A 115343-nucleotide genomic window follows, 5' to 3' on the forward strand; every position below is an offset into this window, starting at 1 on the left:
ATCAGGCCGCACGGGTGGTAGTGCCGGCCGCTGGCCGGCAGATCAATAGCGTGTCAACCAAGGTTGACACCCACCATGACGGTGCCGGTTGACACCCGCCAGAGCAGACAGCACCGAACCCTGCCCGGCAGATCAGGCCACAGGATCGGTAGTGCCGGCCGCTGGCCGGCAGATCAAAAGCGTGTCAACCAAGGTTGACACCCACCAAAGCGCCTCCGCCCACAGGTCAATTACCGATGACGTCGGTGCCCTTCGGCGGGGTGAAGCTGAAGGTACCGGCGGCAAAGCCCGGGTTGCGCTTCCAGCCGCTGAAGCTGATCACGGTGCGCTGGCCAACCGCATCGGTGATTTCCATCTTGGCCAGGCCCTGGGCATTGAAGCCCAGCGCGGCGTACTGGAAGCTGGCTTCGGTCTCGCGCTTCGGCGACAGCGACAGCCACTGCAGGCCGTCGCGCTGCGCAGCCTCTTCACTGACGTCGTACTGCTGTTCCAGCAGCGCTGGGTTGATCAGCGCGGTCAGCGGACTGTTCTGCTCTTCCTTGCCCTGCTCGCGCACGGTGGCCTGCTCCAGGTCCGGTTCGTACATCCAGACCTTCTTGCCGTCGGCCACGATCAACTGCTCGTGCGGGCGCACGTATTCCCAGCGGAACAGGCGCGGCGCCGACAGGGCCACGCGGCCACTGGTCGATTCCTTCACCTTGCCGCGACTGTCGAACACCTGCTGGCTGAACTGGCCATCCAGGCCCTTCAGACCACTGGTGAAGGTCTTCAGGTCATCGCGGGCGCCTGCCCAGGCGCTGCCGGCGGCGGCGCAGGCCACGGCCAGGGTGGTGGTGGCAAGGAAACGACGGAAGCGGAAGTTCATGCGGGAATCCTGTGGGCGCGGGCGCCAGGAAAGGTGGTTGCCAGTGTGCCCGGGGAAAGATGAATGGGCGATCAGGGCGACATTATGCCGCCCTGAACGTCCATCGGCGATTCAGCCGCCCGAGCCCGGCAGCTTGCCGTACAGCACCTGGCCACGGAAGCCACGCCGCACTTCGCGATACAATGCGCGGAATGCGGTGTAGTCCTGCGGCTGGCACAGCGCCTCCGGGCCACGCACCGCGTTCTGCTGCAGGCGATGGCGCACGATCACGTCCTGCCCCTCGCGGCTCCAGTCCACGCGGTACTCGCCAGCGGCGTTGCTGAAACGCTGGTTGGCCGGGATGGCGATGATCGGCGCATTGGCAGGGAACTGCAGGCGATAGGTTTCCTCGCGCAGGCTGGCATTGCAGTAGAACGGCGTCTCGTTGGCCGGCGCAGAAGCGGTGGCGTACAGGCCACGAACCGACTCGCCGCCCGGCGGATCCGGCACGGCCATGCCGCCGGCCACGCTGAAGTCGGCGTAGTCCTCGGCCTGGAAGGCCATGCGATAGCCGAACGGCCGGGTCAGGTCGACCGGCACGCCCTGGATCTGCAGCTGCCCTCGCCCGTCGAAACCGGACGCGGCCATGATCTGCTCCTCGGCGCGCGCACGGTTCTGCGCGTTGAGCTGGGAGAACTGGGCGCGCATGCCGATCTCTGCGTTCTCGCCAAGCTTCGGAATGGTCTCGCCGCGCAGGTTGCCGTTGGCGTCGAAGGTGAAACGCACCTCCATCGAGGTGGCGTTGCGCTGCGGCGTGTTGGCCGGGGTGCGCGCCAACGAGGCGTCGCGGGTACGCATCACCGGTGCGCCCAGGTCACCTTCCGGCAGCTGCCCGAAGCGGGCCCACGCGGTGGTCGAATCCAGGTACAGATCGAACTCGGGGATGTAGGTGATAGCGTGGTTGAAGCGGCCCAGCACCGGAATCTTCGGCAGCGTCGGGCCACCGCCGGCACCGATCAGCACCGGCGAACTGGCGATGCCCTTGGCCGCCAGCAGCGCCTCCAGGATCGTCACATGGTCCTTGCAGTCACCGTAGTGGTTGTCGAGGATGCTCTGCGCGCTGTTCGGCTCCAGGCCGCCATTGCCCAGGTACACCGCCACATAGCGGATGTTCTGCGCCACCCAGCGGTAAAGCGCATCGGCCTGCTCGCGCCGGTCGCTGATGCCAGCGGTGATCTCATCAGCCAGCGCCTGCAGCGCCGGGGTCACGTCGGCCGCCGGGCCGGCCTTGAGCTGGTAGGCGCGTCCCATCTGCGACCAGTCACGATAGGTGCTGGCCATGATGTTCGGGCCGAACTCCCAGCCCGCCGCCGACCAGTTCTGTGCCGGCATGGCTTCGCGCCGCTGGTAGCGCCAGCGCCACTGTGCCTGGCCGTTCTTCACCGTCGGGCGATCGCTGCCCTGCACGCCGCGGCTGTCGACGAACATCGGCAGGTTGGCCGGCGCAGTCAGGGTGACCTCGGCGTCTTCGTACTCGGTGAAGACGTTGAAGGTCTCCCACAGGCCGAAATAGCCCGGGAAGTACGGCGTGGCCTGGGTGCGGCGCACCTGGTAGTACAGGCGCGTGCCCGGGGCCAGGTTCGGGAACACGATCACCCGCACCTTGCGGTCGGCATACATCGCCGCCGAGGCGCTGGAGTAGCTCTCCTGGGTGTAGATGCGATCGGCCGGCACGTCGCGGCGCTGGCCGTCGGCGGTGATGGTGTAGGCGCCAAGCACCTCCAGGGTTTCCATCTTCTCGCTGTAGCTCAGCCGCACCTGGCTGAACTGCTCGACCGAGGCCTTGGTCTTGAGCAGGACTTCGTAGGTTTCGGTCTGCACATTGCCCGCATCCGGCCGCACCTGGTAGTCGGCGCGGTAACGGACAATGCTGAAATTATTGCTGGCTTCCGTATCGCCGCTGGTGGAAGGCGGCGCCGTGGCGGGCGCGGAGGTGGCGGATTCTGCCAGTGCCGGGCCGGCAGCCAGGAAGGCTGCCAGCGCCAGCGCCAGCGCGCTTGGTACGGGGTGAAGCATGCGTCGGTTCCTTGGACGTCGTGGGGGATACGTCGGGCCTTACTTCGGCGGCGGCGGTGCCAGCACCGTGCGGTCGCCGTTGTGCTCGGGCGGGCTGACCACGCCGGCCGCTTCCATGGCCTCGATCAGTCGCGCTGCACGGTTGTAGCCGATCTTCAGCCGGCGCTGCACGCCGGAAATCGAGGCGCGGCGGGTCTCGGTGACCACCCGCAGCGCTTCGTCATACAGCGGGTCGGACTCGTCGCCGGCCGCACTGGTCTCGGGCAGGCCGGTGGCACCGACGACCACGCCGTCGCCCATCGTCTGCACCTCGTCCAGCACCCCGTCGATATAGTCGGCCGGGCCCATCGCCTTGAGGTGCTCGACCACGCGGTGCACTTCGTCATCGGACACGAACGCACCATGCACGCGCTCGGGCAGCGCGGTGCCCGGCGGCAGGTACAGCATGTCGCCGTGGCCCAGCAGGGTCTCCGCGCCGGACTGGTCGAGGATGGTGCGCGAGTCGATCTTGGAGCTGACCTGGAACGCGATACGGGTCGGGATGTTGGCCTTGATCAGGCCGGTGATCACGTCCACCGACGGGCGCTGCGTGGCCAGGATCAGGTGGATGCCGGCCGCACGCGCCTTCTGTGCCAGGCGCGCGATCAGCTCTTCCACCTTCTTGCCGACGATCATCATCATGTCGGCGAATTCGTCGATGAAGATGACGATGAACGGCAGCGTCTCCAATGGACGCGGCGCCTCGCCCAGCTCCGGGTTCGGCTTGAACAGCGGGTCCATCAGCGGCTGGCCGGCATCCTGCGCTTCCTTCACCTTCTTGTTGAAGCCGGCCAGGTTGCGCACGCCCACCGCGCTCATCAGCTTGTAGCGGCGCTCCATCTCGGCCACGCACCAGCGCAGGCCGTTGGCGGCCTCCTTCATGTCGGTGACCACCGGTGCCAGCAGGTGCGGAATGCCCTGGTAGACGCTCAGTTCGAGCATCTTCGGGTCGATCATCAGCATCCGCAGGTCTTTCGGCGAGGCCTTGAACAGCAGGCTCAGCACCATCGCGTTGACCGCCACCGACTTGCCCGAACCGGTGGTACCGGCCACCAGCAGGTGCGGCATGCGCGCCAGATCGGCCACGGTCGAGCGCCCGGCAATGTCCTTGCCCAGCGCCAGGGTCAGCACGCTGGCCGACTTGTCGTATTCCTTCGAGCGCAACAGCTCGGACAGGTAGATCATCTCGCGGGTGACGTTGGGGATTTCCAGGCCGATCACCGACTTGCCCGGAATCACGTCGACCACGCGCACCGACTTCACCGACAGGCCGCGCGCGATGTCCTTGTCCAGCGAACTGATCTGGCTGACCTTGATGCCCGGCGCGGGCTCGATCTCGAAGCGGGTGATGACCGGCCCGGGGTTGGCGCCGACCACCTGGGCGTCGATGCGGAAATCCTTCAGCTTGAACTCGATCTGCCGTGACAGCGCGTCCAGGGTTTCCTTGTCGTAGCCCACCGGCTGCGGCTTGGGGTCGTCCAGCAGGGCCAACGGCGGCAGGTCCGAGCCGTCGCCGTTGACGCCACGGAACATCGGGATCTGCGTGTCGCGCTTGGCCCGATCACTCTTCTCGATCACCGGTTCCGGGCGCGGCTCGATCTTCACCGGCTCGCGCTTGGCGCGGACCTCGGCATCGGCCTTGCGCACCTCCTGGCGCTCCTCGCGCATCACCCGGGTCTGCTGCCACTCGGTGACTTCTTCCTTCTTGCGCGCCAGCAACGGTGCCAGCGACATCACGCCGCGGCCGATCTTTTCCATCACCGTGAACCAGGACAGCCCGGTGGCCAGGGTGATCGAGGCCAGCAGCAACACCAGCACGAACAGGTTCGCGCCCAGCGCACCGAAGCCCACCGTGAGCGAATTGCCAACCAGCTTGCCGAGAATGCCGCCGGCGCTGGAGACATCGCCGCTGAACAGGCGTACATGCAGGAAGCCGGTGCCGGCGATAAGGAATCCGACCAGGCCGACCAGGCGCAGCGCCGGGTCCAGGTCGTTCTCGCCCTTGCTCTCGCGCTTGAGGCCGAACATGGCAATCCACGACAGCGCACCGAGCACCACCGGCAGCAGGAAGGCGATGTAGCCGAACAACTGCAGCAGCACGTCGGCGATCCAGGCGCCCGCGCGACCACCGAGGTTGTGCACCGGCGCGACCACGCTGCCGGTGTGCGACCAGCCCGGATCCGTCGCTGAATAGGTGAAAAGACTCGCCGCCAGATAGAGCAGGGCCGGCGCGATCGCGATCAGGCCCAGGTCGCGCCAGAGGCGCTGGCGGCGTGGATTGTCGGTCGTCGCCGCCGCGGCCGTGCGACGTGACGCCTTGCTGTCGTCCGACTTGGAGCGTTCAGGGACCTGCTTCGCCACCTTAGACCATACCTTTGGAATGCGCTGTTAGTGATTGATAATAAATGAGACGGCGTCAGTTTTCAGTTATGCGACTTCTGACCGGGCCCGGACAGGGGTGAAACCACCGCTGGATGACGGCGTTCTGTTCATCGGCTTGAATCGCCCTGCCCCAGCCGCCACTCTATGACCAGCCACGGATGCTGCGCAAACATCGCCAGCGCCTTGTCCCATCTACCTTTTCGCGAGTCTACATGAGCACCAGCCTGCCCTCCCGCCACCAGCGCCTCGTCATCCTCGGTTCCGGACCGGCCGGCTGGACCGCCGCCGTCTACGCCGCCCGTGCCAACCTGAAGCCGGTCGTCATCACTGGCCTGCAGCAGGGCGGCCAGCTGATGACCACCACCGAGGTGGACAACTGGCCGGGTGACGCCCACGGCCTGATGGGCCCGGACCTGATGGCGCGCATGCAGGCCCACGCCGAGCGCTTCGAGACCGAGGTCATCTTCGACCACATCCACACCGCCGACCTGTCGCAGCGCCCGTTCAAGCTGATCGGCGACAGCCACGAGTACACCTGCGACGCGCTGATCATCGCCACCGGCGCCACCGCCAAGTACCTGGGCATCCCGACCGAAGACGAGTTCAAGGGCCGCGGCGTGTCCGCCTGTGCCACCTGTGACGGCTTCTTCTACCGCGACCAGGACGTGGTCGTGGTCGGCGGCGGCAACACCGCAGTGGAAGAGGCCCTGTACCTGTCCAACATCGCCCGCAAGGTCTACCTGGTCCACCGCCGCGACACCCTGAAGGCGGAGAAGATCATGCAGGACAAGCTGTTCAGGAAGGTGGCCGAAGGCAAGATCGAGACCGTCTGGCACCACCAGGTGGAGGAAGTGCTGGGCAACGACGCCGGCGTGACCGGCGTGCGCGTGAAGTCCACCCTGGACGGCGGCACCCGCGACATCGATGCCCACGGCTTCTTCGTGGCCATCGGCCACCACCCGAACACCACCCTGTTCGACGGCCAGCTGGCGATGAACAACGGCTACCTGGAAATCCGTTCGGGCCTGGGCGGCAACGCTACCCAGACCTCGGTGGAAGGCGTGTTCGCCGCCGGCGACGTGGCCGACCAGCACTACCGCCAGGCGATCACCTCGGCCGGCTTCGGCTGCATGGCCGCTCTGGACGCCGAGCGCTATCTGGACGCGCAGGGCAAGGCCAGCTGAAGCGCTGATTATGCTCTGTAGAGTCGAGCCATGCTCGACTCAGGAGAAAGGCCGACGCGAAAGCGTCGGCCTTTCTCGTTACATCCCTGCGGCAGCCGTATTCTCAGGCAAGCCATTTCGATCAGGGCCGGCCGCATCGGGAACACAACGAACGGTGTGAGGCACGGGCTGCGACTTGACCCCATCCGCATCCAACACATGCGTCTCCCAGCCGAGCGTCCCCACGCTGTCGCGACCGCAGCTGAGTTGCATCCTGCTGGGCTGGTCAGGCGAATCGATGACCACCGTCCGTCCGCTGCAGCTCCACCCTGATGGGCACAGCGTATTGCGGGTGATCAGGCTGATCGGGAATTGCGGATGGCCCGCAAACGCCACGTCCACCTCGCGCGAGTCGCCGGATGGAACGTCGACATCTGCGATCGGCTGCCCGGACAGCGGCTCACACGACTTTCCCGTTGCCCACAGGCGATAGCCCTTCTCCACCCCTTTCATCGACGCCGAGCGGAAGACGGGGTCCTGCAAGGCGGCCACATCGTCAGGATTGGAGTGCTAGGCGGTTTCGATGATCACCGAGGGCATCTTCCCGATGCGGTTCTCGCCGTGCCTGGCCGAGGTCGAACTCTCGCGAATCGGGAAATCCCGATAGCCCGGTTGCGCTCGGATGATTTCACGCATCCCACAGAGAATGCTATCCGCCAGCGCCTTGTCCTGCGGTTTGTCCTGATGATAGTAGACCTCGGTTCCACGCAGACTGGCTGAATCGCTGCCATTGGTGTGCAGGCTCAGCATCACATCCACACCCAGATGGTTTGCGTAGTTGGGGCGAGCCCGTATGTCCTCTTCCTTTTCGCGAGCAGACTCTGGGCTGTTCGGAAACTCATTCCACATGTCGGTGCGTTCGGGGAAAAGCGCCTTGAGGTGGTAGCGGGATGACATGTGCTCCCATGGCTTCCCGGACTCCGGATGGAGTTCCGTGGAGCGGCTGCGTGCCCGGTGCACCGTCAAACCGCTACGTTGTTCGATCAATCCTTGCAGTTCGTCACCAAACAGTGGACTCAGCGTGTCTTCCTGAATGCCGAGAGGCGCTGGGCGCTGAAACTTCCATTCTCTGCTGGGATGCAAGCTGATGTAGCCATGGCTTGCTGACACCAAAGCTGATGTATGCGTCGACTTCTCGTTCGTCTTCGGCGGAACGGCCAGATCCTCGGGGTAGTATTCCTCAAGGGTTTTTCCGTCAAACAGGAAGTCAATATCATTCACATCCAGTCCCGACTTCTCGGCGTAGTACCTCAACGTAGACGCCATCGGAATCAGGAAGAGCTCGTCATAACCGCGATCCGGGCCGGGAAGGTATCCAGGCCCAAAGCTGATCACCATCGATCTTGCCTTCACATCCAGACGGATGCTGACGCTGATTTGTCGCAGCTCACCCCTCTCCTGCAAATGACGCGTCAGCTGGTTCGAAGCTTCACGCTCCAACAGCGCAACCGCCTCCGCGTGAGCACCTGCATCCTCAAGCACTTTCGCCGGCTGATCTCCAGAAGCCAACACGGGCGGCACAAAGATCAGGCCGCACGCGACCGCGGCAGTTGCAAGCTTCAATCCCTTCATTGTTGATTCCTCCATGTGGTGGGACACACGCCGCTCATGCGGCGTCCCGCCACCCTGCCCAGCCGCGCGACGGCGATTCCGCAACACAGCGCACACGGATGGAGAATTCAAATTTTCCTCACCTCCAACCGAAACAAACCAACCCAGCTCCGCCAACACCGTTCGCGATCCACCTGACCTATCCTTGCCAACCATGCCCTCCACCCGCTTCCTCCACTCCCTTCAGTCCATTCCCGCCACCGACTGGGATGCCCTGCACGACGGCCAGAATCCGTTTATCAGCCACGCCTTCCTCTCAGGCCTGGAAGAGCACGGCTGCCTGCGCGAGGACTGGGGCTGGCAACCCCGGCACTTCACGCTGTGGGAGGGCGAGCGCCTGATCGGCGCAATTCCGGGCTACCTGAAGACCAACTCCCACGGCGAATTCGTGTTCGATCACGCCTGGGCCAATGCCTATGCCCGCCATGGCCGCGACTACTACCCGAAGTGGCTGGGCGCGGTGCCGTACTCGCCGGTCACCGGGCCGCGCCTGCTGGCCCGTCACGATTCAGAGCGCACTACGCTGCTGTCGGCGTTGCGCGATGCACTGCCGGCACTGGAGGTGTCATCGGCCCATATCAACTTCCACACCGCAGCGGACGAAGCGCTGTTCGGCGATGACTGGCTGCTGCGCGAGGACGTGCAGTTCCAGTGGCAGAACCCGGGTGACTGGGCGACATTCGACCAGTTCCTCGGCGCGATGAACCACAAGCACCGCAAGAACATCCGCCAGGAACGGGCCAAGGTCGCCCGCCAGGGCATCACCTTCCGCGTGGTGCACGGCGACGACGCCAGCCGCGCCGACCTGCAGGCGATGTACCGCTTCTACCTGCAGACCTTCCTGGAATACGGCAATGCCCCGGCGCTGACCGAGCCCTTCCTGCGCCATCTGGCCATTTCATTGGGACGCGGGCTGGTGCTGTTCCTGGCCGAGCAGGAAGGCCAGCCGATTGCCGGCGCGCTGTGCCTGCGCGGCGGTGACACGCTGTACGGCCGCTACTGGGGCGGCGCCACCCTGCCCGGCCTGCACTTCGAAGCCTGTTACTACCAGGGCATCGAGTACTGCCTGCGCGAAGGCCTGAGTCGTTTCGAACCCGGCGCACAGGGCGAGCACAAGCTGGCGCGCGGCTTCCTGCCTACACTGGTGCGCAGCCGGCACTGGGTAGCCGATCCGGAGTTCGCCGAGGCGTTGCAGGACTGGTGCCGGCAGGAACGGCGCGATGTGCGGCGCTACCAGCAGGAGCTGCAGGGGCATGGGCCGTTCCGCGTAGAGCCGTAGCGGGAAGGCGTGCCAACCAAGGTTGGCACCCACCAGTGCATTGGGCGGGGACAACGTTGGCGTCTGCCAGAGCAATGGCGCGCGCCACGCTCAGGTGCACTGCCAGAAGTGCCCGCTCACCCGGCACGTCGCGCACCAGAACGTATAGAGCATGCCGCCGCTGCCCCACAGCAGGGTGCCCTCACCCGTGGTCGGCAGCGTCGAATCGAGCTGCATCACGAAGGGCATCTCCTCGCCACAGTCGATGCATGCCGGATACCAGGCGCTCTGCACCCAGCTGGGCGCGCCGCCCACACGCGACAGGTTCTGCCGATGGTTGGACTGGCCCCAGTCCTGTTGCTGCCAGCGCGCACCGTCCATGGCGGCCAGACCCACCTCGGCCTGCATCAGATCACCGCTGTCGGTCGGCGTGGCCGGCACCTCCAGACGCTGGCTGGGGTGGCAGCTGGGCAGGCCGGCAGCATCGTGGCGATAGAAACGCACAGGCGGATCTTCCCAACCGCAGCAGTCCAGGCACAGGCCCAGCGTGATCTCACCCGCCGCGCCCGGCTGCAGCGCGGCAGCATCGGTTCGCAGCAGGCGCTGCAGCGGCGCATGGCAGCTGCCACACAGCGCTTCCAGCGGTCCGCCCATGTGGCCGGCGTGCTGCACCTGTCCGCCATTCCAGGTCGGGTGCAGGTGCCAGATGCGCTTGCGCCAGCTTGGCTCGTCGGCCAACTGCGCGCGGTGCTGCTCACGGCCGAAGCGGATGTGCAGCGGCTTCTCGCCGTGCAGGCGACGCGGCCGCGGACCGTTGGCCACGCCAGCCCAGTGCGCCCAGATGTCGGCATCCAGCTGGCCCCAGTCGACGAGGCAGCCCCGGGCAACGGCATAGGTTTCGGGCTGAGCAGCGAGCAGCAGCACGCTCGCGCGCACCATCTCCCGATCGTCCCCGGCCTCGGCCAGCAACTGCGCCCAGTGCGCGGCAATCGCGCCGGGCAAGCCCCGCCAGACCTGCGAGGCCAACTGCACCTCATCCTCATGGGCCACCACCAGCAACGCCTCCCAATCGTCCTGCAGCACCTGCGGCGCCTGGTAGCTGGCGAACTCCATCACGCTGGCCAGCAGTTCACCTCGCTCGCCCTCGCGATAGCGGCGCCAGGCCTCGGCCGCGACTGCTGGCACCGCCTCGTCCGGCAGCAGGTCCAGCGCCATATCGAGGAAGGCCGAGCCCGGCGAGCGACGCGCCATGGCCTGCAGCATCAACTCACCCAGCTGGTGCGGATGCTCGGTGGCCAGCGACAGCAGCATGCCCTGGCTGTCGTTGCGCGTGCGCGGGGTGTCATGCAGGTCGAGGATGGCTGAGATCGGGTCGCTCATTCGCAGGCTCCTTGCCGGTGAAGCGTGATGGTGCCAGACATCATCCATCACCACGGCGAATACAATGGCGGCATGACCCGCCAGCTGCCCTGGCGCCTGGCCGACGCGCCGGACGCCCCCTTCCCGCCGGCCGAGACTGCCCTGCGCCAGCCCGACGGCCTGCTCGCCGTGGGCGGCGACCTGCACCCGGCGCGCCTGCTCAACGCGTATGCGGGCGGCATCTTTCCATGGTTCAGCGAGGGCGAGCCGATCCTGTGGTGGTCGCCCGACCCGCGCATGGTGTTCCGTACCGATGGCGTGCATCTGTCCAGCCGCTTCCGGCGCCAGTTGCGCGGCAGCACATGGGAGGTCACCGCCGACACCGCCTTCAGCCGGGTGATGCGCGCCTGTGCGGCGGCACCGCGGCCCGGCCAGGACGGCACCTGGATCAGCCCCGACATGGTCGAGGCCTACAGCCAGCTGCATGACCTCGGCTTTGCCCACTCCTTCGAGGTCTGGGACCGGCAGACGCTGGTCGGCGGCATCTACGGGGTGGCGATCGGGACGATGTTCTTCGGCGAGAGCATGTTCAGTGGCGCCAGCGGCGGCTCCAAAATCGCCCTGGCCGCGCTGGCATCCACGCTTCACGGCTGGGGCTGGGCGCTGATCGATGCCCAGGTGGAGAATCCGCACTTGCTGCGGATGGGCGCCGAGCACCTGCCGCGCGCGGCGTTCCTGCAGCACGTGCGCCACGCGGTGCGCCATGACGGCCGTGAAGGCCCCTGGACGCAGGCGGTCGGACGCCTGCCGGCACAGCGTTTGGCCGGGGGTTAACACAAACTTTGCAAGCTGGGCCGGTCACGCGTAAAATACTGCGCCTTAGGCCCAGCGTGGCCGTTTTCTGAACCGCACAGGACTACATGTCGAAAGACGATTCCATCGAGTTCGAGGGCACCGTCAGCGAGACGCTGCCGAACACCACTTTCCGCGTTCGCCTGGAAAATGGGCACGAAATCATCGCCCACATTTCCGGCCGCATGCGCAAGAACTACATCCGCATCCTCACCGGTGACCGGGTCAAGGTTGAAATGACCCCGTACGACCTGACCAAGGGTCGTATCACCTACCGCATGAAGTAAGCGGTCGGCGCGTTGCGCCACTGCGACAAGGCCAGCCCTGGTTGCTGGCCTTTTGTCATGCCTGCAATCCGGCCCTGCCGGAGGTCATCGTGACCGAACGCACCGTGGCGTCGGTCAGCCCTGCTTGCGGCAGATTCGCATCTTCATCCGTGGCCGCATCGTGGGGCCCGATCCAGTCCGGATCGCCATTCCCCTGCCCCGCCATGAACATGCTCACGTTGACCGCCCTGCTCGTCGCCGTTGCCGCGTCCGCCAGCGCATCGCCTGTGCGCGCCGCCGAGCCCCCCTCCACGGCCAGTGACTGCATCCAGCTGGGCAGCGACCAGCAGATCGTGCGCGCCGGCGTTTCGCGGAACATCCTGCTGCGCAATGGCCAGGACCACTATGTGGTGCACTTCCAGAACGACTGCTCCACTGCCGGCTACTCGCGGAAACTGAGCTTCATCACCGAAGGCCAGCAGGGCCTGCTGTGCAGCGCCGGCCGCAGCCAGCTGCGCACCGATGCCGACCACTGCCGGGTGGCGCAGATCGAACCGATCGACGAAGCCACCTTCCAGAAGAAGGCCCGCCAGCGCGGCCGTTGATGGCGCATATGACAAGGGCGGCCGAAGCCGCCCTTGTCATGAAGGGCGTCACCGCACAGGCGCAACCAGTGGAAGCACCCGCGGCTGCTCGTGCTGCCGCGCCAGCCAGAGATCGTAGCTGGATTGCAGCCCCATCCAGAAAGCCGCCGTACTGACCCCGGCCATTTCCAAGCGAATGGCCAGATCGGGGCTGATGCCCGCCTTCCCGTTCAACACCCGCGACAATGCCACCCGCGACATTGCCAAGCGCTCGGCCGCTTCGGTCACCGAGAGATCCATCGGATCGAAAACCATTGCCTTGATCGTCTGCCCTGGGTGTGGATGATGATGAATCATGCGCGGCCTCAGTGATAGTCCAGGTAGTCCAGCAGCTCCACGTCGCCACCGGTGAAACGGAAGGTGATCCGCCAGTTCCCATTGACCCACACAGACCAATGCCCCTTCAGGTCGCCGCGCAGCTTGTGGAGGCGCAATCCAGGCGTGGCGAGATCCTCGGGACCTGACGCCACATCCAGGATCGACAGGATCATCAGCACTCTGCTGGTGTGACTGTGCCGGACCCCGCTACTGCTACCGGAACGGTAGAGCCGCTCGAGGCCCTTGTGGCGAAAACCGATGATACATCACTGTATCCCGTATCGTTGCGCGATACACATGAAGCAATGCCCCATCGCGCTCACGGAACAGCATTGATGCCTCCGTACCTCTCAGCAAGGCCGCAGGCGACAGGCCCAAAACAACCAAGGGCGGCCGAAGCCGCCCTTGTCATTTCAGGTCCGCCGGGCCAGGCCCGGCGTCAGCTCACTCCACCGTGACCGGCAGCAGGCGCTCCGGCTCGGCCTGGGTCTCGACGACCAGCTCGTCGTCGCGGACATCGATGTTCACCTTGCCGCCGTTGACCAGTTTGCCGAACAGCAGCTCGTCGGCCAGAGGACGCTTGATCTTGTCCTGGATCACGCGGGCCATCGGGCGCGCACCCATCAGCGGGTCGAAGCCGTGGTGGGCCAGCCAGTCGCGCGCGGTCGGCGTGGCCGACAGGCTGACGTGCTTGTCCTGCAGCAGCATCTCCAGCTCGATCAGGAACTTGTCGACCACGCGCAGGATGTGCTCGAAGCCCAGCGCCTGGAACTGCACCACCGCATCGAGTCGGTTGCGGAATTCCGGGGTGAAGCTGCGGCGGATGGTCTCCATCGCGTCGGTGGCATGGTCCTGCTTGGTGAAGCCGATCGAGCGCCGCGAGGCCTGCGCCGCGCCGGCATTGGTGGTCATCACCAGCACCACGTTCTTGAAGTTGGCCTCACGCCCGTTGGTATCGGTCAGCACGCCGCGGTCCATCACCTGCAACAGGATGTTGAAGATGTCCGGGTGCGCCTTTTCGATTTCGTCCAGCAGCAGCACGCAGTGCGGCGTCTTGACGATCTTTTCGGTCAGCAGGCCGCCCTGGTCGAAGCCGACATAGCCCGGAGGGGCACCGATCAGGCGGCTGATCGAATGCGGCTCCATGTACTCGGACATGTCGAAGCGGACCAGCTCGATGCCCAGCTGCAGCGCCAGCTGCTTGGTCACCTCGGTCTTGCCAACACCGGTCGGGCCGGCGAACAGGAAGTTGCCGATCGGCTTTTCCGGATTGCCCAGGCCCGAGCGGGCCAGCTTGATCGCCGAGGACAGCGTCTCGATGGCCGGGTCCTGGCCGAAGATCACCATCTTCAGGTTGCGCTCCAGGTGCTGCAGCACATCCTTGTCGGTGGCACTGACCTGCTTGGTCGGGATGCGCGCCATCTTGGCCACGATCGCCTCCACTTCCTCGACGTCGATCAGCTCCTTGCGCTGGCCTTCCGGCAGCAGCCGCTGGCGGGCACCGGCCTCGTCGATCACGTCGATGGCCTTGTCCGGAAGCAGGCGGTCGCCGATGTGCTTCACCGACAGATCCACCGCCGCCTGCAGCGCTTCGTCCGAATAGGTCACGCCGTGGTGCAGCTCGTACTTGGACTTCAGGCCCTGCAGGATCTCGTAGGTCTCGCCCACGGTCGGCTCGACGATGTCGATCTTCTGGAAGCGGCGGGCCAGCGCCCGGTCCTTCTCGAAGATGCCGCGGTACTCCTGGAAGGTGGTCGAGCCGATGCAGCGCAGCTCGCCGGAGGCCAGCGCCGGCTTGATCAGGTTGGACGCATCCATGGTGCCGCCCGAGGCCGAACCGGCACCGATGATGGTATGGATCTCGTCGATGAACAGCACCGCATTGGGGACCTTCTTCAGTGCGGTCAGCACGCTCTTCAGGCGCTTCTCGAAGTCGCCGCGGTACTTGGTGCCGGCCACCAGCGCGCCCAGGTCGAGCGAGTAGATCACCGCGTCGGCCAGCACGTCGGGCACCGAGCCCTCGACGATGCGGCGGGCCAGGCCCTCGGCAATCGCGGTCTTGCCCACGCCGGCCTCGCCCACGTACAGCGGGTTGTTCTTGCGGCGGCGGCACAGGACCTGGATGGTGCGCTCGATCTCGTCGGCACGGCCGACCAGCGGATCGATGCGGCCGGACCGCGCCTGTTCGTTGAGGTTGCTGGCGAACTCGGTCAGGGCATCACCCTTCGGCTCGCCCTCCCCGCCTTCGATGCGGCCTTCGCCCTCGGAGGAGGAGGACGGCTGCTCTCCTTCCTCGCCCAGCTTGGCGATGCCGTGGGACAGGTAATTGACCACGTCCAGACGGGTCACGTCCTGCTGGTTGAGGTAATAGACGGCATGGGAGTCCTTTTCGCCGAAGATGGCGACCAGCACGTTGGCGCCGGTGACCTCCTTCTTGCCCGAGGACTGCACGTGGTACACGGCCCGCTGCAGCACGCGCTGGAAGCCCAGGGTCGGCTGGGTATCACGGCCGTCATCTTCGGCCAGGCGGGACACGGAAGCCTCGATGGCCTGCTCCAGCTCCTGGCGCAGGCGTTCGGCGTCGGCACCACAGGCCTTCAGTACGGCCTGGGCGGACGGGTTGTCGAGCAGTGCCAACAGCAGGTGTTCGACCGTCATGAATTCATGCCGGGCCTCACGGGCGCGCTTGTAGCACTGGCCGATGGTGTGTTCGAGGTCTTTGCTGAACATGGATTACTCCGGCGGCAGATGGGGACAATATGCGGCCTGACTACGCGATTTCCATCACCCTAGCGGATTGCTGCGTTCAGATGGCGTTAGCAGTGCAGATCGCTTGATCTTCATTCACTCCAGGACAGCCCACCCAGCATGAGCGAACCCTACCTGAGCCGCTGGCGATTGCGGCGTGATGGCGCGGCCATCGAGACGCCCCACGCCCAGCTCTGGCCGGTGCTGACCGCCGACGGCGAACCGGCGATGCTGAAGGTCAGCAGCGAAACCGAGGAGCAGAACGGCCATCGCCTGCTGCGCTGGTGGGACGGCGATGGTGCCGCCCGCCTGCTGGCCCACGAGGGGCCGGCGATCCTGATCGAGCGTGCAGACGGCGATTCGCTGCGGCAACGTTCGATCGAGGGCGACGATGATGCCTGTACCACGATCCTGTGCCAGGTCCTGCGGCAGCTGCACCGGCCACGGAGCGCGCCGCCAGCGGAACTGGTCTGCCTGCGTACATGGTTCGCCGACCTGCTGCAGCCAAGGGCCGCGCTGCCGCCACTGCTGGAACAGTGCAGATCACTGGCGGAGCGGGTGTTGCAGGAAGAACGTGAGATCCGGCCGCTGCACGGCGACCTGCACCACGACAACGTGCTGGATTTCGGCGCGCGTGGCTGGCTGGCGATCGACCCGAAGCGGCTGCTGGGCGACCGCGCGTTCGACTACACGACGATGTTCAGCAACCCGGACCTCTGTGGCCCGGGCATCCATGTGGCCACCCGGCCCGAGCGGTTTGCCGCCCGGCTGCAACAGGTAAGCGCACTGGCCGGCCTGGAACGCACGCGCCTGCTGCGCTGGATCGCGGCCAGCACTGCGCTGTCGGCGGTGTGGTTCCGGGACGATGGCGACCCCGCCGACATCGACGAGGCGGTGGCGCGGATGGCGCTGGAGGCGTTGGCGGAGGCGTGACCTCCGCGCGTGGTGGGCGCACTCCATCCGGGATCATTGCGCCGGGACGAAAAGCAGCCGAGCATGGGCTCGGCTCTACAGGCTTCTGCCTTGGTAGGTGCCCACCTTGGTGGGCACGCCGTGTTCGGAGTCGATGTGCCCGGACGAGAATCGGCAGCCGGTCAGGCCTTTTCCATCGTGCACAGCAGCGGGTGCTGGTTCATCCGCGAATACTCGTTGACCTGGGCAACCTTGGTCTCGGCGACCTCGCGGGTGAACACGCCGCAGACCCCGCGGCCGCGGGTATGGACGTGCAGCATCACCTGCGTGGCCTTGTCCAGGTCCATGCTGAAGAACTGCTGCAGTACATCCACCACGAAATCCATCGGGGTGTAGTCGTCGTTGAGCAGCATCACCTGGTAGAACGGCGGCGGCGCCACTTCCGGGCGCGCGGGCTCCACGGCAACGCCGTGCTCGTGATGGGAATCGGGGGAGGACTCATGGGGCATCCATCCATTATAGAGGTTGCACCGCGCCTGCGTCGGCCCGCCGCGGATTGGACGGCACGCACGCCCAACGTCACAATTGCAGCTTCTTTCAACACTGCTTCACAGGATCTTCATGAAAAGGACCCTTCTGCCCGCCCTGCTGATCACCCTGGCCGCTGCCGGTGCTGCCACCGCCGCGCCCCAGGCCGACAAGTCCGTGGCCCGCCACCTGGACAAGCTGGGTTACACCTACGAGGTCGACGAGGATGGCGACTACCGCATGGTCTTCGACGTCGAGGGTGACCGCACCCAGATGGTCTACGTGCGCTCGGCGGTGGAAGACTTCGGCAGCCACAACATCCGCGAGATCTGGTCGCCGGCCTACAGCGCCAAGACCAAGCAGTTCCCGGTGGCCGTGGCCAACCGCCTGCTGGAAGATTCGCAGGACGCCAAGATGGGCGGCTGGGTAAAGCAGGACACCACCGCCATGTTCGTGGTGAAGATCGACGCCGATGCCACCGCCGACCAGCTCAGCGACGCCATCGATGCGGCCATCCGCACCGCCGACGCGATGGAGCTGGAACTGACCAAGAAGGACGAGTTCTGAGTTGAACGCCACGCCGGACCCGCGCTGGGCACCGCACGCCACCGTTGCCACCGTGGTGATCGACGGCGGCCGCGTGCTGCTGGTCGAGGAGACCATTGACGGCCGCCAGGTGCTGAACCAGCCGGCCGGCCACCTCGAGCCGGGCGAAAGCCTGGCCGAGGCCGCCCTGCGCGAGACCCGCGAGGAAACCGGCTGGACGGTGCAGCTGACCCACTTCATTGGCTGCTACCAGTGGACTGCCGGCGACGGCACGGCCTTCCTGCGCTTCTGCTACGCGGCGCGCCCGGTTTCGCACGATCCGGCGCAGCCGCTGGACACCGGCATCGACCGCGCGCTGTGGCTGACCCCGGCCGAGCTGCAGGCCGCCGGCGAGCGCCAGCGCAGCCCGCTGGTGTGGCAGGTGGTGGCGGATTACCTGGGTGGCCAGCGCCACCCGCTTTCGCTGGTCCGGGAGGTCGCATGAGCACTCCGCGTGTGATGGTGGGCGTCTCCGGCGGCGTCGATTCCTCGGTCGCCGCCTGGCGCCTGGTACAGCAGGGCGAGGCCGTGGCCGGCCTGTTCATGCAGAACTGGGCCGACGATGGCAGCGGTGATTGCCGTGCCGAGGATGACCGTCGCGACGCGGTGGCCGTGTGCGGCCTGCTGGGCATCCCGTTCCACTTCCGGGACTTCTCCAGCGAGTACTGGCAGGGCGTGTTCGAGCACTTCCTGGCCGAGTACGCGGCCGGCCGCACCCCGAACCCGGACGTGCTGTGCAACCGTGAAGTGAAGTTCAAGCATTTCCTGGACGCCGCCCGCGAGCTGGGCGCCGAGCGCATCGCCACCGGCCATTACGCACGGGTGACCCAGCGCGGCCACCAGTGGCTGCTGCTGCGCGGCGCCGATCGATCCAAGGACCAGAGCTACTTCCTGCATCAACTGGGCCAGGAACAGCTGGCGGCCACCCTGTTTCCGATCGGCGACCTGGAAAAGAGCGACCTGCGCCGGATCGCGCGCGACGTCGGCCTGCCGACCCACGCCAAGAAGGACTCCACCGGCATCTGTTTCATCGGCGAGCGCGACTTCCGCGAATTCCTCGGCCGCTACCTGCCGGCCAAGCCCGGCCAGATCCTCGACCCGGCCGACGGCAGCGTGATTGCCGAACACCCGGGCGTGTTTTATTTCACCCTGGGCCAGCGCGAGGGTCTGAACATCGGCGGCGTGCGTGGCCGCCCGGCCGCGCCGTGGTACGTGGTTGGCAAGGATGTGGCCAGCAACGTGCTGTACGTGGACCAAGACCGCGACAGCAAGTGGATGCTGTCCGACCGCCTGCGTTCGGAAACCGCGCACTGGATCGCCGGCTCACCGCCGGCACGGCGCTTCGAATGCACCGCCCAGACCCGCTACCGCCAGCCCGACGAGCCGTGTACGGTCCAGGTGCTGGACGATGGCAGCGTGCTGGTCACCTTTGCGCGCCCGCAGCGTGCCGTTACCCCCGGTCAATCGCTGGTGCTGTATGACGGTGATGTGTGCCTGGGCGGCGCGGTGATCGCCGCCACCGATGCGCCGCTGGAACAACGCCTGCGCACCACCCCCTCCCCTTTTGAGGTAATCGCTGCATGAGTTTCACTGTCGACGACCGCGTCCTGGCCTTGGCCGGCATTGCCCAGGCCCTGCAGCAGGTGCGCCGCATCGCCGATACCGGCCATTCCGACGCCGCCGCCGTGCGCACCGCCGTGGACAGCGTGTTCCGCGTCGATGCGTCCTCGCCGCAGGCGGTGTTCGGTGACCGTCATGCACTGAAGTCCGGCCTGCGCCTGCTGCACAACTACTTCCGCAGCCAGGGCCAGGACCCGATCCTGCCCAAGCTGGCCCTGTCGGTGCTGCAGCTGGAGCGCCGCTTCGTGCAGGATGGGGCGACCGTGAACAAGGTCGCCTCGGGCATCGAGCGCGCCCAGCGCCAGGCCACCGAACTGGGCGACAGTGGCCACCCGGACGTACTGGCCAACCTCGGCGGCCTGTATGCCGACACCATCAGCCACCTGAAACCGCGGGTGATGGTGCAGGGCAACCCGCACTACCTGGGCCAGGCCGGCGTGGTGGCGGAGATCCGTGCCCTGCTGCTGGCCGCGGTGCGTTCGGCGGTGTTGTGGCGCCAGCTGGGCGGCAGCTACTGGGACTTCCTGTTCAGCCGCAAGGCGATGATCGAGGCCGTGGACCGCCTGCTGGCCTGAGGGTGTGGGGTCAGAGCCCTTTTCCATGGAAAAGGGATCCGACCCCGTTGCGCCTGCCCAAGGGGTCGGATCCCTTTCCGGCACGGAAAGGGCTCTGACCCCGAGGCCGCCAAGGCGCCGGAAAACCGGCGCATTCAGAATGCACTTCGAGGCACATCGACGTTAAAGAGAAAGGGGGTACGGCCGATACATCCTCCGTGCACCTCCCGAGAACGTCCATGTACTCACGCATTTTCATCCGTCTGGCCGCCCCCCTGGCTCTGACCCTGCTGCTCCCCTTCGCCATCGGTTTCGAATGGCCGGCCGCCCTGCGCTGGGCGATCCTGACCACGATGACGCTGAGCTGGCTCGGCTTTGCGTGGTGGACCACCCGCGCCCAGGCACATCGTTCCCCCGAGCACGCCCGTGTCCTGCGCGAACAGGACCAGCTGCTGACCGAGCTGCGCAACTTCGTCGGCAACGAGATCGACGGTTCGCGTGGCGAAGTGGAACGCGCCCGTGACCTGATCCGCCAGGCCGTCTCCAGCCTGGGCGGCAGCTTCGATGCCATGAACCGCAAGTCGCGCCAGCAGAGCCAGGCCCTGTCGCGCATCGTCGACCGCGCCGGTGATGAAGGCAATGCCGGCCTCGACGTTGCCCGTTTCGCCCAGCACGCCAGCCACCGCATGGAACAGCTGGTGGAAGCGCTGGAGCAGGTGAGCGGCCAGAGCAGCACCACCGTGCAGCACATCGACCAGATGGCGCAGCACCTGGATGGCATCTTCGCGCTGCTGGAAGACGTCAAGTCGATCGCCGACCAGACCAACCTTCTGGCGCTGAACGCGGCCATCGAAGCGGCGCGCGCCGGTGAAGCCGGTCGTGGCTTCGCCGTGGTCGCCGACGAAGTGCGCAACCTGTCCGAGCGCTCGACCACCTTCAACGAGCAGATCCGCAAGCTGGCGCACAGCTCCAAGGACGCCATTGCCAAGGTGCGCGAGACGGTCTCGCACATGGCCTCGCGCGATATGGACCGCTCCCGCGAAGCCCGCCAGGAAGCGGCAGCGATGCTCGACAACGTCGCGCAGATCAACGCCTCGCTGGGCGACGGCATGCGCGAAGTGTCCGAGTGCGCCCGTGCGATCGATGGCAGCGTGGCCGAAGCCGTGCGTGCCCTGCAGTTCGAAGACATCGCCACCCAGGCGCTGGGCGGCGTGCACACCCACCTGGACCGCCTGACTGCCATCAACCGCGAAGCGGTGGCCCTGCAGGAACTGCTGCACCGCAATGGCGGCGTGTTCGACGAAGAGATTGCCACCGCGCTGCAGCGCACCGGCAACCGCCTGCGCGAGCTGCGCAGCGAATGGGAACGCCCGCCGCACAAGCCCGTCGCCCAGCAGAGCATGGGCGCCGGCACCGTCGAGCTGTTCTGATCCTGATGTCCGCTGCCCTCGCCGGCAGCCCGCAAGGCCCCGGTTCGTCCGGGGCCTTTGCCTGTAACCTGCCATTGGATGCATCCTGTACGCGCACCATGACCCTGATCCGCGCCCTGCCCGCCCTCACCGACACCGAGCGCCCGCGCAACGCGAGCGTGCGTGAGCAGCTGCAGCGGCTGGAAGACGTGGCCCGCGAGGAACTGCTCGAACTGCAGCAGCTGGCCGATGCGCGCCCCACCCCCTCCCGAGCCGACGATGAACTGCTGGGCCTGGCATGGGACCTGGGCCTGGATGGCGAAGCCCTGAAGTAGATCCACGTCCTGCGTGGATGGGCCGTCCCGCATGGCATGATCCACCGGTCCCGTTCATGGAAGACCGATGGCCATCGCCCTGATCGCAGTGCTCCTGTTCGAAGCCGTCCTTCTGATGGCCTGGGTGGCCGGCTATTTCAGCTGGGGCATCACCCTGTTCAACGAACGCATCGCGGCGTCACCGGCCATGCAGGCCCGGCTCTCGCTGGGCAGCCTGGAACGTGACCTGCCGCAGGACAAGTGGCTGCGACTGGCCTTCCATGCGCTGCCCGATGGCAGCATGGCGTTCCGCGAGAGCTTCGCACCGAGCTTCGGCCTGCGCTACTTCCCGGTGATGCGTGGACGCATCGTTCTCAACGCGCGACGGCACGAGGTGCGGGTGATCGGCCTGTGCAGCTGGTTCGTGGCAATCCTGTCACTGCTGCTGTTGCCACTGGTGGCGATGCGCCCGATGGTGGCACCGATGCTGCTGGTGCTGCCGCTGTTCCTGGCCAGCTACCTGGTCCAGAAGCGGCGCTATGCGGCCATCGTCGAGGCCCTGCGCATGCAGTTGAAGGCGGAGTTTCCCAGGTAGTTCCACGCCATGCGTGGATGATCGCGAGCGCCAGGGCATCCGTGCCGGCCAACGGTCGGCACCCACCAGGGCTGGGCGCACCAGAGTCAGGCCACACCGCGCCGGCATCCGCCAGCGCAGACCCTCAGCGCACCAGCACCGCTTCGCCGCTGGCGTCGGTGCGCATTGGCGCCGGGCGCTGCTGGCGCAGCCACTGCGCCAGATCACGCGGGCTGAGCGGGCGCGAGTACAGGTAGCCCTGGATCTCGTCGCAGCCCTGGCGGCGCAGCATGTCTTCTTCCTGGTGGGTTTCCACGCCTTCGGCCACCACCTTCATGCCCAGCGCGTGGCCCAGGTGGACGATGGCCTGGGTGACTTCGGCCGTGCCCGAATCATGCAGCATGCCCTGCACGAAACTGCGGTCGATCTTCAGGCGCCCCACCGGGAAGCGATTGAGGTAATTGAGGTTGGAGAAGCCGGTGCCGAAGTCATCCACCGCCAGCGGCACGCCATGCCGTTCCAGCACGTCGAAGCAATGGCGCAGGATGTCGGTATCACGGATCAGCGCCGACTCGGTCAGCTCCAGTTCCAGCCGTTGCGGCGGCCAGCCATGGGCATGGCAGATCTCGATCACGCGCTCGGCGAAGCCGCGATCACGCAGCTGCACCGCCGACACGTTGACCGCGATGCGATCAAAGTGCAGTCCGGCACGGTCCCAGGCGGTCGCCTGGCGGCAGGCCTCGTTCAGCACCCAGTCGCCGATGCGCACGATCTCGCCGCACTTTTCGGCAATGGGAATGAACTCGGCCGGGCTGCAGTAGCCGATGCCGGGGCGGTGCCAGCGCAACAGTGCCTCGATCGCCGGTGGCTCGCCGTGGTGGGCGTGCAGCAGCGGCTGGTAGGCCAGGCTGAACTCGTCGCGCTCGATCGCCCCATGCAGGGCATGCTCGACGTCCAGCCGGCGCTGGATGCGGGCCAGGGCGTCCTGGCTGTAGTACTGGTAGGTGTTGCGCCCGGCTTCCTTGGCCGCATACATCGCGGCGTCGGCCGCGCGCAGCAGTGAGTCGAAATCGGTCTGCGCATCGCCCAGCATCGCGATGCCGACGCTGGCGCCGACTTTCAACGTGGTCTCGCCACGGCGCAGCGGCTCAGCCAGCGAGGCAATCAGCTTGCGGGCGACATGACCGGCATCTTCCGGCTCGGCCAGGTCGCGCAGCACCACGATGAACTCATCGCCACTGAAGCGGCCGAACAGGTCGTTGTTGCGCAGGTTCTGGTGCAGGCGGGTGGCTGCGGCCTTCAGCAGCGCATCGCCGGTGGCGTGGCCGAAGCTGTCGTTGATGGTCTTGAAGCCGTCCAGGTCGATGAACAGCATGGCCAGCGAGGTTCCGCGGTCGCGTGCTTCCTCGATGGCTTCGGCGGTCTGTTCGCCGAGCAGTACGCGATTGGGCAGGCCGGTCAGCAGGTCGTAGTGGGCCAGCAGTTCGATGCGTTCGTTGGCTTCGCGCTCGCGGGTGATGTCACGGAACAGGACAACGAACCGCGGCGGCAGGCCGTCCCGGCGGTCCAGTTCGATCAGCACCTGCACCCAGACGCGCAGGCCGGACTGGCGGTAGAAGCACAGGTCCAGCTGCTCGGGCAGGCCGCCGTTGGCGATACGGGCGAGCGCCGCCTCGAACGCGTTGCGCGAGTCCTCCGTGTACAGCGCCAGCGCCTGGTCGAGGGTGATCGGTTCCTTGCGCAGGCCATGGATGCGGTAGCACTCCTCGGTCCATTGCATGCTGCGGGTCTGCACTTCGATCTCGCAGCCGCCGATGCGGCCCAGCGCGGAGACCCGGTTCAGCAGTTCGGTGCGCCAGCGGATCAACGCATCGGTCTGGTGCTGTTCGGTGATGTTCTGTACCTGGCCGAGCAGGCGCTTGGGTTGCCCGTCCATGTCCAGCAGCGGCTGCATCCATAGCCGCAGGTGCTGCGAAGGCTCATGGCCGCGGGTCAGCTCCAGCTCGAGGTTGGCAGCGCGGCCATCGCGCCACAACCGCCGCCATGCCGCGCGCAGCGCGCCGCGGGAGCGTGGATGCAGCTGCTTCAGCCACCGCCGCTGGCCCGGAACGGCGCCCTGCTCCAGTACCAGAAGCGAACGCAGTTCCGGCGACCACCAGAAATGCCCGCTGTTGGGATCAAACGACCAGCTGCCCATGCTGGCGATGCGCTGGGCCTCGCTCAGGTGCAGCTGCTGTTCCTGCAGCAGCGATTCGAGCTGCTTCTGCTGCTCGATATCGGTATGCGTGCCGACCATGCGCAGGGGCTGGCCATCGGCGGTGCGAGCGACCACGCGGCCGCGATCGAGCACCCAACGCCACTGGCCATCGGCCTGGCGGAAACGGAACTGTGCGCTGTACTGCTCGCTGTGCCCGCGCAGGTGCTCGTCGAGCGCGGCGCGCACCTGGGCGATGTCCTCGCCGTGCACGCGAGACAGCAATTCAGTGGCGGTCTCGTCGCCCAGCGCCGGCGTGCGCGCCACCCGGTCACTGGGGATGTCCCAGTCCCACAGGCTGTGGCCGGCGCTGTCCAGTGCCAGCTCCCAGCGCCCGCCCGCATCGACCGGCACCGGCTCGGGAATGCTCAGGGTGAACGCCAGCAGGTTGCCGGCACCGTCGTGCACCGCACGCAGGTGACCGTCGTAGTGCCCCCGCGGGCCGCCCGGCAGCGTGCAGGCAACGATGCCACCATCGGCGGCCATCAGGCGCAGATCTTCCAGCATCGGCGCATAGGCCGCCACGGTGGCCGGCAGGCCATGCTCGCGCGCGGCCGGATTGGCCGCCAGCGGGCGCCCGGCACGGTCGACGATGACCAGCGCCGACGCAAGCGGGTGCTGCAGCAGGCTGGCGATGATCCCTTGGTCCACGCGATCTTGCTCCGGATGACACGCCCGTCAGCGGGGCACGCAGTGGTTAACGGCGCCTGCGGCGGATAATTGAGTGGTCACGGCACGCTGCGGGGTAAGATGACCGGCGCCCCTGTCACCCGCCCCGTCCATGCCCGCAGAACCGACCGGCAACGCCCCAGTTCCCGACCCGCGGATGGCGCAGGCGCTGAGCCGTGACCGGCGCCGGGTGGTGCTGAGCTACCTGGTGATGGCGCTGGCCTGGATGATCTCCACCGACAGCGTGGTGCAGGCGCTGGTGCCCGATCCGCAGCAGGCGGCCCTGTGGCAGGGCCTGAAGGGCTCGTTCTTCGCGCTGGCCAGCGCGGGCCTGCTCTATCTGCTGCTGCGCCCGCTGGCCGAACACGTGCTGCATACCCATGCGCGCCAGCAGGCCTCCGAGCTGCGCCTGCGGCAGATGTTCGAGGGCAACCCCGGGCCGATCCTCGTCTACGACCTGGACACGCTGGCGATCCTCGATGCCAACCCCGCCGCCTGCAGCGCCTTCGGCTGGGACCGCGACGAGCTGCTGGAACAGACCATCGACGCCTTGTGGCCGCCGGGCCAGGACCAGGCCCTGCAGACCAAGCTGGAGGCGATCCGCGAGGCGCCCGAGGAGCTGTGCATCCTGCGCGCTCAGCTGCAGCTGCGCGATGGCGCGCTGCGGCAGATGGAGCTGCGCTCCAACGCCATCAGCTACGACGGCCACAACGCCCGCCTGCTGATCGCCATCGACCGCACCGCCGAGGATCTGGCCCAGCTGCGCCGCGACCAGGCATTGGCCCGGGTGGAGGAAGCCCATGAGCTGGCCCGCATCGGCGCCTGGGAACTGGACCCGTCCACCGGGCTGGGCCGCTATTCCAACCAGGTCTATCGCCTGCTCGGCCGCCGCCCGCCCGAGGCCCGGCGCTGGCACCGCTTCGATGAGCTGCTGGTGCCGGCCGACCCGGCCACCGCCACCCAGACCGAACAGCTGCTGGCCGAACTGTGCTCCGGCGAGCCGGTACAGGTGGACGTGCTGCTGCCGCTGCTGTCGATGGACGGCCGTGCATTGATGGTGCACCTGCGGGCGGCCAGCGGTATCGACGAAGCCGGCCGCAGCCGCGTGCTGGGGACGCTGCAGGACGTGACCGAGCGCGAGCAGTCGCGGCGCCTGCTGCGCGAGCGCGAGGAACAGTTCCGCGAGCTGGTGCGGGTACTGCCCGACGGCGTGGTGATCCTCTCCGACGAGCACGTGCTGTACGCCAACGCCTGGGCCGCCGGCCTGTTCGGCTACGGCAGCCACACCCTGCTGGGCGAGCCGCTGTCGGCACTGGTCGCTGCCGCCGACCTGCCACGGGTGCGCAGCCAGCTGCGCGCCGGCCAGCCCCACCTGGGGCCGGGCCACAGCAGCGTGGTGGCCATGCAGCGTGCGGACGGCCGCAGCTTCCATGCCGGCCTGGCGGTGGGCGAAGTGCGCTACGGCGGTCGTGACTGCAAGCTGCTGATCGTACGCGACCTGAGCGATTCCGAACGCACCCGCAGGGCGCTGGAAACCAGCAATCGCGAGCTGCAGGCGATGGCCGGGCGGCTGTTCTCGCTGCAGGAGGACGAGCGTCGCGCGATCTCGCGCGACCTGCACGATGACATCGGCCAGGCCATTACCGCGATCAAGCTGTCGGCGCATGCGGCGCAGGATGAGGACGATCCGAAGCGTCGTGGCGAGGACCTGGCGCAGATCGTCAGCCTGGCCGACACCACCGTGGCCAAGCTGCGCGACATCTCCACCCTGCTGCGCCCGCCGCAGCTGGATGCACTGGGCCTGGAGGCGGCGCTGAGCTGGCAGGCGCGGGTGCTGTTCCGCTCTTCGCCGGTGGAGCTGCTGGCCGAGATCGAGCCGCTGCCGCACCGCCCCGACAACAGCATCGAACAAGCCTGCTTCCGCATCGCACAGGAAAGCCTGACCAATGCGCTGCGCCATGCGCGCGCCAGCCAGGTCCTGCTGCAGCTGCGCGACGTCAGCCAGCGTGGCCTGCACCTGCAGATCCGCGATGATGGTGAAGGCTTCGATCCGGACGGCCCGCGCGGCCTCGGCCTGATCGTGATGCGCGAGCGCGCGCAGAGCGTCGGTGGCCACGTGCGGATCGAATCCGCGCATGGCGAGGGCACCCTGATCGACGTCCACCTCCCCTACCAGGCGACCAGCATGGCCGCCGTCGATTCACCGGAATACTGAGCCTATGTGGAATCCCAACCTGCCCCCGGTCAGCATCGATGATGCCCCCGACCGCCTTGGCGCCGGCAACCCCGAGCTGCAGGCGATGGTTGCCGAGGCGGCCTCCGGCGGCATTGCGCTGATGCTGATGCACGTGGACATCGACCACTTCGCATCGGTCAACGAGAACATGAGTGCCGAAGTGGGCGATCAGGCGCTGGTACTGGTGGCGCAGCGCCTGCAGTCCTACCTGCGCGGGCGTGGCAAGCTGTGGCGGCATGGCAGCGACGAGTTCCTGATCGCGGTGCCCCGCACCGCGGACCTGCCGCTGCCGGAGGACTTCGCTGAAGAGATCCGCCAGCAGATGGAACTGCCGCTGTCGGTGCTTCCATACACGCTGTTCATGACCGGCAAGCTGGGCGTGAGCCTGTGCCCGGAACATGCCAGCAGCGCCTCGCGCCTGCTCGACCATGCCGAAGATGCGCTGTACCAGGCCGCCCGCGAAGGCGGCAATGCCGTGCGCATCCATGCCGTGGATACCCCGCCGAGCGCGCACAGCGAGAGCATCATCGCGCGCCAGATCGTCGATGCCATTCCCAATGGCGAGCTGAAGCTGCGTTACCAGCCGCTGGTGAGCGCCCGCGACGGCCACGTGGTCGGCATGGAAGCGCTGCTGCGCTGGCAGTCGCCGACCCTGGGCATGCTGGTGCCGGAGCGCTTCATGCGCACCGCCGAGCGCCTGGGCATCATCGTGCAGATCGGCACCTGGGTGCTGGAAGGCGCATTGAAGCAGGCGCGGTTGTGGCGCGACCAGGGCTTTGATGACTTCACCATCGCGGTGAACGTGTCCACCCTGCAGCTGCTGCGGCCGAACTTCTTCGCCGAGGTGATGTCCCTGCTGCAGGCCGCGGGCGTGCCGGCGCACATGCTGACGCTGGAGATCAACGAGAGCGCGCTGACCAACAACGTCAATTTCGTCCATGAAACGCTGGCCAACCTGCGCAACGAAGGCATCAGCCTGAGCCTGGACAACTTCGGCACCGGCGATTCCAGCCTCAGCGCGCTGGTGCGCTACCCGGTGGACAAGCTGAAGATCGACCGCAGCTTCATCAAGAGCGCACCGGCTGGAAATCGCGAAGCAGCCATTGCCCGCGCGATCATTGCCATGGGCCACCAGCTGGGCATGACCGTGATTGCCAACGGCGTGGAATCGCAGGCCCAACTGGGGTTCCTGCGCCGCAACGACTGCGATGTGTTCCAGGGCTACCTGTTCGGCGAGCCGATGTCGGCCGATGCCGCCGGCATGACCCTGCGCCGCCGCTACCTGCGCCCGGAAGCCTTCGCCGAAACGCGCCCGGACCGGACGCTGCTGCTGCTGGATGACGAGGAGAACGTGCTGCGCTCGCTGGTGCGCCTGTTCCGCCGCGACGGCTACCGCATCCTGGCCGCTGGCAACGTGCGTGACGCCTTTGATCTGCTGGCGATCAACGACGTGCAGGTGATCCTGTCCGACCAGCGCATGAGCGACATGAGCGGCACCGAGTTCCTGGGCCGGGTGAAGATGCTGTATCCGGATACGATCCGCCTGGTGCTGTCGGGCTACACCGATCTGAACACGGTGACCGATGCGATCAACCGCGGCGCGATCTATCGCTTCCTGACCAAGCCGTGGAACGACGACGAGCTGCGCAAGCACATCCACCAGGCATTCCGCACGTACGAAGAACAGCGCCGTAGCAATGCCGGCCCGGCACCGGTGGAAACCGGGGATGGTGGCGAGGATCGGCCGCTGCGGTGATGATCGGGTAGAGCCGGCCGCTGGCCGGCTGCCTTGGGTGCCCGGCTTCAATGAGGTTGCCGGCCAGCGGCCGGCACTACCATCGATAGGCCCCGGTAGAGCCGGCCGCTGGCTGGCTGCCCTGGGTGTCCGGTTTCAATGAGGTTGCCGGCCAGCGGCCGGCACTACCATCGATAGGCCCCGGTAGAGCCGGCCGCTGGCCGGCTGCTCTGGGTGGCCGGGTTCAATGAAGCTGCCGGCCAGCGGCCGGCACTACCATCGATAGGCCCCGGTAGAGCCGGCCGCTGGCCGGCTGCTCTGGGTGTCCGGTTCCACTTCGGAAGCGGTCAGCGCGGCTGCTTCACCGGCAGCACCACGCGGAAGCGCGAGCCCACGCCCGGGGTGCTGTCCAGGTCGATGCGGCCGTGATGCTTGTTGATGATGCTGTAGGAGATCGACAGGCCCAGACCGGTGCCACTGCCGACCGGCTTGGTGGTGAAGAACGGATCGAAAATGCGCTGGCGCAGTTCCGGCGAGATGCCGCCGCCGGTGTCTTCGAATTCAACCCACACGTGATCGCCATCAACGCCGGTGCGCACGGTGATCGTGCCGCGCTCGGCGATGGCATGGCCAGCGTTGAGCAACAGGTTCATGTAGACCTGGTTCAACTCCGACGGCAGGCACTCCACCAGCGGCAACTGGCCGAATTCGCGTACCAGGGTGACCTTGTACTTGAGTTCGTTCCAGATGATGTTGATGGTCGATTCCAGGCCCGCGTGCAGGTCGACCAGCTTCCACGATTCGTCGCGACCGGAATACGAGAAGTCCTTCAGGTCGCGCACGATGCGGGTAACGCGCTCGATGCCTTCGCGCGATTCCGCCATCAGCTGCGGCAGGTCGCGGCTGATGAAGTCGATGTCCAGGCGGTCACGGATGTCATCGATTTCCGGAATCAGTGCCTTCGGGTCCGGCGCGCGCAGGGCGCGCTCGTAGGCTTCGATCACGGTGAACAGGCTGCGCAGGTACTCCTGCAGGCTGCCCAGGTTGGAGTGCACGTAACCGATCGGGTTGTTGATCTCGTGCGCGACGCCGGCGGCGAGCTGGCCGATCGAGGCCATCTTCTCCGACTGCAGCAGCTTTTCCTGGGTGCCATTGAGGCGCAGGTAGGCCTGGCGCAGCTCGGCGTGGCGCTGCTGCAGTTCGCGCTCGTAGTCTTCCTGCCCTTCGATGTGGCGGAACAATGCAAGGAAATGCCCTTCGCCGACCGGACCATGGTGGTACAGGTGGGCGATGACCACGCCCTCGCCCAGCGGCAGGCTGCCATTCCAGTGGCCATGCTGGCGGGCCTGCTCCAGTGCATCAGGGGGGAGCAGCTCGCGCAGCCGCTGCGGCGGCGGCAATCCGCCGTCCGAGCCACTGGCCAGCAGGTTCTGCGCGGCCGGGTTGGCCAGGGCCACCTGCCCGTCTTCAGTGAACAGCAGCAGGCCTTCGCGCAGGCGCTCAAGCAGGGCCTGCAGCACCGGCTGCGGCGGAAGGGGGGCGGTAACCAGGGCGTTGGCAGCGGACACGGCGACTCGGGGCGTTCGAACAGGCGCCCAATATACGCGGTCATGCAGCGGGCTTCAGCCCACCGGGAGGGGGTGTGCGACCGCCGTCGCGTCAGGCGACGGCGAGTGGCCGGCCGATGCTGACCGTGTGCGACTGGCCCTTGGCATCGTAGGCCGAGGCATCTTCGGTACGGCCGAGCTGGCGCAGCGCCCAGTTCACCTCGCGGCGACGGCGCGACAGCAGCACGCCGTTGGCGCGGTTGCGCTCGGCCAGTTCCTGCAGCTGTTCGCCCTCGCCCACCGGCGGCGCGCCTTCCAGCGCACGCAGCGCTTCCAGCTTGGCGCCGGTGGCCCGGATCAGGGCGTGCACGTCGTGCTCGACCAGGGCCTGGCGCTCAACGTCCAGGGCCTGGGCGAGGCGCTGCAGCGGCTCGCTCATCGCCGCAGTCATCCGTGCAGCTGCTGGTCCAGATCGAGCATGCGCGATGCGATCGCGTCCGGATTGATCTTGTAGGTGCCGTTCTGCAGTGACTCGCGCACGGCCGCCACGCGCTGGGCGTCGATCGCCGGGGCGGTGGTCAGCTCACGCTCGATGGCCTGCAGATTGGTGGCCTCGCCGGTCAGGCGCAGGCTGTCGGCCGCCTCGACCGGGCGCGCCGCCGCATCGGTGCTGACGCCGGGCTTGCTGGCCGGGGTCGTCACGCTGCGCAGTGCCTGGGGGACCTGCAGGTTGCCGTCGATTTTCTGGCTCATGGGGTGTCCTGGAGTTGCCGTTCACAAGGGATAACGGCCGCAGGGCCGTGATCTTTAGGGATATTTTGCGGTAAATCAACGCGCCACGATTACGTCACCTGCGGCGTCGACCGTGCCCTGCACGATCCGCCGCGAGGACAGGTTCTCGACCGAGACCCGCTCGTTCTCACCGGCATCACCCATCGCACGGCCGGCAATGCGCACCTCGACCGAGCCGCGACGCGACACCAGGGCTACATTGTCTCCTCGCTTGATGAGACGCTGGACCACCAGATCGTTGTTCGACAGCAGGGCTCCGGCCTGCAACGGACGGCGGGCGATGCGGCCGATCGCTGCATTGGGATCGGACAGCACCGCGCCGGCAATCCGGGCAGCGTCACGCTGGGCAGTGGTGATATCGGCGGCCGTGAGGGTTTCTCCAGTGCCGATTCCGCGGTTGAGCACCAGCACGGTCTGGTTGCGCCGCACCTTCACCGGCACGAACAGGCGCCAGCCGCCCGCATCGGGACAGCTCACCTCCACCGTGGTGTTGGCGGTGGGCTGCACCTGCAACGCGCTGCCGCATTTCGGCAGGCGCAGCGCATCGGCCACCTGCGCCTCGCCTTCACTGCCGGCAGGCAGCGTCGACAGCGCCGCAGTGCGGATGCTGGCCACCGGCTGCCAGTCCGTGGCGCCCGCCCACGGCGCGGCCAGGGCGAGCGCGATGGCGAACAGCGATGTGACCCGGCGCATGGCGCCTCCTGTCGATGGGATCTGGCCCAGCAGCGTGCAAGGGGTGTGCCAGAGACCGGGTCCCGTTGATCGGATCCGGGATGGGGATTCGACCGGATGGGTAGAGTCGACTGCCAGTCGACTTTCGCGCGAAGCGCGGGGTTTCCCGTGATCGGATCGAAGAGCAGTCGACTGACAGTCGACTCTACAAACGCGATGTGGAGCGCGCGGACGACAGAGCGCCCTCAAGTTCCGCCCCCACCACGCCGATACAGCAGCCATGTCCCATGACCTGCTCAACCGGATCGACCAGCGGACCCGACTGGCCGGCCACAACCGCCTGGCGCTGCTGCTGTTCCGCCTCGGCGGACGTCAGCTTTTTGGCGTCAATGTCTTCAAGGTGCAGGAAGTCCTGCGCCGCCCGGAGCTGTTCCAGGTGCCCGGCCTGCCCAGCCAGTTCTCCGGCGTGGCCGACGTGCGCGGCCGCTCGGTGCCGGTACTGGACCTGGGCCTGGCGATCGGCCACCCCGAGCGCGAACCGGACGCGGACACCTCGCCCGGCTACCTGGTCGTCACCGAATTCAACCGCTCGATCCAGGGCTTCCTGGTCAGTGGCGTCGAACGCATCGTCAACATCGCGGTGGAAGACATCCACCCGCCACCGGAGCTGGGCGCCGAGTCGAGCTACCTGACCGCGGTGACCCGCTTCCAGGGCGAGCTGATCCAGGTGATCGACGTTGAGAGCGTGCTGGCCGATATCGCCCAGCTGCGCGGAGAAGCGGTACTCGACCCGGCAATGGCCATGCCCGCCGACGGCCCGCAGCTGCAGGTGCTGGTGGTGGACGACTCGCGCGTGGCCCGCCAGCAGATCCGCAGCGTGCTGGACCAGCTGGGCGTGGGTGCCACCCTGCTTTCCGACGGCAAGCAGGCGCTGGACCACCTGCTGCAGGTCCACGCCTCGGGGGAAAACCCGGCCGAGCGCTATGCCATGGTCATCTCGGACATCGAGATGCCGGCCATGGATGGCTACACGCTGACGACGGAAATCCGGCGCCACCCGGGCCTGGCCGGCCTGTACGTGCTGCTGCACACCTCACTGTCGGGCGTCTTCAACAACGCCATGGTCGAGCGCGTCGGCGCCAATGCGTTCGTCGCCAAGTACTCGCCGCACGAGCTGGCCGACTTCGTGCTGGACCGCCTGCGCAAGGTGGCGCTGGCGGCGTAAGGCCCGCCGAGGGGTCGGATCCCGGAACGGGCTCCGACCCCGCATCGCAACGCGTCAACCACGGGGTCAGAGCCCCTGCGGGGATCTGACCCCCTCTCCATTTGGCACACCCCTTGCAGCTTCCCGGGCAACGTTCCCGTGGGAGTGCACCGTGCGCAACCTGATTACCGACTACCTGGGCGTCCACGCCCAGGCCATGCCGTTGCGCGAACAGCGGATGAAGCTGATCGCCAGCAACCTCGGCAATGCCGACACTCCCGGCTACAAGGCCCAGGACCTGGACTTCGATGCCGCCCTGCGCCACGCCCAGGGGCAGGATGCCAATGGCCTGATGGCCACCACCCATGAGCAGCACTACGAGATCAGTAGTGGCCTGAACCCGTTCCAGATCGCGCGCGAAGGCGTGCAGCCCAGCCTGGACGGCAACACCGTCGACCCCGATGCCGAGCGTGCCGCCTATGGCCGCGCCGCACTGGAATACCGCGCCTCGCTCAGCTTCGTCGAGAGCAAGGTGCGTTCCATGCTGACCGCGATCACGGGGCAATAAGCCATGAGCAACCTGCCGATCTTCGACATCGCCGGCTCCGCGCTGCAGGCGCAGTCGGTGCGCATGAGCACCATCGCCTCCAACCTCTCCAATGCCGACACCGTCGCCGGTTCCGCCGACGCCGTGTACAAGCCGCTGGAACCGATCTTCCAGGCCGTCACCAGCAAGAACGATCCCAACATCACCTCGGTGAAGGTGAAGGAGATCACCCAGAGCGAGGCCGCGCCGATCAAGCGCTACGAGCCGGGCCACCCGCTGGCCGACGCCGATGGCTACATCTACCAGCCCGATGTCGATCCGGTGGCGCAGATGGTCAACCTGATCTCGACCTCGCGCAATTACCAGGCCGGCGTGGAGATGTTGACCACCGCCAAGGAACTGGCCCTGGCCACCCTGACCATGGGCCGCTGAGGCCCGCAGCACCGGATACCGCCATGACCACCGCCGTCAACAACCAGACCAGCCAGGACGTCTATTCCGCGCTGGGCCTGAACGCCCCCAACAGCAACGCCACGAAAAAGAAGAACACGCTGGACCAGGCCGACTTCCTGCGCCTGATGACCGAGCAGCTGCAGCACCAGGATCCGCTGAAGCCGATGGACAACACGCAGATGGTCGCGCAGATGGCGCAGATGTCCACCGTGCAGGGCATCACCGATCTGAACAAGACGGTGAAGGGCTTCCAGGAGTCGATGGCCAGCGACCAGGTGCTGCGTGGCGCTGCGCTGGTCGGCCACCAGGTGCTGGTGCCGTCGGAAAAGCTGGTGCTGGAGAAGGAAGGCAATGTCGAAGGCACGGTGGCTGCACCGTCGGCCGGCATCATCACCGTGGACATCACCGACGCCAACGGCGCCAAGGTCACCTCGCTGAGCGTGGAAGCCAAGGCTGCCGGCGAAACCGCCTTCCAGTGGGACGGCAAGGATGCCAACGGCAAGCGCATGGAGCCGGGCAAGTACTCCATCGTCGCCAACCATGTCGACACCGCCGGCAAGAGCACCAAGCTGTCCACCTACGTACAGGCGCCGGTGGAGAGCGTGACCGTTGGTTCCGACGGCCTGTACCTGAACCTCAAGGGCCTGGGCACGGCCCCGATCGACTACGTGCTCCGCGTCAGCTGAGCCGCACCTTCCGCATCAACCAGGAGCATCCCATGGGCTTCAATGTCTCGCTGTCCGGCATCAACGCCGCCAACACCGACCTGAGCGTCACCGCCAACAACGTCGCCAACGTCAACACTACCGGCTTCAAGCAGTCACGCGCGGAGTTCGCCGACCTGTTCGCTTCGACCAGCTACGGCCTGTCGAAGAACCAGACCGGCTCGGGCGTGCGCGTTTCCAACGTCGCCCAGCAGTTCATCCAGGGCCACAACGAGCAGACCGGGCGCAGCCTGGACATGGCCATTTCCGGTGAAGGCTTCTTCACCATGAACATGAATGGTTCGCGCGTGTACTCGCGCGCCGGCAACTTCCAGACCGACTCGGCCGGCTACGTGGTCAACCCGCAGGGTGCGCGCCTGCAGGTGTTCGCGCCGAATGCCGATGGCACCAACTTCGATGCAGGCCGCCTGGTCGACCTGCAGCTGCTGACCACCGACAGCCCGCCGAAGCAGACCAGCGAAGTGAAGGTTGGCTTCACCCTGCCGGCCAACGCCAAGCAGCCGACGGTGGCGACCTTCGACCCGGCCGATTCGAACAGCTACAACCACTCCAGCGGTGGCATCACCGTGTACGACTCGCTGGGCGTGAGCCACATCCAGGTCTCGTACTTCGTCAAGGGCGCCAACCCCAACGAATGGACCGTGCGCAATTACGTCGATGGCCAGCCGGCCGGCGCACCGACCCCGGTCACCTTCGACAACAGCGGCAAGCTGGTCGCACCTGCCAACGGCAAGGTCAGCCTCGGCACCTTCACCCCGACCACCGGTGCCGGCCAGTTGAACATGACGCTGGATATCAGCGGCTCCACCCAGTACGGCGAGAAGTTCGCCCTGCGCAACACCCAGCAGGACGGCTATGCCGCCGGCAAGCTCAACGAAGTGACCGTGTCCGAATCCGGCGTGGTCTACGCCCGCTATTCCAACGGCGACGACAAGCCGCTGGGCCAGGTCGCCCTGACCACCTTCAACAACACGCAGGGCCTGGAATCGAAGGGCAACAACCTGTGGGTGGAGACCTTCGAATCGGGCACGCCGCGCACCGGCATGCCGGACACCTCCAACCTCGGCAAGATCCAGGCCGGCTCGCTGGAAGCGTCCACCGTCGATCTCACCGAGCAACTGGTCAACATGATCACCGCGCAGCGCAACTTCCAGGCCAACGCGCAGATGATCACCACGCAGGACCAGATCACCCAGACCGTCATCAACATCCGTTGATGAGCTGCTGACCCTGTCACGGAACTCCCCGCATGGATAAAGCTCTTTACGTGGCGATGACCGGTGCCCGCGCCTCCCTGCAGGCGCAGGGAACGCTCAGCCACAACCTCGCCAACTCGGACACCCCTGGCTTCAAGGAAGCGCTGGCCAACACCGAAGCGTTCCCGATCAAGGGCCCGGGCTTTGCCTCGCGGGTGGATGCGCTGCACGTCGACGCCGGCTTCAACCGTACTCCCGGCTCGCAGCACATCACCGGCAAGCCGCTGGATCTGTCCCTGCAGACCGGCACCTGGCTGGCCGTGCAGTCCAGCGACGGCAGTGAGGCGTACACGCGCGGCGCCGCATTGTCGGTCACCCCGAACGGCCAGCTGGTGACCTCCAGCGGCCGTCCGGTACTGGATGACAACAACAACCCGATCGCCATTCCGCCCTACCAGGCGATGGAAATCGGTGCCGACGGCACGCTCTCGATCATCCCGCAGGGCGAAGGCCCGCAGACCATGGCGCAGATCGGCCGGATCAAGGTGGTACAGGCGCCGGACGAGCGCCTCGAGCGTGGCCTGGATGGCCTGTTCCGCAACACCGACCCACTGCAGCCGTTCGCACCGGCACAGGGCACGGCCGTGCACAGCGGCCAGCTGGAAGGCAGCAACGTCGATGCCGCCGGTGCACTGGTGCAGATGATCCAGCTGCAGCGCCAGTACGAAATGCAGGTGCAGGTGATCAAGCACGGCGACGACAACTCGCGCAGTGCCAACAGCCTGCTGCGCCTGGGCAGCTGACGGAATTCCGGCGCCGCCCGGGCGCGGCGCTGGCACACCCCTTGCACACCCGTTACCAGGGGCCGCATCGCGCGGCCGGCTTTACCCAGACAGGACACCGAAGATGAACCAGGCATTGTGGATCGCGAAAACCGGACTGGATGCGCAGCAGATGCGCATGTCGGTGGTTTCCAACAACCTCGCCAACACCAACACCACCGGCTTCAAGCAGGACCGTGCCAGCTTCGAGGACCTGCTGTACCAGCAGGTGCGCCAGCCCGGCGGCTCTTCGTCGGCGCAGACCCAGCTGCCGACCGGCCTGCAGCTGGGTACCGGTGTACGCGTGGTCGCCACCGCCAAGAATTTCGAGCAGGGTGGCCAGCAGCAGACCGGCCGTGCGCTGGACGTGATGGTCAACGGCCGCGGCTTCTTCGAAGTGCAGATGCCCGACGGCAGCTCGGCCTACACCCGTGATGGCTCGTTCAAGATCAACCAGGACAGCGAGCTGGTCACCAACAGCGGCTACCCGGTGCAGCCGGGCATCCAGATTCCCGAGGGCGCACAGTCGGTGACCATCGGTACCGACGGCACCATCAGCGTGAAGATGGCCGACGGCGCGGCGTCAGTGGAAGTGGGTGCGCTGACCCTGACCGACTTCGTCAATCCGGCCGGCCTGCAGGCGCGCGGCGAGAACCTGTTCCTGGAAACCACCGCTTCCGGTCCGGCACAGAACGGCAATCCCGGGCTCAACGGCCTCGGCACCGTGGTGCAGGGCGCGCTGGAAGGCAGCAACGTCAATGTGGTCGAAGAGCTGGTGTCGATGATCGAAACCCAGCGCGCCTACGAAATGAACGCCAAGGCGATCTCCACCACCGATTCGATGCTCGGCTATCTCAACAACAAGCTCTGACCGGCCCAACCGGGAAACCGCCATGTCGCCCATTTCCAGATTCACCCGCACTGCCCTCGCCTGCGCCGTGGTCGCCCTGCTCGGTGGCTGCGTGATCGCCGGCGACGTGCGCCCCTACGCGGCGATGGCACCGATCCAGCCGATCATGCCGCCGCAGGCCGCGCCGACCGCCGGTGCGATCTACGCTGCCGGCCCGACCCTGCAGCTGTACTCGGACCGCCGCGCACGCGATGTCGGCGACCTGCTGACCATCACCCTGCTGGAAAACACCACCGCGCAGACCAGCGCCAACACGGCCACCAACAAGGAATCCAACCTGAGCCTGGGCACGCCGTCCATCCTCGGTGCGCCGGTCACCCTGGGCGGCAAGGACATCCTCAGTGCGACGGCCAAGGGCGCGCGTGACTTCACCGGCAAGGGCAACAGCGCGCAGAGCAACCGCCTGCAGGGCAGTGTCACCGTCACGGTGATCCAGCGCCTGCCCAATGGCAACCTGGTGGTACAGGGGCAGAAGAACCTGCGACTGAACCAGGGTGATGAACTGGTGCAGGTGCAGGGCATCGTGCGCCCGGGCGACATCAGCCAGGACAACACCATTCCTTCCAGCCGCGTGGCCGAAGCCCGCATCGTCTACGGCGGCCGCGGCCCGGTCGCGCAGTCCAACGCGATGGGCTGGCTGAGCCGCTTCTTCAATTCCGGCCTGACGCCGTTCTGAGTATGGCCATGAAACTCCTCCCCTCTTCTTCCTGGCAGCGCCGCGTGGCGTCGTTCGTCGCGCTGATGCTGCTCGTCGTGGCAGCCCCGGCCAGCGCCGAGCGCATCAAGGACCTGGCCCAGGTCGGCGGCGTGCGTGGTAACGCCCTGGTGGGCTACGGCCTGGTGGTCGGCCTGGATGGCAGCGGCGACCGCACCAGCCAGGCGCCCTTCACCGTGCAGAGCCTGAAGAACCTGCTCGGCGAGCTGGGCGTGAACGTACCGGCCAACGTCAATCCGCAGCTGAAGAATGTTGCGGCCGTCGCGATCCATGCCGAGCTGCCGCCGTTCGCCAAGCCGGGCCAGCCGATCGACATCACCGTGTCGTCGATCGGCAACGCCGTCTCGCTGCGCGGCGGCTCGCTGCTGATGGCCCCGCTGCGCGGCGCCGACGGCCAGATCTATGCGATCGCGCAGGGCAACCTGATCGTCGGCGGCTTTGGTGCGCAGGGCAAGGATGGTTCGCGGGTTTCGGTGAACGTACCGAGCGTGGGCCGCATTCCCAATGGCGCCACGGTCGAGCGTGCCCTGCCCGACCCGCTGGCCAATGGCGGCGACATCACGCTGAACCTGCACAACAACGATTTCACCACCGTTTCGCGCATGGTCGCCGCACTCAACAACGCGTTCGGCGAAGGCGCCGCGCGTGCGGTCGACGGCGTGACCGTGGCCGTGACTGCGCCGACCGATCCGGGCGCACGCATCGGCCTGCTGGCCCGCATCGAGAACCTGGAGCTGACCCCGGGCAGCGCCCCGGCCAAGGTCGTGGTCAATTCCCGCACCGGCACCGTGGTCATCGGCCAGCAGGTGCGGGTCGGCCCTGCCGCGATCTCGCATGGTTCGCTGACGGTGACGATCCAGGAGAACACCAACGTCAGCCAACCCAATGCCCTGTCCGGTGGCCGTACCGTGGCCAGCCCACAGTCGACCATCACCGCCACCAACGACGGCAGCCGCATGTTCAAGTTCAGCGGCGGCACCACCCTGGACGAGATCGTGCACGCGGTGAACGCCGTGGGCGCGGCGCCGGGCGACCTGATCGCGATCCTGGAAGCCCTGAAGCAGGCCGGCGCATTGAGTGCCGAGCTCGAGGTGATCTGACATGCGCATCAATCCCGCATTCGACCTGCACCCGGCGCAGCAGAACGACCCGGCCAAGATCGACAAGGTCGCACGCCAGCTGGAAGGCCAGTTCGCACAGATGCTGGTCAAGAGCATGCGTGATGCCAGTTTCGGCGACTCGCTGTTTCCCGGCGAGAACAAGATGTTCCGCGACATGTACGACCAGAAGATCGCCGAGGCGATGACCCGCGGCAAGGGGCTGGGCCTGTCCGGCATGATCAGCCGCCAGCTGTCCGGCCAGGCCGCCGACGGCCCCGCGCTGGATACCCGCGTGGATCCGGCCAAGGCCAGCCGCGCCTACCAGCTCAACGCGCCGGACAAGCCGGCACCGTCGCTGCCGTTGGAAGATGGCAGCCAGGCCGTGCGCATGCTGCAGCAGATGGCGGCCGGCGCACAGCACGGCGCGCAGGCCGCGCTGGCACCGATGGAACAGGCACTGGACCTGATCGCCGGTCGCGAGAGCAGCAGCCTGCACCGCTCGCTGGGCACCGAGGATCCGTACATCGGCAACCTGCAGGGCGAGGACTGGTCCACCAACAACGACCAGTGGTCGGCGACGGCCAGCAACCGCGGTACGGCCATGAGCCAGGCCGATGCGATGGCTACCCGCACCGCCGTGGCCCAGCTGGGGCCGCACACGCCGGAAGGTTTCGTCGCCAGCATCTGGCAGCACGCGCAGAGCGCGGCCAGGGAACTGGGCGTGGATGCCCGTGCGCTGGTCGCCCAGGCCGCGTTGGAAACCGGCTGGGGCAAGCGCCACATCCGCCAGTCCGACGGCAGTACCTCGCACAATCTGTTCGGCATCAAGGCCACCGGCTGGAGCGGCCAGCGCGTTGAAGCCGGCACCCACGAATACGTGGATGGCGTGCGCCGCAACGAAACCGCCAGCTTCCGCGCCTACAGCTCGCCGGCCGAAAGCTTCGCCGACTACGTGCGCCTGCTGAAGACCAGCCCGCGCTACCAGCAGGCCCTGCAGGCCGGCACCGACGTGCAGGGCTTCGCCCGTGGCCTGCAGCGCGCCGGCTATGCCACCGACCCACGCTATGCGGCCAAGATCGCCGCGATCGCCGGTGGCCCGACCATCGAGCGTGCCGTAGCGGCCGTGACCGACGCCGGCGCGCGCCTTGGCCAGACCTTCGCCAGCACCGCGACCGCGGCGCTGGGTATCACCCGTCGTTGAGGAACCCCATGTCCAGCGTACTTTCCACCGGTACCGGTGCCCTGCTCGCCTTCCAGCGTGCGTTGGCGACCACCAGCCACAACGTGGCCAACCTCAATACGCCCGGCTACAGCCGGCAGAAGGTCAACTTCGCTACCGCCGACCCGCAGAACTACGGCTATGGCACGGTCGGCAACGGCACCCGGATCACTGACATCCGCCGCACGGCCGACCAGCTGGCGATCTCGCGCCTGCTCGACAGCAGCGGTGAACTGGCGCGCCTGAAACAGCTTTCGGGCATGGCCGACCGGGTCAACGCGCTGTTCTCCGATGCGGCCACCAATGTGGCCGGCGTCTGGTCGAACTTCTTCGATTCGGTCAGTGGCCTGTCGTCCAACGCGGCCGGCACCGCCGACCGCCAGAACATGCTCGACGGCGGCAAGGCGTTGGCCAACCGCTTCGTGCAGCTCAACACGCACTTGAACAACCTCAACAGCGAGGTCAACAACGGCCTGCTGGCCGGTGCCACCGAGGTCAACCGCCTGGCGCAGGAAATCGCGCAGATCAACGGCGCCATCGGCACCAACGTCGCCACCGCGGCGCCCGATCTGCTCGACCGCCGCGACCAGCTGATCACCCAGCTGATCGGCTACACCGGTGGCACGGCCGTGATCCAGGACGGCGGCATCATGAATGTCTACACCGCCGGCGGCAACGCGCTGGTGGTGGGTACCACGGCGACCAAGGTCACCACCGTGGCCGACCCGTACCAGCCCGAGCGCCTGCAGTTGGCGCTGGAGACCCAGGGCAACACCATCCGCCTCGACCCGAAGGCGGTCGGCGGCCAGATCGGTGGCCTGCTGGAATTCCGCGACACCGTGCTGACCCCTGCCCAGGCTGAACTGGGCAAGCTGGCGGTGGGCCTGGCCGAGAGCTTCAACCAGGCGCACCACCAGGGCGTGGACCTGTATGGCCAGCTGGGCGGGGACTTCTTCACCATCGGCAACCCGCGCGTCACCGGCAACAACAGCAATACCGGCACCGCCAGCCTCAGCGCAACCTACGGCGACCTGGGCAAGCTGGACGCGCAGAACGTGGTGCTGCAGTTCGATGGCACCAACTGGAAGGCCAGCCGCGCCGACACCGGCGCCAGCATCCCGCTGACCGGCACCGGCACCGCCGCCGATCCGCTGGTGATCAACGGCGTCAAGCTGGTCGTCGGCGGTACGCCGGCTGCAAATGACCGCTTCCTGCTGCAGCCGACCGCGGGCGTGGCCGGCAGCATGGAAGTGGCAATCACCGATCCGTCGCGCATCGCCGCCGCTGCAGCGGTGAAGGGCGCGGCCGCCACCGCCAACACCGGTACCGGCAAGCTGAGCGGTGTCACCGTCACCGATTCGACCGACGCCAACCTGCGCAATCCGTCGGCGATCGTGTTCACCTCGGCCACCACCTACACCATCGACGGTGGGCCGCCGCAGACCTACACGCCCGGCCAGACCATCAGCGCCAACGGCTGGAGCTTCGTGCTGGACGGTGCACCGAAGGTGGGCGATACCTTCAACATCACCCCGACCCCGGCCGGTTCGTCGGACAACAGCAACGCGTCGAAGCTGGCCAAGGTGGAAAGCGCGAAGGCGTTCAACGCCGGAACGGTGACACTGAACGGCGCGCTGGGTGGCCTGACCACCCAGGTCGGCGCCGCCGCCCGCTCGGCCGAGTACTCGCTCGACGCGCAGCTGGTGATCAATGACAAGGCGCAGGAAGCCCGCGACGAAGTCTCCGGCGTGAACCTGGACGAGGAAGCGGCGGACATGCTGCGCCTGCAGCAGGCCTACCAGGCCGCCTCGCAGCTGATCTCGACCGCCGACAGCATGTTCCAGACCATCCTGGGAGCCGTCCGCCGATGAGCAGCCGCATCTCCACCAGCATGATGTTCAACCAGTCGGTGTCGCTGATGATGGCCAAGCAGGCCAAGCTCAGCCACCTGGAGCAGCAGATCGCCACCGGCAGCAAGATCGTCAGCGCCAAGGACGATCCGGTTGCCGCCGGCACTGCGGTCGGCCTTGACCGCAGCCTGGCTGCACTGGACCGCATGAAGCTCAATGCCGGCAACGTGCAGAACCGCCTGGGCGTGCAGGAAAACACCCTGGCACAGGTCAACGACCTGATGGCACGCGTCAACGATCTGACCATCCAGGCCAGCAACCCGGCGCTGAGCGCGGCGGACAAGAAGACGCTGATCACCGAGGTCAACCAGATACGCGACGGCCTGCTGTCGCTGGCCAACGCCGATGATGGCACCGGCCGCTACGTGTTCGGTGGCACCAACGACGGCGACCCGCCGTTTGCCAAGATCAACGGCAAAGTGGTCTACCGTGGCGACCAGACCCAGCGCCAGGTCGAAGTCGGTCCGGATACCTACGTGAAGGACGCGCTGCCCGGCAGCGAGATCTTCATGCGCATTCCCACCGGCGATGGCTTCGTCGACGGCAGCGCCGCGGCCGGCAACACCGGCAACGGCGTGCTCACCAACATCACCCGCGACGGCAGCGACAGCTGGAACGGCCAGGGCTTCAGCGTGCGCTTCACCACTGGCAACCAGTACGAGGTGGTGGATGGTGCGGGCAACGTGACCGGAACCGGCACCTACAAGGCCGGCGACGATCTGGAAGTGAACGGTGTGCGCCTGCGCATCACCGGCGCACCGGCGGCGGGTGACAGCTTCAGCGTACAGGCCGCCAGCAGCCGCGACATCTTCTCCACCATGGACAACCTGGTGGCGGCGCTGGGTGCCGACACCGGTACCACCGCGCAGATGACTGCGCAGCAGAACCAGCTGCAGAGCGCACTGCGCGACGTGGCGCGCGCTTCCGAGCGGATGATCGATTCGCGTGCCGCAGGCGGTGCGCAGTTGAAGGCGCTGGACAATGCCGCCGACATGCGCGAGGCCAATGGCGTGACCCTGAAGACCACGCTGTCGCAGATGCGCGACCTGGATTACGCCGATGCGCTGAGCCAGTACCAGCTGCAGAGCACCGCGCTGCAGGCGGCGCAGACGATCTTCTCGCAGATGCAGTCGATGTCGCTGTTCAACAAGCTGCGCTGACGCCCCGCCCGCGTCAGTCCCGAAAGGCCGCGATGCCCTGCATCGCGGCCTTTTTCGTTTGCGCGCCTGCCCGCCGCTGCGCGGCCACCTGGCCGTCGCCGACCGATTTTCCGTGATTCTCCATCAAGCCCGGCCCGACCCCGCCGATACCTTCATCAGCGCTGGTCAGGCCCTGCCCGACCGCCCCTCCCGGGGCCGCTTCCACCCTGGCAACAGGGCTGAAAACCCCGGGAAAACAGCTTCAGGCAACGAATTCTGGCTTCAACGGAATTCACGGCTAAAGGTTGTTGACAAAGCGCCGTTATTCATTTGGCAACGGCGAAGCACACAGCCACACAAAAAAAACAGGCGGCGCTTCGTTTCATTCACCAACGGGTTCCATATAAGAGGAGACGACCCCATGGCACAGGTAATCAACACCAATACGATGTCGCTCAACGCTCAGCGCAACCTGAGCACCAGCGGCAGCTCGCTCGCCACCACCATCCAGCGCCTCTCGTCCGGCCTGCGCATCAACAGCGCGAAGGACGACGCGGCCGGCCTGGCCATCAGCGAGCGCTTCACCACCCAGATCCGCGGTCTGGACGTGGCCATCCGCAATGCCAACGACGGCATCTCGCTGGCCCAGGTCGCCGAGGGTTCGCTGAACGAAGTCGGCAACAACCTGCAGCGCATCCGCGAACTGGGTGTGCAGGCCTCCAATGCCACCAACTCGGCCAGCGACCGCAAGGCCCTGCAGGCTGAAGTGACCCAGCTGGTCAGCGAGATCGACCGCGTCGCCAAGCAGGCCGACTTCAACGGCACCAAGCTGCTGGACGGCAGCTTCACCAGCCAGCTGTTCCAGGTGGGTGCCAACGCCGGACAGGCCATCGCCATCAACAGCGTGGTCAACGCCAAGGCCGATTCGCTGGGCGCGGCCACCTTCGCCAACGGTTATACCGGCACCGCACTGGCGGTGGACAAGGCGACGGCCGACACCACCTACTCCGGCCTGCAGGTCTCGGTGACCCCGCCGGGCGGCACCGCCACCACGGTCACCATCAGCGACTTCACTGTGAAGGCCGGCGAATCGATCACCTCGGCCACCGCCGCGGCGATCAACAACAAGCTGGGCGAAACCGGCGTGGTTGCCTCGGTCAATGCCGGCGTCGTCAGCCTGGCCTCGGTCAAGGATGGCCAGACCTTCGCGCTGGGTGTCAGCGCGGCGACTCCGCCGGCCGGCGCCACCGCCGCGACCCTCGCCGGCCTGGGCCTGACCGAGACCAGCACCAACGGCGGCACCCTGACCGGTGCAGCGGCCAGCTTCGTCAAGGACCTGAACGTCACCACCGCCGAAGGCGCACAGAAGGCGATGTCGATCGTCGACAAGGCCCTGGAATCGGTCAACAGCGTCCGCGCCGACCTCGGCGCGATCCAGAACCGCTTCACCTCGGTGGTCGCCAACCTGCAGACCTCCTCGGAGAACCTGTCCGCATCGCGCAGCCGCATCCGCGATACCGACTTCGCCAAGGAAACCGCCGAACTGACCCGCACCCAGATCCTGCAGCAGGCCGGTACGGCCATGCTGGCCCAGGCCAACCAGGTACCGCAGAACGTGCTCAGCCTGTTGCAGCGCTGACATGAGCCGCCCCCGGGGCACGTCGGGGGCGTCTAACCCAACTCACGTGCAACCGCTCAAGGACCTCTCCTCATGGCACAAGTCATCAACACCAATACGATGTCGTTGAATGCTCAGCGTAACCTGAGCACCAGCGGCAGCTCGCTGGCTACCACCATCCAGCGCCTGTCCTCCGGTTCGCGCATCAACAGCGCCAAGGACGACGCCGCCGGCCTGGCGATCTCCGAGCGCTTCGGCACGCAGATCCGCGGTACCGACGTCGCCATCCGCAATGCCAACGACGGTATCTCGCTGGCCCAGGTCGCCGAAGGTTCGCTGACCGAAATCGGCAACAACCTGCAGCGCGTCCGCGAGCTGTCGGTGCAGGCCTCCAACGCCACCAACTCGGCCAGCGACCGCAAGGCGCTGCAGGCCGAAGTGACCCAGCTGGTCTCGGAAATCGACCGCGTCGCCAAGCAGTCGGACTTCAACGGCACCAAGCTGCTGGACGGTTCGTTCTCCAGCCAGCTGTTCCAGGTCGGTGCCAACGCCGGCCAGGCCATCGCCATCGACAAGACCATCGATGCCAAGGCCAACGCCCTGGGCGGCGCCAAGTTCGACACCAACGCGCTGGCCCTGGCCGACCCGGGCACCAACGCTGATTTCAGCACCAGCGGCCTGCAGATCAATGGCGTTGCCATTGCCGATGTCTCGGTCAAGCAGGGCGCCGACGCCGCTGCCACCGGCAAGGCCTCGCGTGAAGCACTGGTGACCGCGATCAACGCCAAGATCGGCGAGACCGGCGTGTTCGCGGAAGTGAACGGCACCGCTGGCGTGACCCTGACCTCGGTCAAGGACAGCGTCAACGCCGATGGCTCGTTCAAGGCCATCACCGCGACCCCGGGCACCTGGACCGGCGCTACCGCGCCGACCTTCACCGCCTCGACGGCCGCGCCGGCCGCCAAGTACGCCAGCGACCTGGACGTCAGCACCGTGAAGGGTGCCCAGCAGGCGATGGAAATCGTCGACAAGGCCCTGGGTGCGATCAACAGCACCCGCGCCGACCTCGGTGCGATCCAGAACCGCTTCACCTCGGTCGTGGCCAACCTGCAGACCTCGTCGGAAAACCTGTCGGCTTCCCGCAGCCGCATCAAGGACACCGACTTCGCCAAGGAAACCGCCGAACTGACCCGCACCCAGATCCTGCAGCAGGCCGGTACGGCCATGCTGGCCCAGGCCAACCAGGTGCCGCAGGGCGTGCTCAGCCTGCTGCGCTGATCCGCTCGCTGATCGACCTCCGGGCGCCGCATGACGCGGCGCCCGGATCCTGAAACACGTTCCACCTTCGCCAAAGGAAAAGCACCATGGCACAAGTCATCAACACCAATACGATGTCCCTGAATGCTCAGCGCAACCTGAGCACCAGCGGCAGCTCGCTGGCTACCACCATCCAGCGCCTGTCCTCCGGTTCGCGCATCAACAGCGCCAAGGACGACGCCGCCGGCCTGGCGATCTCCGAGCGCTTCGGCACGCAGATCCGCGGTACCGACGTCGCCATCCGCAATGCCAACGACGGCATCTCGCTGGCCCAGGTCGCCGAAGGTTCGCTGACCGAAATCGGCAACAACCTGCAGCGCGTTCGCGAGCTGTCGGTGCAGGCCTCCAACGCCACCAACTCGGCCAGCGACCGCAAGGCGCTGCAGGCCGAAGTGACCCAGCTGGTCTCGGAAATCGACCGCGTCGCCAAGCAGTCGGACTTCAACGGCACCAAGCTGCTGGACGGCACCTTCTCCAGCCAGCTGTTCCAGGTCGGCGCCAATGCCGGCCAGGCCATCGCCATCGACAAGACCATCGATGCCAAGGCCGGCTCGCTGGGCACCTCGACCTTCGCCACCGGCGCGACCGCTGCCCTGGCTGCCAGCACCGACGGCGCCCGTTTCTCCGGCACCGTGATGGGCGTGGACATCGGCACGGTTGAAGTGAAGGCCGGCGCCACCACGGCCGATGCCTCCAAGGCCGTCGCCACCGCCATCAACGCCAAGATCGGCGAGGCCGGCATCTACGCCGAAGCCAATGCCGACGGCACGCTGAAGCTGAGCTCGGTGAAGGAAGGCAAGGCTGTCGCCGCCGCCGATATCGCCCTGATGCGCAGCGACTACGACGCGACCGCCAAGACCTGGGGCACCGCGGCAGCTGCGGGCGCCTACACTGCCGGCACCGATACCTCGGCCAACGTGCAGAAGCTGGACGTGAGCACCGTGCTCGGCGCCCAGCAGGCGCTGGAAGTGGTCGACAAGGCCCTGGGTGCAATCAACAGCACCCGCGCCGACCTCGGTGCGATCCAGAACCGCTTCACCTCGGTCGTGGCCAACCTGCAGACCTCGTCGGAAAACCTGTCGGCTTCCCGCAGCCGCATCAAGGACACCGACTTCGCCAAGGAAACCGCCGAACTGACCCGCACCCAGATCCTGCAGCAGGCCGGTACGGCCATGCTGGCCCAGGCCAACCAGGTGCCGCAGGGCGTGCTCAGCCTGCTGCGCTGATCCACGGCAAGAAGGCGCCGCTACCGTCGGGTCGAACCGACGGTAGCGGCAACCGGGAAGCCACGATGCACGAAGGCGCGGGCCATGCCCGGCCCGGGATCACTCCCGAACCGGCTTGGCATCGCCCGCTCCTGCGGACCTCTCTTTCAGCGCTGTACCTTTGACTGTACGTACCGGGCGGCTTCGTCTCCCCCCGATTGTCAGTAGCCTGATCCCTCCCCTGCATTGGGGGAGGGCTTTTTGCAGACTCCCGGCAGCCCGCGGTGAACCTACCCGCACCCTGCCCCAGCCCTCCTGCAACCCGCGTGCCAGAACCCGCGCCAGGCGATTGGCACGGCACGTGCATCGACGAAGTCCTCAAGACCCAGCGGCGCAGGCCGCTATTTTTGTTGACGACGGGCCACCGCACGACGGCCGGGCCCGGATACCAGGAGAAACGACGTGGCAGACTTTGGATACGGTGGCATTGGCTCGGGACTGGATATTTCCAGCATCGTCAACCAGCTGGTCGCAGCTGACCGCAAGCCCGCCGACAATGCGCTGAACCTGCAGCAGTCCAAGGCCAAGATGCAGTTGTCGTCGATCGGCACCATCACCTCTGCCTTCGACAAGCTGAAGACGGCGCTGACCGCACTGAAGGCCACCACGGCGTTCGACACGCGCACGGTGACCGCCAGCAAGGGCGGCGACAAGGGCACCGACGAGATCCTGACGGCGTCGGTCGCGCTGTATGACGTTGGCACCACCAAGGCTGCGGCCTCCAACGGCACGCACGTGGTCAATGTCACCTCGCTGGCCACCGCGCACAAACTGATCGCCGATACCTCGGTACCCAAGACCGACACGTTTGCTGCCGGAACCTTGACGCTGACCGTTGGCGTGGGCGACAAGGCCAAGACCATGAACGTGGAGGTGGAGGACGGCGACACGCTGACCACCATCCGCAACAAGATCGATGCGGCCGGCCGCAAGGAAGGCGTGCAGGCCACCCTGATCAGCTCCGGCGACAACCAGTACCTGTCGATCGCCCAGGAGAAGACCGGTGCCGCCAACGCGATCAAGCTCGAATACGCCGGCAGCGACGCCAAACTGGGCGGCCTGGTCAACAGCCTCAAGCAGAACACCGCCGCCGCCGACGCCGAGCTGACCATCGATGGTGTGAAGGTCGTCAGCGCCAGCAACACCGTAGCCGATGCGGTTCCGGGCCTGACCCTGAACCTGAAGATGCCGGGCACCAGCACGGTGACCATCAGCACGGACACTGCGGCAGCCGCCAAGGTGATGCAGGAGTTCGTCACCGCCTACAACGCTGCACTGGCGGCGATCAACACCGAAACCAAGTACGACGCCAAGACCAAGGAAGCCTCCACGCTGACCGGCGATGCGCAGATGCGCGGCGCCACCAGCCAGCTGCGCTCGGTGATGTCGAGCGTGCTCAAGGACCTGGCCGGTGACAAGCTCGATGCCAAGGCGATCGGCCTGGATACCCGTGGCTATCCCAATGCCGACGGCACGCTGATCCTGGACACCACCAAGTTCGCCGCCGCACTGGCCAGCCAGCCGGAGAAGATGCGCCAGGCGATCACCGGTGATACCGGCGGTGCCGGCAAGCTGTACACGCTGGTCGACGGCTATGTCAGCACCACGGTCGGCAAGGAAGGCGCCTTCGTTGCCCGCACCAAGGGCCTGAACACCACGCTGGACAACATCGACAAGCGCCGCAAGGACCTCGACACGCGCATGAAGAGCGTGGAAGAGCGCTACAAGAAGCAGTTCCTGGCGCTGGACAGCCTGATGGGCAAGCTGCAGCAGAGCAACACCGCGCTGCAGCAGCAGCTGGCCCAGTTGAACCGCTGACGGACATGCACGGCACTCAAGTTTGCCGCGCAATGCACCGATAACGGACGCAACAGCAATCATCGCCGCGCCGTCGGCACCGGTCCCCGCGATCACCCGACGGCACCCCGCGCAAGGAGAATCACGAATGTACGGTTCCAGCCGTCAATATGCCGAGCAGTACCGCCAGGTGGGGGTGACCAGTGCGGTCGCCGATGCCGATCCACACAAGCTGGTGGCGATGCTGCTGGCCGGCGCGCTGGAGCGCGTGCGCCGCGCCCTGGCCAGCCTTGAACGCGGTGACCAGGCCGGCAAGGGCAAGGCGATCGGCGAAGTCTGCGCGATCGTCGGCCACCTCAACGGCTCGCTGGACCATGAGGCCGGTGGCGAGATCGCCGGAAATCTGTCTGCGCTGTACGACTACGTGCTGCAGCGCCTGACCGAGGCCAACCTGCACAACGACCGTGCCGCGCTGGATGAATCGCTGCAGCTGCTGGGCGAGATCGACAGCGCCTGGAACGCGATCCCGCACGAACAGCGCCGCCCGGCCGCGGTGGCGCCATGAGCCTGCAGGAACTGCATGCGCAGCTGGATGCCTTCGAGAGAGCCTTGGGCGAAGAATCCCTCGACCAGGCAGACAGCCTGCTCGACGGCCACGACAGCACCCTGCACGCCCTGCTCAGCCAGCCGCTGACCGCTGCGGACCACGCGCCGCTGAGCGCCCTGTTCGAGCGCCAGCAGAGTCTGCTCGGCCTGCTGCGCCAGCGCCGTGATGCCGTGGCCGCACTGATGAACGACGGCCAGCGCTCCCTTCGCGCGGCGCATGCCTATCTGCAGGCAGAATCGCTGGCATGACCTCGCTGCCGACCACCTCGCTGCATCACCCGGCCGAAAGCGAGCTGTTCGACGAGACGCTCAGCTGCGAACTGGCCCTGCCGGCCGAGTTCCAGGCGGGCAGCGCGGCCGGCCGCACCAGCAGCGCCGAAGGCCTGCTGCGCAGCCTGGCACTGGTCGAGGACAGCCGCGGCGACGAGCACGACGAACGCAACGAAGCCAGCCTGCAGCTGCAGCGCCTGGAAGCCAAGCTGGACCTGGCGATGGTGCTGCTCGGCCGGCTGGTGCGCCAGCAGGGCCAGGAGCTGACCCTGCGCCCGGTGCGCTGGTCGCGCCGTGGCATCCGCCTGCAGCTGGGCCCGCGCAGTGGCGCAAGCCCCGGCCAGGCCGGCGTGGTGCGCCTGCAGCCCAGCGATTGGCTGCCCGACCACATCGACCTGCCGGTGGAGGTCGTCGCAGAAGCCGCCGACGGTAGCGGCGGGCACTTCCTGTGGCTGCGCTTCCAGCGTTTGGGCGATGGCCTGGAGATGGCGATGGAGCGGCACCTGTTCCGCCTGCACCGCCGCCAGGTGGCCGAGGCACGCCGCGCACGCTGAAACCCGCCCCCTTGGCGCTGTACGGCCGACCCTTGGCGCGCCCGTTCAGCTAAGTTAAGGTGGATGCCCCTACACGGATCTGCTGCGTGCCTGTGCGAGTTCTCATCGTCGACGATCACACCCTTGTCCGCGCCGGCCTGGCGCGGCTGCTGCAGGGGTTTGCCGACGTGCAGCTCGTGGCCGAGGCCAGCAACGCCGAACAGGCACTGCAACTGTCCCTGCAGCACGCACCGGATGTGGTGCTGATGGACCTCTCGCTGCCGGGCCGCACCGGCCTGGAAGCGCTCAGCGACATCCGCCTGCGTGCCCCCGGCACCCGGGTGGTGATGATGACCATGCACGACGATGCCGCCCACGTGCGCGATGCACTGGATCGTGGCGCGGTCGGGTTCGTGGTGAAGGACGCCGCACCGCAGGAACTGGAACTGGCACTGCGGGCCGCGCACGCCGGCCAGGTGTTCCTGAGCCCGCAGATCTCGGCCAAGATGCTGGCGCCGATGCTGGGCCGCGAGAAACCCACCGGCATCGCCGCACTCTCACCACGGCAGCGCGAGATCCTGCGCCGCATCGGCAAGGGCGAGAGCAACAAGGAAATCGCCGCCGATCTCGGCATCAGCGTCAAGACGGTGGAGACCCACCGCGCACGCATGATGGAGTCACTGGGCTGCCGTCGCGCCAACGATCTGCTGCTGTTGGCCGCGCGCCATCAGCACGAGCTCGAGTAGGCGCCGGTATCGGGGTCAGATCCCTTTCCCGTGGAAACGGATCTGACCCCGCGACACCCTGCGTTGGCGACGACATCCCGTCACCCCGACATTCCCTGACAGGAATCCGTGCCCCGACCGCCGCGCGCCCAGCGGCTTCGCCACCACAAATCAATGACTTGGCGACGCATTTCGTCAATTTCCCGCGTCGGTGTAGGGAATTCCCCTACACCCTGTCGGGAGTTCCACGAAATGCATCAGGAACCCCCCGATTCCGCCCCCGCCGGATCAAAAGCAAGATGCGTTCCACAAGGCGCCGGGGAGCGGTGCCGGGGAACCACGATGAAGGCTGCACTCTCGACCCAGCTGGGCCAGCAACTCCACCTCACCCCGCAACTGCTGCAGTCGATCCGGCTGCTGCAGCTCGATGGCCTGCACCTGGAGCAGGAAATCCAGCGCCTGCTGGACTCCAACCCGCTGCTGGAGATCGAGGAGGCCGAAGCGCCCGCTGCTGAAGCCACCGAAGCGAGTGCCACCACCCTCGACACCGCCGCCTTCGACGAGCTGCCCGAGCCGTCGATGTGGGATGTGGCCGGTGCCAATTGGCAGGACGGTGATGACGACCGCATGGCACGCATCGCCGCCGGCGAGTCGACCGACCCGCAGCTGCGCGTGCTGCAGCGCCTGGCGCTGGACATGGACGACCGCCAGCTGGCGGTGGCCGCGTTCTGGCTGGACCACTGCGATGAAGCCGGCTACCTGCAGGCGCCGCTGGCCCAGCTGCAGCTGCTGGCCAGCGCCCAGTTCGACATCGCTGCCGACGGCGTGGAAGCCATCCGCCAGCAGCTGCTACATGGCGAGCCCGCCGGCATGGCCGCGCAGGACCTGCGCGAAGGCCTGCAGGCGCAGCTGCGCAGCCTGCATGGCGTGGTGCCGGCCCGCCACCTGGCCGCACGCATTCTCGATGGCGCGCTCGACGCGCTCGCGGCCCACGACTACCCCGCCCTCGCCCGCCAGCACGACGCCGAGATCGACGACGTGCGCGAGGCGGTGCGCCTGATCCTCTCGCTGCAGCCGCGCCCCGGCGACAGCCTGCTGCCCGAACGCAACGCCGTGGTGGTGCCGGACGTGGTCGCCTGGCACGCTGATGGGCAGTGGAAGGTCGCACTGAACCCGGCCACCAGCCGCCGCGTGTCGATCAACAGCCAGTACGAACAGGCCCTGGCCGAGACCAGCGACGCCGCCCCGGCACTGCGCGAAATGCTGCAGGAGGCGCGCTGGTTCAGCCGCGGCCTGTCGATGCGCTACGACACCCTGCTGCGCACCGCGCGGGTGATCGTCGAGCGCCAGGCCGCCTTCCTGGTCCGTGGCGAAGAGGCCATGGCGCCGTTGACCCTGAAGGAAGTGGCCGAGGAGATCGGCATGCACGAGTCCACCGTCTCGCGCATCACCACCGGCAAGTTCCTGCAGACCCCGCGCGGCACCTTCGAGCTGAAGCACTTCTTCGCCGTGCGCCTGGAAGGCGCCAGCGTCTCCGGCCAGGCGGTGAAGGCCATGGTCCGCCGCCTGATCGACGCCGAACCGGCCGGCCGCCCGCTGGCCGATGAGGCCATTGCCGGCCTGCTGTCACGCCAGGGGGTGAACATTGCCCGCCGAACCGTCGCAAAATACCGAGAACAACTGGATATCGCCCCGGCCCGCGAACGGCGCCGGCTCAGCGCCAGGCAACCCCAGCTGGCCCGGGTGGGCTGAAAAGGATGTTGGACATGAACAAGCTCACGGTCCTGCTGGTCGATGACCACGAGGGCTTCATCAACGCGGCGATGCGCCATTTCCGCAAGATCGACTGGCTGCAGATCGTCGGCAGTGCCGGCAACGGCCTGGAAGCGATCGAGCGCTCGGAAACGCTGCGCCCGCAGGTGGTGCTGATGGACCTGGCGATGCCGGAAATGGGTGGCCTGCAGGCCACCCGCCTGATCAAGTCGCAGGACGATGCACCGTACATCGTGATCGCCAGCCACTTCGACGACGCCGAGCACCGCGAACACGCGCTGCGCGCCGGCGCCGACAACTTTGTCAGCAAGCTGTCCTACATCCAGGAAGTCATGCCGATCCTGGAAGGCCTCAGGGAGGATCGATCGTGAGCGAATCGCGCATCCTGGTGCTGGACAACGACGCCGTGCGCGCAGAGCGCACCGTTGCCCTGCTGGAATTCATGGACTTCAACCCGCGCTGGGTCTCCGACGCAGCCGACTTCGACCTGGGCCGCCAGCGCCAGAACGACTGGATGGCGGTGATCGTCGGCAGCCTGGACGACAGCGCTGCCAGTACCGCGCTGTACCACTGGCTGGGAGGCAGCAGCCTGCCGCCGCCGGTGCTGCTGGCCGACGGTGATGCCGCTGCGTTTGCCCAGCAGCACGGCCTGCACGAAGCCAACATCTGGCCGCTGGAAACGCCGCTGCGCCATGCGCAGATGGAAGCCCTGCTGCGCCGCGCCAGCCTCAAGCGCCTGGATGCCGAGCACCAGGCCGGCGCCGCGCAGGACCAGGGGCCGACCGGCAACGGCCCGGCGGTCACCGCGCTGCGCACCATGATCGAGCAGGTGGCCGCGTTCGACACCACCGTGCTGGTGCTGGGCGAATCCGGCACCGGCAAGGAAGTGGTATCGCGCGCCATCCACCAGCGCTCGCCGCGCCGTGATGGCCCGTTCGTGGCGATCAACTGTGGCGCCATTCCGGCCGACCTGCTGGAAAGCGAACTGTTCGGCCACGAGAAGGGCGCCTTCACCGGCGCACTGACCGCGCGCAAGGGCCGGTTTGAAATGGCCGAGGGCGGCACCCTGCTGCTCGACGAAATCGGCGACATGAGCCTGCCGATGCAGGTGAAGCTGCTGCGCGTGCTGCAGGAACGCAGTTTCGAGCGCGTTGGCGGCAACCAGACCATCCGCTGCAACGTGCGCGTGGTGGCCGCGACCCACCGCGATCTGGAAACGCGCATTGCTGAAGGCAAGTTCCGTGAGGACCTGTTCTACCGCCTCAACGTGTTCCCGATCGACGTGCCCGCGCTGCGCGAGCGTCGCGAAGACCTGCCGGCACTGGTGGAAACCATCGCCGCGCAGCTGGCGCGAACCGGCCGTGGCGAAGTGCGCTTCACCCCGGAAGCCCTGCAGGCCCTGGCCGGCTACGAATGGCCGGGCAACGTGCGCGAGCTGACCAACCTGGTCGAACGACTGGCCGTGCTGCATCCGGGTGGTTCGGTGCGCGTGCAGGACCTGCCGGCCCGCTATCGTGGCGATGCCGCGCTGGCAGCGGTGGCCGCAGCGGTACCTGCAGCGCCGGTTGCCAGCGAAGAACGCCTGGACCTGCGCAGCTTCTCGTTCCACACGCCCGGCAGCGGCAACCAGCCGGCGCTGGAGCACGGCATCGCCGTCAATCGCCCGGCGGCACCGGCGGCACTGCCCGACGATGGCCTGGACCTGCGCAACCACATGGCCAACATCGAACTGGGGCTGATCAACGAAGCACTGGAACGCACCCAGGGCGTGGTCGCCCACGCCGCCCAGCTGCTTGGCCTGCGCCGCACCACCCTGGTGGAAAAGCTGCGCAAGTACGGCATCGAGCGCGAGCAGGCCGAACTGGCCGGCTGAAGCGCGCGACCCGCATGAAGGGGGCACGAACGCCTGGGCTTGCCCGGGCGTTGGTGTTTGTGGTGCCCGCGGTCGACCGGGGGTCAGATCCCTTTCCCCAGGAAAGGGATCTGACCCTACTGCATTTGCACGTTTTCCCAGAAACAACGCGGCCGCACTGCGGAGCATGGCAGGGACATCCCAAGGAGGTCCCACCATGCATCACCTGATCCTGCTCGCCGTCCTGCTCTGCCCGGCCCTGGCCACCGCGGCCAACTGCACCCTGGCCGCCGCGCTCGACCAACGCCAGTTCACCAACCTCAGCGACCCGTTGTACGCGCCGGACAACCCCAACGCCGGACGCATGGTGCAGCTCAGCTTTGCTGGCGGCCAGTACGTGCTGGACATCCTCGGCACCGACCTCCGCATCGGCAGCAGCTACCGCTACCAGCGCCTGGCCCCGCATATCGCGGAAATCCAGATGACCGAGGCCCATCCGGCCGGCCTCGCCCACCACACCCTGCTGCTGACCTGCCAGAGCGACCGCCAGGGCCGTTTCATCTACACCCAGCATGACGGCCCCATCGCCCCGCGCCAGCGCCAGAATTCCGGCCGATGGACCCTGCAGCCATAGGCCAGAAAACCGACGCCGGTTAAATGGCGCCGCCAATGGGGTCAGGCCCCGTGCCGACCAACGGTCGGCATCCACCATCAACAGCAGGTTCCAACAGATCGCGGCCACCTGTCGAAGGCGGGGTGGGTCCGGTTGCGGGGGCGTGAGCGCCATGGATGGCGCGACCGAGCCTCCATGGACGGATTTATGGCGTCCCCCGTAACCGGACCCACCCCGCCATCCCTCAGTAGACCCGCTTCTGCTGTTGCTCCGGCTCCGGCTTCGGCTTCGGCCGTTGCCGTTGAGGTTGCCGGCCAGCGGCCGGCACTACCGCGGGGCGCGGGGTGCAACCCCGCACGCACACCCAACCTCCTCACTTCACTGAATCGAAAACCGGTTTCGGCACGGCACTTGCACTGGCTCCAGCAGACAACCCCATCCCTGTTTCTGGAACCGTTGCAGATGTCCCACTCCGTCACTTCGATCCTTTCGCAGATCCGCTCCTATCAGACCCAGATGGGACAGCCGGCGCTCAACCCGCTGGGCGAAACGCCGCGCAGCAATGCCCTGCCGGGCACGGTGCTGGATGCGCCGCAGGTGCAGCCGGCCAGCTTCACCGAAACCCTGCGTGGTGCGATTGCCGGCGTCAACGACGCGCAGCAGAAATCCGGCGCCCTCGCCAAGGCCTTCGAAATGGGCGACCCCAGCGCCGACCTGGCCAAGGTGATGGTCGCCTCGCAGCAGTCCCAGATCGCCTTCCGCGCCACCGTGGAAGTCCGCAACCGTCTCGTCCAGGCCTACCAGGACGTGATGAACATGCCGCTGTAAGGAACGTTGACGCATGGCACTGACGCTCTCCAAGGACAGCCTGAACGCCGAGAAGGCCGGGCAATGGTTCGACCGCCTGCAGAGTCTGCAGATCACCCGTCGGCTGGGCCTGATGGCGATGATCGCAGTGGCGGTGGCGGCAGGCCTGTCCGTGTTCTTCTGGTCACAGAAGCCGGGCATGGTCCCGCTGTACACCGGCCTGGACCAGAAGGCGACCGCTGAAGCGACCGACCTGCTGCGCGCCGCGCAGATCCCGTTCGCGCTCGACCCGGCCACCGGTGGCATCACCGTGCCGGAAAAGAACCTGCACGATGCCCGCCTGAAGCTGGCCGGCTCCGGCCTGACCGACAGCGGCAAGCTGGGCTTCGAGCTGATGGAACGCGACCCGGGCTTTGGTGTCAGCCAGTTCGTGGAAAGCGCGCGCTACCAGCACGCGCTGGAAACCGAGCTGTCGCGCACCATCAACACGCTGCGCCCGGTGCGCGATTCGCGCGTGCACCTGGCCATTCCCAAGCCCAGCGCGTTCACCCGCCAGCGTGACGTGGCCAGCGCCTCGGTCACCCTGGAACTGCGTGGCGGCCAGCAGCTGGAACGCAGCCAGGTCGATGCCATCGTGCACATGGTCGCCGCCAGCATTCCGGACCTCGCGCCGGAACGGGTGACCGTGGTCGACCAGAGCGGGCGCATGCTCAGCATTACCGACCCGAACAGCGAGGCGGCGGTCAACGCGGCCCAGTTCGAGCAGGTGCGCCGCCAGGAAACTTCGTTCAACCAGCGCATCCGCGAACTGCTGGAACCGATGACCGGCCCCGGCCGCGTCAACCCGGAAGTGAGCGTGGACATGGATTTCTCGGTGACCGAGGAAGCCCGCGAGCTCTACAACGGCGAGCCGCAGAAGCTGCGCAGCGAGCAGATGAGCGAGAACACCACCAGCACGCCGGGCCCGCAGGGCGTGCCGGGTGCGACCAGCAACAGCCCGCCGGGCCAGCAGGCCGCACCGGCCACCGCGCAGGCCCCGACCGAAAGCAGCAAGAACGCGACCCGCAACTACGAGCTGGACCGCACCCTGCAGCACACCCGCCAGCCGGCCGGCCGCATCAAGCGCGTCTCGGTGGCGGTGCTGGTGGACAACGTGCCGCGCGCCGGCGCCAACGGCAAGATGAGCCCGCAGCCGCTGTCGGCTGCCGAACTGACCCGCGTCGAAGCGCTGGTCAAGCAGGCCGTCGGCTTCAACGCCGAGCGTGGCGACACCGTGTCGGTGATGAATGCCCCGTTCGTGCGTGACACCACGCCGGTCGAAGGCCCGTCGTGGTGGGAGCTGCCGTGGGTGCACGATGCCGGCCGCATGCTGCTTGGCGCGGTGGTGGTGCTGGCGCTGCTGTTCGGCGTGCTGCGTCCGGCGCTGCGCGCGATCACCGGCCAGAGCAGGAAGAACGACGAACAGGCACTCGAGCCGCATACCGCGGACGTGCAGCTGGTCGATGACGATGGCATGCCGCTGCCGGCGCTGGGCGCTGACCGGGCCAGCCTGGGCGGGCCGGAAGCACTGGCCCTGCCGGTGGATTCATATGAGGAACGATTGCGGATGGCGCGTGAAGCCGTGAAGACCGACTCCAAGCGCGTGGCCCAGGTGGTCAAGGGTTGGGTGGCAAATGACTGAGGCCGCACTGAGTGGCGTGCAGCGCGCCGCCGTACTGCTGCTTTCGCTGGGTGAGCTGGACGCGGCCGAAGTGCTGCGCCACATGGAACCCAAGGAGGTGCAGAAAATCGGCATCGCCATGGCCACCATGACCGACATCACCCGCGAGCAGGTAGAGCGGGTGATGGACCAGTTCGGCCAGGAGCTGGGCTCGAAGACCTCACTCGGCGTTGGCTCGGACGACTACATCCGCAACATGCTGGTGCAGGCGCTGGGCAGCGAGAAGGCCGGCAACCTGATCGACCGCATCCTGCTCGGCCGCAACACCACCGGCCTGGACGCGCTGAAGTGGATGGACCCGCGTGCGGTGGCCGACCTGGTGCGCAACGAGCACCCGCAGATCATCGCCATCGTGATGGCGCACCTGGAAACCGACCAGGCCGCCGACGCGCTGAAGCTGCTGCCGGACCGTACCCGCGTGGACGTGCTGCTGCGCATCGCTACCCTCGACGGCATTCCGCCGAACGCGCTCAATGAACTCAACGAGATCATGGAGCGCCAGTTCGCCGGCAACCAGAACCTGAAGTCGTCGAACATCGGTGGCGTGCAGTGCGCGGCCAACATCCTGAACTTCATGGACAGCGGCCAGGACCAGGCGATCCTGGGCGAAATCGCCCGCATCGATGCGCCGTTGAGCAACCGCATCCAGGACCTGATGTTCGTGTTCGACGATCTGGTCGACCTGGACGACCGCGAGATGCAGCTGGTGCTGCGCGAGGTGAGCGGCGAGCGCCTGGGCCTGGCCCTGCGCGGCGCCGACATCAAGGTGCGCGACAAGATCACCCGCAACATGTCGCAGCGCGCGGCCGAGATCCTGCTGGAAGACATGGAAGCCCGCGGGCCGGTGCGCCTGTCCGACGTGGAAGGCGCGCAGCGCGAGATCCTGGCCATCGTCAAGCGCATGGCCGATGAAGGCACCGTCACCATCGGCGGCAGCGCGGAGGCCATGCTGTGAGCAACGTCGTGCGCTGGCTTGCCCCGGACCTGCTGGCCCAGCCCGAACCGGCGCTGGAGCAGGAGGACGCGTTCGAACTCACCGAGCCGGACCCGGAACACGAACCGGAGCCGCCGCTGCAGCTGCCGACCCTGGAGGAAATCCAGGCGATCCAGGACAGCGCGGAGAAGGAAGGATTCGATCAGGGCCATGCCGAAGGGTACGGCCAGGGCCAGGCGGAGGTGCGTCGCCTCGCCGCGCAGATCGAAGGCATCCTCGACAACTTCAGCCGGCCGCTGGTGCGGCTGGAGAACGAAGTGGTCGGCGCCCTTGGTGAACTGGCGGTGCGCATCGCCGGCGCGCTGGTCGGCCGCGCCTACGAGGCCGAGCCGGCACTGCTGGCGCAGCTGGTCGGCGAAGCGATTGACGCCGTGGGCGGCAGCACCCGCGAGGTGGAAGTGCGGCTGCACCCGGATGACATCGCCGCGCTTGCCCCGCTGCTGAACCTGTCGCCGGCGCAGCGCCTGGTACCGGATACCAGCCTCAGCCGTGGCGACCTGCGCGTGCACGCCGAAGCCGTACGCATCGACGGCACCCTGGAGGCCCGCCTGCGCGGTGCGCTGGATGCGGTGATCCGCCAGACCGGGGCGACGGCATGAGCGCCGCACCGCAAACGACGCCACCGCCGGCCGACTGGGCCGTGGCCCGCAACCTGCGCCTGGCCCGGCGCCTGGACGGCCTGCGCGTGGATACCGCGCATGGCCGTGGGCTGATCCGCGAGGGCGTGCTGCGCCGCGCGGTCGGGCTCACCCTGGAAGCGGTCGGCTGCGAGGCGCCGCTGGGCGCCAGCTGCAAGGTGGAAGTGGTCGATGGTGGCTGGGTCGATGCCGAAGTGGTCGGCTTTGCCGGTGAGCGCACCTACCTGATGCCCAGCGCCGAACTGCACGGCCTGCTGCCCAACGCCCGCGTGGTACCGTCGGCGCGGCGTGGCGGCGTGGAAGTGGGTGAAGGCCTGCTCGGCCGCGTCATCGACAGCGACGGCGTGCCGCTGGATGGCAAGGGCCCGATCCGCGCAGAAGGGCATGTCGGCATGGCCGGCGTGTCGATCAATCCGTTGGCGCGTGAACCGATCACCCAGCCGCTGGACGTGGGCGTGCGCGCGATCAACGCGCTGTTGCCGATCGGCCGCGGCCAGCGTGTCGGCCTGTTCGCCGGTTCCGGCGTCGGCAAGTCGACGCTGCTGGGCATGATGACCCGCTACACCGCTGCCGACGTGATCGTGGTCGGCCTGATTGGTGAACGAGGCCGCGAAGTACGCGATTTCGTCGAGACCACGCTGGGCGAGGAAGGCCTGCGCCGCGCCGTGGTGGTGGCCAGCCCCGCCGACCGGCCACCCTTGGCGCGCCTGCACGGTGCCTACCGTGCCACCGCCATCGCCGAGTGGTTCCGCGACCAGGGCCTGAACGTGCTGCTGCTGATGGACTCGCTGACCCGCTTCGCCCAGGCGCAGCGCGAGATCGGCTTGTCGGTCGGTGAACCACCGACCACCCGCGGTTACCCGCCCTCGGTGTTCGCCAAGCTGCCGGCGCTGGTCGAACGCGCTGGCAACGGCGCAAAGGGCCGCGGCTCGATCACCGCGTTCTACACCGTACTGACCGAAGGCGATGATCCGCAGGATCCGATCGCCGACGCCGCACGCGCGATCCTCGACGGGCACATCCTGCTCTCGCGCCGGGTGGCCGACAGCGGCCTGTACCCGGCCATCGACGTCGAATCGTCGGTCAGCCGCGTGGTCACGGAAATCGCCGACGAGCCGTGGCGCCTGCGCATCCGCAAGTTGAAGCGACTGGTCTCGGCGTACTCGGCCAACCGTGACCTGATCGCGATCGGTGCCTACCAGCGTGGTAACGACGCGGCCACCGACGAAGCCCTGGAGCGCTGGCCGGAAATCATGGAGTTCCTCGGCCAGGACGTTGCAAAGGCCGCAGATCTCCCGCACAGCCAGGCGGCGCTGCAGCGCCTGGTGGAACAAGAGAGTTAAGCCATGAACCAGTCCAAGCGCATCGATCCCCTGCTCAAGCGGGCCCAGGAACACGAGGACGCGGTCGCCCGCGACCTGGCCGAACGCCAGCGCGTGCTCGACACCCATCTGTCGCGCCTGGACGAACTGCGCCGCTATGCCGAGGAGTACGCCAACGCCCAGATGGCAGCGACCAGCCCGGCACAGCTGCTGAACCGCCGCGCCTTCCTTGATCGCCTGGACAGTGCGGTCGAGCAGCAGCAGGCCACGGTCAACGGCAACCGCGAAAAAGTGGAGGCCGAGCGCGCGCGGCTGATCCTGGCCAGCCGTGACAAGGCGGTGCTGGAGCAGCTGGCCGCCAGCTACCGCGCGCAGGAAAAGGTGGTGACCGACCGCCGCGACCAACGCGAGATGGACGACATTGGCGCGCGGCGCGCGCGCCTGGTGCAGGCCGAAGACCAGGACGGCTCCGAGCAGGGAGGCCGCCCGTGATGCCCGCCCCGCTCGCCAGCAGCGCCAACCCGGCCACGCCCGCCACCAGCAACAGTGCCGCGCGCGCCGCGCGCAGCGAAGGCGCAAAGGACTTCAGCCAGCTGCTGCAGGGCGGTGCGCCCTCCGCGCCCGCGCCTGCCGGCAGCGCTACCACACCGACGCCGTCCCCGCCCAGCCAGCCATCGACCGCCGACAGCAATGGCCAGGCACCGGGCGAACGCAGCGCGGACGCGGAAGCGGCAACTGCCGAAACCCCGCCGCTACCGCCCGTTGCCCTGCCCCCGGCTGGACCCGGCACCGACAAGGACAAGCCCGCCGCGACCGAGGACGCCCCGTGGCCACCGATCGGCCTGGCCGGCCTGGTGCTGGCGATGCCGACGCCTGCCGATCCGGCCGTCGCTCTGGCGGGCAGCGCTGCACCGTCACTGGCCAGCGACGGTACGGCGCTACCCACCACTGCCCCCGCCGCGACCCCGACACTGCCTGCAGCCGCGCCGGCAGCGGCAACCGCAGCCCCCGTGGCGGCCGACGGCAAACCGGCGGCGACCAGCGCGGAGGATGCCACCGCGCTGCCATTGCCGGCGATGATCCTGCCCGGCAAGCGCAGCGAGCGCGGCGAAGGCAGTGACGTGGCCGCCGTTGGCGACCGCGCAAATACACCGTTGCTGCACGCACCGGCAGCCGCCGCCGTGCAGGACCTGAAGGCGGCGCTCGCCACCGGCAACGCGATCTTCAATGGCGAACCCACGCCCAAGCCCGTGCTGGGTGACGATGGCTTCGACCAGGCCATCGGCGCACGCCTGGGCTGGCTGGCCGACCAGAAGATCGGCCATGCCCACATCCGCCTGAGCCCGGACGACATGGGGCCGGTCGACGTGCGCCTGCAGTTGAACGGCGACAAGGTGCATGCCAGCTTCAGCAGCCCGCACGTGGACGTGCGCCAGGCACTGGAAAGCAGCCTGCCGCGCCTGCGCGAGCTGCTGGGCGAACAGGGCTTCCAGCTGGCTCACGCCGATGTCGGCCACCACGCGTCTGGTGGTGACGGCAATGCGTCGGGACAACCCGGTGGCGGCGGCATGACCGGCGACGGAGAACCGACGCCGGGCGATGCCAGCGTGTCGTCCGCGCAGTTGATCCGCCAGCGCGGCTTGCTGGACGCCTACGCCTGACAGGTGTGCCAACCAAGGTTGGCACCCACCAGGGCAGGCGGTTGGCACCTCCCCGTATTGCGTTGGTGGGTGCTGAGCTTGCTCCGCACGGCCCTACCTGCACCCCGACGGAATTCCGTCGCACCCTGCGGGCCCAGCCTTCGGCACACCCCTTGCATATCCCGGTGAAGCAACCCTCAGGAGCTTCACCCCGTGGCCGCAGCCGCTGACAAAACCAAGAAGACCGCCGAGAAGGACAAGGCCGCCAAGCCGCGTAGTCCGATCCTGATCACCGCACTGGTGGCCGTACTGGCCGCCGCTGCCGCTGGTGGCGGCGTGTGGTTCTTCACCCAGTCCAAGCACGAAGAGAAGACCGCGCAGGCGCCCAAGAAGAGCGCGACCCCGGCCCCGGCACAGTACTTCGCGCTGGACCCGGCGTTCGTGGTCAACCTCAATGGCCCGGTCGACGGCCCGCGCTACCTGCAGCTGGAGGTCCAGCTGATGACCCGCGACCCGGCCGCGCTGGAAGCGATCAAGACCCATGCCCCGGCCATCCGCGCGCGCCTGCTGATGCTGTTCTCGCAGGTCAGCCCGGACCAGATCGCCGATGTCGCCGGCAAGCAGAAGCTGCAGGCCAGTTCGCTGGCCGAGGTGCAGAAGGTGCTCAAGGCCGAGACCGGCAGCAACGGCGCCGACGATCTGCTGTTCACCAGCTTCGTGACCCAGTAAGGCCCCCCCGATGAATGATCTGCTGTCCCAGGACGAGATCGATGCCCTGCTCCACGGCGTGGACAGCGGCGCGGTCGAGACCGATGCGGAACCCCCGTCAGGCGAAGCGCGCTCGTACGACTTCGCCAGCCAGGACCGCATCATCCGTGGTCGCATGCCGACCCTGGAAATGGTCCACGAGCGCTTCGCGCGCCTGTGGCGGATCGGCCTGTTCAATCTGATCCGGCGCTCGGCCGAGCTGTCGGTGCGCGGCATCGAACTGATCAAGTTCAACGACTACATGCACTCGCTGTATGTGCCGACCAACCTGAACCTGATCCGCTTCAAGCCGCTGCGCGGTACCGGCCTGATCGTGTTCGAGCCGACCCTGGTGTTCGCCATCGTCGACAACTTCTTCGGCGGCGACGGGCGCTACCCGACCCGCATCGAGGGCCGCGAATTCACGGCCACCGAAATGCGGGTGATCCACCTGCTGCTGAAGCAGACCTTCGCCGACCTGCGCGAAGCGTGGGCACCGGTGATGGACGTCGACTTCGAGTACATCAACTCGGAGATCAACCCGCATTTCGCCAACATCGTGACCCCGCGCGAGTACGTGGTGGTGTGCCGCCTGCACGTCGAGCTCGACGGCGGCGGCGGTGACATCCACGTCACCCTGCCCTACTCGATGCTGGAACCGATCCGCGAACTGCTCGACGCCGGCATCCAGAGCGACCGCAACGACCGCGACGAGAGCTGGGGCAAGACCCTGCGCGAGCAGCTCAACATCGCCGAAGTCACCCTGTCCAGCGTACTGGCCAGCAAGCGCATGACCCTGCGCGACCTGACCCAGTTGAAGGTCGGCGACATCCTGCCGATCGAGCTGAGCCCGCAGGTGCCGCTGTGCGTGGAGAACATCCCTGTGTTCACCGGCGAGTTCGGCATCGCCAACGGCATGAACGCCGTGAAGATCACCGCTACCCATCCGCCGGGCACCCGCCCGCGCGTACCCGTCATCCAGGAAGACCCGCAATGAACGATATCGACGCCCTCGAACCGACCCCGGCCCAGTTCAGCAGCCTGCAGGCCGACGAGGCCAACGGTCCGGACCTGAACCTGGACGTGATCCTCGATGTGCCGGTGACCCTGTCGCTGGAAGTCGGTCGTGCCCGCCTGCCGATCCGCAACCTGCTGCAGCTCAACCAGGGTTCAGTGGTGGAACTGGAGCGCGGTGCCGGCGAATCGCTGGACGTGTTCGTCAACGGCACCCTGATCGCCCACGGCGAAGTGGTGGTGATCAATGACCGCTTCGGCGTGCGCCTGACCGACGTGGTCAGCCCGAGCGAGCGGATCCGGAGACTGCGTTGAGCCTGCTGGCCTCCACCCTGCTGGCGGTCGGCAAGACCGCAGCGCCGATCGGCCCGCAGGTCGGCCAGCACGCGGCCGCCGCACCCAGCCTGTTCGGTGCGGTGCTGGCGCTGCTGGCGGTGCTGGCGCTGGTGATCGGCCTGGGCTGGCTGCTCAAGCGCATGCCCGGCAGCGGCTTCCGCCCGGCCGAAGGCATGAGGCTGGTGGCCAGCCTCAGCGTCGGCGCCAAGGAGCGCGTGGTGGTGGTGGAGGTCAACGGCCAGCAATTGCTGCTGGGCGTCACTGCCGGCGGCATCAACACCCTGCATACCCTGCCCGAACCGTTGCCGCCACCGGCGCCGGTGCGCGTGCCGGACTTCAAGAACCTGCCGAATTTCGCCCAGCTGCTGCAGCAGCGGCTGCGCAAGGACCCCTGACATGCGTGTCACCCGTACCCGTGTTGCCACCCTGATGCCGTGGCTGCTGTTGCTTGCCCTGTGCCTGTTGCCGGTGCTGGCGTTCGCCGCGCCCGGCGCCCCGGCCACCCCGCTGCCGGACGTCAACGTCGGCAAGATCGGCGGCCAGCCGGTCAGCCTGCCGCTGCAGACCCTGCTGCTGATGACCGCGATCACCCTGATCCCGTCGATGCTGCTGGTGCTGACCTCGTTCACCCGCATCATCATCGTGCTGGGCCTGCTGCGCCAGGCACTGGGTACCGGCCAGACGCCGTCCAACCAGGTACTGCTGGGCCTGGCCCTGTTCCTCACCGCGATGGTGATGATGCCGACCTGGGACAAGGCGTGGAGCACGGGCATGGCGCCCTATCTCAACGGCGACATTGACTTCCAGACCGCCTGGACATTGACCACGCAGCCGCTGCGCGGGTTCATGCTGGCGCAGATCCGCGAGACCGACCTGATGACCTTCGCCGGCATCGCCGGGCACGGCACCTACGCCAGCCCCGATGCGATCCCGTTCCCGGTGCTGGTCGCTTCGTTCGTCACCAGCGAACTGAAGACCGCTTTCGAGATCGGCTTCCTGATCTTCATTCCGTTCGTGATCATCGATCTGGTCGTCGCCAGCGTGCTGATGTCCATGGGCATGATGATGCTGTCGCCGATGCTGGTGTCGGCACCGTTCAAGATCCTGCTGTTCGTGCTGGTGGATGGCTGGGTGCTGACCGTGGGCACGCTGGCGGCCAGCTTCAATCCTGCGTGACGCGATCCGGCGCGATTGAAAGACAGTCGAGCATGGCTCGACTCTATATAAGAAGGTGGAACCCGAATGTCTCCCGAACTTGCCTTGACCGAACTGCGTGGCGGCCTGATCACCGTGCTGTGGGTGGCCGGCCCGCTGCTGCTCACCGTACTGGTGGTGGGCGTGGTGGTCGGTGTCGTGCAGGCTGCAACCCAGCTCAATGAACCGACCATCGCCTTCGTCGCCAAGGCGGCAGCGCTGACCGCGGTGCTGTTCGCGCTGGGCAGCCTGCTGATCGGCCACCTGGTTGAATTCACCACGCTGCTGTTCCAGCGCATTCCGCACCTGATCGGCTAGGACACGCGCTTCGATGGACGCCGCGACACAGATGGCGGCCGACGGCCTGCAGGCCTTCGGCATGATCGGCACCGTGCTGTGGACCATGCTGCGCATCGGCGCGGTGGCCATGGCCATGCCCATGGTCGGCACGCGTGCGGTGCCGTCGCGGGTGCGCGTGGTACTGGCCGGCACCCTGGCCATTGCACTGGCGCCGCTGCTGCCACCGGTACCGGACTGGACCGGCTTCGACGCGGCTACGGTGCTGACCATCGCGCGCGAACTGGCCATCGGCGTTTCCATCGGTTTCATGCTGCGGCTGGTATTCGAAGCCGGTGCGATGGCCGGCGAACTGATCGCGCAGGGCACCGGCCTGGCCTTCGCGCAGATGAGCGACCCGCTGCGCGGTGGCACTTCGGGTGTGATCGGCCAGTGGTTCTACCTGCTGTTCGGCCTGCTGTTCTTCACCGCCAACGGCCACCTGGCGTTGATTTCGCTGCTGGTCGACAGCTACCGCGCACTGCCGATCGGCGCCCCGCTGCCGGACCCGCACGCCTTCTTCAGCATCGCCCCGACCTTCCTGCTGACCGTGCTGCGCGGCGCGCTGACGCTGGCCATTCCGCTCACCGTGGCGATGCTGGCGGTGAACCTGGCCTTCGGCGTACTGGCGCGTGCCGCCCCTGCGCTGAATCCGATCCAGCTGGGCCTGCCGGTCTCGCTGCTGCTGGGCCTGTTCCTGCTGGCCCTGCTGGCAGGGGAAATGGGGCCGCCGGTACAGCGCCTGTTCGACGCCGCCTTCCAGGCTGCGGACGCGGTCACACACTGACCCGATCATCACGTTCTACTGCTTGCCATGCATTTGTTTCTGTAGAGCCGAGCCCATGCTCGGCTGCCGCTCCTGCCGAAGGCAGCCGAGCATGGGCTCGGCTCTACAGAGGCGCAATTTCACGTATTGCCGCTTGAAGTCCCCCCCGGTCTGCGCGTTAGAGTGAATGCGCGGCAACCGGGGGGATGCCGCACATGGCCGGCGTCGTGCGTCGGCCTGCCTCATGCATGCCCCACCGTGGTTTCCGTCGACAGGCAGGTCCGGGAGACTGACGAATGCTGGTAGGCACGTACAACCCGTGGCTGGTGGCGATCTCGCTGCTGGTCGCCGTGATGGCTTCATACACCGCGCTGGCGATGGCCGGGCGCACGGTGACCGCACCGGGCAGGGGCGCGGCCTGGTGGTGGCGGCTGGGCGGCGGCTTCGCCATGGGCCTGGGCATCTGGTCGATGCATTTCATCGGCATGCTGGCTTTCGACCTGCCCATTCCATTGGGCTACGACCTTCCCATCACCCTGCTCTCGCTTGCGCTTGCCATCGCCTCATCGGTGTTCGCGCTGTGGCTGGTCTCGCTGCGCACCCTGCCCCACCCGCGATTGGCGGTCGGCGCCCTGCTGATGGGCACCGGCATCGCCGGCATGCATTACGTTGGCATGGCTGCAATGCGCATGCAGCCGGGCATCGACTACGACCCGGGTTGGCTGCTGTTCTCGCTGATGGTGGCGGTGGCTGCCTCCTGGACCGCGCTGTACGTGGCGTTCCGGCTGCGCGCCCAGCGCACCCGCATCGGTGATCGACTGGCGGCGGCGGGCCTGCTCGGCCTGGCCATCGTCGGCATGCATTACACCGGCATGGCCGCTGCGCGCTTCCCGGAAGGCAGCGTCTGCGGCGCGGCGGTCGGCGATGGCCTGCAGAACGAGTGGCTGGCGATGCTGGTGGTAGTGCTGACCGTGGCGATCCTGGCCGTGGTGCTGGTGGTCTCATGGCTGGACCAGCGCGTGGAAGCGCAACTGCTGCGGCTGCGCAATTCGATGCTGAGCACCTCGTTGACCGACGCGCAGCAGGAACTGACCCAGGCCGCGCTGCACGATCCGCTCACCCGCCTGCCCAACCGCCTGCTGCTGCAGCGGCGCATCGTGCAGGCACTGGCCGAGGCCGAACAGGGCGGCAACCGCTTCGCGGTGATGTTCATGGACCTGGACGGCTTCAAGCAGGTCAATGATGCCTACGGCCATCAGGCCGGTGATGCGCTGCTGGTGGCGGTGGCCGAACGCACCCGCCAGCTGCTGCGCCCGCACGATATGCTGGCACGGCTGGGCGGCGACGAGTTCGTGCTGGTGGTGCGCATCGAGCACGACGAGGACCTGCCGACCCTGGCCCGGCGCATCCTGCAGGCGGTGGGCAGCGGCCCGTTGCTGCCGGACAACGAACTGCAGGTGACCGCCAGCATCGGCGTGGCGATCTGCCCGGACCACGCCGCCAGCGAGCGCCAGTTGATGGCCTTCGCCGACGCGGCGATGTACCAGGCCAAGGAGTCCGGTCGCAACGCCTTCGTGCTGTTCGCCGACTGGATGAACGACAGTGCCGAGCAGCAGTTCCGGCTGCTGGCCGACCTGCGCCGCGCCATCGGCAGCGAGCAGCTGTTCCTGCACTATCAGCCGAAGATCCGCGTGGCCACGCAGAAGGTGGCCGGCGCCGAAGCGCTGATCCGCTGGCGCCATCCGGAACACGGCCTGATTCCCCCCGACCGCTTCATCCGCCTGGCCGAGCGCAGCGGTGCGATCAACGAGATCGGGCGCTGGGCGCTGGACCAGGCCTGCCAGCAGCTGCGGCGCTGGCACGACACCGGGCATGAAAGCTGGTCGATGTCGGTGAACCTGTCGCCGGTGCAGTTCAGTTCGCCGCACCTGCTGCAGGATGTGCGCGAGGTGATCGAGCGCCATGGCATTGCCCCGCGCCACCTGGTGCTGGAGATCACTGAAAGCACCGTCATGCGCGATACCGATACCAGTCTTCGCCTGCTGCAGGCGCTGTCGGCGCTGGGCGTGGGCATCTCCATCGATGATTTCGGAACCGGCTATTCCAGCCTGCTGTACCTGAAGCGGCTGCCGGCCACCGAGATCAAGATCGACCATGCGTTCGTGCGCGACCTGGAACACAGTGCCGAAGACGTGGTGATCGTCTCGGCGATCGTGGCGCTGGGCCATGCGCTGGACATGGACATCGTCGCCGAGGGCGTGGAGACCGCCGCGCAGCGCGCCTATCTGGAACGCCTGGGCTGCGACTTCCTGCAGGGATACCTGCTGGGCCGCCCGGTGGATGCGGCGCGCTTCATGCAGCTGCACGACCTGCCCCGGCCGCGGGTGGAACTGGCACAGAGCCCGCCGCCGCAATACCCGCCCGGCTGACACCGGGCCACGCGCGCCCGCCATCACGGAACGATTCCTGCGGCACTCTGCTGTAGAGCCGAGCTCATGCCCGGCTGTGCTTCGCGCCTGGCCCCAACCGTAGCCGAGCGTGGGCTCGGCTCTACAGAACGGGCCGTCGGTAGATCCACGCCAGGCGTGGAACGGTTCTTGCACGCACCCCGGCACCCCCTGCCGCAGTGCCCGTGATGTCCGAGAACGAATCCGCCGGCGAAAAGACCGAACAACCAACCGAAAAACGCCTGCGCGACGCCCGTGAACAGGGCAACCTGCCGCGCTCGCGCGAACTTGGCACCGCCGCCGTGTTCGGCGCCGGCGTGCTGGCGGTGATGGCCATGAGCGGCTCGATCGGCCGTGGCGCCACGGCCTGGATGAAGCACGCGCTCAGCCCCGAACAGAGCCTGCGGCAGAACCCGAAGGAACTGTTCGGCCACTTCGGCGACCTGCTGCTGCAGTTCATGCTGGTGATCGCACCGCTGGTGCTGGTCTGCCTGCTGGCCAGCTTCGTCGCCCCGCTGGTGATGGGCGGCCTGCGCTGGTCGCAGAAGGCGTTGCTGCCCGACATCAACCGCATGAACCCGATGAGCGGGCTCAAGCGCCTGTATGGCCCGGAGGCGATTGCCGAATTCACCAAATCGCTGCTGCGCGTGGCCTTCGTCGGCGTCGCCGCCGGGCTGGTGGTCTGGACCGGCTTCGACACCCTGCGCGGGCTGATCCACCACCCGCTGGAAACCGCCATCACCGATGGCCTGGGCTTCACCCTTCGCCTGCTGCTGGCCACCGCCGGCGCGATGCTGGTGCTGGCCGCCATCGATGCGCCGTACCAGCGCTGGAACTGGATGCGCAAGCTGAAGATGACCCGCGAGGAACTGCGCCGGGAAATGAAGGAAAGCGAGGGCAGCCCCGAGGTGAAGGGCCGCATCCGCCAGCTGCAGCAGCAGATGGCCAACCGCCGGATGATGGAGGCGGTGCCCACTGCCGACGTGGTGGTGGTCAACCCCACCCACTACGCGGTGGCCCTGAAGTACGAGGGCGGCGCCATGAACGCCCCCACCGTGGTCGCGCTGGGCGTGGACGAAACCGCCCTGCGCATCCGTGAAGTGGCCGACGGCAACAAGGTGGCGATCGTCTCCGCCCCGCCTTTGGCACGCGCCTTGTATCGGGAAGGCCAACTCGGAAAGGAAATCCCCGTGAGACTGTATTCGGCCGTCGCCCAGGTCCTGTCCTACGTCTACCAGCTGCGCGCCTGGCGCACTGGCCCGATGCCGGACGCCCCGCACATCCAGGTGGATGAATTCGGCAAGGGAGGCCGCCCGTGAGCGCCCAGCCCTCCGCCGGTTTCAACACCCGCCGCGCCCTGGAAATGATCCGCCAGGGCCTTGGCGCGCCGCTGATCGTGCTGGCCCTGCTGGCCATGGTCGTGGTGCCGCTGGCCGCGCCGGTGCTCGATGCGCTGTTCACCTTCAACATCGCCATCTCGCTGATGGTGCTGCTGGCGGTGGTCTACGTGAAGCGCCCGCTGGACTTCACCATCTTCCCGATCGTGCTGCTGATCACCACCATGCTGCGGCTGGCGCTGAACGTGGCCTCCACCCGCGTGATCCTGCTGAACGGCCAGAACGGCCATGATGCCGCGGGCAAGGTCATCGCCGCCTTCGGTGAATTCGTGATCGGCGGCAACTATGCGGTCGGCATCGTGGTGTTCGCGATCCTGACCATCATCAATTTCGTGGTCATTACCAAGGGTGCCGGCCGCGTTTCGGAAGTGACCGCGCGCTTCATCCTGGACGCGATGCCCGGCAAGCAGATGGCGATCGACGCCGACCTCAACGCCGGTTTGCTGACGCGTGAAGAAGCCAAGCTGCGCCGCGAGGAAGTGCGTGAGGAAGCCGACTTCTACGGTGCGATGGACGGCGCCAGCAAGTTCATCCGCGGCGATGCCATTGCCGGCATCCTGATCCTGTTCATCAACATGCTCGGCGGCCTGGCCGTGGGCGTGCTGCAGCATGGCATGCCGTTCGGCGAAGCCGCCGCCACCTACACCCTGCTGTCGATCGGTGACGGCCTGGTAGCGCAGCTGCCGGCCCTGCTGGTCTCCAGCGCCGTGGCCATGCTGGTTACCCGCGCCTCGCGCTCGCAGGACATGGCCCAGGCCATGACCGGCCAGGTGTTCGGCCAGTACCGTGCGCTGGCGATCACCGCCGGCATCATCGGCGTGGTCGGCCTGGTGCCGGGCATGCCCAACGTCGCTTTCCTGACGCTGGCCGCGATCCTCGGCTTCATCGCCTGGAAGCTGTACCGCAAGGGCAAGGCGCCGGCTGCCGATGCGGCAGGCGGTGGCACCGATGCCGCCGCACTCAACGCACTCGGCCGCCCGGCCGCACCGGCACCGACTGCCGAACTGAGCTGGGACGAACTGCGCCCGGTCGATCCGCTGGGCCTGGAGGTCGGCTACCGGCTGATCCCGCTGGTGGACAGCAACCAGGGCGGCGAACTGATGGCGCGCATCAAGGGCGTGCGCCGCAAGCTCACCCAGGATGTCGGCTTCCTGATCCCGTCGGTGCACATCCGCGACAACCTGGAACTGCCGGCCAACGGCTACCGCGTGCTGGTGCACGGCGTGCCGGTGGCCACCGCCGAGATCCACCCCGACCGCGAGCTGGCGCTGGACCCGGGCAGCGCGCTCGGCGCGCTGGAAGGCATCGCCGGCAAGGACCCCGCGTTCGGCCTGGACGCCACCTGGATCCAGCCGCACCAGCGCGCCCAGGCCGAAACGCTGGGCTACACCGTGGTCGATCCGGCCACCGTGGTCGCCACCCATCTGTCGCACCTGATCCGTGAGCACGCGCCGGAACTGCTCGGCCACGAAGAAGTGCAGCACCTGCTGGCCAACCTGGCCAAGAGCGCGCCCAAGCTCGTCGAAGATCTGACGCCGAAGGCGTTGCCGCTGTCGGCGGTGGTGCGCGTGCTGCAGAACCTGCTGGTCGAGCGCATTCCGATCCGCCAGCTGCGCAAGATCGCCGAGGCACTGGTCGAACATGCGCCCAGCAGCCAGGACCCGGCCGTGCTGACCGCCGCTGTTCGCACCGCACTGGGCCGCTTCATCGTGCAGGAGATCGCCGGAATGTCGGCGGAGCTGCCGGTATTCACCCTCAACCCGCAATTGGAACGTGTCTTGCAGGAGTCCACGCAGGGCAACGGCGCCGCGCTGGAACCCGGACTCGCTGAGCGACTGCACCAGAGCCTGGCCGAATGTGTCAGCAAGCAGGAAGCCCGCAACGAGCCCGCGGTCGTGCTGGTACCTGGCCCGGTGCGCGCCGCGCTGGCCCGCCTGGTCCGCCACAGCGTTCCGTCGCTGTCGGTCCTGGCCTACAGCGAGGTGCCGGAGGACAAGCGCCTGAAGCTGGTCGGAACGATCAGCTGACGCCGCCCTGCGATGCGCCAGAAAACAGACACCACTTTCGAACCAACGCAACAGACAGATACCAAGGGGAACCCGCACCGTGCAGACCACCGACCACCCGAGTTCTCCGACCGCCACCCCGCCGTCTTCGCCCCGTGACCACAGCATGAAAATCAAACGATTCGTCGCCGCCGACATGCGCTCGGCCATGAACCTGGTGCGCAAGGAACATGGTCCTGACGCCGTGATCCTGTCCAACCGCCGGATCGAGGAAGGCATCGAGATCGTCGCCGCCGCCAACTACGACGAGAGCGCCGTGCAGCGTGCACTGGAAGCCTCGCGCCGTGACGTCGCACCGCCGCCGGCACCCAAGCCGCGCACCGCCGCCGACGCGGTGATCGCCGCCGTCACCCGCCGCCGCAGCAGCACCCCGGCGCCGGAACCGGTCGCGGCCACCACCTCGGCAGTGGCCGCCCTCGCCCGCGCCGCCGTCGGTGCCACCGGCCGCACCCTGGACAGCGCCGACGAGATCGTGCCGACCCGGGGCAGCACCGGCTTCGCCGCCACCCTGGCCCGCGCCGCCGTCAACGAACCGGCACCGCCGGACCAGATCTTCGCCCCGTTCGCCGAGGCCATCGTTGCACCGGCCGCCACCGTGCCGGCCAACCGCGCGCGCTTCCAGATCGACCCGCCGCACGAGGCGCATCACGAAAGCGTGGCCCCGGCCGTGCTGCCGCCGCCGCTGCCGACCGCTGCCGTGATCGACGCGCAGCCCGGGATCGCCGCCAGCGAACCGGCAGCGGTCGAAGCCGCTATCGAGGCCAGCCCGGCCCCCATGCTGGCCCCGGCACCGACGCTGACCGTGGTTGCCCAGGACGACGCCGAGATCCGCCAGCTGCGCCAGGAAGTGGCCGGCATGCGCCAGGTGATCGAGCGCGAGATGAACCGCTTCACCGATGAGCGCCTGCGTGGCAGCCCGGTGCGCGCCACCGCGCTGGACCTGATGGACGAGTACGGTTTCGACGCCGGGCTGGCCCGCGACGTGGCCATGCAGATCCCGCTGGAAACCGAAGCCCATCGTGGCCGCGGCCTGATGCTGGGGCTGATCTCGCGCAAGCTGCCGATCGCCCCGGTCGACCCGCTGGAAGAAGGCGGCGTGATCGCGCTGGTCGGCCCGACCGGCGCCGGCAAGACCACCACCATCGCCAAGCTGGCCTCGCGCTTCGCCGAGAAGCACGCCCCGCGTGACGTCGCCCTGGTCACCACCGACACCACCCGCATCGGCGCCCGTGAACAGCTGTATGGCTACGGCCGCCAGCTCGGCATCGCCGTGCACGAGGCCAACAGCGGCACCGACCTGGACCAGCTGCTGGAACGCTTGAAGGACTACAAGCTGGTGCTGATCGATACCGCCGGCCTGGGCCCGCGCGACCGTGCCCTGGCCGCCCAGCTGCAGTGGCTGCGCGCCGCGCGCCAGGTGCGCACCCTGCTGGTGCTGCCGGCCAACACCAGCTTCGGCGACATGGACGAGGTGGTGCGCCGCTTCGGTGCGGCCAACCTGCAGGGCCTGGTGCTGAGCAAGCTGGACGAGACCGGCCGCTTCGGCAACGCCCTGTCGGTGGCCGTGGACCACGTCCTGCCGATCACCTGGGTGACCGATGGCCAGGACGTCCCGGAGGACCTGCACCGGGCCAGTGCAGCCAATCTTGTACTTCGCCTTGAAGATTTGCGCCGAGCGGCCGATATGCCCTGCAACCCGGAGTTGAACCATGCCGTCGCGTGAGTACGCCAAGCTGACCAAGACCTTCCCGCTGTCGGCCACCCGCAGCGAGCCGCTCGGCCCTGTGCGCACCATCGCGGTGACCGGCGGCAAGGGCGGCGTGGGCAAGACGAATGTGTCCGCCAACCTGGCGGTGGCGCTGGCCGGCATGGGCAAGCGCACGCTGCTGCTGGACGCCGACCTCGGCCTGGCCAACATCGACGTGATCCTGGGCTTGAACCCCACCTTTACGCTGGCCGACCTGGTGGCCGGCCGCTGCTCGCTGGACGACGTCATCGTCGAAGGCCCGAACGGCGTGCTGGTGGTCCCGGCCGCTTCCGGCCGCCGGCACATGGCCGAGCTGGCCCCGGCCGAGCATGTCGGCCTGGTCAACGTGTTCTCCGAACTGGAACGCGAGCTGGACATCATGGTGGTCGATACCGCCGCCGGCATCACCGACGGCGTGCTGACCTTCTGCCAGGCCGCGCAGGACACCGTGGTGGTGGTCTGTGACGAACCAGCCTCGATCACCGACGCCTACGCACTGATCAAGGTGCTGTCGCGCGAGCGCGGCGTGGACCGCATCCAGGTGGTGGCCAACATGGTGCGCGACCCGAACGAGGGCCGTGTGCTGTACGAGAAGCTGACCCGCGTCTGCGAGAAGTTCCTCGCCGATGTCTCGCTGAACTACCTGGGCTGCGTGCCGCAGGATGACTGGCTGCGCCTGTCGGTGCAGCGCCAGCAGCCGGTGGTGAAGGCCTATCCATCCAGCCCGTCGGCGCTGGCGATCACCGAGATCGCACGCCGCACCGCGCGCTGGCAGGCACCGACCGAACCGCGCGGTGGCGTCGAGTTCTTCCTCGAACGCATCCTCAAGCAGCGTGGGGTGGCCGCATGAAAGGCGCCGCCCACCAGTACAGGGAAGTCCAGCGCTCGGCGGCCAACGAGGTCATCGCCCAGCATTCGGACCTGGTGCGACGCATCGCCCACCACCTGGCCGCGCGCCTGCCGGCCAGCGTCGAAGTCGATGATCTGATCCAGGCCGGCATGATGGGCCTGATCGAAGCCTCGCGCAGCTACGACGCCGACCAGGGCGCCTCGTTCGAGACCTATGCCTCGATCCGCATCCGCGGCTCGATGATCGACGAGATCCGCCGTGGCGACTGGGTGCCGCGCTCGGTGCACCGCCGTGCCCGTGATGCCGCCGCCACCATCCGCCGCCTGGAACAGAGCACGGGCCGTGCCGCCAGCGCCACCGAAGTGGCCGCCGCGATGGAGATGCCGCTGCCCGAATACCTGCGCCTGATGGAAGACGCCGCACGTGGCCAGGTGCTGAGCCTGGAGTCGCGCATCGAAGACCAGGGCGAACTGGATACTGTCGCCCAGGGCGGCCCGACTCCACAACAGGTGCTGGAGCGCGGCGAGTTCGGCCGTGAGCTGGGCAAGGCCATCGGCCACCTGCCCGAGCGCGAACAGCTGGTGCTCTCGCTGTACTACGAGCAGGAGCTGAACCTGAAGGAGATCGGCGCGGTGCTCGGCGTGAGCGAGTCGCGGGTCTGCCAGATCCATGGCCAGGCCGTGCTGCGCCTGCGCGGCCGCCTGAAGATTTTCGAGGCCGTCGACGCCGGCCTGGAAGAATGAACATCCCCGAGGCGACTGCCCCCGGCCGCCCGGAATGAACAACAAAGGAACTCTGCTTTGAACAAGAACATGCGCATCCTCATCGTCGACGACTTCTCGACCATGCGTCGAATCGTCAAGAACCTGCTGGGCGATCTGGGCTTCACCAACACCGCCGAAGCCGAGGACGGGCATGCCGCGCTGTCGCTGCTGCAGAGCCAGCCCTTCGATTTCGTCGTCACCGACTGGAACATGCCGGTGATGACCGGCATCGAACTGCTCAAGGCGATCCGTGCCGACGCCAAGCTGAAGACCCTGCCGGTGCTGATGGTCACCGCCGAAGCCAAGCGCGAGCAGATCATCGAAGCGGCCCAGAACGGCGTGAACGGCTACATCATCAAGCCGTTCACCGCGCAGACGCTGGAAGAGAAGCTGGGCAAGATCTTCGAACGCCTGGCGGCCAGCGCCTGATGGATACCACGGTCGACAAGAACGCCCTCGCCCTGCGCCTGCAGGAAGCCCTGGATGCCCTGGAGTCCGGTGACGAAGCCGCCTGGCGGCAACGCATCGACGGACTGGTCGCGCTGCGCACGCAGCCGATGATGAGTGGCCTCTCGCGGCTGGCCCGCGAGCTGGGGCAGGCCCTGGGCGAACTGCCGACCGTGCCCAGCGAGGCCGGCGAACTGGACGATGCGTGCGCACGTCTGGACCACGTGGTGGCGATGACCGAACAGGCTACCCACCGCACCCTGGACCTGGCCGAGGAATGCCGCAGCCTGACCGAGCAGCTGCGCGCCGAAGGCCTGCAGCCAGGCCAGGACGTGCAGCTCGAGCGCATCCGCCACAACCTGACCGAGATCGCCCTGACCCAGAGCTACCAGGACCTGACCGGGCAGATCATCCGTCGCGTGGTCGGCATCGTCCGCCGCGTGCATGAAGGCTTCGGCGCGCTCGGCCTGCCGCCGGAACAGCATCGCACCGACCCGGAACTGGCCGGGCCGGCACTGAAGGGACTGGACCGCCACGCGGTCTCGCAGAACGACGCCGACGACCTGTTGTCGGATCTGGGGCTGTAAGCATGAGCGCGGTATCCGACGACATCACTGCCGATTTCATCATCGAGGCACAGGAAATCCTGGATCGCCTCGGCGAACAGCTGGTGTCGCTGGAGCAGGCACCGCAGGACACCGAACAGCTCAACGCGGTGTTCCGGGGCTACCACACGCTCAAGGGCGGCGCGGGTTTCCTCGGTGTCACCGCCATGGTCGAGCTGTGCCACGCCGCTGAAGAGGCGCTGGGCGCTGCACGTGCCGGCCAGGCCGTGCTGCAGGCCCATCACTTCGACGCCGCCCAGCAATCGCTGGACTACCTGCAGTCGATGCTCGATGCCGTGTCTTCCGGCACCGAGCCGGGCTATGCACCGCCGGACCTGATCGCCCAGTTCGACGTGCATGGCGGTGCAGCAGCGCCTGCCGCCGCTGCCGCCGCACCGGCGGCCGGTGCCGGCGACCTGATCACCGACGACGAGTTCGAGGCGCTGCTCGACCAGCTGCACGGTGGCAACGCACCGACTGCGGTGGCGCCGGCAAAGAAGGCCGACGACGGCCAGATCAGCGAAGATGAGTTCGAAGCCCTGCTCGACCAGCTGCACGGTGGCGCCGCACCCGGCGCCAGGCCCGCGGCTGCGGTGGCGCCGGCACCGATCGCCGCCCCGCGCCCGGCCACCGCACCGGCACCGGTGGCCAAGCCGGCCGCCAAGCCGCTGGCCGAAGCCGAACACACCGTGCGCGTGGACACCAAGCGCCTGGATGCGATCGTCAACCTGATCGGCGAACTGGTGCTGTCGCGCAACCGGCTCAAGACCCTGCGTGCGCGCCTGCGCGACGAGGAGCTGGACCGCGCCGTGTCCACCCTGGACATCGCCACCGCGCGCCTGCAGTCGGCGGTGATGCGCACCCGCATGCAGCCGGTGGGCAAGGTATTCTCGCGCTTCCCCAAGGTCGCCCGCGACGTCGCCCGCTCGCTGAAGAAGGAAGTGGACCTGGAGCTGATCGGCGCCGAGACCGAGCTCGACCGCAACCTGGTCGAAGCGCTGGCCGACCCGCTGGTGCATCTGGTCCGCAACGCCATCGACCATGGCGTGGAAATGCCCGACCTGCGCGAAGCGCAGGGCAAGCCGCGGATGGGCCATGTGCGGCTGTCGGCGCAGCAGGAAGGTGACTACGTCAGCATCGAGGTGCAGGACGATGGCGCCGGCATCGATCCGGAAAAGCTGCGCGCGAAGGCACGCGAGAAGGGCCTGATCGATCCGGAAGCCGCCGCCCGCCTGAGCAGCGAGGAGTGCCTGCACCTGGTGTTCCTGCCCGGCTTCTCGACCAAGCAGCAGGTCACGGATATTTCCGGACGCGGCGTCGGCATGGACGTGGTGCAGTCGCGCATCCGCGAACTCAGCGGGCAGATCCAGATCCAGTCGGAGCTGGGCCGCGGCAGCCGCTTCCTGATCCGCGTGCCGCTGACCCTGGCGATCCTGCCGACCCTGCTGGTGCAGGCCGGCGAGGACGTCTATGCGCTGCCGCTGGCGCGCGTGATGGAGGTACTGCACGCGCCGCGCACCTCGCTGGGCTGGTTCGATGGCCGTGCCGTGCTCGACCGCCGTTCGCACACGCTGCCGCTGGTCGATCTGCGGCAGTGGCTGGATGTGACCCCGGCCGCATCGACCCTGCTGACCATCGTGGTGCTGCAGGCCGGCGAAGCGCGCTTCGGCCTGGTCGTGGACCAGGTCCGTGGGCGCGAGGAAGTGGTCATCAAGCCACTGCCGAAGGCCCTGCGCGGCCTGCGCGGTTACGCCGGTGCAACCTTGATCGGCGATGGTCGCATGGCGCTGATCCTGGATGTGGATGGCCTGCGCAGCCCGCACGACTGACCCGCTTGCTGAACCCGTAAAACCGTGAAGTCGCACCAGTAGCCCGTACCGGTGTCTCAAGTCCCATTCATACAAGCCGATACCGGATCCATGGATAGACTCAGCCTCATTGGACTCTTTCTCGCCCTGGCCTCGCTGGTCGGTGGCAGCATCCTCAAGGGCGCCGGCCTGGCGTCGTTGTGGTCGCCTGCGGCGTTCGTGATCGTCATCGTCGGCACCGTTGCCGCGATCCTGCTGCACACCTCGCCGGCGGTGTTCAAGCATGCGTTCAAGATCGTGCGCTGGGTCGTGCGCCCGCCGCACAGCGATCGCCGCGAACTGATCCAGCAGATCGTCGAGTGGAGCAACATCGCCCGCCGCCAGGGCCTGCTCGGCCTGGAATCGCAGGTGGAGGCGCAGCAGGACCCGTTCCTGCGCAAGGGCCTGCAGTTGCTGGTGGACGGTGTCGAGCCCGAATCGATGCGGCACATGCTGGAAATCGAACTGGGCAGCCAGGAACACCAGGACCAGGCCGGCGCCAAGGTGTTCGAAGCGATGGGCATCTACGCACCGACGCTCGGCATCATCGGCGCCGTGCTGGGCCTGATCGCGGTGATGAAGAACCTGGCCGACCCGAGCAAGCTCGGCCACGGCATCGCTGCGGCGTTCACCGCCACGATCTACGGCATCGCCTCGGCCAACCTGCTGTTCCTGCCGATCGCCGCCAAGCTCAAGAGCGTGATCTCGCACAACACGCGCGACCGCGAAATGGTCATCGAAGGCCTGATCTCGATCGCCCAGGGCGAGAACCCGCGCAACATCGAAACCAACCTCTCCGGCTTCCTGCACTGACATGGCCCGCCGCAAGCACCACGAAGAGCACGCCAACCACGAGGCATGGGCGATCCCCTATGCCGACCTGATGACGCTGCTGCTCGCCTTCTTCGTGGTCATGTACGCGATCTCGTCGGTGAACGAGGGCAAGTACCGGATCATGGCCGACGCGCTCACCGATGCCTTCGGTGGCGCGCCGCGCACGATCAATCCGGTGCAGGTGGGCAACAAGCAGGTGCAGGGTGGCGGCTGGGACAGCCCGTCGGTGATCAAGTCCGGCACCAAGATCGGACCATCCGCGCCGGCGCCCTCGCACGACCCGACGCTGCTGCCGTCGATGGCCTCGCAGATGCGCATGCCGGTGTCGGTGCACAACCAGGAGCAGATCGCCCGTGCCGAGCGCCAGCTCAACACGATTGCCGACCGCCTCACCGCCGCCCTGGCGCCGCTGATCGACCGCGGCATGATCAGCGTGCGCCGCACGGAACTGTGGATCGAGGTCGAGATCAACAGCGACATCCTGTTCCCCACCGGCTCGGCCGCACTGGACGTACATGCACGGCAGACCCTGGCCAGCCTGGCCGAGGTGCTGCGCGACGTGCCCAACAGCGTGCGCGTGGAAGGCCACACCGACAACGTGCCGATCGCTACCGCCACCTTCCCGTCGAACTGGGAGCTGTCGGCCGGACGCGCCGCCAGCGTGGTGCATCTGTTCGCCGACCAGGGCGTGCAGCCGTCGCGGCTGGCGATGGTCGGCTATGGCCAGTTCCGCCCGCGCGAAGAGAACGACAGCGCACAGGGCCGCAACCGCAACCGCCGGGTGATGGTCATCATCCTGGCCGACACCTCGCATTCGGTGGACCCGCTCGGCCAGCGCCTGAACGCAGCCACCGGCGCCACCGGCAGCACCGTCACCGAACAGGCCGCCGCAACGCCGGCCAGCGCCCCCACCTCCCCCATCGCACCGGTGACGTTGCCACCGGTGCCGGCTGGCAGCCGCGTCGGCGCCGCCGTTCCCCCGGCAATGAAGGAGTAATCCGATGCGCATCTGGGCAGTCGCCAACCAGAAGGGCGGAGTCGGCAAGACCACCACCACCCTCGCCCTCGGCCGCGGCCTGGCCGCGCTCGGCCATCGCGTGCTGCTGATCGACCTCGATCCGCATGCTTCGCTCAGCCGCGCCTTCGGCGTGCCGGTGGACCCGCCGCCGGCCGGCGTGCTGGAGCTGTTCGGCGCACCGCCGGCGGACCTGTCCGGCCTGTGCCATGCCAGCAACATCCAGGGCCTGGACTACGTCTGCGCGCAGTCCGCGCTGGCCACGCTTGAACGCCGTAGCGCCAACCAACCCGGCCTCGGCCTGGCCCTGCAGAACGCGCTGGCGCGCCACCAGGGCCAGCACGATTACATCCTGCTGGACTGCGCACCGACGCTCGGCCTGCTGATGATCAACGCACTGGCTGCCGCCGATCGCCTGATCATTCCGACCCAGGCCGAGCCGCTGGCGCTGCACGGCCTGGATGGCATGGTCCGCACCGGCGAGATGGTCGAGCGTTCGCGCCGCCGGCCGCTGCCGATCTCGATCCTGCCAACCCTGTTCGACCGCCGCACCCGCGCCGGCAACGAATCGCTGCGCACCATGCAGGACCGCCATGGCAGCCGCGTCTGGGAAGACGCGATTCCGATCGACACCCGCATCAGCAACGCCGCCGGGCTGACCCTGCCGAGCGTCGGCGAAGATTACCCGGGGCGTGGCCTGGCTGCCTACCGGCGCGCCTTGAACTGGATCCTCGGCGAGGATGCCCGCGCCCTGGAGCAGGCCGCATGAACAGCACCGGCATCCTCGACGACTACCTGGACGAACTGCTGGGCGAGGCGATCGCCCCGGCCGCCGCTCCCCTCCCCGCGCCGATCAGCACCGCCCCGGCCACGGCCACCGAAGCCGCCGCCGAACGCGAACCCACCTGGGATGACCTGCCGGCCGAGGTGATCTACGAAACCGAAACCGAGAGCGTTGCCGCTGCCCCTGCCGTGGACAATGCCGCACTGGAAGCCGCTTTCGATGCCGCGTCCGCGCCCGTCAGCGTGATCGATGCCGAACGCGAACCCACGTGGGACGACCTGCCCGCTGAAGTGGTCAACGAAACGGATGCCGTCGTCGCGGCCCCGGCCGAGGATGAGGCTGCACTGGAGGCCGCCTTCGAGGCCGCCGCCGCGCCGGCCAGCGCCGGGTCCACCGAACGCGAGCCGACCTGGGATGACCTGCCCGACGAGGTCATCCACGAAACCGCGCCGGCACCCGCTGCGGCCGCTGCGAACACCGGCCCGGAACCCACCTGGGACGATCTGCCGGACGAAGTGATCTACGAGACCGACCCGGCGGACAGCCATCGTCTCGCCCACACCGACAGCCCCGGCCTGCAGGCCGCCTTCGAGGCAGCCGCTGGTGGCGAAGACGTGCCTGCGCCGGCGCCCGCCGTGGTCGCAGCGCCGGTGGCACCCCCGGCGGCACGCCCTGCACCGGCCCCGGCCGCACGCGCCGCCACGCCGCCGCCGCGCGTCGCCGTCGATGCACCCGCAGGCAACCGCCCCGGCACCTGGCAGGAGCTGCAGGCGCAGGCCCACCAACCGGCCCGCAGCCCGCATCCGCAGAACCGTCGCGCCGGTGAACGCACCTCGCGCTGGCTGCGCCTGCGCTGCGGCACCCAGGCCTATGCGCTGGAACTGCTGAAGGTCCAGGAGGTCGTGCTGCCGGTGCCGCTGCTGCCGTTGCGCGGCACCGCTGCCGCCATGCTGGGCATCATGAACCTGCGCGGCCAGGTGGTCCCGGTGATGGACCTGGGCCTGCACCTGGGCGCGGCTGCCGCCGAGGACGACGCCCAGACCCGCATCGTGGTGCTGGAAGAAGACGGCGAGACCATCGGCCTGCGCGTGTCGGCAGTGGAAGATGTCGCCAACCTCACCGATTCGCAGATCGAACCTCCCGATACCGCACGCATCTGCCAGATTTCCAACGACCTGTTCCGCGGCGTGGCCCGGGTCAGCCAGCGCCCGATGATCCTGCTCGACGCCACACGGCTGTTGAGCTGAACCCCAAAAAGGGGACGGAGGGGATTAAGTCGCAAGTGGCTCAGCGCTTGGCGCCGAAGCGGTGCCTGTCGGGGACGCAAGGAGTCGATCCGTTGGATCAACACCTTACATCCCCACTGCGCGGTCGACGTTGCCGAGGGGCTGCGGCAGAGCCAGGTCGCTTGCGACTTAATCCCCTCCGTCCCCTTTTCAACAGCGACCGCATCGACGCACCGCGTCGATTCTTCTAAAGAACCCCACCGGGGTGCCGTTATGGATCACGGAACCGTTTGTCCGGAGCAACGATGAGCACTGTCGAACTGGGTGGGGATCTCGGCATCGAGAGCACTACCGAGCTCAAGAACCGCCTTGCCCCCCTGGTGGAGCAGGCAGGCGAGCTGACCCTGGATGCCAGCCAGGTCGCCCGCATCCACACGGCCGCCGTGCAGGTGCTGTGTGCGTTCGTGCAGGCCCGCCGCGAGGCAGGCCTGGGCACCGGCTTCCACGGTTGCACTGCAACCTTCCGTGACGCCGCGCGCCTGCTGGGCGTCACCCAGGCCCTCGGCCTGGACGTAACCCATGACAACCTGAAATCTGTGGAGAACGCTGCATGAGCGCACGTATCTTGGTGGTGGACGATTCGGCGTCGATGCGCCAGATGGTGTCCTTCGCCCTCACCTCGGCCGGTTTTGCCGTCGAAGAAGCTGAAGACGGCGCGGTCGCGCTCGGTCGCGCCAAGGGCCAGCGCTTCAATGCGGTGGTTACCGACGTCAACATGCCGAACATGGATGGCATCGCGCTGATCCGCGAACTGCGCCAGCTGCCGGACTACAAGTTCACCCCGCTGCTGATGCTGACCACCGAATCTGCCGCCGACAAGAAGTCCGAAGGCAAGGCCGCTGGCGCCACGGGTTGGCTGGTCAAGCCGTTCAATCCCGAACAGCTGGTCGCCACCGTGCAGAAAGTGCTGGGCTGATCGCCCGGCACCGCTCCCCCTCTTCGCTTCCGGACCACCACTGCCATGAGCATGGACCTGCAACGCTTCCACGCCACCTTCTTCGAGGAGAGCCGCGAAGGCCTCGACGCGATGGAGGCTGGCCTGCTGGCCCTGGAATCGGGGCAGCAGGACGCGGAGATCATCAATTCGGTGTTCCGCGCTGCCCATTCGATCAAGGGCGGCGCCGGCACCTTCGGCTTCGACGCGATCGCCGGCCTGACCCACGTGCTGGAAACGCTGCTCGATGAGCTGCGCGCCGGCAAACGGGCACTGGAAGGCCACGCCGTCGACGCCATGCTGTCTTCGGTGGACGTGCTGCGCGCCCTGCTGCGCGAAGCCGAACATGGCCAGGCTGCCGATCCGGCTGCCGTCGCTGCGGTGAAGGCACGCCTGGAAGCGGTTCTGTCCGGCCAGGCCGCAGCGAGCGCCCCGGCGGCCGCCGCAGCCAAGGTGGACGATACGCCGGAAGCCTGGCAGATCGGCTTCACCCCGGCGCCGTCGCTGTTCATGAGCGGCAACGACCCGCTGCGCATCATCCGCGAACTGGAACACCTCGGTTCGCTGCAGGTCGCCGCGCGCATGGACCGCCTGCCGGGCTTCGCGCAGCTCGATCCGCTCGAAGCCCACTTGGCGTGGGACTTGGGTCTGGTCGGCAAGGTGCCGCGCAGCAAGATCGAAGACACCTTCGCGTGGGTACTGGACGACTGCGAGCTGGACATCCGTCCGGCCGCACCGCCGAGCCTGGCCACTCAGGCGCCGGCCGCGGCTGCTCCCGCTCCGGCGGCAGCGTCGCCGTCGGCACCCGCCGCGCCTGCCGCCAGCGGTGGCGCCAGCCAGGAAGCGGAAACCTCCATCCGCGTCAGCGTCGACAAGGTCGACGCGCTGATCAACCTGGTCGGCGAACTGGTCATCACCCAGGCCATGCTCAAGCAGGTCTCGCATGCGCTGGACCCGGTTCACGCCGAGAGCCTGTTCGCTGGCCTGGACCAGCTTGAACGCAACACCCGCGACCTGCAGGAAGCGGTGATCGGCGTGCGCATGCTGCCGGTCGATGCGGTGTTCCGTCGCTTCCCGCGCCTGGTCCGCGACCTGTCCAGCCGCCTCGGCAAGCAGGTGCGGCTGCGCACCGTCGGCGAAGGTACCGAGCTGGACAAGGGCTTGATCGAGAAGATCGCCGATCCGCTGGTGCACCTGGTGCGCAACTCGATCGACCACGGCCTGGAAATGCCCGACGTGCGCCGCGGTGCAGGCAAGGACGAAACCGGCACGATCACCCTGGCGGCCTCGCACCAGGGCGGCCACATTGTCATCGAAGTCAGCGACGACGGTCGCGGCCTGGACCGCGCCAAGATCCTGGCCAAGGCCACCGAGCGCGGCCTGGCGGTGCCGGACAACCCGACCGATTCGCAGGTCTGGGACCTGATCTTCCAGCCCGGCTTCTCCACGGCCGATGCAGTCACTGACCTGTCCGGTCGTGGCGTCGGCATGGACGTGGTCCGCCGCAACATCCAGGCGTTGGGGGGCGAGGTGCAGATTGAAAGCAGCCTCGGCGCTGGCACCCGCACGCTGATCCGCCTGCCGCTCACCCTGGCCATCCTCGATGGCATGACCGTGGCGGTAGCCGGTGAGACCCTGATCCTGCCGTTGGCCTATGTGCTTGAGGCGTTGCAGCCGCAAGCCGAGGACATCCGCAGCATGGCCGGCGAAGGCCGCGTGCTGCGCGTGCGCGGTGAATACCTGCCGATCCTGTCGCTGAGCGAGTACTACGGCTACGGCAACCGTGCACCCGGCAGCGAATCGCTGGTGGTGGTGGTCGAAGGCGATGGCCAGAAGATCGCCCTGGAAGTGGACGAACTGGTCGGCCAGCAGCAGGTGGTGGTGAAGAACATCGAGAACAACTACCGCCGCATCGGCGGGGTGTCCGGTGCGACCATTCTCGGCGACGGCCGCGTCGCATTGATCGTCGACATCGGCGGGTTGGTGCGCTCGCTGCGGGTACCGCAGGCCGCCTGATCTACACAGCAAGCGTGCACTGAACCGCCGCCCCTCGGGGCGGCGGTTTTTGTTTGCGCGCTCCCCGGCGGTGGGGTCAGATCCCTTTCCTGCGGAAAGGGATCTGACCCCACCTCTTCCGTGAACTCCGTCGGCGCCGTGCTTTCGCATGCAACTACGCCATGCAAGCGAACGCCCCGCCGTTGCAGCACTTCCGCGCCGTCATCCCTACGCCACCGAATGTGACATGCGTCCATAAAGTCCATCCGGACTGCGCCGCTATTTCGCTTTGACGGCCGTCACCGAACCCCACCGGGCACCACCGTTCGCTCTGCAACCACCCCCAAACCGGCGCACAGACGCCGGCACTCTGCCCACCTGGAGCACCCTGCATGAAGTGGTTCCAAGATCTGCCCATCGCCCGCAAGCTGGCCGTGGGGTTCACCCTTACCACCCTGATGACCCTGGTCCTCGGCGCGTTCGCCCTGCTGCGACTGAGCGAAGCCAACGCGCAGCTGCGCGAGATGGCCGGCAACGATATCCCCTCGGTCCAGCACCTGGGCGAGGCGCGCTCGCAGCTCGGTGAGTTCCGCACCTACGAACTGGCCCAGCTGAGCATGCTCGACCAGCCGGAGAAGGTCGCCGACTACAACAAGCGCATGGACGACACCGCCAAGGCCGTACATGACGAACTGGCGGCGTACGCGGCGCTGCCGGCGCTGGACAAGGAGCGCGAACTGTATCGCGCCGCCAGCATCCAGCTGGATCGCTACTTCGCCGCCAACAAGGCGATGCGCGACGCCGTGGCCGCCGGTGATGGCGCGCAGGCCCAGCAGATCTCCGATGAGCAGTCACGCCCGGCGCGCCGCGACCTGTTCGCTGCGATGAAGGCACTGGGCACCCACATCGCCGGGCAGATGGACGGCAAGATCGCCGACGCCAACGCCACCCATCGCACCAGCATGATCGCCATCATCGGCTGCATCGTGCTGCTGTCGCTGGTGGCCGCCGCGCTGGCCATCGTCATCTCGCGTGCAGTGACCGGCCCGCTGGGCAAGGCCGTGCATGCCATCCAGGCGGTTGCCCGCGGCGACCTCAGCGTCAGCACCCAGGCCACCAGCAAGGACGAAGCCGGCAGGATGCTGGCCGCCACGACCGAGATGACCGCAATGCTCCGCCGCTTCAGCGAGCAGACCCAGCTGATGGCACAGATGCACGCGGGACCGGACATCAGCCATCGCATTCCGGAAGATTTCCCGGGTGTCTATGGCCAGCTGGCCGGCGGCATCAATACGGTGATCTTCGAGCACCTGGATGCGATCCGCGATGCCATCGACGTGCTCAACCAGTACGCCATCGGCAATCTCACCCCGGATGCACGCCGCCTGCCCGGCAGCCGCGCGATCCTGCACGAATCGATGGACGCGGCCAAGGCCAGCCTGCTGGCGATCAATTCGCAGATCCAGCAGCTGGCCGCGGCGGCCGCTGCCGGTGACTTCAGCCAGCGCGGCGACGCACAGCGTTTCCAGCATGACTTCAAGCTGATGATCGAGCATCTCAACACCATGATGCAGGTGGCCGACGGCAACCTCGGCCAGCTCTCGCAGCTGCTGCAGTCGATCGCCGCCGGCGACCTGACCGCGCGCATGGAAGGCCAGTTCAATGGCGTGTTCGCGCGCATGCGGGATGATGCCAACACCACCGTTGCACAGCTGACCCAGATCGTCGGCCAGATCCAGGCCAGCGCCTCCAGCATCACCCTGGCCGCCGGCGAGATCGCCTCCGGCAACAGCGACCTGTCGCGCCGCACCGAGCAGCAGGCCGCCAACCTGGAAGAAACCGCCGCCTCGATGGAGGAACTGACCTCCACCGTGCGCCAGAACGCCGAGCACGCACGCCAGGCCAACCAGCTCGCCATCGGCGCGCACGGTGTCGCCTCGCAGGGCGGTGACGTGGTCGGCCAGGTGGTCACCACCATGTCGGCCATCGAAGCCTCGTCGAAGAAGATCGCCGAGATCATCTCGGTCATCGACGGCATTGCCTTCCAGACCAACATCCTGGCGCTGAATGCCGCAGTGGAAGCCGCGCGTGCCGGCGAACAGGGCCGCGGCTTCGCCGTGGTCGCCAGCGAAGTGCGCACCCTTGCCCAGCGCTCGGCCGCCGCCGCCAAGGAGATCAAGGGCCTGATCGACGACTCGGTCGGCAAGGTTGCCGAAGGCTCCAGCCTGGTCCACCAGGCCGGCAGCACCATGGGCGAGATCGTCGCCTCGGTGCAGCGCGTGACCGACATCATGGCCGAGATCTCCGCGGCCTCGCAGGAACAGTCGGCGGGCATCGAGCAGGTCAACCAGACCGTGGTGCAGATGGACGAAACCACCCAGCAGAATGCTGCGCTGGTGGAAGAAGCCACTGCTGCGGCACGCGCGATGGAAGACCAGGCCGTGCAGCTGGGTGAAGCCGTGGCCCGCTTCCGGCTGGCATCGCAGGGCACGATGGCCATCCCGGCACGCCCGCTGGCCGCACCGGTACCGCGACAGGTCGCAGCCGCCGCGCCTGCGGCAAAGCCGGCCCCGGCACGTGCGCTGCGCACGGCAACGGCCCAGCCGGCGCTGGCCACGGACGGCGACTGGCAGGAATTCTGACAGAAGCACGGGGTCAGATCCCTTTCCTGCGGGAAAGGGATCTGACCCCTTACACGTGGAAAGTGATGCAAATCCCACTTCATAATCCGGTGCAGGAGCCGATATCCCCATCGAGCCTCGCGCCAATGCGTGCTGGCGCCCGCCCCTGACCGTAGATTCCATGTCCGACGGCAACGACACTGCAGTGCATGATGTCCACGCGGCTGATGCCGCGGACGAACGATTCCTGGTCCGCAACCCGCGCCAGCTGCGCCAGCTGCTGCGCTCGCTGATCGACCAGCGATCGCTGATCAACGCCCATATCGACGGCCGCGACCGTTCCTTCCCGACCGCCCTGCTCGACCTCGACGAAGACGAGGACTTCCTGCTGCTCGATGGCAGCCCACAGGAAGCCTCCAACCGCGCCGCCGAGCAGGCCGATCACCTGCTGTGCTTCGCCCAGCTCGAACGCGTGCTGGTACGGTTCCGGCTGCACGAACTGCAGCGCGTGGACAACGACGGCCATGTGGCCTTCCGTGCGCCCCTGCCTGACGAACTGGTGCACCTGCAGCGCCGCGAGCTGTACCGGCTGGAGACGCCGGTCACCGACTCACCCCACCTGCTGCTGCCGCCTGGCGAAGCGCGCGCCGAAGCCCTGTCGATGCGCGTAGTGGACATCAGCGGTGGCGGCCTGGCCGTGGTGGTGCCCAATGACTGCGCGGTGTTTGGTCTGCAGAAGCGCTATCCGGCGCGGCTGTCGCTGCCGGACGGCCCCGACCTGGATATCGAACTGGTGGTCTGCAACCTGCTGCCGCAGCGTCAGCCCAATGGCATCGAGGTCAAGCGCGTGGGAATGCGCTTTGAATGCCTGCCACGCGGCGCCGACAGCGCCATCCAGCGCTACATCTTCCGCATCGACCGCCAGCGCAAGGCCCGCCGCAACGGCGAGCTCTGAGGCCGTCCGACCGGTAGTGCCGGCCGCCGGCCGGCAACCCTGGAACGCGTGCCGGGGTCAGATCCCTTTTCCCTGAAAAGGGATCTGATCCCATCCACGGCACTGCCCGGCACCTAAAGTCCCCCCCGGCGGGGCCGATATCGAGCCTGACACCGGGACTTCCGGCAGAACCAGGACCCCTCGATGAACGACAAGACCAGCTCCGCCGCCAGCGCCGGTGGCGAATTTCTCAGCTTCACCCTTGGTGATGAGCACTACGGCGTGGACATCCTCAAGGTGCAGGAAATCCGCGGCTACGACGCCGTCACCCGCGTGCCGGACGCCCCGGACTACATCAAGGGCGTGATCAACCTGCGCGGCACCATCGTCCCGGTCATCGACCTGCGCCTGAAGCTGCGCCTGGACAACGCCCGCTACGATGCCTTCACCGTGATGATCGTGCTGAACGTGGAAGACCGCGTGGTCGGCATCGTCGTCGACAGCGTCTCCGACGTGATCCCGCTGTCGGCCGAGCAGATCCGCCCGACCCCGGAATTCGGCGCGGCCGTCGACACCCGCTTCATCTCCGGCATCGGTACCCACGACGATCGCATGCTGATCCTGCTGGACATCGAGACCCTGCTCGACAGCGCCGACATGGGCCAGGCCAACCTCGCCGAAGACGTCGCTGCCTGAGCAAACGGAACTGCTTCACGTTCCAGTCACAAAACCCTTCAGTTCCCTTCGGCGGTGCCGATAGGGGGACAGAAGCCGGTCGCGCAGGAGCGCGCAGGACCGGCCCGATCGTTACCATCCCCGGAGATACCCTCGATGAAGTCCCTGTTTGCGTTCGTCTCGGCCGCTGTCCTGGCCACCACCGCCGCCTCCGCTTTCGCCCAGTCGGCCGACATGATCCCGCCGGAAATGGCGCCGCGTTCGGTCGGCAAGGACGGCATGGTCTGTGGCAAGGTCGAAAAGGCCCGTTACGCAGAAGGCTCCGAAGGCCAGCCGACCTTCCTGTACATGGGCGGCGCCTTCCCGCGCCACACCTTCTCGGCGCGTATCGCCGGCGAGAACCGCGGCAAGTTCTCCTTCCCGCTGGAAACCCTGGAAGGCAAGACCGTGTGCGTGATCGGCAAGATCCAGCGCGACGCCTCGCGTGCGGAAATCGAAGTCAGCTCGCCGGCCGGGCTGAAGCTGGCCAACATCAAGTAATCCGCCGTTCGTCGGACCACGCCGGGCCTGGTCCTGGCGTGGTTTCTGCTGCAACCGGGCCCGATGCCCGGGCGCGTCTGCCTTAGGAGCTCGCAACGCCCATGCCGTGGATCAACAACCTGAAACTGATGCCGAAACTGCTGCTGACCTTCGGCGTCCTCCTGCTGGTGATGCTGCTGCAGGGCATCGTCGCCTATCGCGGCCTGCATTCGCTGAACAACGTGACCACCGAGCTGGCCGGTTCACGCATGGAGAGCATCCGCATGGCCGGCGAGATGCGCGGCATGCTGGGCGAGTACCGCAATGCCGCCTACCAGCAGCTGATCCGCGCCAGCGATGACGTCAAGTCCGATGCGCGCAAGCAGGGCGTCGACCTGCGCGCCAGCATGGACAAGTCGATCAAGGAGTATCCGAAGCTGGTCGACAACCCGCAGCAGAAGAAGCTGTTCGACGCCTTCGCCAAGGAATGGAAGGACGCCCTGGCATCCTATGACAGCGTCACCGAGATGCTGGAACTGGACCTCCCGGACGACGCCATCGATACCTTCGTCGGCGAAACCCGCACCAAGCACCGCAAGGCCGCCTCCGCGCTGGAGGCGCTGATCGCCGAAGACAACCGCCTCGCCCGCGCCTCGCGCGAAGAGGCCGCATCCACCTACTCCGCCTCGGCCGTGCTGACCGTGATCGCCCTGCTGGGCGGCGCCGCGCTCGGCCTGGTACTGGTGTGGCTGTTTGCCCGCGCCCTGGTCGGCAGCGTGCGTGGCGCCGTCTCGGTGGCCAACGACGTGGCCGGCGGCAAGCTCGATGGCCACATCGACGTCAGCCGCCAGGATGAAGTGGGCGAACTGATGCAGGCCATGCAGCGCATGCAGCGCGACCTGCGCGAGCGCATCGAGACCGACCAGGCCATCGCCCGCGAGAACCTGCGCATCCGTACCGCGCTGGACTACAGCTCGACCGGCGTCTACCTGACCGACACCAGCAACACCATCGTCTACAGCAACCGCGCCCTGCAGCAGACCCTGAGCCAGTACCAGGACGAACTGCGCCGCGACCTGCCGGACTTCGATGCGCAGGCTTCGCTGATCGGCAAGCCGGTCACCGTGCTCGAACACCGCGGCGAGATGGACCAGACCCTGCTGGGCAACCTGAAGGCACACGGCGTCGCCCGTCGCCCGATGCAGTACGGCGATGCCCAGTTCGCCCAGGTGGTCTCGACCATCCGCAATGAAGGCGGCGACACCGTCGGCTACGTGGTGGAATGGCGCGACCGTACCCAGGAAGCGCAGGTCGAAGCCGAAGTGGCCCGCGTGATCGCCCAGGCCGCCGCTGGCGACCTGTCCGGCCGCATCGATGCCAGCGACAAGGAAGGCTTCTTCCTGCAGCTGGCCCAGCAGATCAACGGCCTGCTGGACGCCAATGCCGGCAGCATCGAGCAGATCTCCGGCCTGCTGGCCGCGCTGTCGCAGGGCGACCTGACCGTGCGCATGCACGGCGATTACCAGGGCGTGTTCGCCCGGATGCGCGACGACGCCAACGCCACCGCCGTGCAGCTGAGCGAGATCGTCACCCGCATCAAGCAGTCCAGCCGCGCGATCAGCTCCGCTGCCGGTGAAATCGCCTCCGGCAACAGCGACCTGTCGCGCCGCACCGAGCAGCAGGCCGCCAACCTGGAAGAAACCGCCGCCTCGATGGAGGAACTGACCTCCACCGTGCGCCAGAACGCCGAGCACGCACGCCAGGCCAACCAGCTCGCCATCGGCGCGCACGGTGTCGCCTCGCAGGGCGGTGACGTGGTCGGCCAGGTGGTCACCACCATGTCGGCCATCGAAGCCTCGTCGAAGAAGATCGCCGAGATCATCTCGGTGATCGACGGCATCGCCTTCCAGACCAACATCCTGGCGTTGAACGCGGCAGTGGAAGCGGCGCGTGCCGGCGAACAGGGCCGCGGCTTCGCCGTGGTCGCCAGCGAAGTGCGCACCCTCGCCCAGCGCTCGGCCGCGGCCGCCAAGGAGATCAAGGGCCTGATCGACGACTCGGTCGGCAAGGTCAACGACGGCTCGGCGCTGGTGCACAAGGCCGGCGCGACCATGGGCGAGATCGTCGCCTCGGTGCAGCGCGTGACCGACATCATGGCCGAGATCTCCGCCGCCTCGCAGGAACAGAGCGCCGGCATCGAGCAGGTCAACCAGACCGTGGTGCAGATGGACGAAACCACGCAGCAGAACGCCGCGCTGGTGGAAGAAGCCACCGCCGCCGCACGTGCGATGGAAGAACAGGCCAGCCACCTCAGCGAGGCCGTGTCGATCTTCGTGGTGGACGAAGCCGAGGTCGTCGCCGCCCCGCGCGTCACCGCCCCGGCGCCGCGCGCCGCTGCACCGGCTGCCCCGGCCCCGGCTGCCCCGCCGGCCCGCCGCACGGCGGGTGGTCGCCCGATGGCCACCGAACTGGCCGACGGGGACTGGCAGGAGTTCTGATGCCTGCCTGACCTGAGTTACGAGAACGCCCTGGCCCTGTGCTGGGGCGTTTTTGTTTATGGGCTATCTGATTATCCAGCCAACGGCGAAGCCCCTCGGGGTGGTCGCTGAGAGCGGCGGACTTCCTTCGTTTGGGCCGGGAGGATGGGTTGCGCAGGGGACGCTGCAAGTACGTCTCTGTAAGCTCGGTCGCCGCTTGCACGTGTGCACTGTCCTGCGCACACGGCAAGACCGGGGTTGGGCGTCCTGCCCAACCCGCCCGAGGCATGCCTCGACCCCATGCGGCTCACGCCCCTGCGCAACCCACCCTCCCGGCCACGGACACTTCCCGTGCGCGTCCACCCCGGATTGAAGAAAGAAGAGCAAAAGACAAAAGCCAGGTCACTTCCGGGGTCAGATCCGTTTTCCGCAGGAAAACGGATCTGACCCCTCTTTCCACCTGGAAACTCAACGCTCTTGCCGTCCGACACCGAAATGCCGGGAGGGCCGGGTCGGGGTGGGCAGGCAGGACCGTTGGCGCCATGGATGGCGCCATCGAGCCCCCATGGATGGGTTCACGGCGTGTCCTGCCTGCCCACCCCGACCCGGCCAACCCGTAGCTACCCATCGCCATGACCTGCCGTTGCCGTTGCCGTTGCCGTTGCCGTTGCTTCAAAAGCCTGCCGCAGGCAGCGCCGCAGCCGCCGCTGCAAGGAAACCTGAATACGTTCGGACACCGCACCTCAATCCCCCGCCCGCGCGGCCGATAACGGGGTTGTCACGGCGTATCCCGCCGCTGACCGGCACGGCGCCGCCCGCCCGCTTCGACCTGGTCCTGCTCGATGAATCTCCTGCATCGCTGGCAACACTACTTCCGCAATCTTTCCGTCCGGCGCAAGCTCAACCTGCTGACGCTGCTCATCGCGCTCGGCGTGATCGCGCTCTCGGTGATCGCCGCCCGCATGCAGTACCTGGACCTGACCGAAACCCGCAAGAGCGCGCTGAAGACCCAGGTCGAACTGAGCTACGGCATCCTGCTGCACTACCACCGCCTGGCCGGTACCGGCGAGCTCAGCGAAGAGGCCGCCAAGAGCGCCGCGCTGCAGGCGCTGGAGGTCATGCGCGCCGGGAACGATACCTACTACTTCAACATCTACGACACCGGCTACCGCCTGCTGATGCACCCGTTCCGCAAGGACCTGGTCGGCAAGGACATGAAGGACTTCCGCACCGACGACGGCGTACGGATCTACTACGACCAGGTCGAAGCGGCTCGCGCCGGCGGCGGCTTCGTCAACTACCGCTGGGCCAAGCCGGGCAGCAAGGGCGAGGTCGAGAAGGTCGCCTATGCCGGCCTGTTCGCGCCCTGGAACTGGGTGGTCAGCAGCGGCGTCTACATGGACGACGTGCAGAAACAGGCGCTGGTGTTCACCGCCATCATGGCGGTCTCTGGTGGCGTACTGGTGCTGATCGTGCTGGCCCTGAGCTGGGTCATCGGCAACCGCATCGCCGTGCCGCTGAAGCAGGCCACCGCCGTGGCCGAAGGCATCGCCGGCGGCAAGCTGGACAGCCACATCGGCCCGCAGCCGCACGACGAAACCGGCCGCCTGCTGGAGGCCATGGCCGGCATGCAGCAGCAGCTGCATGCAGTCATCACCGGCCAGCGCGAAATGGCGCGCCGTCATGACGGCGGCGAACTGAGCTACCGCATCGACGCCAGCGCCTTCCCCGGCGAGTACGGGCTGATGGTGCAGGAAACCAACGCCCTGGTCGGCGGCCACGTGCAGACCCTGCACGACGTGCTGGACGTGGTGCAGCAGTACGCGGTTGGCGATCTCAGCCGCGACATTGCACGCTACCCGGGCGAAAAGGCCGCGATGACAACCACCGTTGATACGGTCAAGGCCAACCTCGGCCGCATCAATGCCGAGATCAAGCAGCTGGCCAGCGCCGCCGCCGCCGGCGACTTCAGCCTCCGTGGCGATGCGCAGCGCTTCGATCACGATTTCCGCCTGATGCTGGAGAACCTCAACGCGATGATGGCGGTCAGCGATGACAACCTCGGCAAGCTCTCGCAGCTGCTGTCGGCCATCGCCGAAGGTGACCTGACCGCACGCATGCACGGTGATTACCAGGGCGTGTTCGCACGCATGCGCGACGATGCCAACACCACCGTTGCACAGCTGACCCAGATCGTCGGCCAGATCCAGGCCAGCGCCTCCAGCATCACCCTGGCCGCCGGCGAGATCGCCTCCGGCAACAGCGACCTGTCGCGCCGCACCGAGCAGCAGGCCGCCAATCTGGAAGAAACCGCCGCCTCGATGGAGGAACTGACCTCCACCGTGCGCCAGAACGCCGAGCACGCACGCCAGGCCAACCAGCTCGCCATCGGCGCGCACGGTGTCGCCTCGCAGGGCGGTGACGTGGTCGGCCAGGTGGTCACCACCATGTCGGCCATCGAAGCCTCGTCGAAGAAGATCGCCGAGATCATCTCGGTCATCGACGGCATTGCCTTCCAGACCAACATCCTGGCACTGAATGCCGCAGTGGAAGCCGCCCGTGCCGGTGAACAGGGTCGCGGCTTCGCCGTGGTCGCCAGCGAAGTGCGCACCCTTGCCCAGCGCTCGGCCGCCGCCGCCAAGGAGATCAAGGGCCTGATCGACGACTCGGTCGGCAAGGTTGCCGAAGGCTCGGCGCTGGTACACAAGGCCGGCGCGACCATGGGCGAGATCGTCGCCTCGGTGCAGCGCGTGACCGACATCATGGCCGAGATCTCTGCGGCCTCGCAGGAACAGTCGGCGGGCATCGAGCAGGTCAACCAGACCGTGGTGCAGATGGACGAAACCACCCAGCAGAATGCTGCGTTGGTGGAAGAAGCCACTGCTGCGGCACGCGCGATGGAGGACCAGGCCGGCCAGCTGGCTGACGCCGTGGCGATCTTCCGCCTCGACAACCAGGTGTCCGCCGCAGTGAAGGCCGTGGCCGCGCGCGCGGAGCCGGCCCGTATCACCACCGTGGCACGCCCGCAGCCGACCAGCACGCCCGCTCCGGTCCGCCGCAGCAGCAACGCCAGCACCTTCGCCGCCAGCGACAGCGACTGGCAGGAATTCTGAGACCCACCCGCGGCGGCTGCGGCCGCCGCCTCTGCCGATGGACACGTCCCCCGTGCAAAGTCCTACCCCCATCGTCACCGGCCCGCGCGAATTCGAGTTCGCCGACCGCGATTTCCGCCGCGTCTGCGACCTGATCTACCAGCGCGTGGGCATCGCCCTCGCGCCGGCAAAGCGCGACATGGTCTATGGCCGCCTGTCGCGCCGCCTGCGCACGCTGGGCATGCGCAGCTTCCAGCAGTACCTGGACCATCTGGAGCAGGAAGATGGTGACGAATGGCAGGCGTTCACCAACGCGCTGACCACCAACCTGACCTCGTTCTTCCGCGAACCGCATCACTTCGACAAGCTGCGCGAGGAACTCCAACAGCGCTCCAGCCGCGCCCCACTGCTGCTGTGGTCGTGCGCGGCGTCCACCGGCGAAGAGCCCTATTCGATGGCGATCACCGCCTGCGAGGCCTTCGGCACGTTGAAGCCGCCGGTACGCATCATTGCCACCGACGTCGATACCCAGGTGCTGGCCACCGCCGGCCGCGGCGTCTACAACATCGATCGCGTCGCCAGCCTCGATCCGGACCTGCGCCGCCGCTACTTCCAGCGCGGCAGCGGCCCCAACGAGGGCCAGTGCCGCGTGCTGCCGGCGCTGCGCGAACTGATCGAGTTCCGCCCATTGAACCTGCTCGCCCCGCGCTACGACGTCGGCGGCCCGTTCGACGCGCTGTTCTGCCGCAACGTGATGATCTACTTCGACAAGCCGACCCAGCGCGCCATCCTCGGTCGCCTGGTCCAGCACCTGGCCGATGACGGCCTGCTCTACACCGGCCATTCGGAGAACTACCTGCACGCCGCCGACCTGATCCAGCCCTGCGGCCGCACCCTGTACCGCCGTGCGGCAAAGGCCGGCGCATGAATGCCTCGCTGCGTACCGACGATGTGATGCGCTACCAGGATGCGCGCTTCCAGACCATCGCCGCCAAGCTGCTGCCGACCCAATACCTGGTGGTCGATGACACCACTGCGCTGACCACCACGCTGGGCTCCTGCGTGGCGGCGTGCCTGCGCGACCCGGTGCTGAAGATCGGCGGCATGAACCACTTCCTGCTGCCGGAGGGCAACGCCGGTGACGGCGCACCCGCACGCTACGGCAGCTATGCGATGGAACTGCTGATCAACGACATGCTCAAGCGGGGCGCCCACCGCAAGCGCATCGAAGCCAAGGTGTTCGGCGGCGCCAACGTGCTCAAGGGCTTCACCAGCAATCCAGTGGGCACCCGCAACGCCGAGTTCGTGCGCCAGTACCTGCAGGCCGAGCACATCCCGATCATCGCCGAGGACCTGTGCGGCATCCATCCGCGCAAGATCTGGTTCTTCGCTGACACCGGCCGCGTGGTGGTGCAGCGCCTGCCGCATGCGCATGAGGCCGAAGTGGCCGCCACCGAATCGGCGGTGCGTGCGCGCCTGTCCAAGGCGCCGGTCACCGGTGGCGTGGAGCTGTTCGAATGACCTTTACCGGCAACGCCCCCTGCCGGGTGCTGATCGTCGACGACTCTGCCGTCGTGCGCCAGATGCTCACCGAGATCCTGTCCAGCGATCCCGCCATCGACGTGGTCGGCACCGCCGCCGACCCGCTGCTGGCCCGTGAAAAGATCAAGCGACTGGCCCCGGACGTGATCACCTTGGACGTGGAAATGCCGCGCATGGACGGGCTGGCGTTCCTGGAAAACCTGATGCGCCTGCACCCGTTGCCGGTGGTGATGATCTCCTCGCTCACCGAGCGCGGCGCCGACACCACCCTGCAGGCACTGGCGCTGGGCGCCGTGGATTTTGTGTCCAAGCCGAAGTTGGACGTGGCCCGCGGCCTGCAGGGCTACGCCGACGAGATCATCGCCAAGGTCAAGATGGCGGCGCGCTCGCGGGTACGTCCGCTGGTGCGCGCTGCCGCGCCGAAGCTCATGCTGGACGCCGCGCCCGCGATACGCCCGGCCGCGCCGCAGTTCCGCACCACCGACCGGCTGATCGCGATCGGTTCCTCGGCGGGCGGCACCGAAGCGCTGCGCGTGGTGCTGGAAGGCATGCCTGCCGACGCGCCCGCCGTGGTGATGACCCAGCACCTGCCGGCCAGCTTCAGCAGTGCCTTCGCCGAACGCCTGGACCGCCACTCGGCGATGGCGGTACGTGAGGCCAGCGACGGCGAAGCGGTGCTGCCCGGCCACGCCTACCTGCCGCCGGGCGGCAAGCACCTGCGGATCATCCGCGACGGTGCGCGCTGGCGCTGCCGCGTCGACGATGGCCCGGCAGTGAACCGCCACAAGCCGGCAGTGGACGTGCTGTTCCGTTCGGTCGCGCAGAACGCCGGTGGCAACGCCATCGGCGCCATCCTCACCGGCATGGGCGACGACGGCGCACGCGGCCTGCTGGAAATGCGCCAGGCCGGCGCGCCGACGTTGGTGCAGGACGAAGCCACCAGCGTGGTCTGGGGCATGCCGGGTGCCGCGTTCAAGCTGGGCGCGGCCGAGGAACAGGTGCCGCTGGAGCGGATCGCCGAGCGATTGCTCGCCCTCGCCCGCGGCTGACAGGTCCCTGTAGAGCCGAGCCCATGCTCGGCTCTGCACCCTGCTGGACACCTCCAAGAGACGTCAGGCTCCATTGCCGATCCGCCGCCAGCACTTTCGACCATTGATGTTTCAACGACGCTGATCGAGGTTTGATCCTGCCGCAAGCCATGCGCGCCAAACGGGAGGCCCGCAGGACACCGACTTGGAGCGCGGCTGGAGCGGGTCGTATAGTCAGGTATCGCACAGCAATGGAACGCCGATGAACGTTACCCCGCAAGGCCGCGCTGCTCGGGTACGCAGGGAGGGAGGTCCGGATAGCGGGCAATACCCACTGCGCAACCTGTCGCACTTGCCCGGATGCGGCGCCGTCGTTCGTGATGAGACCGCATGTTCCAGGGATCAAGGAAAATCCTGCAGCGACATGGACCGCTCATGCTGAAAGTTCTCCCGCCCCTTGCTCACGTTGCGTTGATCGCCTCGATCACACTGGCCGTTCCGGGCTGCAACAAGGAACGCTCACATCCGGTCTATCGCGAGAATCCTGCACCCAGGGATGCGCTGCCGATTGTGATTCGGGTCCACGATGCACCCGTGGATGTCCCCGTTCCTTCGGTCTTTGTCACGTATGAGATAGACCCACTCTGTCTCCCTCCGGTCAACAATTGGGAGGGGGTGCAGTACGAGCCGAACCAGCACAAGGTTGAGCTTCAGGCACAGCGCCTCAGTGCCACTGAATTCAGCAGTGTTGTATTCAACGATGGCATGGAAGTTGCCGACTATTACGGTCGCGGCCCGTGCACTTGGACACCCGTGCTCGTGGAAGCTTCATTCGCCTTCATCATCGATGATCGCCCTATCCAAGCAACCGCATGGACTTCATTCACAAAGCTTGAAACCGAGAAACTCGCTACTACCTACGTACATCGCGCCTTACGCCCCATGACTTCAGGGGGATCGCCAGAGTGGACGCCTACCGAGCCTTCGACTTGGTACGAGAAGATGCCTCAAGATAAGCGAAAGGATTACTTCCCAATCGAAATCTCCACACGGACTGAAGGAACAGCCCAATGAATCCTGGAGCAAATGCAGCCCTCTCAGATCATGTCTACAAGGATCCGCTCCCTGCGCCCAAGGCCATTGTTACCATCGCCGGGACGGAATATCGTGTACTGGCCAGCCTAAACTCTGCCATCGGCTACCAAGGCGTCAAGAGTCAACGCACAACTCGGCGATGCCCTCGCACTCACCAAGCAGGCGATCGATCTGGCTAAAGAGAATGGGTATGGTCCGGTGTACGTCACCGGCCACTCGCTGGGCGGCGCGCTCGCCCAGATCACTGCACACCACTACAACCTCCCCGGCGACGCATTCAATCCTTACGGTGCTGCCGGGCTGGCGTATCGCCTTCCTGAGGGCCAGCCGGCCAACGCGGCGCCCTTCACCAACCATGTGATGGCAGGCGACCTGGTCAGCGCGGGCGGTCCTCATTACGGCAAGGTCGAGATGTATGCGCTGCCCAGGGAACTGGAGGTCCTGCGCAACGCCGAGCACGGCCAGCGCATCGCCTCGCTTGGAACACCTGGGATGAAAAGCGGCCATGTCATGTCCGCCGCGGTGGCGGTCCAGTTGGGCGACTCCCATCGATTGGTTCATTTCCTTGATCGCGTGACCGGCAAGGGCCCGGTGCCGTCTGTACTGGACAATCCCCAGGCCCGGATCACAGATCCCGAAGACCTGCGCCGGATTGCCGACTACCGCAGTGATGTTCATCAGTTGCGCGCAGGCGCGACCATGCTTGTCGGCGGCGGACCTGGCCTGCTGCGCGACGGGGTCAATTACCTGCGCGGTATTGAGGAAGCCGGTGCATATGCCCGCCGCGAGGCTGAAGCGGAGCAGCGGGCCCGGAATGCGCTCAGGCCGGGGGAGCAACTGACCCAGGATGCAACCGACAAGGGCTCGCCCTCTCTCGGCAATCCCGGCTTCTCTCCCAGGAGTCCATTGCAGGAGAGCATTGAGTCAACCTTGGACAAGGCAGGCTTGGATCCCAGGAAGGAAGGCCATCCAGACCATGCGCTCTACCAGCAGATCCGCGATGGTGTATCCGCCGTGGATGCCAGGCACGGGCGCAACTTCGATGAAACCAGTGAGCGCATGACGGCCAGCCTGCTTGCGACGGCCAAGAGCAGCGGCCTCGAACGCGTTGATCATGTGGTCCTGGGCAGTCCACCCAGCGATGGCTCGGGCCCTCGCATGTTCGTTGTGCAGGGAGCACCGGGCAATCCGGCACACCTGCGGGCGTCGGTTCCGATCAGCGAGGCAATCAATACGCCGGTGGAGCAGTCGATCGCCAAGGCCGAACAGATTGCGCAGGCACAGCAGGTCGGTCAGCAAGACCACGCCCAGGAGCAGACCCGAACCGCGATGCGCATGGGCTAGGCCACCTGGCCGGGCACAATAGAAACCCGGCTTTCACCGGAGGTTCTTCGTTTCAACGGGTTGTCGGCCAGCGGCCGGCACTACCATGCGTCATCCGCTCACAAAAAAACCCCCGGCGCGAGCCGGGGGTTTTCAGTTACCGCATCAGGCAGCGACCGTCTTGGCCACGTCCTGGTATTCCTCGATCTGGTCGAAGTTCATGTAGCGGTAGATCTCCGCGCCATTGGCGTTGATCACGCCGATGTCCGCCATGTACTCCTCCTTGGTCGGGATGCGGCCCAGGCGCGAGCAGATCGCCGCCAGTTCCGCCGAACCCAGGTACACGTTGGTGTTGCGGCCAAGGCGGTTCGGGAAGTTGCGGGTCGAGGTCGACATCGCGGTGGAGCCTTCGCGGATCTGCGCCTGGTTGCCCATGCACAGCGAGCAGCCCGGCATTTCCATGCGCGCGCCGGTAGCGCCGAAGGTGCCGTACACGCCTTCCTTGGTCAGCTCCGAAGCATCCATCTTGGTCGGCGGGGCCACCCACAGGCGGGTCGGCAGGTCACGCTTGCCTTCCAGCAGCTTCGCAGCGGCGCGGAAGTGACCGATGTTGGTCATGCACGAACCGATGAACACTTCGTCGATCTTGGCGCCGGCCACTTCGGACAGGGTCTTCACGTCGTCCGGGTCGTTCGGGCAGGCCACGATCGGCTCATGGATGTCGGCCAGGTCGATCTCGATGACGGCGGCGTATTCGGCGTCGGCATCCGGCTCCAGCAGCTGCGGGTTGGCCAGCCACGCTTCCATCTTCTCGATGCGACGCTGCAGCGAACGCGGGTCCTGGTAACCCTCGGCAATCATCCACTTCAGCAGGGTGATGTTGCTGGTCAGGTACTCGATGATCGGTTCCTTGTTCAGGCGCACCGAGCAACCGGCCGCCGAACGCTCGGCCGAGGCATCGGACAGTTCGAACGCCTGCTCGACCTTCAGCTCCGGCAGGCCTTCGATTTCCAGGATGCGACCGGAGAAGATGTTCTTCTTGCCAGCCTTGGCCACGGTCAGCAGGCCCGACTTGATCGCGTACAGCGGGATCGCGTTGACCAGGTCACGCAGGGTCACGCCCGGCTGCATCTTGCCCTTGAAGCGCACCAGCACCGACTCCGGCATGTCCAGCGGCATCACGCCGGTGGCCGCGGCGAAGGCGACCAGGCCCGAACCGGCCGGGAACGAAATACCCACCGGGAAACGGGTGTGCGAGTCACCACCGGTGCCGACGGTGTCCGGCAGCAGCATGCGGTTGAGCCAGCTGTGGATCACGCCGTCGCCCGGGCGCAGCGAAACGCCGCCACGGGTGGAGATGAACTCCGGCAGGGTGTGGTGGGTCTTCACGTCCACCGGCTTCGGGTACGCGGCGGTATGGCAGAACGACTGCATCACCAGGTCGGCCGAGAAGCCCAGGCACGCCAGGTCCTTCAGCTCGTCGCGGGTCATCGGGCCGGTGGTGTCCTGCGAGCCCACCGAGGTCATCTTCGGTTCGCAGTAGGTGCCCGGGCGCATGCCCTGGCCTTCCGGCAGGCCACAGGCGCGGCCGACCATCTTCTGCGCCAGCGAGAAGCCCTTGCCGGTGTCGACCGGCTGCACCGGCAGGCGGAACAGATCGGTCGGGGCCAGGCCCAGCGCTTCGCGCGCCTTGCCGGTCAGGCCACGGCCGATGATCAGCGGAATGCGGCCACCGGCACGCACTTCGTCGAACAGCACGTCGGACTTGACCTGGAACTCGGCGATCACTTCACCGTTCTTCAGCGCCTTGCCTTCGTACGGACGCAGCTCGACCACATCGCCGTGTTCCATCTTCGACACGTCCAGCTCGATCGGCAGCGCGCCGGCATCTTCCATGGTGTTGTAGAAGATCGGGGCGATCTTCGAACCCAGGCAGACGCCACCGGCGCGCTTGTTCGGGATGAACGGAATGTCATCGCCGGTCCACCACAGCACGCTGTTGGTGGCCGACTTGCGCGAGGAACCGGTGCCGACCACGTCGCCGACGTAGGCGACCAGATGGCCCTTGTCCTTCAGGTCAAGGATCTGCTGGATCGGGCCGCGCTTGCCGTCTTCTTCCGGGGTGAACGGCGCGTCGTCGCGCTTGTTCTTCAGCATCGCCAGGGCGTGCATCGGAATGTCCGGGCGGGTGGTCGCGTCCGGTGCCGGCGACAGGTCGTCGGTGTTGGTCTCGCCCGGCACCTTGAACACGGTGACGGTCAGGCTCTGCGGCACTTCCGGATTGCTGGTGAACCACTCGGCATCGGCCCAGCTCTGCAGCACGGCCTGGGCGTTGGCGTTGCCGGCCTTGGCCTTTTCCTGCACGTCATGGAACGCATCGAACACCAGCAGGGTCTTCTTCAGGCCGTTGGCGGCGATGGTGCCGACGCTGGCGTCGTCCAGCAGCTGCACCAGCGGGGCGACGTTGTAACCGCCGAGCATGGTGCCCAGCAGTTCGGTGGCGCGCTCGCGGCTGATCAGCGGGTTCTGCTCGCTGCCCAGGGCGATCGCCGCCAGGTAAGAGGCCTTGACCTTGGCCGCGTCATCGACACCGGCCGGCACGCGATGGGTCAGCAGGTCGAGCAGGAACTCGGCCTCGCCCTGCGGCGGGTTCTTCAGCAGTTCGATGACATCGGCCGTCTGCTGCGCGCTCAGCGGCAGCGGCGGGATGCCAAGCGCAGCGCGCTCGGCGACGTGGTGGCGGTAGGCTTCCAACATGACAACTCCCGGGTAATGCGTAGGTTGAAATAACAAAGTGGGCTCAGGCGTGCGGCACGATCAGCTTCAGGCCCTTGAAGTAGTCGCGGTAAAACGTGTCGTTCCAGGTGATCAGGCCGTCACACTGCAGCAGTGCGTGGGCGCCGACCATGAATTCGTCCAGGCTGCGGCGGCTGCCGCCGCGCTGGCGATGACGGCGGTGCATCTCGCCGGCGCGCAGCGCCGACTTGGCTTCCATCGGGTTGAAGTGCACGCCCATTTCTTCCAGCGCTTCGAGCACCTCGGCGCCGCCGCGCAGCGATGCGCAGACCTCGGCCAGGGTCGCGCCACAGACCACCACGCGGCCACCGACCAGGCTCTGCCGGAGGATGGCTTCCACGGCATCGGCCTGCGGACCATTGCTGAGCAGCTCGACCAGCACCGGTGAATCGACGGCGATCATCACGGCTTATTCCTCGTCACGCACCGCGCGTACCGCTGCGTCGGACGATTCGAAGCCGTCCAGCGCAAACTTGCCGCGCGCCCGTGAAATCGCATCGTCAACACTCTTGCGCAGGATGATGCGGCTGCCGTCCAGCTCGACCTTCAGCAGCGTGCCCTTGGTCAGGCCGAGGGCATCACGCACCGCCTTGGGCAGGGTGATCTGTCCGCGTTCTGCAACAGTGGCTTCCATCGGTAGGCCCTCCAGAGTATGCACAAATTATACATACTTCCCCGGGCATACTTCCACCCTGAACAGGACCGGCGCCCCGCCAGCCCTTGCCTCGCAAAGGATCGGCCACAAACGTGACATACGCCATACACCTTCCCCTGTAGTCTGGAACCGATGCCGCAGGCCGGGACCCGGCCCGGATGAATCCATTCAGTCTGAGGTTCATACTGGGACGACCGGGGCCGTCAGGCCCGCGGCGACCGCAAGCAGGCCCGCCCATGCGCGGGCCACTGCAAGCCATCCGCAAGAAGGAGTTACCCCGCATGAGCGATTCGTTCTCCACCCGCAGCCAGCTGAACGTCGGCGGCAAGACCTACGACTACTTCAGCCTGCCCACGCTGGGCCAGCGCTTCGATATCTCCCACCTGCCCTACTCGATGAAGATCCTGCTGGAGAACCTGCTCCGGCACGAGGACGGCGGTATCACCGTCGGCAAGGACCACATCGAAGCCGTGGCCCGCTGGAACCCGGCGGCCGAGCCGGACACCGAGATCGCCTTCATGCCGGCGCGCGTGGTCCTGCAGGACTTCACCGGCGTGCCCTGCGTGGTCGACCTGGCCGCGATGCGCGACGCGGTCGTCAAGCTGGGCGGCTCGCCGGAGCAGATCAACCCGCAGATCCCCTCCGAACTGGTCATCGACCACTCGGTGCAGGTCGATGTGTTCGGCAAGCCGGACGCGCTGGACCTCAACGGCAAGATCGAGTTCCAGCGCAACCAGGAACGCTACGGCTTCCTGCGCTGGGGCCAGAAGGCCTTCGACAACTTCAAGGTGGTGCCGCCGAACACCGGCATCGTCCACCAGGTGAACCTGGAGAACCTGGCCCGCGTAGTGATGACCGCCGACAAGGACGGCAAGGCGGTCGCCTACCCCGATACCGTGTTCGGTACCGACAGCCACACCACCATGATCAACGGCATCGGCGTGCTTGGCTGGGGCGTGGGCGGCATCGAAGCCGAGGCCGCCATGCTCGGCCAACCGTCGTCGATGCTGATTCCGCAGGTGGTCGGCTTCAAGCTGACCGGCAAGCTGCCCGAGGGTGCCACCGCTACGGACCTGGTGCTGACCGTCACCCAGATGCTGCGCAAGCTGGGCGTCGTCGGCAAGTTCGTCGAGTTCTACGGTGACGGCCTGCAGCACCTGCCGCTGGCCGACCGTGCCACCATCGGCAACATGGCCCCGGAGTACGGCGCCACCTGCGGCATCTTCCCGATCGACGCCGAATCGCTGAACTACCTGCGCCTGTCCGGCCGCAGCGAAGAGCAGATCGACCTGGTCGAAGCCTATGCCAAGGCACAGGGCCTGTGGCACGAACCGGGCAGCCCGCATGCCCAGTACAGCACCACGCTGGAACTGGACATGGGCACGGTGAAGCCGTCGCTGGCTGGCCCGAAGCGTCCGCAGGACCGCGTGCTGCTGGAGGACGTGCAGAAGAACTACCGCGAAGCACTGGTTGGCATGACCAGCAACCGCGACAAGCGCAGTGATGATGTTTCCTCGTTCGTCAATGAAGGCGGCGGCGCGGCGGTCGGCAACGAGCAGCTGGCCAAGGGCTTCGCCGACATCGAGATCGAAGGCCGCAAGGTGCGGCTGAAGGATGGCGCGGTGGTCATCGCCGCCATCACCTCCTGCACCAATACCTCCAACCCGGCGGTGATGATCGGTGCCGGCCTGCTGGCCCGCAATGCGGCCGCCAAGGGCCTGAACCGCCAGCCGTGGGTGAAGACCTCGCTCGGGCCGGGCTCGCGCGTGGTCACGGACTACCTGGAAAAGGCCGGCGTGCTGAAGGAGCTGGAGAAGATCGGCTTCTACGTGGTCGGCTACGGCTGCACCACCTGCATCGGCAACTCCGGCCCGCTGCCGACCGAAGTCAGCGCCGGCATCGCCACCGGCGACCTGGTCGTCACCTCGGTGCTGTCGGGCAACCGCAACTTCGAGGGTCGCGTGCACCCCGAAGTGAAGATGAACTACCTGGCAAGCCCGCCGCTGGTGGTGGCCTATGCCATCGCCGGCACCACCGACATCGACCTGACCACCCAGCCGCTGGGCACCGGCAGCGATGGCCAGCCGGTGTTCCTGCGCGACATCTGGCCGAGCAACAAGGAAATCGGCGATGTCATCGCCGCCACCATCGGCCCGGAGATGTTCAAGCAGAACTACGCCGACGTGTTCAAGGGCGACACCCGCTGGAACACCATCGCCTCGCCGGACGGCAACCTGTACGCGTGGAGCGATGCCTCCACCTACATCAAGAACCCGCCGTACTTCGATGGCATGACCATGCAGACCGGCAGCATCGACGACGTGCACGGCGCACGCGTGATGGGCCTGTTCGGCGATTCGATCACCACCGACCACATCTCCCCGGCCGGCAACATCAAGAAGGACTCGCCGGCGGGCCGCTTCCTGCAGCAACGCGGCGTGCAGCCGGCCGACTTCAACAGCTACGGCAGCCGCCGCGGCAACGATGACGTGATGGTCCGCGGCACCTTCGCCAACATCCGCATCAAGAACCTGATGTTCGGTGGCGAGGAAGGCGGCAACACCCTGTACTACCCCGCCGGCGGTGGCCAGCCGGAGAAGCTGGCGATCTACGATGCGGCCATGAAGTACAAGGCCGACAAGGTGCCGCTGGTGGTGCTGGCCGGCAAGGAATACGGCACCGGTTCGTCGCGCGACTGGGCGGCCAAGGGCACCCTGCTGCTGGGGGTGAAGGCGGTCATCGCCGAAAGCTTCGAGCGCATCCACCGCTCCAACCTGGTCGGCATGGGCGTGCTGCCGCTGCAGTTCCGCAACGGCGAGAACGCGCAGAGCCTGGGCCTGGACGGCTCGGAAGTGATCGACATCACCGGCCTGCAGGACGGTGCCAGCAAGCGCGCCACGGTCACCGCGACCAAGGCCGATGGCACGAAGAAGACCTTCGAGGTCTCGGTGATGCTGCTGACCCCGAAGGAAGTCGAGTACTTCCGTCATGGCGGCCTGCTGCAGTACGTGCTGCGCCAGCTGGCAGCCAAGTAACGGAAAAGGGCCGGATCCTTGCGGGTCCGGCCCTTTCCGTCTGCGATGCCCCCCTGTAGAGCCGAGCCTGCGCTCGTCTGCTTCTGCGCCAACAGCAGCCGAGCGTGGGCTCGGCTCTACAGAGGCGCTCAGCGGCGGGGTGCGTCCGGGTCGGTGCGCAGCGCCTTCAGCAGGCCCCACATGTAGAACGCCAGCGTGAACGAGAACGGCAGGCCACACAGCACCACCGCCGTCTGCATCGCACTGAAATTGCCGGCCAGCAGCAGGCCGACGCTGGCCACGGTGATGCCGGCCGCCCAGAACACGCGCAGCCAGATCGGCGCGTCATGGCCGTCTTCCACACCATCGTCAACGCGACGGGTGCACAGGTTGGCGATCATCAGCGTGCCCGAGTCGACCGGGGTCAGGAACAGCACGAAGCCGATCACCACTGCGGCACCGGCCACGTACGGCGCGCCGGGCAGGTATTCCAGCAGCTTGAACAGCGTCATCGCCGCATCGTGCTGGGCCACCTCACCCAGGATCGCCTGGCCGTGGTTGAGCACCAGGTCGATGGCGGTGTTGCCGAAGATCGACAGCCAGGCCAGGGTGAAGCCGAGCGGGATCAGCAGCACGCCCATGATCACTTCGCGGATGGTGCGGCCGCGCGAGATGCGTGCCACGAAAAGGCCGACGAACGGCGCCCAGGCGATCCACCAGGCCCAGTAGAACAGCGTCCACGAGCCCATCCACTCACGGCCCTTCGGGTCGTTGAGGTACATGTCGAAGCTCTTGCGCACGAACGCGCCGAGATAATCACCAGTATTCTGGATCAGGCCATCGAACAGGTGCAGGGTCGGGCCGGTGACCAGCACGAACAGCAGCAGGCCACACAGCAGGCGCACATTGAGGTTGGACAGCCAGGCAATGCCCTTTTCCACACCGGCGACCACGCCGATGGTGGCCACCACCATCATCACCAGCACGATGGCCACCAGCACCTGCGGCGTATCCGGGATGTGGAACAGGTAGACCAGGCCGGACTGCACCACCAGCGCGCCGATGCCGAGGTTGGTCACCATCGAGATCAGCGTGGCCAGGATGCCGAAACCATCGACCATGTCGCCGATGCGGCCGTGGATGCGCTCACCGAAGATCGGGTACAGCGCCGAGCGCAGCGCCAGCGGCAGGTCGCGGCGGTACGCGAAGTAGCCCAGCGCCACGCCGACCAGCGCGTACAGCGCCCAGCCGTGCAGGCCCCAGTGCAGGAAGGTCAGCACCATCGCTTCGCGGCCGGCGGCCACGGTCCCGCCGGGTTGCCCGGGCGGATGCAGGAAATGGTCCAGCGGCTCGTAGGCACCGTAGTACAGCAGCGCGATGCCGATGCCGGCCGAGAACAGCATCGAGACCCAGGCAACGTAGCCAAACGCCGGTGACTCCTCGTTGTGGCCCAGGCGGATGCGGCCATACGGCGAGAACGCCAGCCACAGCACGAAGCCCAGGCACAGCACGATCAGCAGCATGTACCACCAGCCGAACGCGGCCGACACCTCGGCCTGCGCCCATTGCAGCCAGTGCTCGCTGCCTTCGGGATAGAGAACGGTGAGCAGCCCGAGGATGCCGATCGACACCGAGGAGCTGAGAAAGACAAAACGGTTCAAGCGCAGGGGCGAACGCTTGGGATGAGCCAGGGAAGACATGGGATCGTCTCATCAGTCCGGGGGAGCACATGGGCGGGGCCGGACCGGTAAACCGGGCCCATGGCGTGGGGCGCGAGCGCATCCTAGGGTTTATTGATTGAACGTTCAATCAATAAAAAGCATAATGGCGGGCAGCCGATCCTTCGGGTCGCAATCCGTGGAGAGACAATGCCGAAGAAAGGCGTGGAACCGGTACGGCGCGAACAGCTGATCCGGGCCACTTTCCAGACCATCGACGAGATCGGCATGGCCGACGCGACCGTCGCCACCATCGCGAAGAAGGCAGGGCTGTCCAGCGGCATCGTCGCCCACTACTTTGGCGATAAGGACGGCCTGCTCAATGCTGCAATGCGGCAGATCCTGCGCGAGCTGAAGGACGCCGTCGCCCGCTACCGCGCCGAGGCCAGCGATGACCCCCGCGAGCAGTTGCGTGCCATCGTCGATGGCAACTTCGACGACAGTCAGATCAACGGTACCGCAATGCGCGTCTGGCTCACGTTCTGGGCCGCCAGCATGCACCAGCCGGAACTGGCCCGGCTGCAGCGCGCCAACGACCAGCGCCTGTTCTCCAACCTGTGCCACCAGTTCAACCGCCTGCTGCCCCACCCGCAGGCCCGCATGGCCGCCCGTGGCCTGGCCGCGATGATCGACGGCCTGTGGCTGCGTGGCAGCCTGGTCGGCGGCCAGTTCAACGCCGACAAGTCGCGGCGCATCGCCTACGGCTACATCGACTTCCAGTTGCAGGCTGCCGCGCTATAAGCGCTTCAGCACCCGCCCCCTTCCAAGGAGTACGCCCCATGACCACCCTGCCCGTCCAACAGCTCTACATCCACGGCCAGCGCGTCGATGCCACCAGCGGCAAGACCTTCAAGACCGTCAACCCGGCCACCGGTGAGGTGATCGCCGAAGTGCAGGTTGCCAGCCAGGCCGACGTCGAGCGCGCCGTGCAGAGCGCGGCCGAAGGCCAGAAGGTGTGGGCCGCGATGACGGCCATGGAGCGCTCGCGCATCCTGCGCCGCGCCGTCGAGCTCCTGCGCGAGCGCAACGACGAACTGGCCCACCTGGAAACCCTGGACACCGGCAAGGCGCTGGCCGAGACCACCACCGTGGACATCGTCACCGGCGCCGACGTGGTCGAGTACTACGCTGGCCTGGCCACCGCCATCGAAGGCATCCAGCTGCCGCTGCGCGAATCGAGCTTCTTCTACACCCGCCGCGAACCGCTGGGCGTGGTGGCCGGCATCGGCGCCTGGAACTACCCGATCCAGATCGCCATGTGGAAGTCGGCCCCCGCCCTGGCCGCCGGCAATGCGATGGTGTTCAAGCCGTCCGAAGTGACCCCGTTGACCGCGATCCGGCTGGCCGAGATCTACACCGAAGCCGGCGTGCCGGCCGGCGTGTTCAACGTCGTGCAGGGCCCGGGCCGCGAGATCGGGCAGTGGCTGACCGAGCACCCGGTGATCGAGAAGATTTCCTTCACCGGCGGCGTCTCCACCGGCAAGAAGGTCATGGCCAGCGCGGCGTCCTCGTCGCTGAAGGAAGTGACCATGGAGCTGGGCGGCAAGTCGCCGCTGGTGATCTGCGATGACGCCGATCTGGACCGCGCCGCCGACATCGCGGTGATGGCCAACTTCTTCAGCTCCGGCCAGGTCTGCACCAACGGCACCCGCGTGTTCGTGCCGCGCAGCATGCTGGCCGCGTTCGAGGCCGCCGTTGTCGAGCGCGTCAAGCGCATCCGCATCGGCGACCCGATGGCCGCCGAGACCAACTTCGGCCCGCTGACCAGCTTCCCGCACATGGAAAACGTGCTGCGCTACATCGAAAGCGGCAAGGCCGAAGGCGCCCGCCTGCTGACCGGCGGCGGCCGTGCCACCGAAGGCGCGCTGGCCAATGGCGCGTACGTGCTGCCGACCGTGTTCTCCGACTGCCGCGATGACATGACGATTGTCCGGGAAGAGATCTTCGGGCCGGTGATGAGCATCCTCGCCTACGACGACGAAGACGAAGTGGTGCGTCGTGCCAACGACACCACCTTCGGCCTCGCCGCGGGCGTGGTCAGCAAGGACGTCAGCCGCGCCCACCGCATCATCCACCGCCTGGAAGCCGGCATCTGCTGGATCAACACCTGGGGCGAATCGCCGGCCGAAATGCCCGTCGGTGGCTACAAGGAATCCGGCGTCGGCCGCGAGAACGGCATCTCGACCCTCGGCCACTACACCCGCATCAAGTCGGTGCAGGTCGAGCTGGGCGACTACGCCAGCGTGTTCTGACCGGCGCGCCGCCAGCACGCCCCATCGTCCGGCCACCGCGCCGATCCGACATCCCGCCGGGACGCCTGCATGCAGCGCGCCCCGGCCTGCAGGAGACACCCATGAGCACCCACAACGAGTACGACTACATCATCATCGGCGCCGGTTCGGCCGGCAACGTGCTGGCTACCCGCCTCACCGAAGATGCCGATGTCAGCGTGCTGCTGCTGGAAGCCGGTGGCCCGGACTACCGGCTCGACTTCCGTACCCAGATGCCGGCGGCACTGGCCTTCCCACTGCAGGGCAAGCGCTACAACTGGGCGTACAAGACCGATCCGGAGCCCTTCATGAACAACCGCCGCATGGACTGCGGCCGCGGCAAGGGCCTGGGCGGCTCGTCGCTGATCAACGGCATGTGCTACATCCGCGGCAACGCGATGGACTATGACAACTGGGCCAGCATGCCGGGCCTGGAAGACTGGACCTACCTGGACTGCCTGCCCTACTTCCGCAAGGCCGAAACCCGTGATATCGGCCCCAATGACTACCACGGTGGCGACGGCCCGCTGCGCGTTACCACGCCGAAGGCCGGCAACAACGAGCTGTTCGCTGCGATGGTCGAAGCCGGCGTGCAGGCCGGCTACCCGCGCACCGACGACCTCAACGGCTACCAGCAGGAAGGTTTCGGCCCGATGGACCGCACGGTGACCCCGAAGGGCCGTCGTTCCAGCACCGCCCGCGGCTACCTGGACCTGGCCAAGCCGCGCCCGAACCTGACCATCGTCACCCACGCGCTGACCGACCGCATCCTGTTCTCGGGCAAGCGCGCCGTGGGCGTGCAGTGGCTGCACAGCGACCAGCCGCAGCGCGCCACCGCCCGCCGCGAAGTGCTGCTGTGCGGCGGCGCCATCGCCTCGCCGCAGATCCTGCAGCGCTCGGGCGTCGGCCCGGCCGACCTGCTGCGCAGCCTGGACATCGACCTGGTGCACCACCTGCCGGGCGTCGGCGCCAACCTGCAGGACCACCTTGAGATGTACCTGCAGTACGAGTGCAAGAAGCCGGTGTCGCTGGCGCCGGCACTGAAGCTGTACAACCAGCCGGCGATCGGTGCCGAGTGGCTGTTCCTGGGCACCGGCATCGGCGCCAGCAACCAGTTCGAGGCCGGTGGCTTCATCCGCAGCGACGCCGAATTCGACTGGCCGAACCTGCAGTACCACTTCCTGCCGGTGGCGATCAATTACAACGGCTCCAACCCGATCAAGGCGCACAGCTTCCAGATGCACGTCGGTTCGATGCGCTCACCCAGCCGCGGCCGCATCCACGTGCGCTCGAAGGACCCGCGCGAACATCCGAGCATCCTGTTCAACTACATGTCGCACGACCAGGACTGGCGCGAGTTCCGTGCGGCGATCCGCATCACCCGCGAGATCTTCGCGCAGCCGGCGCTGGCCCCGTACAGCGGCCGCGAGATCTCGCCGGGAAGCGCGCTGCAGACCGACGCGCAGATCGATGCGTTCGTGCGCGAGCACGCCGAGACTGCCTATCACCCGTCGTGCTCGAACAAGATGGGCCATGCCGACGATCCGATGGCGGTGGTCGATGGCCAGGGCCGCGTACACGGGCTGGAAGGCCTGCGCATCGTCGATGCCTCGATCATGCCGCAGGTGGTGACCGGCAACCTCAACGCGCCGACCATCATGATGGCCGAGAAGCTGGCCGACGTGATCCGCGGCCGCACCCCGCTCGCCCGTAGCACCGCGCCGTACTACAAGGCCAACGGCGCACCCGTTCGCAAGCAGGGTTGACGCAGCCGGCCCGCTTGGGGCCACGGTAGTGCCGGCCGCTGGCCGGCATCCATCGTATGGTCCGTCCAGCGCAGATGCCGGCCAGCGGCCAGCACTACCCAGCAAGGAGGCTCTTCGGGGCCTCTTCGCGTTTTCCCTACGGCGGGGTATGCTGCAATGACCGGCCGTTGTCGATACGCTCAGGGCCGGACCTAATACATCACGATTCCTGGAGGGGGAATATGAGTCTGGATCGTCCCTGGCTGCAGAGCTATCCGAAAGGCGTTCCCGCCGAGATCGACGTCAACGAGTTCCATTCGGTAGCTTCGGTCTTCGACGCTTCCGTCGCGAAATTCCGCGACCGTCCCGCCTACTCCAGCTTCGGCAAGGTCCTCACCTACGGCGAGACCGACGCGCTGGTCGAACAGTTCGCGGCCTACCTGCTCGGTGAGCTCAAGCTCAAGAAGGGTGACCGCGTCGCCCTGATGATGCCCAACTGCCTGCAGTACCCGGTGGCCACCTTCGGCGTGCTGCGCGCCGGCCTGACCGTGGTCAACGTCAACCCGCTGTACACCGCCCGCGAGCTCAAGCACCAGCTGGTCGATGCCGGCGTGACCGCGCTGGTGGTGGTCGACAACTTCGGCGACACCGTCGAGCAGGTCATCGCCGATACGCCGGTCAAGCATGTGGTCACCACCGGCCTTGGCGACCTGCTCGGCGCCAAGGGCGTGATCGTCAACTTCGTGCTGAAGTACATCAAGAAGATGGTGCCCAACTACCATCTCAAGGGCGCGGTGCGCTTCCGCCAGGCGCTCAAGCTCGGCAGCCGCCACAGCCTGCCCAAGGTCGAGATCGACCACGACGACATCGCGTTCCTGCAGTACACCGGCGGCACCACCGGCGTGGCCAAGGGCGCGATGCTGACCAACCGCAACCTGATCGCCAACATGCAGCAGGCCTCGGCCTGGATCAGTGCGT

General features: G+C 67.2%; 105 protein-coding genes (1 of these 105 cut by a window edge). 85 read left to right on the forward strand and 20 right to left on the reverse strand.

What is annotated here, in order from left to right:
• Window positions 1-226 precede the first annotated feature (226 nt).
• The 3 genes from lolA to ACUVWL_RS06910 form a co-directional block, all read right to left on the reverse strand.
• On the reverse strand, window positions 227-865 hold the full coding sequence (gene lolA / locus ACUVWL_RS06900; protein ID WP_005413289.1) for an outer membrane lipoprotein chaperone LolA: 639 nt from the start codon (window positions 863-865) through the stop codon (window positions 227-229).
• A 111-nt stretch (window positions 866-976) separates the two neighbouring features.
• The gene (locus ACUVWL_RS06905; protein WP_445978970.1) at window positions 977-2920 is read right to left on the reverse strand and encodes a DUF3857 domain-containing protein; all 1944 of its coding nucleotides are present in this window, start codon (window positions 2918-2920) and stop codon (window positions 977-979) included.
• 39 nt (window positions 2921-2959) lie between these two features.
• Entirely contained in the window at window positions 2960-5320 is a 2361-nt protein-coding gene (locus ACUVWL_RS06910; protein WP_014647088.1) for a DNA translocase FtsK, read from the reverse strand.
• Window positions 5321-5553: 233 nt separating this feature from the next.
• Between ACUVWL_RS06910 and trxB the strand changes: the two genes are divergently transcribed.
• Window positions 5554-6525: a thioredoxin-disulfide reductase gene (gene trxB / locus ACUVWL_RS06915; RefSeq protein WP_014647087.1), complete on the forward strand. Its 972-nt coding sequence runs from the start codon at window positions 5554-5556 to the stop codon at window positions 6523-6525.
• Between the two features lie 78 nt (window positions 6526-6603).
• Here trxB and ACUVWL_RS06920 read toward each other — a convergent pair whose 3' ends face one another.
• Both ACUVWL_RS06920 and ACUVWL_RS06925 read right to left on the reverse strand, forming a co-directional pair.
• Window positions 6604-7047, reverse strand: a complete 444-nt coding sequence (locus ACUVWL_RS06920; RefSeq protein ID WP_445978971.1) for a hypothetical protein — start codon at window positions 7045-7047, stop codon at window positions 6604-6606.
• A gap of 27 nt (window positions 7048-7074) precedes the next feature.
• Entirely contained in the window at window positions 7075-8136 is a 1062-nt protein-coding gene (locus tag ACUVWL_RS06925) for an N-acetylmuramoyl-L-alanine amidase (RefSeq protein WP_445978972.1), read from the reverse strand.
• Window positions 8137-8329: 193 nt separating this feature from the next.
• Between ACUVWL_RS06925 and ACUVWL_RS06930 the strand changes: the two genes are divergently transcribed.
• Window positions 8330-9454, forward strand: a complete 1125-nt coding sequence (locus tag ACUVWL_RS06930; protein WP_445978973.1) for a GNAT family N-acetyltransferase — start codon at window positions 8330-8332, stop codon at window positions 9452-9454.
• 90 nt (window positions 9455-9544) lie between these two features.
• On the opposite strand, the gene ACUVWL_RS06935 is transcribed toward ACUVWL_RS06930, so the two are convergent.
• Entirely contained in the window at window positions 9545-10813 is a 1269-nt protein-coding gene (locus ACUVWL_RS06935) for a hypothetical protein (RefSeq protein WP_445978974.1), read from the reverse strand.
• A 72-nt stretch (window positions 10814-10885) separates the two neighbouring features.
• Here ACUVWL_RS06935 and aat point away from each other — a divergent pair, with 72 nt between their 5' ends.
• Both aat and infA read left to right on the forward strand, forming a co-directional pair.
• Window positions 10886-11626: a leucyl/phenylalanyl-tRNA--protein transferase gene (gene aat / locus ACUVWL_RS06940; RefSeq protein WP_014647084.1), complete on the forward strand. Its 741-nt coding sequence runs from the start codon at window positions 10886-10888 to the stop codon at window positions 11624-11626.
• Between the two features lie 86 nt (window positions 11627-11712).
• A complete protein-coding gene (gene infA / locus ACUVWL_RS06945; RefSeq protein WP_005409596.1) occupies window positions 11713-11931 on the forward strand; it encodes a translation initiation factor IF-1 in 219 nt (72 codons plus the stop codon).
• A 55-nt stretch (window positions 11932-11986) separates the two neighbouring features.
• Here infA and ACUVWL_RS06950 read toward each other — a convergent pair whose 3' ends face one another.
• Window positions 11987-12148, reverse strand: coding sequence for a hypothetical protein (locus ACUVWL_RS06950; RefSeq protein ID WP_160314155.1), 162 nt, complete (start codon window positions 12146-12148; stop codon window positions 11987-11989).
• On the opposite strand from ACUVWL_RS06950, the gene ACUVWL_RS06955 reads away from it, so the two are divergent.
• Window positions 12141-12515, forward strand: coding sequence for a hypothetical protein (locus ACUVWL_RS06955; protein ID WP_229767389.1), 375 nt, complete (start codon window positions 12141-12143; stop codon window positions 12513-12515). The genes ACUVWL_RS06950 and ACUVWL_RS06955 overlap by 8 nt on opposite strands.
• A 48-nt stretch (window positions 12516-12563) precedes the next feature.
• On the opposite strand, the gene ACUVWL_RS06960 is transcribed toward ACUVWL_RS06955, so the two are convergent.
• The 3 genes from ACUVWL_RS06960 to clpA all read right to left on the reverse strand — a co-directional run bounded on the left by ACUVWL_RS06960 (window position 12564) and on the right by clpA (window position 15602).
• The gene (locus ACUVWL_RS06960) at window positions 12564-12851 is read right to left on the reverse strand and encodes a HigA family addiction module antitoxin (protein WP_241883843.1); all 288 of its coding nucleotides are present in this window, start codon (window positions 12849-12851) and stop codon (window positions 12564-12566) included.
• A gap of 8 nt (window positions 12852-12859) precedes the next feature.
• Window positions 12860-13135, reverse strand: a complete 276-nt coding sequence (locus ACUVWL_RS06965) for a type II toxin-antitoxin system RelE/ParE family toxin (protein WP_346601105.1) — start codon at window positions 13133-13135, stop codon at window positions 12860-12862.
• A 181-nt stretch (window positions 13136-13316) separates the two neighbouring features.
• The gene (clpA, locus tag ACUVWL_RS06970) at window positions 13317-15602 is read right to left on the reverse strand and encodes an ATP-dependent Clp protease ATP-binding subunit ClpA (protein WP_032961881.1); all 2286 of its coding nucleotides are present in this window, start codon (window positions 15600-15602) and stop codon (window positions 13317-13319) included.
• Window positions 15603-15740: 138 nt separating this feature from the next.
• On the opposite strand from clpA, the gene ACUVWL_RS06975 reads away from it, so the two are divergent.
• Window positions 15741-16553 carry an APH(6) family putative aminoglycoside O-phosphotransferase gene (locus ACUVWL_RS06975; protein WP_445978975.1) on the forward strand — a complete coding sequence of 271 codons (813 nt, stop codon included), beginning with the start codon at window positions 15741-15743 and terminating at the stop codon, window positions 16551-16553.
• Window positions 16554-16714: 161 nt separating this feature from the next.
• On the opposite strand, the gene clpS is transcribed toward ACUVWL_RS06975, so the two are convergent.
• Entirely contained in the window at window positions 16715-17041 is a 327-nt protein-coding gene (gene clpS, locus ACUVWL_RS06980) for an ATP-dependent Clp protease adapter ClpS (RefSeq protein WP_006444529.1), read from the reverse strand.
• Window positions 17042-17153: 112 nt separating this feature from the next.
• On the opposite strand from clpS, the gene ACUVWL_RS06985 reads away from it, so the two are divergent.
• The 7 genes from ACUVWL_RS06985 (at window position 17154) to ACUVWL_RS07015 (ending at window position 22137) form a co-directional block, all read left to right on the forward strand.
• On the forward strand, window positions 17154-17627 hold the full coding sequence (locus ACUVWL_RS06985; RefSeq protein WP_014647079.1) for a hypothetical protein: 474 nt from the start codon (window positions 17154-17156) through the stop codon (window positions 17625-17627).
• Between the two features lies 1 nt (window position 17628).
• On the forward strand, window positions 17629-18090 hold the full coding sequence (locus tag ACUVWL_RS06990) for an NUDIX hydrolase (protein ID WP_014647078.1): 462 nt from the start codon (window positions 17629-17631) through the stop codon (window positions 18088-18090).
• Window positions 18087-19229 carry a tRNA 2-thiouridine(34) synthase MnmA gene (gene mnmA / locus ACUVWL_RS06995; protein WP_049403980.1) on the forward strand — a complete coding sequence of 381 codons (1143 nt, stop codon included), beginning with the start codon at window positions 18087-18089 and terminating at the stop codon, window positions 19227-19229. Before ACUVWL_RS06990 ends, mnmA begins: the two co-directional genes overlap by 4 nt.
• Window positions 19226-19840 carry a high frequency lysogenization protein HflD gene (gene hflD, locus ACUVWL_RS07000; RefSeq protein WP_032961893.1) on the forward strand — a complete coding sequence of 205 codons (615 nt, stop codon included), beginning with the start codon at window positions 19226-19228 and terminating at the stop codon, window positions 19838-19840. The genes mnmA and hflD overlap by 4 nt, the downstream gene beginning before the upstream one ends.
• A 218-nt stretch (window positions 19841-20058) precedes the next feature.
• Window positions 20059-21249: a methyl-accepting chemotaxis protein gene (locus ACUVWL_RS07005; protein ID WP_005416472.1), complete on the forward strand. Its 1191-nt coding sequence runs from the start codon at window positions 20059-20061 to the stop codon at window positions 21247-21249.
• A gap of 98 nt (window positions 21250-21347) precedes the next feature.
• Complete coding sequence (locus ACUVWL_RS07010) at window positions 21348-21563, forward strand: hypothetical protein (RefSeq protein WP_014647074.1); 216 nt, start codon at window positions 21348-21350, stop codon at window positions 21561-21563.
• A gap of 67 nt (window positions 21564-21630) precedes the next feature.
• Window positions 21631-22137: a hypothetical protein gene (locus ACUVWL_RS07015; RefSeq protein ID WP_111206874.1), complete on the forward strand. Its 507-nt coding sequence runs from the start codon at window positions 21631-21633 to the stop codon at window positions 22135-22137.
• A 124-nt stretch (window positions 22138-22261) separates the two neighbouring features.
• Here ACUVWL_RS07015 and ACUVWL_RS07020 read toward each other — a convergent pair whose 3' ends face one another.
• Window positions 22262-25021 (reverse strand): bifunctional diguanylate cyclase/phosphodiesterase, encoded by a 2760-nt coding sequence (locus ACUVWL_RS07020; RefSeq protein ID WP_346601103.1) that lies wholly within the window; start codon window positions 25019-25021, stop codon window positions 22262-22264.
• Window positions 25022-25151: 130 nt separating this feature from the next.
• On the opposite strand from ACUVWL_RS07020, the gene ACUVWL_RS07025 reads away from it, so the two are divergent.
• Complete coding sequence (locus ACUVWL_RS07025; RefSeq protein WP_032961901.1) at window positions 25152-27254, forward strand: sensor histidine kinase; 2103 nt, start codon at window positions 25152-25154, stop codon at window positions 27252-27254.
• 4 nt (window positions 27255-27258) lie between these two features.
• A complete protein-coding gene (locus ACUVWL_RS07030) occupies window positions 27259-29031 on the forward strand; it encodes an EAL domain-containing protein (protein ID WP_014647070.1) in 1773 nt (590 codons plus the stop codon).
• A gap of 326 nt (window positions 29032-29357) precedes the next feature.
• On the opposite strand, the gene ACUVWL_RS07035 is transcribed toward ACUVWL_RS07030, so the two are convergent.
• From ACUVWL_RS07035 to flgA, 4 genes are all read right to left on the reverse strand, one after another.
• Complete coding sequence (locus tag ACUVWL_RS07035; protein ID WP_014647069.1) at window positions 29358-30578, reverse strand: ATP-binding protein; 1221 nt, start codon at window positions 30576-30578, stop codon at window positions 29358-29360.
• A 91-nt stretch (window positions 30579-30669) separates the two neighbouring features.
• Window positions 30670-31008 (reverse strand): FlgN family protein, encoded by a 339-nt coding sequence (locus ACUVWL_RS07040; protein WP_014037132.1) that lies wholly within the window; start codon window positions 31006-31008, stop codon window positions 30670-30672.
• The gene (gene flgM / locus ACUVWL_RS07045) at window positions 31005-31310 is read right to left on the reverse strand and encodes a flagellar biosynthesis anti-sigma factor FlgM (RefSeq protein ID WP_014647067.1); all 306 of its coding nucleotides are present in this window, start codon (window positions 31308-31310) and stop codon (window positions 31005-31007) included. Before flgM ends, ACUVWL_RS07040 begins: the two co-directional genes overlap by 4 nt.
• A gap of 75 nt (window positions 31311-31385) precedes the next feature.
• The gene (gene flgA / locus ACUVWL_RS07050) at window positions 31386-32042 is read right to left on the reverse strand and encodes a flagellar basal body P-ring formation chaperone FlgA (protein ID WP_032961903.1); all 657 of its coding nucleotides are present in this window, start codon (window positions 32040-32042) and stop codon (window positions 31386-31388) included.
• A gap of 259 nt (window positions 32043-32301) precedes the next feature.
• Here flgA and ACUVWL_RS07055 point away from each other — a divergent pair, with 259 nt between their 5' ends.
• The 65 genes from ACUVWL_RS07055 (at window position 32302) to ACUVWL_RS07375 (ending at window position 102188) form a co-directional block, all read left to right on the forward strand.
• On the forward strand, window positions 32302-33246 hold the full coding sequence (locus tag ACUVWL_RS07055) for a chemotaxis protein (RefSeq protein ID WP_445978976.1): 945 nt from the start codon (window positions 32302-32304) through the stop codon (window positions 33244-33246).
• Between the two features lie 151 nt (window positions 33247-33397).
• Window positions 33398-33793: a flagellar basal body rod protein FlgB gene (gene flgB, locus ACUVWL_RS07060; RefSeq protein WP_005409576.1), complete on the forward strand. Its 396-nt coding sequence runs from the start codon at window positions 33398-33400 to the stop codon at window positions 33791-33793.
• A 3-nt stretch (window positions 33794-33796) separates the two neighbouring features.
• Window positions 33797-34204 (forward strand): flagellar basal body rod protein FlgC, encoded by a 408-nt coding sequence (gene flgC / locus ACUVWL_RS07065; RefSeq protein WP_005416461.1) that lies wholly within the window; start codon window positions 33797-33799, stop codon window positions 34202-34204.
• A gap of 23 nt (window positions 34205-34227) precedes the next feature.
• Entirely contained in the window at window positions 34228-34911 is a 684-nt protein-coding gene (locus ACUVWL_RS07070) for a flagellar hook assembly protein FlgD (RefSeq protein WP_014647064.1), read from the forward strand.
• 32 nt (window positions 34912-34943) lie between these two features.
• Entirely contained in the window at window positions 34944-36167 is a 1224-nt protein-coding gene (gene flgE / locus ACUVWL_RS07075) for a flagellar hook protein FlgE (RefSeq protein WP_014647063.1), read from the forward strand.
• 32 nt (window positions 36168-36199) lie between these two features.
• Window positions 36200-36949, forward strand: coding sequence for a flagellar basal body rod protein FlgF (locus tag ACUVWL_RS07080; RefSeq protein ID WP_445978977.1), 750 nt, complete (start codon window positions 36200-36202; stop codon window positions 36947-36949).
• A 103-nt stretch (window positions 36950-37052) separates the two neighbouring features.
• Window positions 37053-37838, forward strand: coding sequence for a flagellar basal-body rod protein FlgG (gene flgG, locus ACUVWL_RS07085; protein ID WP_005409571.1), 786 nt, complete (start codon window positions 37053-37055; stop codon window positions 37836-37838).
• Between the two features lie 22 nt (window positions 37839-37860).
• Window positions 37861-38553, forward strand: a complete 693-nt coding sequence (gene flgH, locus ACUVWL_RS07090) for a flagellar basal body L-ring protein FlgH (protein ID WP_014647061.1) — start codon at window positions 37861-37863, stop codon at window positions 38551-38553.
• Between the two features lie 2 nt (window positions 38554-38555).
• Entirely contained in the window at window positions 38556-39692 is a 1137-nt protein-coding gene (locus ACUVWL_RS07095) for a flagellar basal body P-ring protein FlgI (protein ID WP_041863393.1), read from the forward strand.
• Between the two features lies 1 nt (window position 39693).
• On the forward strand, window positions 39694-40893 hold the full coding sequence (gene flgJ / locus ACUVWL_RS07100) for a flagellar assembly peptidoglycan hydrolase FlgJ (RefSeq protein ID WP_014647059.1): 1200 nt from the start codon (window positions 39694-39696) through the stop codon (window positions 40891-40893).
• Between the two features lie 8 nt (window positions 40894-40901).
• A complete protein-coding gene (gene flgK, locus ACUVWL_RS07105; RefSeq protein WP_445978978.1) occupies window positions 40902-42782 on the forward strand; it encodes a flagellar hook-associated protein FlgK in 1881 nt (626 codons plus the stop codon).
• Window positions 42779-43981 carry a flagellar hook-associated protein FlgL gene (flgL, locus tag ACUVWL_RS07110; RefSeq protein WP_014647057.1) on the forward strand — a complete coding sequence of 401 codons (1203 nt, stop codon included), beginning with the start codon at window positions 42779-42781 and terminating at the stop codon, window positions 43979-43981. The genes flgK and flgL overlap by 4 nt, the downstream gene beginning before the upstream one ends.
• 400 nt (window positions 43982-44381) lie before the next feature.
• The gene (locus ACUVWL_RS07115; protein WP_032961916.1) at window positions 44382-45599 is read left to right on the forward strand and encodes a flagellin; all 1218 of its coding nucleotides are present in this window, start codon (window positions 44382-44384) and stop codon (window positions 45597-45599) included.
• Between the two features lie 72 nt (window positions 45600-45671).
• Window positions 45672-46856, forward strand: coding sequence for a flagellin (locus ACUVWL_RS07120; RefSeq protein ID WP_005413266.1), 1185 nt, complete (start codon window positions 45672-45674; stop codon window positions 46854-46856).
• Window positions 46857-46942: 86 nt separating this feature from the next.
• Window positions 46943-48121, forward strand: a complete 1179-nt coding sequence (locus tag ACUVWL_RS07125) for a flagellin (protein ID WP_014647055.1) — start codon at window positions 46943-46945, stop codon at window positions 48119-48121.
• Window positions 48122-48562: 441 nt separating this feature from the next.
• Window positions 48563-49978 (forward strand): flagellar filament capping protein FliD, encoded by a 1416-nt coding sequence (fliD, locus tag ACUVWL_RS07130; protein WP_445978979.1) that lies wholly within the window; start codon window positions 48563-48565, stop codon window positions 49976-49978.
• A gap of 127 nt (window positions 49979-50105) precedes the next feature.
• Complete coding sequence (gene fliS, locus ACUVWL_RS07135) at window positions 50106-50522, forward strand: flagellar export chaperone FliS (protein WP_005416447.1); 417 nt, start codon at window positions 50106-50108, stop codon at window positions 50520-50522.
• Entirely contained in the window at window positions 50519-50812 is a 294-nt protein-coding gene (locus tag ACUVWL_RS07140; protein ID WP_032959403.1) for a hypothetical protein, read from the forward strand. The genes fliS and ACUVWL_RS07140 overlap by 4 nt, the downstream gene beginning before the upstream one ends.
• Entirely contained in the window at window positions 50809-51387 is a 579-nt protein-coding gene (locus ACUVWL_RS07145) for a PilZ domain-containing protein (RefSeq protein ID WP_014647052.1), read from the forward strand. The genes ACUVWL_RS07140 and ACUVWL_RS07145 overlap by 4 nt, the downstream gene beginning before the upstream one ends.
• 92 nt (window positions 51388-51479) lie before the next feature.
• Window positions 51480-52112 carry a response regulator gene (locus ACUVWL_RS07150; RefSeq protein WP_032959406.1) on the forward strand — a complete coding sequence of 211 codons (633 nt, stop codon included), beginning with the start codon at window positions 51480-51482 and terminating at the stop codon, window positions 52110-52112.
• Between the two features lie 321 nt (window positions 52113-52433).
• The gene (gene rpoN / locus ACUVWL_RS07155) at window positions 52434-53843 is read left to right on the forward strand and encodes an RNA polymerase factor sigma-54 (protein WP_069116900.1); all 1410 of its coding nucleotides are present in this window, start codon (window positions 52434-52436) and stop codon (window positions 53841-53843) included.
• Window positions 53844-53857: 14 nt separating this feature from the next.
• On the forward strand, window positions 53858-54235 hold the full coding sequence (locus tag ACUVWL_RS07160; RefSeq protein WP_010485922.1) for a response regulator: 378 nt from the start codon (window positions 53858-53860) through the stop codon (window positions 54233-54235).
• On the forward strand, window positions 54232-55737 hold the full coding sequence (locus tag ACUVWL_RS07165) for a sigma-54 dependent transcriptional regulator (protein ID WP_014647049.1): 1506 nt from the start codon (window positions 54232-54234) through the stop codon (window positions 55735-55737). The genes ACUVWL_RS07160 and ACUVWL_RS07165 overlap by 4 nt, the downstream gene beginning before the upstream one ends.
• A gap of 196 nt (window positions 55738-55933) precedes the next feature.
• Window positions 55934-56350 (forward strand): hypothetical protein, encoded by a 417-nt coding sequence (locus tag ACUVWL_RS07170; protein WP_049441918.1) that lies wholly within the window; start codon window positions 55934-55936, stop codon window positions 56348-56350.
• A 441-nt stretch (window positions 56351-56791) separates the two neighbouring features.
• A complete protein-coding gene (fliE, locus tag ACUVWL_RS07175) occupies window positions 56792-57157 on the forward strand; it encodes a flagellar hook-basal body complex protein FliE (protein WP_014037113.1) in 366 nt (121 codons plus the stop codon).
• A gap of 13 nt (window positions 57158-57170) precedes the next feature.
• A complete protein-coding gene (gene fliF, locus ACUVWL_RS07180) occupies window positions 57171-58817 on the forward strand; it encodes a flagellar basal-body MS-ring/collar protein FliF (protein ID WP_014647047.1) in 1647 nt (548 codons plus the stop codon).
• A 7-nt stretch (window positions 58818-58824) separates the two neighbouring features.
• Complete coding sequence (gene fliG, locus ACUVWL_RS07185) at window positions 58825-59811, forward strand: flagellar motor switch protein FliG (protein WP_445979162.1); 987 nt, start codon at window positions 58825-58827, stop codon at window positions 59809-59811.
• The gene (locus ACUVWL_RS07190) at window positions 59808-60449 is read left to right on the forward strand and encodes a FliH/SctL family protein (RefSeq protein ID WP_014647045.1); all 642 of its coding nucleotides are present in this window, start codon (window positions 59808-59810) and stop codon (window positions 60447-60449) included. The genes fliG and ACUVWL_RS07190 overlap by 4 nt, the downstream gene beginning before the upstream one ends.
• On the forward strand, window positions 60446-61831 hold the full coding sequence (locus tag ACUVWL_RS07195; RefSeq protein ID WP_014647044.1) for a FliI/YscN family ATPase: 1386 nt from the start codon (window positions 60446-60448) through the stop codon (window positions 61829-61831). The genes ACUVWL_RS07190 and ACUVWL_RS07195 overlap by 4 nt, the downstream gene beginning before the upstream one ends.
• 3 nt (window positions 61832-61834) lie before the next feature.
• Complete coding sequence (fliJ, locus tag ACUVWL_RS07200; RefSeq protein ID WP_049441916.1) at window positions 61835-62302, forward strand: flagellar export protein FliJ; 468 nt, start codon at window positions 61835-61837, stop codon at window positions 62300-62302.
• The gene (locus tag ACUVWL_RS07205; protein WP_049441914.1) at window positions 62302-63471 is read left to right on the forward strand and encodes a flagellar hook-length control protein FliK; all 1170 of its coding nucleotides are present in this window, start codon (window positions 62302-62304) and stop codon (window positions 63469-63471) included. The genes fliJ and ACUVWL_RS07205 overlap by 1 nt, the downstream gene beginning before the upstream one ends.
• 192 nt (window positions 63472-63663) lie before the next feature.
• On the forward strand, window positions 63664-64179 hold the full coding sequence (locus tag ACUVWL_RS07210; RefSeq protein ID WP_049441913.1) for a flagellar basal body-associated FliL family protein: 516 nt from the start codon (window positions 63664-63666) through the stop codon (window positions 64177-64179).
• Window positions 64180-64189: 10 nt separating this feature from the next.
• Window positions 64190-65194: a flagellar motor switch protein FliM gene (gene fliM / locus ACUVWL_RS07215; RefSeq protein ID WP_014647040.1), complete on the forward strand. Its 1005-nt coding sequence runs from the start codon at window positions 64190-64192 to the stop codon at window positions 65192-65194.
• Window positions 65191-65526 carry a flagellar motor switch protein FliN gene (gene fliN / locus ACUVWL_RS07220; protein ID WP_005409543.1) on the forward strand — a complete coding sequence of 112 codons (336 nt, stop codon included), beginning with the start codon at window positions 65191-65193 and terminating at the stop codon, window positions 65524-65526. The genes fliM and fliN overlap by 4 nt, the downstream gene beginning before the upstream one ends.
• The gene (fliO, locus tag ACUVWL_RS07225) at window positions 65523-65942 is read left to right on the forward strand and encodes a flagellar biosynthetic protein FliO (protein ID WP_126412099.1); all 420 of its coding nucleotides are present in this window, start codon (window positions 65523-65525) and stop codon (window positions 65940-65942) included. The genes fliN and fliO overlap by 4 nt, the downstream gene beginning before the upstream one ends.
• A gap of 1 nt (window position 65943) precedes the next feature.
• Window positions 65944-66723 (forward strand): flagellar type III secretion system pore protein FliP, encoded by a 780-nt coding sequence (gene fliP / locus ACUVWL_RS07230; protein WP_014647039.1) that lies wholly within the window; start codon window positions 65944-65946, stop codon window positions 66721-66723.
• A gap of 66 nt (window positions 66724-66789) precedes the next feature.
• Complete coding sequence (locus ACUVWL_RS07235; RefSeq protein ID WP_005413254.1) at window positions 66790-67059, forward strand: flagellar biosynthetic protein FliQ; 270 nt, start codon at window positions 66790-66792, stop codon at window positions 67057-67059.
• Between the two features lie 13 nt (window positions 67060-67072).
• Window positions 67073-67864, forward strand: coding sequence for a flagellar biosynthetic protein FliR (fliR, locus tag ACUVWL_RS07240; protein ID WP_014037103.1), 792 nt, complete (start codon window positions 67073-67075; stop codon window positions 67862-67864).
• 275 nt (window positions 67865-68139) lie between these two features.
• Window positions 68140-70272, forward strand: coding sequence for a putative bifunctional diguanylate cyclase/phosphodiesterase (locus ACUVWL_RS07245; RefSeq protein ID WP_075076495.1), 2133 nt, complete (start codon window positions 68140-68142; stop codon window positions 70270-70272).
• Window positions 70273-70478: 206 nt separating this feature from the next.
• Entirely contained in the window at window positions 70479-71609 is a 1131-nt protein-coding gene (gene flhB / locus ACUVWL_RS07250; protein WP_014037101.1) for a flagellar biosynthesis protein FlhB, read from the forward strand.
• A 44-nt stretch (window positions 71610-71653) separates the two neighbouring features.
• A complete protein-coding gene (gene flhA / locus ACUVWL_RS07255) occupies window positions 71654-73714 on the forward strand; it encodes a flagellar biosynthesis protein FlhA (RefSeq protein ID WP_153643679.1) in 2061 nt (686 codons plus the stop codon).
• Window positions 73715-73859: 145 nt separating this feature from the next.
• Window positions 73860-75476 carry a flagellar biosynthesis protein FlhF gene (gene flhF / locus ACUVWL_RS07260; RefSeq protein WP_445978980.1) on the forward strand — a complete coding sequence of 539 codons (1617 nt, stop codon included), beginning with the start codon at window positions 73860-73862 and terminating at the stop codon, window positions 75474-75476.
• Window positions 75463-76350 carry a MinD/ParA family ATP-binding protein gene (locus ACUVWL_RS07265; protein WP_005416424.1) on the forward strand — a complete coding sequence of 296 codons (888 nt, stop codon included), beginning with the start codon at window positions 75463-75465 and terminating at the stop codon, window positions 76348-76350. Before flhF ends, ACUVWL_RS07265 begins: the two co-directional genes overlap by 14 nt.
• Window positions 76347-77093 (forward strand): RNA polymerase sigma factor FliA, encoded by a 747-nt coding sequence (locus ACUVWL_RS07270; RefSeq protein ID WP_014647032.1) that lies wholly within the window; start codon window positions 76347-76349, stop codon window positions 77091-77093. The genes ACUVWL_RS07265 and ACUVWL_RS07270 overlap by 4 nt, the downstream gene beginning before the upstream one ends.
• Window positions 77094-77150: 57 nt before the next feature.
• Window positions 77151-77543 (forward strand): chemotaxis response regulator CheY, encoded by a 393-nt coding sequence (gene cheY, locus ACUVWL_RS07275; RefSeq protein ID WP_005413247.1) that lies wholly within the window; start codon window positions 77151-77153, stop codon window positions 77541-77543.
• A complete protein-coding gene (locus tag ACUVWL_RS07280; protein ID WP_049441909.1) occupies window positions 77543-78148 on the forward strand; it encodes a protein phosphatase CheZ in 606 nt (201 codons plus the stop codon). Before cheY ends, ACUVWL_RS07280 begins: the two co-directional genes overlap by 1 nt.
• Before the next feature lie 2 nt (window positions 78149-78150).
• Complete coding sequence (locus ACUVWL_RS07285) at window positions 78151-79995, forward strand: chemotaxis protein CheA (protein ID WP_126412095.1); 1845 nt, start codon at window positions 78151-78153, stop codon at window positions 79993-79995.
• Between the two features lie 90 nt (window positions 79996-80085).
• Window positions 80086-80826, forward strand: coding sequence for a flagellar motor protein (locus ACUVWL_RS07290; protein ID WP_005409527.1), 741 nt, complete (start codon window positions 80086-80088; stop codon window positions 80824-80826).
• 1 nt (window position 80827) lies between these two features.
• Entirely contained in the window at window positions 80828-81844 is a 1017-nt protein-coding gene (gene motD, locus ACUVWL_RS07295) for a flagellar motor protein MotD (protein ID WP_014647029.1), read from the forward strand.
• Window positions 81845-81848: 4 nt separating this feature from the next.
• The gene (locus ACUVWL_RS07300; RefSeq protein WP_014647028.1) at window positions 81849-82631 is read left to right on the forward strand and encodes a ParA family protein; all 783 of its coding nucleotides are present in this window, start codon (window positions 81849-81851) and stop codon (window positions 82629-82631) included.
• The gene (locus ACUVWL_RS07305) at window positions 82628-83893 is read left to right on the forward strand and encodes a chemotaxis protein CheW (RefSeq protein ID WP_262093629.1); all 1266 of its coding nucleotides are present in this window, start codon (window positions 82628-82630) and stop codon (window positions 83891-83893) included. Before ACUVWL_RS07300 ends, ACUVWL_RS07305 begins: the two co-directional genes overlap by 4 nt.
• A 284-nt stretch (window positions 83894-84177) precedes the next feature.
• Window positions 84178-84486 (forward strand): STAS domain-containing protein, encoded by a 309-nt coding sequence (locus ACUVWL_RS07310; RefSeq protein ID WP_014647026.1) that lies wholly within the window; start codon window positions 84178-84180, stop codon window positions 84484-84486.
• The gene (locus ACUVWL_RS07315) at window positions 84483-84848 is read left to right on the forward strand and encodes a response regulator (RefSeq protein WP_005409521.1); all 366 of its coding nucleotides are present in this window, start codon (window positions 84483-84485) and stop codon (window positions 84846-84848) included. Before ACUVWL_RS07310 ends, ACUVWL_RS07315 begins: the two co-directional genes overlap by 4 nt.
• A 45-nt stretch (window positions 84849-84893) precedes the next feature.
• Window positions 84894-86882 (forward strand): chemotaxis protein CheA, encoded by a 1989-nt coding sequence (locus tag ACUVWL_RS07320; protein ID WP_445978981.1) that lies wholly within the window; start codon window positions 84894-84896, stop codon window positions 86880-86882.
• A 371-nt stretch (window positions 86883-87253) separates the two neighbouring features.
• Window positions 87254-89503: a methyl-accepting chemotaxis protein gene (locus ACUVWL_RS07325; RefSeq protein ID WP_445978982.1), complete on the forward strand. Its 2250-nt coding sequence runs from the start codon at window positions 87254-87256 to the stop codon at window positions 89501-89503.
• 160 nt (window positions 89504-89663) lie between these two features.
• Window positions 89664-90437, forward strand: coding sequence for a flagellar brake protein (locus ACUVWL_RS07330; protein WP_046430424.1), 774 nt, complete (start codon window positions 89664-89666; stop codon window positions 90435-90437).
• A 183-nt stretch (window positions 90438-90620) separates the two neighbouring features.
• The gene (locus ACUVWL_RS07335) at window positions 90621-91112 is read left to right on the forward strand and encodes a chemotaxis protein CheW (protein WP_014647021.1); all 492 of its coding nucleotides are present in this window, start codon (window positions 90621-90623) and stop codon (window positions 91110-91112) included.
• A 135-nt stretch (window positions 91113-91247) separates the two neighbouring features.
• A complete protein-coding gene (locus ACUVWL_RS07340; protein WP_014647020.1) occupies window positions 91248-91631 on the forward strand; it encodes a hypothetical protein in 384 nt (127 codons plus the stop codon).
• A gap of 101 nt (window positions 91632-91732) precedes the next feature.
• Window positions 91733-94108, forward strand: coding sequence for a methyl-accepting chemotaxis protein (locus ACUVWL_RS07345; RefSeq protein ID WP_445978983.1), 2376 nt, complete (start codon window positions 91733-91735; stop codon window positions 94106-94108).
• 821 nt (window positions 94109-94929) lie between these two features.
• Window positions 94930-97200 (forward strand): methyl-accepting chemotaxis protein, encoded by a 2271-nt coding sequence (locus ACUVWL_RS07350; protein WP_445978984.1) that lies wholly within the window; start codon window positions 94930-94932, stop codon window positions 97198-97200.
• 37 nt (window positions 97201-97237) lie between these two features.
• Window positions 97238-98107 carry a CheR family methyltransferase gene (locus ACUVWL_RS07355; protein ID WP_049407415.1) on the forward strand — a complete coding sequence of 290 codons (870 nt, stop codon included), beginning with the start codon at window positions 97238-97240 and terminating at the stop codon, window positions 98105-98107.
• A complete protein-coding gene (gene cheD, locus ACUVWL_RS07360) occupies window positions 98104-98700 on the forward strand; it encodes a chemoreceptor glutamine deamidase CheD (RefSeq protein ID WP_014037083.1) in 597 nt (198 codons plus the stop codon). The genes ACUVWL_RS07355 and cheD overlap by 4 nt, the downstream gene beginning before the upstream one ends.
• The gene (locus ACUVWL_RS07365; protein ID WP_014647016.1) at window positions 98697-99770 is read left to right on the forward strand and encodes a protein-glutamate methylesterase/protein-glutamine glutaminase; all 1074 of its coding nucleotides are present in this window, start codon (window positions 98697-98699) and stop codon (window positions 99768-99770) included. Before cheD ends, ACUVWL_RS07365 begins: the two co-directional genes overlap by 4 nt.
• 414 nt (window positions 99771-100184) lie before the next feature.
• Window positions 100185-100823, forward strand: coding sequence for a hypothetical protein (locus ACUVWL_RS07370; RefSeq protein WP_445978985.1), 639 nt, complete (start codon window positions 100185-100187; stop codon window positions 100821-100823).
• A gap of 219 nt (window positions 100824-101042) precedes the next feature.
• The gene (locus ACUVWL_RS07375; RefSeq protein ID WP_445978986.1) at window positions 101043-102188 is read left to right on the forward strand and encodes an XVIPCD domain-containing protein; all 1146 of its coding nucleotides are present in this window, start codon (window positions 101043-101045) and stop codon (window positions 102186-102188) included.
• A gap of 144 nt (window positions 102189-102332) precedes the next feature.
• Here ACUVWL_RS07375 and acnB read toward each other — a convergent pair whose 3' ends face one another.
• The 3 genes from acnB to ACUVWL_RS07390 are packed head-to-tail and all read right to left on the reverse strand — an operon-like array spanning window position 102333 to window position 105597.
• Window positions 102333-104924, reverse strand: coding sequence for a bifunctional aconitate hydratase 2/2-methylisocitrate dehydratase (gene acnB, locus ACUVWL_RS07380; RefSeq protein ID WP_014647014.1), 2592 nt, complete (start codon window positions 104922-104924; stop codon window positions 102333-102335).
• Window positions 104925-104967: 43 nt separating this feature from the next.
• Entirely contained in the window at window positions 104968-105366 is a 399-nt protein-coding gene (locus ACUVWL_RS07385; RefSeq protein WP_005416402.1) for a type II toxin-antitoxin system VapC family toxin, read from the reverse strand.
• 6 nt (window positions 105367-105372) lie between these two features.
• Window positions 105373-105597, reverse strand: coding sequence for an AbrB/MazE/SpoVT family DNA-binding domain-containing protein (locus ACUVWL_RS07390; RefSeq protein WP_005409505.1), 225 nt, complete (start codon window positions 105595-105597; stop codon window positions 105373-105375).
• Between the two features lie 302 nt (window positions 105598-105899).
• Between ACUVWL_RS07390 and acnA the strand changes: the two genes are divergently transcribed.
• On the forward strand, window positions 105900-108653 hold the full coding sequence (acnA, locus tag ACUVWL_RS07395; RefSeq protein WP_445978987.1) for an aconitate hydratase AcnA: 2754 nt from the start codon (window positions 105900-105902) through the stop codon (window positions 108651-108653).
• Between the two features lie 128 nt (window positions 108654-108781).
• On the opposite strand, the gene ACUVWL_RS07400 is transcribed toward acnA, so the two are convergent.
• Entirely contained in the window at window positions 108782-110332 is a 1551-nt protein-coding gene (locus ACUVWL_RS07400; RefSeq protein ID WP_014647012.1) for a BCCT family transporter, read from the reverse strand.
• Between the two features lie 168 nt (window positions 110333-110500).
• Between ACUVWL_RS07400 and betI the strand changes: the two genes are divergently transcribed.
• The 4 genes from betI to ACUVWL_RS07420 all read left to right on the forward strand — a co-directional run.
• A complete protein-coding gene (gene betI / locus ACUVWL_RS07405) occupies window positions 110501-111091 on the forward strand; it encodes a transcriptional regulator BetI (protein ID WP_445978988.1) in 591 nt (196 codons plus the stop codon).
• 38 nt (window positions 111092-111129) lie between these two features.
• Complete coding sequence (gene betB, locus ACUVWL_RS07410) at window positions 111130-112602, forward strand: betaine-aldehyde dehydrogenase (RefSeq protein WP_445978989.1); 1473 nt, start codon at window positions 111130-111132, stop codon at window positions 112600-112602.
• A gap of 101 nt (window positions 112603-112703) precedes the next feature.
• A complete protein-coding gene (betA, locus tag ACUVWL_RS07415) occupies window positions 112704-114386 on the forward strand; it encodes a choline dehydrogenase (protein ID WP_014647009.1) in 1683 nt (560 codons plus the stop codon).
• A gap of 221 nt (window positions 114387-114607) precedes the next feature.
• A protein-coding gene (locus ACUVWL_RS07420) for a long-chain fatty acid--CoA ligase (RefSeq protein ID WP_014647008.1) crosses the window boundary here: on the forward strand, window positions 114608-115343 show its 5' end (the start). The gene runs 941 nt beyond the window's last position; only the first 736 of its 1677 coding nucleotides appear in the window; its start codon is at window positions 114608-114610; its stop codon lies beyond the right edge, outside the window.

The sequence above is a fragment of the Stenotrophomonas muris genome (genome assembly GCF_052751275.1).

What these genes read in the sequence shown, in the direction of transcription:
- ACUVWL_RS07245 (WP_075076495.1), top strand. Translation starts at nt 68,140, where the DNA reads ATGCTGGTAGGCACGTACAACCCGTGGCTGGTGGCGATCTCGCTGCTG.
- ACUVWL_RS07340 (WP_014647020.1), top strand. Translation starts at nt 91,248, where the DNA reads ATGAAGTCCCTGTTTGCGTTCGTCTCGGCCGCTGTCCTGGCCACCACC.
- ACUVWL_RS07390 (WP_005409505.1), bottom strand. Translation starts at nt 105,597, where the DNA reads ATGGAAGCCACTGTTGCAGAACGCGGACAGATCACCCTGCCCAAGGCG.
- flgC (WP_005416461.1), top strand. Translation starts at nt 33,797, where the DNA reads ATGAGCAACCTGCCGATCTTCGACATCGCCGGCTCCGCGCTGCAGGCG.
- lolA (WP_005413289.1), bottom strand. Translation starts at nt 865, where the DNA reads ATGAACTTCCGCTTCCGTCGTTTCCTTGCCACCACCACCCTGGCCGTG.
- hflD (WP_032961893.1), top strand. Translation starts at nt 19,226, where the DNA reads ATGAGTTTCACTGTCGACGACCGCGTCCTGGCCTTGGCCGGCATTGCC.
- ACUVWL_RS06930 (WP_445978973.1), top strand. Translation starts at nt 8,330, where the DNA reads ATGCCCTCCACCCGCTTCCTCCACTCCCTTCAGTCCATTCCCGCCACC.
- flgE (WP_014647063.1), top strand. Translation starts at nt 34,944, where the DNA reads ATGGGCTTCAATGTCTCGCTGTCCGGCATCAACGCCGCCAACACCGAC.
- ACUVWL_RS07325 (WP_445978982.1), top strand. Translation starts at nt 87,254, where the DNA reads ATGAAGTGGTTCCAAGATCTGCCCATCGCCCGCAAGCTGGCCGTGGGG.
- acnB (WP_014647014.1), bottom strand. Translation starts at nt 104,924, where the DNA reads ATGTTGGAAGCCTACCGCCACCACGTCGCCGAGCGCGCTGCGCTTGGC.
- flhF (WP_445978980.1), top strand. Translation starts at nt 73,860, where the DNA reads ATGAAAATCAAACGATTCGTCGCCGCCGACATGCGCTCGGCCATGAAC.
- ACUVWL_RS07080 (WP_445978977.1), top strand. Translation starts at nt 36,200, where the DNA reads ATGGATAAAGCTCTTTACGTGGCGATGACCGGTGCCCGCGCCTCCCTG.
- fliP (WP_014647039.1), top strand. Translation starts at nt 65,944, where the DNA reads ATGCGTGTCACCCGTACCCGTGTTGCCACCCTGATGCCGTGGCTGCTG.
- ACUVWL_RS07365 (WP_014647016.1), top strand. Translation starts at nt 98,697, where the DNA reads ATGACCTTTACCGGCAACGCCCCCTGCCGGGTGCTGATCGTCGACGAC.
- ACUVWL_RS07030 (WP_014647070.1), top strand. Translation starts at nt 27,259, where the DNA reads ATGTGGAATCCCAACCTGCCCCCGGTCAGCATCGATGATGCCCCCGAC.
- trxB (WP_014647087.1), top strand. Translation starts at nt 5,554, where the DNA reads ATGAGCACCAGCCTGCCCTCCCGCCACCAGCGCCTCGTCATCCTCGGT.
- ACUVWL_RS07040 (WP_014037132.1), bottom strand. Translation starts at nt 31,008, where the DNA reads ATGACTGCGGCGATGAGCGAGCCGCTGCAGCGCCTCGCCCAGGCCCTG.
- ACUVWL_RS07125 (WP_014647055.1), top strand. Translation starts at nt 46,943, where the DNA reads ATGGCACAAGTCATCAACACCAATACGATGTCCCTGAATGCTCAGCGC.
- ACUVWL_RS07345 (WP_445978983.1), top strand. Translation starts at nt 91,733, where the DNA reads ATGCCGTGGATCAACAACCTGAAACTGATGCCGAAACTGCTGCTGACC.
- ACUVWL_RS06985 (WP_014647079.1), top strand. Translation starts at nt 17,154, where the DNA reads ATGAAAAGGACCCTTCTGCCCGCCCTGCTGATCACCCTGGCCGCTGCC.
- ACUVWL_RS07010 (WP_014647074.1), top strand. Translation starts at nt 21,348, where the DNA reads ATGACCCTGATCCGCGCCCTGCCCGCCCTCACCGACACCGAGCGCCCG.
- flgA (WP_032961903.1), bottom strand. Translation starts at nt 32,042, where the DNA reads ATGCGCCGGGTCACATCGCTGTTCGCCATCGCGCTCGCCCTGGCCGCG.
- ACUVWL_RS07265 (WP_005416424.1), top strand. Translation starts at nt 75,463, where the DNA reads ATGCCGTCGCGTGAGTACGCCAAGCTGACCAAGACCTTCCCGCTGTCG.
- ACUVWL_RS07195 (WP_014647044.1), top strand. Translation starts at nt 60,446, where the DNA reads ATGAGCGCCGCACCGCAAACGACGCCACCGCCGGCCGACTGGGCCGTG.
- acnA (WP_445978987.1), top strand. Translation starts at nt 105,900, where the DNA reads ATGAGCGATTCGTTCTCCACCCGCAGCCAGCTGAACGTCGGCGGCAAG.
- ACUVWL_RS07280 (WP_049441909.1), top strand. Translation starts at nt 77,543, where the DNA reads ATGGATACCACGGTCGACAAGAACGCCCTCGCCCTGCGCCTGCAGGAA.
- fliF (WP_014647047.1), top strand. Translation starts at nt 57,171, where the DNA reads ATGGCACTGACGCTCTCCAAGGACAGCCTGAACGCCGAGAAGGCCGGG.
- ACUVWL_RS07315 (WP_005409521.1), top strand. Translation starts at nt 84,483, where the DNA reads ATGAGCGCACGTATCTTGGTGGTGGACGATTCGGCGTCGATGCGCCAG.
- ACUVWL_RS07170 (WP_049441918.1), top strand. Translation starts at nt 55,934, where the DNA reads ATGCATCACCTGATCCTGCTCGCCGTCCTGCTCTGCCCGGCCCTGGCC.
- fliR (WP_014037103.1), top strand. Translation starts at nt 67,073, where the DNA reads ATGGACGCCGCGACACAGATGGCGGCCGACGGCCTGCAGGCCTTCGGC.
- betI (WP_445978988.1), top strand. Translation starts at nt 110,501, where the DNA reads ATGCCGAAGAAAGGCGTGGAACCGGTACGGCGCGAACAGCTGATCCGG.
- flhA (WP_153643679.1), top strand. Translation starts at nt 71,654, where the DNA reads ATGATCCGCCAGGGCCTTGGCGCGCCGCTGATCGTGCTGGCCCTGCTG.
- flgH (WP_014647061.1), top strand. Translation starts at nt 37,861, where the DNA reads ATGTCGCCCATTTCCAGATTCACCCGCACTGCCCTCGCCTGCGCCGTG.
- fliN (WP_005409543.1), top strand. Translation starts at nt 65,191, where the DNA reads ATGAACGATATCGACGCCCTCGAACCGACCCCGGCCCAGTTCAGCAGC.
- fliM (WP_014647040.1), top strand. Translation starts at nt 64,190, where the DNA reads ATGAATGATCTGCTGTCCCAGGACGAGATCGATGCCCTGCTCCACGGC.
- ACUVWL_RS07335 (WP_014647021.1), top strand. Translation starts at nt 90,621, where the DNA reads ATGAACGACAAGACCAGCTCCGCCGCCAGCGCCGGTGGCGAATTTCTC.
- fliJ (WP_049441916.1), top strand. Translation starts at nt 61,835, where the DNA reads ATGAACCAGTCCAAGCGCATCGATCCCCTGCTCAAGCGGGCCCAGGAA.
- flgJ (WP_014647059.1), top strand. Translation starts at nt 39,694, where the DNA reads ATGCGCATCAATCCCGCATTCGACCTGCACCCGGCGCAGCAGAACGAC.
- ACUVWL_RS07015 (WP_111206874.1), top strand. Translation starts at nt 21,631, where the DNA reads ATGGCCATCGCCCTGATCGCAGTGCTCCTGTTCGAAGCCGTCCTTCTG.
- ACUVWL_RS07055 (WP_445978976.1), top strand. Translation starts at nt 32,302, where the DNA reads ATGTCCCATGACCTGCTCAACCGGATCGACCAGCGGACCCGACTGGCC.
- ACUVWL_RS07095 (WP_041863393.1), top strand. Translation starts at nt 38,556, where the DNA reads ATGGCCATGAAACTCCTCCCCTCTTCTTCCTGGCAGCGCCGCGTGGCG.
- fliE (WP_014037113.1), top strand. Translation starts at nt 56,792, where the DNA reads ATGTCCCACTCCGTCACTTCGATCCTTTCGCAGATCCGCTCCTATCAG.
- flgM (WP_014647067.1), bottom strand. Translation starts at nt 31,310, where the DNA reads ATGAGCCAGAAAATCGACGGCAACCTGCAGGTCCCCCAGGCACTGCGC.
- ACUVWL_RS07300 (WP_014647028.1), top strand. Translation starts at nt 81,849, where the DNA reads ATGCGCATCTGGGCAGTCGCCAACCAGAAGGGCGGAGTCGGCAAGACC.
- clpA (WP_032961881.1), bottom strand. Translation starts at nt 15,602, where the DNA reads ATGTTCAGCAAAGACCTCGAACACACCATCGGCCAGTGCTACAAGCGC.
- ACUVWL_RS07120 (WP_005413266.1), top strand. Translation starts at nt 45,672, where the DNA reads ATGGCACAAGTCATCAACACCAATACGATGTCGTTGAATGCTCAGCGT.
- flgG (WP_005409571.1), top strand. Translation starts at nt 37,053, where the DNA reads ATGAACCAGGCATTGTGGATCGCGAAAACCGGACTGGATGCGCAGCAG.
- ACUVWL_RS07385 (WP_005416402.1), bottom strand. Translation starts at nt 105,366, where the DNA reads ATGATCGCCGTCGATTCACCGGTGCTGGTCGAGCTGCTCAGCAATGGT.
- mnmA (WP_049403980.1), top strand. Translation starts at nt 18,087, where the DNA reads ATGAGCACTCCGCGTGTGATGGTGGGCGTCTCCGGCGGCGTCGATTCC.
- ACUVWL_RS07305 (WP_262093629.1), top strand. Translation starts at nt 82,628, where the DNA reads ATGAACAGCACCGGCATCCTCGACGACTACCTGGACGAACTGCTGGGC.
- ACUVWL_RS07285 (WP_126412095.1), top strand. Translation starts at nt 78,151, where the DNA reads ATGAGCGCGGTATCCGACGACATCACTGCCGATTTCATCATCGAGGCA.
- betA (WP_014647009.1), top strand. Translation starts at nt 112,704, where the DNA reads ATGAGCACCCACAACGAGTACGACTACATCATCATCGGCGCCGGTTCG.
- ACUVWL_RS06975 (WP_445978975.1), top strand. Translation starts at nt 15,741, where the DNA reads ATGAGCGAACCCTACCTGAGCCGCTGGCGATTGCGGCGTGATGGCGCG.
- clpS (WP_006444529.1), bottom strand. Translation starts at nt 17,041, where the DNA reads ATGCCCCATGAGTCCTCCCCCGATTCCCATCACGAGCACGGCGTTGCC.
- ACUVWL_RS07310 (WP_014647026.1), top strand. Translation starts at nt 84,178, where the DNA reads ATGAGCACTGTCGAACTGGGTGGGGATCTCGGCATCGAGAGCACTACC.
- ACUVWL_RS07205 (WP_049441914.1), top strand. Translation starts at nt 62,302, where the DNA reads ATGCCCGCCCCGCTCGCCAGCAGCGCCAACCCGGCCACGCCCGCCACC.
- ACUVWL_RS07115 (WP_032961916.1), top strand. Translation starts at nt 44,382, where the DNA reads ATGGCACAGGTAATCAACACCAATACGATGTCGCTCAACGCTCAGCGC.
- flhB (WP_014037101.1), top strand. Translation starts at nt 70,479, where the DNA reads ATGTCCGAGAACGAATCCGCCGGCGAAAAGACCGAACAACCAACCGAA.
- ACUVWL_RS07320 (WP_445978981.1), top strand. Translation starts at nt 84,894, where the DNA reads ATGAGCATGGACCTGCAACGCTTCCACGCCACCTTCTTCGAGGAGAGC.
- flgL (WP_014647057.1), top strand. Translation starts at nt 42,779, where the DNA reads ATGAGCAGCCGCATCTCCACCAGCATGATGTTCAACCAGTCGGTGTCG.
- ACUVWL_RS07370 (WP_445978985.1), top strand. Translation starts at nt 100,185, where the DNA reads ATGCTGAAAGTTCTCCCGCCCCTTGCTCACGTTGCGTTGATCGCCTCG.
- ACUVWL_RS06905 (WP_445978970.1), bottom strand. Translation starts at nt 2,920, where the DNA reads ATGCTTCACCCCGTACCAAGCGCGCTGGCGCTGGCGCTGGCAGCCTTC.
- ACUVWL_RS07270 (WP_014647032.1), top strand. Translation starts at nt 76,347, where the DNA reads ATGAAAGGCGCCGCCCACCAGTACAGGGAAGTCCAGCGCTCGGCGGCC.
- aat (WP_014647084.1), top strand. Translation starts at nt 10,886, where the DNA reads ATGACCCGCCAGCTGCCCTGGCGCCTGGCCGACGCGCCGGACGCCCCC.
- ACUVWL_RS07330 (WP_046430424.1), top strand. Translation starts at nt 89,664, where the DNA reads ATGTCCGACGGCAACGACACTGCAGTGCATGATGTCCACGCGGCTGAT.
- ACUVWL_RS07160 (WP_010485922.1), top strand. Translation starts at nt 53,858, where the DNA reads ATGAACAAGCTCACGGTCCTGCTGGTCGATGACCACGAGGGCTTCATC.
- betB (WP_445978989.1), top strand. Translation starts at nt 111,130, where the DNA reads ATGACCACCCTGCCCGTCCAACAGCTCTACATCCACGGCCAGCGCGTC.
- ACUVWL_RS06955 (WP_229767389.1), top strand. Translation starts at nt 12,141, where the DNA reads ATGCTCACGTTGACCGCCCTGCTCGTCGCCGTTGCCGCGTCCGCCAGC.
- infA (WP_005409596.1), top strand. Translation starts at nt 11,713, where the DNA reads ATGTCGAAAGACGATTCCATCGAGTTCGAGGGCACCGTCAGCGAGACG.
- ACUVWL_RS07145 (WP_014647052.1), top strand. Translation starts at nt 50,809, where the DNA reads ATGACCTCGCTGCCGACCACCTCGCTGCATCACCCGGCCGAAAGCGAG.
- ACUVWL_RS07400 (WP_014647012.1), bottom strand. Translation starts at nt 110,332, where the DNA reads ATGTCTTCCCTGGCTCATCCCAAGCGTTCGCCCCTGCGCTTGAACCGT.
- flgK (WP_445978978.1), top strand. Translation starts at nt 40,902, where the DNA reads ATGTCCAGCGTACTTTCCACCGGTACCGGTGCCCTGCTCGCCTTCCAG.
- ACUVWL_RS07140 (WP_032959403.1), top strand. Translation starts at nt 50,519, where the DNA reads ATGAGCCTGCAGGAACTGCATGCGCAGCTGGATGCCTTCGAGAGAGCC.
- rpoN (WP_069116900.1), top strand. Translation starts at nt 52,434, where the DNA reads ATGAAGGCTGCACTCTCGACCCAGCTGGGCCAGCAACTCCACCTCACC.
- ACUVWL_RS07350 (WP_445978984.1), top strand. Translation starts at nt 94,930, where the DNA reads ATGAATCTCCTGCATCGCTGGCAACACTACTTCCGCAATCTTTCCGTC.
- ACUVWL_RS07235 (WP_005413254.1), top strand. Translation starts at nt 66,790, where the DNA reads ATGTCTCCCGAACTTGCCTTGACCGAACTGCGTGGCGGCCTGATCACC.
- ACUVWL_RS06925 (WP_445978972.1), bottom strand. Translation starts at nt 8,136, where the DNA reads ATGAAGGGATTGAAGCTTGCAACTGCCGCGGTCGCGTGCGGCCTGATC.
- ACUVWL_RS07070 (WP_014647064.1), top strand. Translation starts at nt 34,228, where the DNA reads ATGACCACCGCCGTCAACAACCAGACCAGCCAGGACGTCTATTCCGCG.
- cheD (WP_014037083.1), top strand. Translation starts at nt 98,104, where the DNA reads ATGAATGCCTCGCTGCGTACCGACGATGTGATGCGCTACCAGGATGCG.
- ACUVWL_RS07290 (WP_005409527.1), top strand. Translation starts at nt 80,086, where the DNA reads ATGGATAGACTCAGCCTCATTGGACTCTTTCTCGCCCTGGCCTCGCTG.
- fliS (WP_005416447.1), top strand. Translation starts at nt 50,106, where the DNA reads ATGTACGGTTCCAGCCGTCAATATGCCGAGCAGTACCGCCAGGTGGGG.
- ACUVWL_RS07025 (WP_032961901.1), top strand. Translation starts at nt 25,152, where the DNA reads ATGCCCGCAGAACCGACCGGCAACGCCCCAGTTCCCGACCCGCGGATG.
- ACUVWL_RS07005 (WP_005416472.1), top strand. Translation starts at nt 20,059, where the DNA reads ATGTACTCACGCATTTTCATCCGTCTGGCCGCCCCCCTGGCTCTGACC.
- ACUVWL_RS06960 (WP_241883843.1), bottom strand. Translation starts at nt 12,851, where the DNA reads ATGATTCATCATCATCCACACCCAGGGCAGACGATCAAGGCAATGGTT.
- motD (WP_014647029.1), top strand. Translation starts at nt 80,828, where the DNA reads ATGGCCCGCCGCAAGCACCACGAAGAGCACGCCAACCACGAGGCATGG.
- ACUVWL_RS07355 (WP_049407415.1), top strand. Translation starts at nt 97,238, where the DNA reads ATGGACACGTCCCCCGTGCAAAGTCCTACCCCCATCGTCACCGGCCCG.
- ACUVWL_RS06935 (WP_445978974.1), bottom strand. Translation starts at nt 10,813, where the DNA reads ATGAGCGACCCGATCTCAGCCATCCTCGACCTGCATGACACCCCGCGC.